At 49.9% G+C, this 115,343-nt stretch carries 113 protein-coding genes and 2 pseudogenes (1 of these 115 running past the window's edge); 83 read left to right on the top strand and 32 right to left on the bottom strand.

All coding sequences use genetic code 11. The annotated features are described in order from the left end of the window. The first annotated feature begins 231 nt into the window (after positions 1-231). Positions 232-2,601, top strand: coding sequence for a Lon protease family protein (locus L6J37_RS11650; protein ID WP_237795205.1), 2,370 nt, complete (start codon positions 232-234; stop codon positions 2,599-2,601). Between the two features lie 68 nt (positions 2,602-2,669). Here L6J37_RS11650 and L6J37_RS11655 read toward each other — a convergent pair whose 3' ends face one another. Continuing rightward, the gene (locus L6J37_RS11655) at positions 2,670-3,077 is read right to left on the bottom strand and encodes an XRE family transcriptional regulator (RefSeq protein ID WP_192014352.1); all 408 of its coding nucleotides are present in this window, start codon (positions 3,075-3,077) and stop codon (positions 2,670-2,672) included. A 112-nt stretch (positions 3,078-3,189) separates the two neighbouring features. On the opposite strand from L6J37_RS11655, the gene L6J37_RS11660 reads away from it, so the two are divergent. The 4 genes from L6J37_RS11660 to L6J37_RS11675 all read left to right on the top strand — a co-directional run bounded on the left by L6J37_RS11660 (position 3,190) and on the right by L6J37_RS11675 (position 6,738). Beyond that, on the top strand, positions 3,190-4,098 hold the full coding sequence (locus tag L6J37_RS11660) for an aldo/keto reductase (protein ID WP_237795207.1): 909 nt from the start codon (positions 3,190-3,192) through the stop codon (positions 4,096-4,098). A 405-nt stretch (positions 4,099-4,503) separates the two neighbouring features. Then, the gene (locus L6J37_RS11665) at positions 4,504-4,977 is read left to right on the top strand and encodes a GNAT family N-acetyltransferase (RefSeq protein ID WP_442957012.1); all 474 of its coding nucleotides are present in this window, start codon (positions 4,504-4,506) and stop codon (positions 4,975-4,977) included. A gap of 104 nt (positions 4,978-5,081) precedes the next feature. Further along, complete coding sequence (locus L6J37_RS11670) at positions 5,082-5,933, top strand: GNAT family N-acetyltransferase (protein ID WP_237795208.1); 852 nt, start codon at positions 5,082-5,084, stop codon at positions 5,931-5,933. 421 nt (positions 5,934-6,354) lie between these two features. Further along, positions 6,355-6,738 carry a DUF1090 domain-containing protein gene (locus tag L6J37_RS11675; RefSeq protein WP_237795210.1) on the top strand — a complete coding sequence of 128 codons (384 nt, stop codon included), beginning with the start codon at positions 6,355-6,357 and terminating at the stop codon, positions 6,736-6,738. A gap of 881 nt (positions 6,739-7,619) precedes the next feature. Here the strand turns inward: L6J37_RS11675 and L6J37_RS11680 are convergent. Together L6J37_RS11680 and L6J37_RS11685 are read right to left on the bottom strand one after the other, a co-directional pair. Next, on the bottom strand, positions 7,620-8,282 hold the full coding sequence (locus L6J37_RS11680) for a GIN domain-containing protein (RefSeq protein ID WP_237795211.1): 663 nt from the start codon (positions 8,280-8,282) through the stop codon (positions 7,620-7,622). A 233-nt stretch (positions 8,283-8,515) separates the two neighbouring features. Continuing rightward, the gene (locus L6J37_RS11685; protein ID WP_237795212.1) at positions 8,516-11,101 is read right to left on the bottom strand and encodes a hypothetical protein; all 2,586 of its coding nucleotides are present in this window, start codon (positions 11,099-11,101) and stop codon (positions 8,516-8,518) included. A gap of 249 nt (positions 11,102-11,350) precedes the next feature. Between L6J37_RS11685 and L6J37_RS11690 the strand changes: the two genes are divergently transcribed. Then, positions 11,351-11,734, top strand: a complete 384-nt coding sequence (locus L6J37_RS11690; RefSeq protein WP_237795213.1) for an MAPEG family protein — start codon at positions 11,351-11,353, stop codon at positions 11,732-11,734. 58 nt (positions 11,735-11,792) lie between these two features. Here the strand turns inward: L6J37_RS11690 and L6J37_RS11695 are convergent, their stop codons facing one another. Continuing rightward, positions 11,793-12,899 carry an anhydro-N-acetylmuramic acid kinase gene (locus tag L6J37_RS11695; RefSeq protein WP_237795214.1) on the bottom strand — a complete coding sequence of 369 codons (1,107 nt, stop codon included), beginning with the start codon at positions 12,897-12,899 and terminating at the stop codon, positions 11,793-11,795. Between the two features lie 327 nt (positions 12,900-13,226). Between L6J37_RS11695 and doeB2 the strand changes: the two genes are divergently transcribed. From doeB2 to L6J37_RS11715, 4 genes are all read left to right on the top strand, one after another. Beyond that, positions 13,227-14,399, top strand: coding sequence for a N(2)-acetyl-L-2,4-diaminobutanoate deacetylase DoeB2 (gene doeB2 / locus L6J37_RS11700; RefSeq protein ID WP_237795215.1), 1,173 nt, complete (start codon positions 13,227-13,229; stop codon positions 14,397-14,399). A 105-nt stretch (positions 14,400-14,504) separates the two neighbouring features. After that, positions 14,505-15,764, top strand: a complete 1,260-nt coding sequence (locus L6J37_RS11705; RefSeq protein ID WP_161446411.1) for an aspartate aminotransferase family protein — start codon at positions 14,505-14,507, stop codon at positions 15,762-15,764. Then, positions 15,761-17,032 carry an ectoine hydrolase gene (gene doeA / locus L6J37_RS11710; protein WP_237795216.1) on the top strand — a complete coding sequence of 424 codons (1,272 nt, stop codon included), beginning with the start codon at positions 15,761-15,763 and terminating at the stop codon, positions 17,030-17,032. The genes L6J37_RS11705 and doeA overlap by 4 nt, the downstream gene beginning before the upstream one ends. A gap of 17 nt (positions 17,033-17,049) precedes the next feature. Further along, positions 17,050-18,414 carry an NAD-dependent succinate-semialdehyde dehydrogenase gene (locus L6J37_RS11715; protein ID WP_237795228.1) on the top strand — a complete coding sequence of 455 codons (1,365 nt, stop codon included), beginning with the start codon at positions 17,050-17,052 and terminating at the stop codon, positions 18,412-18,414. A gap of 33 nt (positions 18,415-18,447) precedes the next feature. Here L6J37_RS11715 and L6J37_RS11720 read toward each other — a convergent pair whose 3' ends face one another. Further along, a complete protein-coding gene (locus tag L6J37_RS11720) occupies positions 18,448-19,671 on the bottom strand; it encodes an MDR family MFS transporter (protein WP_237795230.1) in 1,224 nt (407 codons plus the stop codon). 287 nt (positions 19,672-19,958) lie between these two features. Here L6J37_RS11720 and L6J37_RS11725 point away from each other — a divergent pair, with 287 nt between their 5' ends. The 4 genes from L6J37_RS11725 to L6J37_RS11740 all read left to right on the top strand — a co-directional run bounded on the left by L6J37_RS11725 (position 19,959) and on the right by L6J37_RS11740 (position 23,034). Beyond that, positions 19,959-20,405: a DoxX family protein gene (locus L6J37_RS11725; RefSeq protein WP_237795232.1), complete on the top strand. Its 447-nt coding sequence runs from the start codon at positions 19,959-19,961 to the stop codon at positions 20,403-20,405. Between the two features lie 54 nt (positions 20,406-20,459). Continuing rightward, positions 20,460-21,155, top strand: a complete 696-nt coding sequence (locus L6J37_RS11730) for a pirin family protein (RefSeq protein WP_237795235.1) — start codon at positions 20,460-20,462, stop codon at positions 21,153-21,155. A gap of 188 nt (positions 21,156-21,343) precedes the next feature. Continuing rightward, positions 21,344-21,877, top strand: a complete 534-nt coding sequence (mog, locus tag L6J37_RS11735; RefSeq protein ID WP_120512318.1) for a molybdopterin adenylyltransferase — start codon at positions 21,344-21,346, stop codon at positions 21,875-21,877. Between the two features lie 137 nt (positions 21,878-22,014). Further along, positions 22,015-23,034 (top strand): adenosine deaminase, encoded by a 1,020-nt coding sequence (locus L6J37_RS11740; protein WP_237795237.1) that lies wholly within the window; start codon positions 22,015-22,017, stop codon positions 23,032-23,034. Positions 23,035-23,419: 385 nt separating this feature from the next. On the opposite strand, the gene L6J37_RS11745 is transcribed toward L6J37_RS11740, so the two are convergent. Continuing rightward, positions 23,420-24,007: a hypothetical protein gene (locus L6J37_RS11745; RefSeq protein ID WP_218386981.1), complete on the bottom strand. Its 588-nt coding sequence runs from the start codon at positions 24,005-24,007 to the stop codon at positions 23,420-23,422. Between the two features lie 145 nt (positions 24,008-24,152). Between L6J37_RS11745 and L6J37_RS11750 the strand changes: the two genes are divergently transcribed. After that, positions 24,153-24,641: a glutathione peroxidase gene (locus tag L6J37_RS11750; protein WP_192014310.1), complete on the top strand. Its 489-nt coding sequence runs from the start codon at positions 24,153-24,155 to the stop codon at positions 24,639-24,641. A 165-nt stretch (positions 24,642-24,806) separates the two neighbouring features. Here L6J37_RS11750 and L6J37_RS11755 read toward each other — a convergent pair whose 3' ends face one another. Further along, positions 24,807-25,145, bottom strand: a complete 339-nt coding sequence (locus L6J37_RS11755; RefSeq protein ID WP_218386985.1) for a hypothetical protein — start codon at positions 25,143-25,145, stop codon at positions 24,807-24,809. Between the two features lie 147 nt (positions 25,146-25,292). Beyond that, positions 25,293-26,255, bottom strand: a complete 963-nt coding sequence (locus L6J37_RS11760; protein ID WP_237795238.1) for a CHAD domain-containing protein — start codon at positions 26,253-26,255, stop codon at positions 25,293-25,295. 433 nt (positions 26,256-26,688) lie between these two features. On the opposite strand from L6J37_RS11760, the gene hppD reads away from it, so the two are divergent. The 3 genes from hppD (at position 26,689) to L6J37_RS11775 (ending at position 31,270) form a co-directional block, all read left to right on the top strand. Next, a complete protein-coding gene (gene hppD / locus L6J37_RS11765) occupies positions 26,689-27,768 on the top strand; it encodes a 4-hydroxyphenylpyruvate dioxygenase (RefSeq protein WP_192014302.1) in 1,080 nt (359 codons plus the stop codon). A gap of 186 nt (positions 27,769-27,954) precedes the next feature. Next, the gene (locus L6J37_RS11770; RefSeq protein ID WP_237795239.1) at positions 27,955-29,406 is read left to right on the top strand and encodes a hypothetical protein; all 1,452 of its coding nucleotides are present in this window, start codon (positions 27,955-27,957) and stop codon (positions 29,404-29,406) included. A gap of 226 nt (positions 29,407-29,632) precedes the next feature. Continuing rightward, entirely contained in the window at positions 29,633-31,270 is a 1,638-nt protein-coding gene (locus tag L6J37_RS11775) for a hypothetical protein (RefSeq protein ID WP_218386989.1), read from the top strand. 111 nt (positions 31,271-31,381) lie between these two features. On the opposite strand, the gene L6J37_RS11780 is transcribed toward L6J37_RS11775, so the two are convergent. After that, complete coding sequence (locus tag L6J37_RS11780; RefSeq protein WP_237795315.1) at positions 31,382-32,431, bottom strand: bZIP transcription factor; 1,050 nt, start codon at positions 32,429-32,431, stop codon at positions 31,382-31,384. A 432-nt stretch (positions 32,432-32,863) separates the two neighbouring features. On the opposite strand from L6J37_RS11780, the gene L6J37_RS11785 reads away from it, so the two are divergent. The 9 genes from L6J37_RS11785 to L6J37_RS11825 all read left to right on the top strand — a co-directional run bounded on the left by L6J37_RS11785 (position 32,864) and on the right by L6J37_RS11825 (position 40,978). Next, the gene (locus L6J37_RS11785; protein ID WP_192014300.1) at positions 32,864-33,391 is read left to right on the top strand and encodes a CbrC family protein; all 528 of its coding nucleotides are present in this window, start codon (positions 32,864-32,866) and stop codon (positions 33,389-33,391) included. Positions 33,392-33,654: 263 nt separating this feature from the next. After that, positions 33,655-34,104, top strand: coding sequence for an acyl-CoA thioesterase (locus L6J37_RS11790; protein WP_192014298.1), 450 nt, complete (start codon positions 33,655-33,657; stop codon positions 34,102-34,104). 81 nt (positions 34,105-34,185) lie between these two features. Next, positions 34,186-34,434 carry a hypothetical protein gene (locus L6J37_RS11795; protein ID WP_237795240.1) on the top strand — a complete coding sequence of 83 codons (249 nt, stop codon included), beginning with the start codon at positions 34,186-34,188 and terminating at the stop codon, positions 34,432-34,434. A 438-nt stretch (positions 34,435-34,872) separates the two neighbouring features. Beyond that, entirely contained in the window at positions 34,873-35,292 is a 420-nt protein-coding gene (gene rbsD, locus L6J37_RS11800; protein WP_192014294.1) for a D-ribose pyranase, read from the top strand. 25 nt (positions 35,293-35,317) lie between these two features. Further along, positions 35,318-36,823: a ribose ABC transporter ATP-binding protein RbsA gene (rbsA, locus tag L6J37_RS11805; protein WP_237795241.1), complete on the top strand. Its 1,506-nt coding sequence runs from the start codon at positions 35,318-35,320 to the stop codon at positions 36,821-36,823. Then, positions 36,820-37,803, top strand: a complete 984-nt coding sequence (gene rbsC, locus L6J37_RS11810; protein WP_237795242.1) for a ribose ABC transporter permease — start codon at positions 36,820-36,822, stop codon at positions 37,801-37,803. The genes rbsA and rbsC overlap by 4 nt, the downstream gene beginning before the upstream one ends. A gap of 73 nt (positions 37,804-37,876) precedes the next feature. Then, entirely contained in the window at positions 37,877-38,758 is an 882-nt protein-coding gene (rbsB, locus tag L6J37_RS11815) for a ribose ABC transporter substrate-binding protein RbsB (protein ID WP_237795316.1), read from the top strand. Between the two features lie 262 nt (positions 38,759-39,020). Further along, on the top strand, positions 39,021-39,953 hold the full coding sequence (gene rbsK / locus L6J37_RS11820; protein ID WP_237795243.1) for a ribokinase: 933 nt from the start codon (positions 39,021-39,023) through the stop codon (positions 39,951-39,953). A gap of 17 nt (positions 39,954-39,970) precedes the next feature. Beyond that, the gene (locus tag L6J37_RS11825; protein ID WP_192014288.1) at positions 39,971-40,978 is read left to right on the top strand and encodes a substrate-binding domain-containing protein; all 1,008 of its coding nucleotides are present in this window, start codon (positions 39,971-39,973) and stop codon (positions 40,976-40,978) included. A 557-nt stretch (positions 40,979-41,535) separates the two neighbouring features. Here the strand turns inward: L6J37_RS11825 and L6J37_RS11830 are convergent. Further along, entirely contained in the window at positions 41,536-42,027 is a 492-nt protein-coding gene (locus L6J37_RS11830; protein ID WP_218386993.1) for an Lrp/AsnC family transcriptional regulator, read from the bottom strand. Between the two features lie 232 nt (positions 42,028-42,259). Here L6J37_RS11830 and L6J37_RS11835 point away from each other — a divergent pair, with 232 nt between their 5' ends. After that, positions 42,260-42,886, top strand: a complete 627-nt coding sequence (locus L6J37_RS11835; RefSeq protein WP_218386994.1) for a LysE family translocator — start codon at positions 42,260-42,262, stop codon at positions 42,884-42,886. Between the two features lie 142 nt (positions 42,887-43,028). Here the strand turns inward: L6J37_RS11835 and L6J37_RS11840 are convergent, their stop codons facing one another. The 3 genes from L6J37_RS11840 to L6J37_RS11850 all read right to left on the bottom strand — a co-directional run bounded on the left by L6J37_RS11840 (position 43,029) and on the right by L6J37_RS11850 (position 46,806). Continuing rightward, positions 43,029-44,369, bottom strand: a complete 1,341-nt coding sequence (locus L6J37_RS11840; protein WP_237795245.1) for a TldD/PmbA family protein — start codon at positions 44,367-44,369, stop codon at positions 43,029-43,031. Beyond that, complete coding sequence (locus tag L6J37_RS11845; RefSeq protein WP_237795246.1) at positions 44,369-45,751, bottom strand: TldD/PmbA family protein; 1,383 nt, start codon at positions 45,749-45,751, stop codon at positions 44,369-44,371. Before L6J37_RS11845 ends, L6J37_RS11840 begins: the two co-directional genes overlap by 1 nt. Before the next feature lie 65 nt (positions 45,752-45,816). Then, positions 45,817-46,806 carry a CobW family GTP-binding protein gene (locus L6J37_RS11850; RefSeq protein WP_027254190.1) on the bottom strand — a complete coding sequence of 330 codons (990 nt, stop codon included), beginning with the start codon at positions 46,804-46,806 and terminating at the stop codon, positions 45,817-45,819. A gap of 293 nt (positions 46,807-47,099) precedes the next feature. On the opposite strand from L6J37_RS11850, the gene L6J37_RS11855 reads away from it, so the two are divergent. The 8 genes from L6J37_RS11855 to L6J37_RS11890 all read left to right on the top strand — a co-directional run bounded on the left by L6J37_RS11855 (position 47,100) and on the right by L6J37_RS11890 (position 52,650). Then, positions 47,100-47,888 carry a bestrophin-like domain gene (locus L6J37_RS11855; protein WP_237795247.1) on the top strand — a complete coding sequence of 263 codons (789 nt, stop codon included), beginning with the start codon at positions 47,100-47,102 and terminating at the stop codon, positions 47,886-47,888. Between the two features lie 628 nt (positions 47,889-48,516). Then, on the top strand, positions 48,517-48,891 hold the full coding sequence (locus L6J37_RS11860; protein ID WP_237795248.1) for a nuclear transport factor 2 family protein: 375 nt from the start codon (positions 48,517-48,519) through the stop codon (positions 48,889-48,891). A 91-nt stretch (positions 48,892-48,982) separates the two neighbouring features. Further along, positions 48,983-49,126: a hypothetical protein gene (locus L6J37_RS11865; protein WP_237795249.1), complete on the top strand. Its 144-nt coding sequence runs from the start codon at positions 48,983-48,985 to the stop codon at positions 49,124-49,126. 18 nt (positions 49,127-49,144) lie between these two features. Continuing rightward, complete coding sequence (locus L6J37_RS11870; RefSeq protein ID WP_237795250.1) at positions 49,145-49,471, top strand: GNAT family N-acetyltransferase; 327 nt, start codon at positions 49,145-49,147, stop codon at positions 49,469-49,471. 245 nt (positions 49,472-49,716) lie between these two features. Next, a complete protein-coding gene (locus tag L6J37_RS11875) occupies positions 49,717-50,454 on the top strand; it encodes an SDR family NAD(P)-dependent oxidoreductase (RefSeq protein ID WP_237795251.1) in 738 nt (245 codons plus the stop codon). Between the two features lie 114 nt (positions 50,455-50,568). Beyond that, entirely contained in the window at positions 50,569-51,057 is a 489-nt protein-coding gene (locus tag L6J37_RS11880; protein ID WP_237795253.1) for a GNAT family N-acetyltransferase, read from the top strand. 218 nt (positions 51,058-51,275) lie between these two features. Then, a complete protein-coding gene (locus tag L6J37_RS11885; protein WP_237795317.1) occupies positions 51,276-51,707 on the top strand; it encodes an acetyltransferase in 432 nt (143 codons plus the stop codon). Between the two features lie 331 nt (positions 51,708-52,038). Next, on the top strand, positions 52,039-52,650 hold the full coding sequence (locus L6J37_RS11890) for an FMN-dependent NADH-azoreductase (protein WP_192014268.1): 612 nt from the start codon (positions 52,039-52,041) through the stop codon (positions 52,648-52,650). Between the two features lie 298 nt (positions 52,651-52,948). On the opposite strand, the gene L6J37_RS11895 is transcribed toward L6J37_RS11890, so the two are convergent. After that, entirely contained in the window at positions 52,949-53,842 is an 894-nt protein-coding gene (locus L6J37_RS11895; RefSeq protein ID WP_237795255.1) for a LysR family transcriptional regulator, read from the bottom strand. 114 nt (positions 53,843-53,956) lie between these two features. Between L6J37_RS11895 and L6J37_RS11900 the strand changes: the two genes are divergently transcribed. From L6J37_RS11900 to L6J37_RS11910, 3 genes and pseudogenes are all read left to right on the top strand, one after another. Beyond that, the gene (locus L6J37_RS11900) at positions 53,957-54,190 is read left to right on the top strand and encodes a hypothetical protein (protein ID WP_237795257.1); all 234 of its coding nucleotides are present in this window, start codon (positions 53,957-53,959) and stop codon (positions 54,188-54,190) included. Between the two features lie 12 nt (positions 54,191-54,202). Beyond that, positions 54,203-55,198, top strand: a pseudogene (locus L6J37_RS11905) (MFS transporter); the annotation flags it as partial. A gap of 396 nt (positions 55,199-55,594) precedes the next feature. Next, a complete protein-coding gene (locus L6J37_RS11910; RefSeq protein WP_192014262.1) occupies positions 55,595-56,185 on the top strand; it encodes a helix-turn-helix domain-containing protein in 591 nt (196 codons plus the stop codon). Between the two features lie 325 nt (positions 56,186-56,510). Here L6J37_RS11910 and L6J37_RS11915 read toward each other — a convergent pair whose 3' ends face one another. Continuing rightward, on the bottom strand, positions 56,511-57,773 hold the full coding sequence (locus L6J37_RS11915) for an MFS transporter (protein ID WP_192014260.1): 1,263 nt from the start codon (positions 57,771-57,773) through the stop codon (positions 56,511-56,513). Positions 57,774-57,899: 126 nt separating this feature from the next. On the opposite strand from L6J37_RS11915, the gene L6J37_RS11920 reads away from it, so the two are divergent. After that, complete coding sequence (locus tag L6J37_RS11920; RefSeq protein ID WP_237795258.1) at positions 57,900-58,673, top strand: helix-turn-helix domain-containing protein; 774 nt, start codon at positions 57,900-57,902, stop codon at positions 58,671-58,673. 30 nt (positions 58,674-58,703) lie between these two features. Here L6J37_RS11920 and L6J37_RS11925 read toward each other — a convergent pair whose 3' ends face one another. After that, positions 58,704-59,606 (bottom strand): LysR family transcriptional regulator, encoded by a 903-nt coding sequence (locus L6J37_RS11925; protein WP_218386579.1) that lies wholly within the window; start codon positions 59,604-59,606, stop codon positions 58,704-58,706. A gap of 144 nt (positions 59,607-59,750) precedes the next feature. Between L6J37_RS11925 and L6J37_RS11930 the strand changes: the two genes are divergently transcribed. From L6J37_RS11930 to L6J37_RS11940, 3 genes are all read left to right on the top strand, one after another. Beyond that, a complete protein-coding gene (locus L6J37_RS11930; protein ID WP_237795259.1) occupies positions 59,751-60,899 on the top strand; it encodes an S-(hydroxymethyl)glutathione dehydrogenase/class III alcohol dehydrogenase in 1,149 nt (382 codons plus the stop codon). Between the two features lie 75 nt (positions 60,900-60,974). Then, positions 60,975-61,823, top strand: coding sequence for an S-formylglutathione hydrolase (gene fghA, locus L6J37_RS11935; protein ID WP_192014253.1), 849 nt, complete (start codon positions 60,975-60,977; stop codon positions 61,821-61,823). Positions 61,824-61,971: 148 nt separating this feature from the next. Then, entirely contained in the window at positions 61,972-62,445 is a 474-nt protein-coding gene (locus L6J37_RS11940; protein ID WP_218386585.1) for an NYN domain-containing protein, read from the top strand. A gap of 86 nt (positions 62,446-62,531) precedes the next feature. Here the strand turns inward: L6J37_RS11940 and L6J37_RS11945 are convergent, their stop codons facing one another. The 4 genes from L6J37_RS11945 to L6J37_RS11960 form a co-directional block, all read right to left on the bottom strand. Next, on the bottom strand, positions 62,532-64,547 hold the full coding sequence (locus L6J37_RS11945) for an acetoacetate--CoA ligase (protein WP_237795260.1): 2,016 nt from the start codon (positions 64,545-64,547) through the stop codon (positions 62,532-62,534). Positions 64,548-64,620: 73 nt separating this feature from the next. Beyond that, a complete protein-coding gene (gene maiA / locus L6J37_RS11950; RefSeq protein WP_237795261.1) occupies positions 64,621-65,259 on the bottom strand; it encodes a maleylacetoacetate isomerase in 639 nt (212 codons plus the stop codon). A gap of 12 nt (positions 65,260-65,271) precedes the next feature. Further along, the gene (locus L6J37_RS11955; RefSeq protein WP_237795262.1) at positions 65,272-66,294 is read right to left on the bottom strand and encodes a fumarylacetoacetate hydrolase family protein; all 1,023 of its coding nucleotides are present in this window, start codon (positions 66,292-66,294) and stop codon (positions 65,272-65,274) included. A gap of 54 nt (positions 66,295-66,348) precedes the next feature. Beyond that, positions 66,349-67,479, bottom strand: coding sequence for a homogentisate 1,2-dioxygenase (locus L6J37_RS11960; protein ID WP_237795264.1), 1,131 nt, complete (start codon positions 67,477-67,479; stop codon positions 66,349-66,351). A gap of 516 nt (positions 67,480-67,995) precedes the next feature. Between L6J37_RS11960 and phhA the strand changes: the two genes are divergently transcribed. The 5 genes from phhA (at position 67,996) to L6J37_RS11985 (ending at position 72,155) form a co-directional block, all read left to right on the top strand. Continuing rightward, the gene (gene phhA, locus L6J37_RS11965; RefSeq protein WP_192014547.1) at positions 67,996-68,808 is read left to right on the top strand and encodes a phenylalanine 4-monooxygenase; all 813 of its coding nucleotides are present in this window, start codon (positions 67,996-67,998) and stop codon (positions 68,806-68,808) included. After that, on the top strand, positions 68,801-69,142 hold the full coding sequence (locus L6J37_RS11970; RefSeq protein WP_027254207.1) for a 4a-hydroxytetrahydrobiopterin dehydratase: 342 nt from the start codon (positions 68,801-68,803) through the stop codon (positions 69,140-69,142). The genes phhA and L6J37_RS11970 overlap by 8 nt, the downstream gene beginning before the upstream one ends. A gap of 410 nt (positions 69,143-69,552) precedes the next feature. Next, a complete protein-coding gene (locus L6J37_RS11975) occupies positions 69,553-70,317 on the top strand; it encodes a hypothetical protein (protein WP_218386591.1) in 765 nt (254 codons plus the stop codon). Between the two features lie 126 nt (positions 70,318-70,443). Next, positions 70,444-71,637: a cystathionine beta-lyase gene (locus L6J37_RS11980; protein WP_192014241.1), complete on the top strand. Its 1,194-nt coding sequence runs from the start codon at positions 70,444-70,446 to the stop codon at positions 71,635-71,637. Positions 71,638-71,798: 161 nt separating this feature from the next. Continuing rightward, positions 71,799-72,155 (top strand): sialidase family protein, encoded by a 357-nt coding sequence (locus L6J37_RS11985; protein ID WP_237795265.1) that lies wholly within the window; start codon positions 71,799-71,801, stop codon positions 72,153-72,155. Positions 72,156-72,430: 275 nt separating this feature from the next. Here the strand turns inward: L6J37_RS11985 and L6J37_RS11990 are convergent, their stop codons facing one another. Beyond that, complete coding sequence (locus L6J37_RS11990) at positions 72,431-72,718, bottom strand: hypothetical protein (protein ID WP_192014237.1); 288 nt, start codon at positions 72,716-72,718, stop codon at positions 72,431-72,433. A 345-nt stretch (positions 72,719-73,063) separates the two neighbouring features. Here L6J37_RS11990 and L6J37_RS11995 point away from each other — a divergent pair, with 345 nt between their 5' ends. The 6 genes from L6J37_RS11995 to L6J37_RS12020 all read left to right on the top strand — a co-directional run bounded on the left by L6J37_RS11995 (position 73,064) and on the right by L6J37_RS12020 (position 79,761). Then, positions 73,064-73,672, top strand: a complete 609-nt coding sequence (locus L6J37_RS11995; RefSeq protein WP_192014235.1) for a DNA-3-methyladenine glycosylase I — start codon at positions 73,064-73,066, stop codon at positions 73,670-73,672. 94 nt (positions 73,673-73,766) lie between these two features. Further along, a complete protein-coding gene (locus L6J37_RS12000; protein ID WP_237795266.1) occupies positions 73,767-74,732 on the top strand; it encodes a cation diffusion facilitator family transporter in 966 nt (321 codons plus the stop codon). A 197-nt stretch (positions 74,733-74,929) separates the two neighbouring features. After that, positions 74,930-75,316 (top strand): hypothetical protein, encoded by a 387-nt coding sequence (locus tag L6J37_RS12005; protein WP_192014231.1) that lies wholly within the window; start codon positions 74,930-74,932, stop codon positions 75,314-75,316. A 129-nt stretch (positions 75,317-75,445) separates the two neighbouring features. Beyond that, positions 75,446-75,790, top strand: coding sequence for a DMT family transporter (locus tag L6J37_RS12010; RefSeq protein WP_192014546.1), 345 nt, complete (start codon positions 75,446-75,448; stop codon positions 75,788-75,790). Between the two features lie 616 nt (positions 75,791-76,406). After that, positions 76,407-77,741: an N-succinylarginine dihydrolase gene (gene astB / locus L6J37_RS12015; RefSeq protein WP_192014229.1), complete on the top strand. Its 1,335-nt coding sequence runs from the start codon at positions 76,407-76,409 to the stop codon at positions 77,739-77,741. A gap of 298 nt (positions 77,742-78,039) precedes the next feature. After that, the gene (locus tag L6J37_RS12020) at positions 78,040-79,761 is read left to right on the top strand and encodes a phospho-sugar mutase (protein ID WP_237795267.1); all 1,722 of its coding nucleotides are present in this window, start codon (positions 78,040-78,042) and stop codon (positions 79,759-79,761) included. A gap of 119 nt (positions 79,762-79,880) precedes the next feature. On the opposite strand, the gene L6J37_RS12025 is transcribed toward L6J37_RS12020, so the two are convergent. Beyond that, complete coding sequence (locus L6J37_RS12025; RefSeq protein WP_218386601.1) at positions 79,881-80,336, bottom strand: exoribonuclease R; 456 nt, start codon at positions 80,334-80,336, stop codon at positions 79,881-79,883. Between the two features lie 196 nt (positions 80,337-80,532). Between L6J37_RS12025 and mrcB the strand changes: the two genes are divergently transcribed. The 5 genes from mrcB to L6J37_RS12050 all read left to right on the top strand — a co-directional run bounded on the left by mrcB (position 80,533) and on the right by L6J37_RS12050 (position 85,232). Next, the gene (gene mrcB, locus L6J37_RS12030) at positions 80,533-82,908 is read left to right on the top strand and encodes a penicillin-binding protein 1B (protein ID WP_237795268.1); all 2,376 of its coding nucleotides are present in this window, start codon (positions 80,533-80,535) and stop codon (positions 82,906-82,908) included. Between the two features lie 70 nt (positions 82,909-82,978). Beyond that, positions 82,979-83,512, top strand: a complete 534-nt coding sequence (locus L6J37_RS12035) for an NUDIX hydrolase (protein ID WP_192014221.1) — start codon at positions 82,979-82,981, stop codon at positions 83,510-83,512. A gap of 158 nt (positions 83,513-83,670) precedes the next feature. Further along, positions 83,671-84,258: a YceI family protein gene (locus L6J37_RS12040; RefSeq protein ID WP_192014219.1), complete on the top strand. Its 588-nt coding sequence runs from the start codon at positions 83,671-83,673 to the stop codon at positions 84,256-84,258. A 76-nt stretch (positions 84,259-84,334) separates the two neighbouring features. Next, positions 84,335-84,952: a fumarylacetoacetate hydrolase family protein gene (locus tag L6J37_RS12045; protein WP_218386603.1), complete on the top strand. Its 618-nt coding sequence runs from the start codon at positions 84,335-84,337 to the stop codon at positions 84,950-84,952. Between the two features lie 46 nt (positions 84,953-84,998). Continuing rightward, positions 84,999-85,232 (top strand): DUF3820 family protein, encoded by a 234-nt coding sequence (locus L6J37_RS12050; RefSeq protein WP_192014215.1) that lies wholly within the window; start codon positions 84,999-85,001, stop codon positions 85,230-85,232. Positions 85,233-85,284: 52 nt separating this feature from the next. Here the strand turns inward: L6J37_RS12050 and L6J37_RS12055 are convergent, their stop codons facing one another. Beyond that, positions 85,285-85,707, bottom strand: a complete 423-nt coding sequence (locus L6J37_RS12055; protein ID WP_218386605.1) for a DUF3010 family protein — start codon at positions 85,705-85,707, stop codon at positions 85,285-85,287. 231 nt (positions 85,708-85,938) lie between these two features. Here L6J37_RS12055 and L6J37_RS12060 point away from each other — a divergent pair, with 231 nt between their 5' ends. Further along, the gene (locus L6J37_RS12060; protein ID WP_192014211.1) at positions 85,939-86,382 is read left to right on the top strand and encodes a methyltransferase family protein; all 444 of its coding nucleotides are present in this window, start codon (positions 85,939-85,941) and stop codon (positions 86,380-86,382) included. A 56-nt stretch (positions 86,383-86,438) separates the two neighbouring features. Here the strand turns inward: L6J37_RS12060 and L6J37_RS12065 are convergent, their stop codons facing one another. The 3 genes from L6J37_RS12065 to L6J37_RS12075 form a co-directional block, all read right to left on the bottom strand. Next, positions 86,439-86,807 (bottom strand): HopJ type III effector protein, encoded by a 369-nt coding sequence (locus L6J37_RS12065; protein WP_192014209.1) that lies wholly within the window; start codon positions 86,805-86,807, stop codon positions 86,439-86,441. Between the two features lie 128 nt (positions 86,808-86,935). Next, positions 86,936-87,337 carry a DUF2750 domain-containing protein gene (locus L6J37_RS12070; RefSeq protein ID WP_192014207.1) on the bottom strand — a complete coding sequence of 134 codons (402 nt, stop codon included), beginning with the start codon at positions 87,335-87,337 and terminating at the stop codon, positions 86,936-86,938. Between the two features lie 201 nt (positions 87,338-87,538). Continuing rightward, on the bottom strand, positions 87,539-88,567 hold the full coding sequence (locus tag L6J37_RS12075) for a transporter (RefSeq protein ID WP_192014205.1): 1,029 nt from the start codon (positions 88,565-88,567) through the stop codon (positions 87,539-87,541). Positions 88,568-88,932: 365 nt separating this feature from the next. Here L6J37_RS12075 and L6J37_RS12080 point away from each other — a divergent pair, with 365 nt between their 5' ends. The 6 genes from L6J37_RS12080 (at position 88,933) to L6J37_RS12105 (ending at position 93,695) form a co-directional block, all read left to right on the top strand. After that, positions 88,933-89,598, top strand: coding sequence for a hypothetical protein (locus L6J37_RS12080; RefSeq protein WP_218386610.1), 666 nt, complete (start codon positions 88,933-88,935; stop codon positions 89,596-89,598). A gap of 44 nt (positions 89,599-89,642) precedes the next feature. After that, positions 89,643-89,975, top strand: coding sequence for a carbon storage regulator (locus L6J37_RS12085; protein ID WP_192014201.1), 333 nt, complete (start codon positions 89,643-89,645; stop codon positions 89,973-89,975). A 180-nt stretch (positions 89,976-90,155) separates the two neighbouring features. Continuing rightward, positions 90,156-90,704: a hypothetical protein gene (locus L6J37_RS12090; RefSeq protein WP_192014199.1), complete on the top strand. Its 549-nt coding sequence runs from the start codon at positions 90,156-90,158 to the stop codon at positions 90,702-90,704. Positions 90,705-90,852: 148 nt separating this feature from the next. Next, on the top strand, positions 90,853-91,533 hold the full coding sequence (locus L6J37_RS12095; RefSeq protein ID WP_192014197.1) for a C39 family peptidase: 681 nt from the start codon (positions 90,853-90,855) through the stop codon (positions 91,531-91,533). 15 nt (positions 91,534-91,548) lie between these two features. After that, positions 91,549-92,076 (top strand): hypothetical protein, encoded by a 528-nt coding sequence (locus L6J37_RS12100; protein ID WP_192014195.1) that lies wholly within the window; start codon positions 91,549-91,551, stop codon positions 92,074-92,076. Between the two features lie 272 nt (positions 92,077-92,348). After that, positions 92,349-93,695 (top strand): VpsR-related response regulator, encoded by a 1,347-nt coding sequence (locus tag L6J37_RS12105; protein WP_192014193.1) that lies wholly within the window; start codon positions 92,349-92,351, stop codon positions 93,693-93,695. 77 nt (positions 93,696-93,772) lie between these two features. Here the strand turns inward: L6J37_RS12105 and L6J37_RS21345 are convergent, their stop codons facing one another. Next, the gene (locus L6J37_RS21345; RefSeq protein WP_255558089.1) at positions 93,773-93,901 is read right to left on the bottom strand and encodes a hypothetical protein; all 129 of its coding nucleotides are present in this window, start codon (positions 93,899-93,901) and stop codon (positions 93,773-93,775) included. Between the two features lie 203 nt (positions 93,902-94,104). Beyond that, entirely contained in the window at positions 94,105-95,085 is a 981-nt protein-coding gene (locus L6J37_RS12110) for an endonuclease/exonuclease/phosphatase family protein (RefSeq protein WP_218386612.1), read from the bottom strand. Between the two features lie 258 nt (positions 95,086-95,343). Here L6J37_RS12110 and nrdD point away from each other — a divergent pair. The 3 genes and pseudogenes from nrdD to L6J37_RS12125 form a co-directional block, all read left to right on the top strand. Beyond that, positions 95,344-97,167, top strand: a pseudogene (nrdD, locus tag L6J37_RS12115) (anaerobic ribonucleoside-triphosphate reductase); the annotation flags it as partial. A gap of 14 nt (positions 97,168-97,181) precedes the next feature. After that, a complete protein-coding gene (gene nrdG / locus L6J37_RS12120) occupies positions 97,182-97,697 on the top strand; it encodes an anaerobic ribonucleoside-triphosphate reductase-activating protein (RefSeq protein ID WP_192014189.1) in 516 nt (171 codons plus the stop codon). Between the two features lie 201 nt (positions 97,698-97,898). Next, positions 97,899-98,162: a DUF2960 domain-containing protein gene (locus L6J37_RS12125; protein WP_120512255.1), complete on the top strand. Its 264-nt coding sequence runs from the start codon at positions 97,899-97,901 to the stop codon at positions 98,160-98,162. A gap of 1 nt (position 98,163) precedes the next feature. On the opposite strand, the gene L6J37_RS12130 is transcribed toward L6J37_RS12125, so the two are convergent. Together L6J37_RS12130 and L6J37_RS12135 are read right to left on the bottom strand one after the other, a co-directional pair. Then, positions 98,164-98,952, bottom strand: coding sequence for a ceramidase domain-containing protein (locus L6J37_RS12130; protein WP_330872795.1), 789 nt, complete (start codon positions 98,950-98,952; stop codon positions 98,164-98,166). A gap of 15 nt (positions 98,953-98,967) precedes the next feature. After that, positions 98,968-99,585: a class I SAM-dependent methyltransferase gene (locus L6J37_RS12135; RefSeq protein WP_237795271.1), complete on the bottom strand. Its 618-nt coding sequence runs from the start codon at positions 99,583-99,585 to the stop codon at positions 98,968-98,970. Between the two features lie 248 nt (positions 99,586-99,833). On the opposite strand from L6J37_RS12135, the gene L6J37_RS12140 reads away from it, so the two are divergent. The 8 genes from L6J37_RS12140 to L6J37_RS12175 all read left to right on the top strand — a co-directional run bounded on the left by L6J37_RS12140 (position 99,834) and on the right by L6J37_RS12175 (position 106,515). Then, complete coding sequence (locus L6J37_RS12140; RefSeq protein WP_027254236.1) at positions 99,834-100,187, top strand: DUF2750 domain-containing protein; 354 nt, start codon at positions 99,834-99,836, stop codon at positions 100,185-100,187. A gap of 75 nt (positions 100,188-100,262) precedes the next feature. Beyond that, positions 100,263-100,661, top strand: coding sequence for a carboxymuconolactone decarboxylase family protein (locus L6J37_RS12145; RefSeq protein ID WP_192014187.1), 399 nt, complete (start codon positions 100,263-100,265; stop codon positions 100,659-100,661). Between the two features lie 168 nt (positions 100,662-100,829). Next, complete coding sequence (locus tag L6J37_RS12150) at positions 100,830-102,890, top strand: PhoX family protein (protein WP_237795273.1); 2,061 nt, start codon at positions 100,830-100,832, stop codon at positions 102,888-102,890. A 231-nt stretch (positions 102,891-103,121) separates the two neighbouring features. Next, positions 103,122-103,847 carry an esterase/lipase family protein gene (locus L6J37_RS12155; protein ID WP_237795274.1) on the top strand — a complete coding sequence of 242 codons (726 nt, stop codon included), beginning with the start codon at positions 103,122-103,124 and terminating at the stop codon, positions 103,845-103,847. Positions 103,848-103,867: 20 nt separating this feature from the next. Then, positions 103,868-104,458, top strand: coding sequence for a GNAT family N-acetyltransferase (locus L6J37_RS12160; protein ID WP_192014185.1), 591 nt, complete (start codon positions 103,868-103,870; stop codon positions 104,456-104,458). Positions 104,459-104,523: 65 nt separating this feature from the next. Further along, positions 104,524-104,685: a hypothetical protein gene (locus L6J37_RS12165; protein WP_192014184.1), complete on the top strand. Its 162-nt coding sequence runs from the start codon at positions 104,524-104,526 to the stop codon at positions 104,683-104,685. A 63-nt stretch (positions 104,686-104,748) separates the two neighbouring features. Continuing rightward, positions 104,749-105,258 carry a GNAT family N-acetyltransferase gene (locus L6J37_RS12170; RefSeq protein ID WP_192014183.1) on the top strand — a complete coding sequence of 170 codons (510 nt, stop codon included), beginning with the start codon at positions 104,749-104,751 and terminating at the stop codon, positions 105,256-105,258. Positions 105,259-105,558: 300 nt separating this feature from the next. Beyond that, entirely contained in the window at positions 105,559-106,515 is a 957-nt protein-coding gene (locus L6J37_RS12175) for a sensor domain-containing diguanylate cyclase (protein WP_237795277.1), read from the top strand. A gap of 56 nt (positions 106,516-106,571) precedes the next feature. Here the strand turns inward: L6J37_RS12175 and L6J37_RS12180 are convergent, their stop codons facing one another. After that, a complete protein-coding gene (locus tag L6J37_RS12180; protein ID WP_192014181.1) occupies positions 106,572-107,864 on the bottom strand; it encodes a DEAD/DEAH box helicase in 1,293 nt (430 codons plus the stop codon). A 180-nt stretch (positions 107,865-108,044) separates the two neighbouring features. Beyond that, positions 108,045-108,764 (bottom strand): glycerophosphodiester phosphodiesterase family protein, encoded by a 720-nt coding sequence (locus tag L6J37_RS12185; protein WP_237795279.1) that lies wholly within the window; start codon positions 108,762-108,764, stop codon positions 108,045-108,047. 579 nt (positions 108,765-109,343) lie between these two features. Between L6J37_RS12185 and L6J37_RS12190 the strand changes: the two genes are divergently transcribed. The 6 genes from L6J37_RS12190 to aroG form a co-directional block, all read left to right on the top strand. Then, positions 109,344-109,922: a nucleoside triphosphate pyrophosphohydrolase family protein gene (locus tag L6J37_RS12190; RefSeq protein WP_218386631.1), complete on the top strand. Its 579-nt coding sequence runs from the start codon at positions 109,344-109,346 to the stop codon at positions 109,920-109,922. A gap of 128 nt (positions 109,923-110,050) precedes the next feature. Further along, positions 110,051-111,415, top strand: coding sequence for an MATE family efflux transporter (locus tag L6J37_RS12195; RefSeq protein WP_225445002.1), 1,365 nt, complete (start codon positions 110,051-110,053; stop codon positions 111,413-111,415). Positions 111,416-111,603: 188 nt separating this feature from the next. Further along, positions 111,604-112,431, top strand: coding sequence for an alpha/beta fold hydrolase (locus L6J37_RS12200; protein WP_192014174.1), 828 nt, complete (start codon positions 111,604-111,606; stop codon positions 112,429-112,431). Between the two features lie 24 nt (positions 112,432-112,455). After that, entirely contained in the window at positions 112,456-113,391 is a 936-nt protein-coding gene (locus L6J37_RS12205; protein WP_237795281.1) for a bile acid:sodium symporter family protein, read from the top strand. Positions 113,392-113,527: 136 nt separating this feature from the next. Then, a complete protein-coding gene (locus tag L6J37_RS12210; protein WP_218386639.1) occupies positions 113,528-115,024 on the top strand; it encodes a cobyric acid synthase in 1,497 nt (498 codons plus the stop codon). Positions 115,025-115,297: 273 nt separating this feature from the next. Next, on the top strand, positions 115,298-115,343 hold the 5' portion of the coding sequence (gene aroG, locus L6J37_RS12215) for a 3-deoxy-7-phosphoheptulonate synthase AroG (RefSeq protein ID WP_192014168.1). The gene runs 1,010 nt beyond the window's last position; 46 of the gene's 1,056 nt are visible here — the first part of the coding sequence; it begins with the start codon at positions 115,298-115,300; the stop codon falls past the right edge of the window.

Raw genomic sequence — 115,343 nt, forward strand, 5'->3', positions numbered from 1 at the left:
CTTTTTGCCACAAAAGAGTACCTGGCGCGCATAAGAAAATGCTGAGGCAGGCGCAAAAGTCAAAGCGCGACATGCAAATTCATTAACTTTAAAGCTAACAACACCCCCTCCCATCGCACAAAAAACCACCAATCAAACGATTAACTCCTTAAAACCAAGCTAAGTCACTAAAAAGTAACTAATTGCTGGCTACACTGAAATGACTATCAGTGGAGAGATAAGGGGAAGGGTATGACAATGAAATCATTACAAGCAGATACCCTGTACCGCACCTGCACCTTAAACGGGCTGGATGCCGAGTTTTCATCAACCAAACATTTAGCACCCCTGAACGAAATTGTGGGGCAGGAGCGCGCTCAGCAGGCGGTTGAGTTCGCGATGTCGATTAAAGAGAAGGGCTACAACATATATGCCATCGGCCGGAACGGGCTGGGTAAACGGACTATGGTACTGCGTTATCTGAACCGCCATGATCCGAACGGGGATGCCACGCCACTGTATGACTGGTGTTATGTCGCCAACTTTGAAGAAACACGTACCCCTAAACTGCTGAAACTAAAGCCCGGCACGGGGATGCCGTTCAAAAAAGACATTGAAAAGCTGATGCTTCGCCTGGTGAAAGCCTTGCCGCTGGCGTTCGATAACGAAATGTATTATTCGCGCTCGGAACAGCTGAAAAATCAGTTGGCGGAGAAACAGCAAACTGCTCTGGGCAATTTAACCGAACAAGCGAAAGAGCAAAAGGTGAGTCTGACCCTGACGACTCAGGGCGATTATCAGCTGATTGCGATGAATGGTGAAGAGCCGCACACCGAAGAAAGTTTTGTCGCGCTGCCTGAAGAAGAGCAGGAAAAATTCGAAACGATTATCACGGCGCTGGAAGTGAAACTGCGCGGTATTGCGCGCCAGCTCACGGACTGGGAAGAAGAGTTTTCCGATAAAATCCAGAAGCTCAATGAAGAAGTGGCGCTGGAAGTCGTCTCGCATTTTGTTAAACCGCTTAAAAAGCAGTACCGCGGTCATACTGAGATAAAAGACTATCTCACGGCGATGCAGAAAGACATTCTGGAAAACCTCGATATCTTTTTAGAAGAAAGTGAAGATCAGGTCGCGCTGTCTTATGCCGCGCTGGATAAGAAAATGCCGCGTCGTTATCAGGTTAATGTGCTGGTCAGCCAGGAGACTGAACGCTTTCCGATTGTGGTGGAAGAAAGCCCTAACTATCACGCCATCTTTGGCTACATAGAGAACGCGACCTACAAAGGCACTGTGTTTACCGATTTCTCGCTGATTCGCTCCGGCAGTTTGCACCGTGCCAATGGCGGCGTGTTGCTGATGGATGCGGTGAAGGTGCTTGAGCGGCCCTATGTGTGGGACGGCCTGAAACGGGCATTGCGCTCACGCAAGCTGAACCTGAGTTCGCTGGAGCGGGAAGTCACGCTGTCGGGGACGATTTCACTGGAACCAGAACCCATTCCGCTGGATGTCAAAATCATCCTGTTCGGTGATTATCAGACCTATCAGTTACTGGTTCATTATGATCCCGACTTCAGTGAGTTGTTCCGTGTGACTGCGGATTTTGAAGATGAAATGGAACGCACCGATGAGTCTGAGCTGCAGTATGCGCGTTTTATTTCCAGCATCGTGCACGATAACGGCATGCTGCATTGCGACCGTAAAGCCATTGCCCGCATCATAGAGTACAGCTCCCGTCAGGCCGAGGATCAGAACAAACTGTCGCTGCACTCGGCGGATATCGCCAATCTGCTGCGTGAGACCAATTACACCGCCAGAGCCGCCAATGCCAATATGATCCGTGTCGCCCATGTCGAACAGGCCTTGCTGCGACAGGAAAAACGGGTTAGCCGCCTGCAGGATCAGATGCTGCATACCTTCAGGAACGGCACAACCCTGATTGATACTCAGGGTGATGTTATCGGTCAGATCAATGGTCTGTCCGTGGTATCGACCTCGGATCACCGTTTCGGCTTACCGAACCGGATCACGGCCACCACCTCTTGGGGGGAAGGCGAGGTGATGGATATCGAGCGTAGCGTGAAGCTGGGCGGGCGTATTCACTCAAAAGGCGTGATGATACTGACCGCTTACCTGTCGTCGCTGTTTGGCAAGAGCGCACGCATTCCGCTGACCACACATCTGACGTTTGAGCAATCTTACGGTGGCGTGGATGGCGACAGTGCCTCGATGGCCGAGCTGTGTGCCATTATCTCTGCGTTTTCCGGCTGCCCGATCAATCAGTCGATTGCGATTACCGGCTCGATGAATCAGTTTGGTCAGGCGCAACCGATTGGCGGTGTGAATGAAAAAATTGAAGGTTACTTTGATGTCTGTACCATCAAGGGGCGGCATAACAACCAGGGGGTGATTATCCCGCAGTCGAATGCCCATAACCTGATGTTACGCAAAGACATTCTCACCGCTGTTGAAAAAGGCGATTTCCACATCTGGGCGATTTCCCATGTCAGTGAGGCGATCAGCTTGCTCACCGGCAAAAATGCCGGTGACTGGCAGGACGATAATTACCCGCCGGAATCTGTACTGGGCATTGCGCAAAATAAGCTCAATGCGATGCGCAAATAAAACCGTGTGACAGGAAACCTGTTATCGGAAACAGAGAATGCCATCCAGCCGGATGGCATTTTTTTCGGCTATACAGGTTCGCGCTGGCGGGCGACAGAGAGAAAGGTCGCCATGGCCTGAACATCAAGAAAGCCGTCTGTCTTCTTGTGGCTGCGCAGAAACTGATAACCCGCCAGCACTTTGATTAACTCTTCTGCGCGAACACCGTCAAAAGGCTGGCCTGTGACATGCTCCCAGGCTGCCGCCAACGCCTCTTTGTCGACCACTTCAGCCTGTCGGTACAGGTAACCACAGCCGGTGGCTAACCACTCCAGTGAGCAATTGGCTTTCACCGCAATTTGATTGGCTTTTTGCAGGCTGGGTTCGCTGCCGTTGAGGTATTTGCGGATCAAGGCTTCATTCAGCTCAACCCGGCGGGCAAAACCACTGATACTTTCTTCGCCAATCAGGCTGCGCAAGCGTTGAGCAAATGACATAGACTCGTACTCTGGTTCGAAACTTGTGGGTTATATCATTGCCCGAGGGGGCGATCCAGCCTAGGATACGTTCAGCGAATTATTTCGGGCAATGAATAAAGGAGTATGGACCATGGTGGCAAACGTCGAACTGACGCCAAAAGGGCCGCAGCTTTCTGAATTGGTTCAGGGCTACTGGCGTCTGGCGGAGTGGGGCATGACCCCGCAGGAACGTCTGACCTTCCTGAAACAGCATATTGAATTGGGCATTACTACCGTTGACCACGCCGACATTTATGGCGGTTACACTTGTGAGCAATTGTTTGGTGAAGCGCTGGCGCTGGATCCCAGTGTGCGCGGGCAGATTCAGATCGTCTCTAAATGCGATATCAAGCTGTGTGGCAGCCAGTATCCCGAGCAGAGAATCAACCATTACAACACAGGTAAAGCGCATATTACTGAGTCGGTGAACAATTCACTGCAACGTCTGGGCGTTGAACAGTTAGATGTCCTCTTGATTCACCGCCCGGATGTGCTGATGGATGCCGACGAAGTCGCAGAAGCTTTTGCGGCGCTGAAACAGCAGGGCAAAGTGGCCCACTTTGGGGTGTCGAATTTTTCTCCTGCACAGTTTGATCTCCTGCAGTCACGTCTGGATGCGCCTTTGGTGACCAATCAGGTGGAAATCAATCCGCTCAACTTCGAGGTTTGCCATGACGGCACGCTGGATCAACTGCAGATGAAACGCACCAGGCCGATGGCATGGTCCTGCATGGCCGGCGGTGAGATCTTTAATGGGCAGTCAGAACAGGTGATCCGTGTTCGCAGCGAACTGGAAGCGATCCGCCAGGAAATCGGCGCCAGCTCCATTGATCAGGTGATCTACGCCTGGGTACGCCGTTTGCCGTCTAAGCCGTTGCCGATTATCGGTTCCGGTAAAATTGAGCGGGTTGAAGATGCTATCGCCGCGCTGGCATTTGAACTGAGCCGCGAACAATGGTTCCGTGTGTGGGTGGCGTCGAAAGGTCATGGTGTGCCGTAACCCGTTTTCACTCGGCCATAACGACACAACCCCGCATCTGGCGGGGTTGTGGTTTTTATCGCGCTAAAAGATTAGCCGCTTAATTTTTCTTCTCAGTGGCTGCTTTCAGGATTTCTTTGATGCGCTTGTTCGAGACTCGTTTAGCCATAAATCACTCCTTGTAAAAAGACTACTCATACTGAAAACGATCGATGCCACGATATTGAGTGACTTTGTCTAGTGACACTGTCACTTGTTGGGGTGCAGAATGTCACTCCGTTGCATTAGACCTTACTCCACTATAATGCCTGGCAGACTGAAAAAAGGGATCTGGATCAACCTCTCGGGAATTGATGTTCGGAATTTGCGAGCCGTACGCCTTACTATCAGGGCTATAACGGATTGTTTTTGATTGAGTCGCGAGCCATGAAAGAGATTGATATCCAAGGGATGACCCCTGCGCATTTACCGCAGGTGGCTGAGTTGTCGGTAGCAACAGAGCAGGTGGAATTCGTTGGTACAATGGAAGAGCTGCTGGTTAACATCGATGATAAGCTCCACCCGCACGTGATTCTGGATGGCAACACGGTTGTCGGCTTTTTTCTGATCGATACGCAGTACGGGCACAGATATGACTTCGCCCATCCAGAGGCGCTCGGTTTACGTGCTTTCTTTATCGATCATCACCATCAGGGCAAAGGTTACGCCAAGCGTGCGGTTCTGGCCCTGAAAGCGTTTCTGCTATCTGCTTATCCCGGTTTTGATCAGATTTATCTGACAGTGAACTGTAAAAACCCTGCAGCCAGACATTGTTATCAGCAGGGCGGGTTTATCGATACCCATGAGCTCTATCTCGGTGGAGCCGCTGGCCCGCAGCATATTATGAGAATGGTGCTATAACTCCCACAGCGCAGACTGGCTGAGCCAAACGGGTTATGTCACAGTGTAAGCGCTGATTTCAAACTATATTTTAATCACATCATCTATCTGCCAGAGGGATGCGCATGGACAGCAAACACTACGAAATCAGAACCATGAAACCGGACGAAGTCAGCATTGCTGTCGAATGGGCTGCGCAGGAAGGTTGGAATCCCGGCCTGCATGATGCCGACTCTTACTACTACGCCGACAAAACCGGTTTTCTGGTCGGTGTATTGGATGATGAACCGATAGCGACCATTTCGGCGATTCGCTACGATGCGTCTTTCGGTTTTATTGGCTTTTATATCGTCAAACCAGAATACCGCGGTCAGGGCTATGGCATACAGATATGGAATGCGGCACTGGCGCACCTGGAAGACTGCAACATCGGCCTGGATGGGGTGGTGGAACAGCAGGACAATTATAAGAAATCCGGCTTTCAACTGGCATACAGCAACCTGCGTTATGAAGGGCTCAGCGGCGGACAATCACCCGAGGATCACGCGATTGTGGCACTGACAGCACTGCCGTTTGAAACCGTCGCTGCTTACGATCAGCTTTTCTTTCCTGCTTCTAGACCCGAGTTTCTGCAACATTGGATTACCCAGCCAGACAGCCATGCATTAGGCATTCTGGAAAATGGCATGCTGGCAGGCATAGGCGTGATCCGCCAGTGCCGTAACGGCTATAAAATCGGCCCGCTGTACGCAGAGAATACCGATCTGGCCGAGCGTCTATTCGTCGCCCTGAAATCAGCGGTAGAACCCTCACAACCGCTTTTTCTTGATGTTCCGGAAATCAATCAGGCCGCCATCACACTGGCGGAAAAATACGACATGACGGTGTCGTTTGGTACCGCGCGTATGTACACCGGGGAGCAACCGGCATTACCGCTGGAGCGGTTATTTGGTGTGACCTCGTTTGAGATTGGGTGAGTCAGGCTTGTGTGAGGCGGGTAAACAGGTTTGATGGTATGTCGCGCTTTTAATCCGGAGCATCACTCCGCACTTTCTTATGCGCGCCAGGTACTCTTTTGGGGCAAAAAGAGTACCCAGAAATGCCTTGTTGTTCTCTGGCGCCGTCCGGGTCGGTTGCAGGCGTTCCCGGCACCGACAACCTAAAAATTCGTCCTGAATTTTTTCCCTCGGGTTGTGCCACCGATATACATTTTCAATTCGTCATTCCCGCGATAGGCGGGAATCCATACAGCGAGTACGATTCTTAAGGCTGAGAGATGCCTCAAACTCAAGCGCGACATACTTTCATGCACAAACATATTATCTAACACTCCAGAATAATTGCTTTTAATCCCTATCTTTTGTATGGATAATACACAAATTCTATAGGAGGACATTTATGTTAAAGAAGATCATTGGTTTCAGTTTTTTGGCTACAATTGCCACTTTTCCCAGCCTGGCTCAGGAACCTCTCAAAGGGTGCGACGCTAAAGCTTATGAGATACAGCAGCAAATCGAATATGCGAAAAGTAATGACAATACTCATCGTGTCGCCGGTCTGGAAAAAGCGCTAAAAGAAGTACAGGATCATTGTACGGATGAAGGATTAATGCGCGAAAGACTTGCAAAAGTTAATGAAAAAGAACAGGAAGTTGCTGAGCGCACGCTTGAACTGAAAGATGCCCAGGAATCTGGCAGAGCCGATAAAATTGAGAAAAGAATGAATAAGCTGCAAGAAGCAGAGGCAGAACTTTCCGCAGCAAGAAGTGAGCTGAATAAATAGGATCAGCTCACAGAGCCTGTACTGCAATAACCTGACCTCAATAAATCCACTCCCCAAGGGAAAAAATACATGGATGTATTTCAGGTTGTCGGCGCCGGAAGCGCCTGCAATCTGCCCGTCCAATAGCAATGAACCCAAAGGCATTTCTGGTGACTCTAATGCCAGCAAAAAGTCACTGGCGCGCATACAAAGATGCTGAGACAAGCCCCGAACTTAAGCGCGACAAACCAGCAACACCTCAGAAATTGCACTCGTTTTCTGAATTCCTGCCTGCGCGATAACGACGTCGGTAGCGTAAATATGCCTAAGATCGTTTTTGTCTAATAACGAGCTATAAACCCAAGTATTCAACTCCCCAAGGGGGAAAATTCAGGACGAATTTTCAGGTTGTCGGCGCCGGGAGCGCCTGCAATCTGCCCGGCCAATAGCAACGAACCCCAAGGCATTTCTGGTAACTCTAATGCCAGCAAAGAGTCACTGGCGCGCATACAAAGGTGTTGAGAGAAACACCGAACTTAAGCGCGACAAACCAGCAACACCTCAGAAATTGCACTCGTTTTCTGAATTCCTGCCTGCGCGATAACGACGTCGGTAGCGTAAATATGCCTAAGATCGTTTTTGTCTAATAACGAGCTATAAACCCAAGTATTCAACTCCCCAAGGGGGAAAATTCAGGACGAATTTTCAGGTTGTCGGCGCCGGGAGCGCCTACAACCGCCCCGGCCAACAGCAAAGAACAAAAAGGGGCTTTCTGGGTACTCTTTGCACCTACAAAGAGTACCTGGCGCGCGTACTGAGATACCAAATGAACCACCAAACTCAAGCGCGACATACCTTCAGAACCATTCCTTTATATCCTTACCCTAATATTCAGATCACCCTCAACACTCATCAAACACCAGCGCTGTCCCATAACTGCTGTTGATGTGGGTTTGGGTGTCGGGTGAAACCGACAGTTTGGTGCCGGCAGACTGCCTGCCTGAAACCGATTTGGCATGACACAGGCTGGCGCTGGCCCCCATACCGAGTTCAACCGTGGCCTGGTTGACGTGCAGAGGCTGGGCAGCGTGTTCGAGTGTGGCACCCATGGCCAGATCCAGCATCAGAACCTCTGTTTGACCACTGAGCACCAGCTTGCTGCCCATTTTACCGGTGGCTGCGAAACTGTCGCTGGCGATAGCGCAGCCGTCCACGGTCGCATCAATGCCAAATCTGGCGTCAAGGCGCTGAAGGGGTTGTGACGTGTAAATATGCACAGTCAGCGGTTCAACGCTCTCCCCATCGTCACCCGAGCGATTGCTGATCTGCAGGGTGTCCTGCTGTTCAGTCACCGTCAGCTTATCCAAGGCGGCAGCCTGACCTGTGGCTTCAAGATAGTTTTTGTCGCTGCAATGCACGTTAACCTCAAGGCCTTTTTCGACAGCCAGCTTATTGAATGCACGGACAGATTCTGTGCGTGTCTGCTCATCGGCAAAGCTGAAATTTATGATGCCGGTATACAGCGCAATACCAGCCAGGGCAGCAGGAAGAATCACTTTTTTCATGGTCGGTTTCATCGAATCATCACATCCGTTTTGTGGAAAGTGACGTTACCTAATCAATAGTCGTGCCAATATGCATCAAGGCATGCAGTACAGGCTGTATGCGGGTTGGCGCTGATTCGTTTCACAGCACCTCAGCGTATTGATATTAGTATTAGCTGAAAAAACTAACAGGTGGCAAATTTCGCCACCTGTTTTTTCTCGTTACGATTGTTTTTGTTATTGCCGGCCACGCTTTACATCATTCGGGACACCGTAAAGCGGGTTTGCTGAATAACACCATGCTCCGGATTCAACTGCCAGTCCGGATTTTCCATAAAGCCCAGGGCTGAGAAGCTCACGCCATCACTATCCTGCAGCTGCCAGGTCATCACTTTATCGCTGTCGGTAAAGTGGATCACCAGTTGCCCTTTGGCATTCACCACCCAGCTGAATGCTTCAGTCAGGGGCTGATCTGGCTGGTCAGCGTTCGGCACATTATAGGTGCCGTTACCGGAGAGCAGGCCGTCTGCATTGCTGACCGGTACACCGCTGAATGCCATGCTGTGGCCGTTATCCAGCGTCAGCAGGGCGGTGCTCAGCAGGTTGCTGGTAAAGGCCAGAGGCGTCGCCGTCCAGGGCGTGCCGCAGCTTGTGATGGCCTGATCATAGTCAGCCGGTGTCGCGCCGCTGTCGGTCGGGCTTTGCGTGCTGTCATTCCAGCCGGTGTCGAAGTCATCACACTGGGTCAGTAAACGGCCGGGCAGGGCACTTTGCACCAGTGAACCTGAGCCGATCGCTCCCTGGTCCTCGGTGATTCCGTCAGGCGTATTGTCCTTGACCCATTGCTCATCCAGCGTAAAGGTTTTCCAGCTGGTTTCACCGTTGGCCTCAGCTTCCGCCAGCAGAGAGAAGCTCTGCGTCCAGCTGGTGGCATTGGGGATATCACGGCCCTGAATCACCAGCAGATTGTTATCGATTTCCCATTGATAGCTCTCTGCTTTTTCGCCCGTCAGGCGATAGCCGAAGCCCTGGTTGTCGCCACTGTTGGTCAGGAAGGTGTAGCGGCTGCTCAGATCTTCACCCGGTTTGCCCCACAGGAAGGACTGGCTGGCCAGGCGATCAACCGTCACGGTGAGCTCACCTCCGGAGGTGCTTTGTTTGCACGTCTCGACGGCGGTATCAAACTGGGCTCTGGTGGCTGCCACTGTGGGGGCGCCACCGCTCATCTCGGAATCACCCGTTGTGCAGGGCGACAGGGTCGCGTTGCTGACAGGGACAGGATCGCCGGACTGACGGTAATCCAGGCTGCGCATCTGCCACAGGGCCTGCGTATCTATGATGTTGTCGCCGTTGCTGGCGTATTGCGAGAAGACGATAAACAGGTTTTGCTCATCGGTTTTGTTCAGCATCGCCCAGACTTCAGCATCGCCATTGCTGTTGAACAGCTTGATCATGCCGGAGGCGAACCCGTCTTTCTCGTTGCTGCCGGTAATACTCCAGGTGTAGTTGCCGGCCGCGACGCCATTGAGGTAACGCACAGCTGTGCCATTGTCTTCAAACTCATAAGCTTCGGTAGAGCCGGATTCTGACTGGCTGCCATAGCTGGTGCCGCTTTCCATCACCCGGTTGCGGCGCAGCGCGGTCAGTGCTTTGACATCGTTACTGCCCAGCGGCAGGTAGCCGCCACATTGCAGAATGATGTTATGCATTGTGTTGGCATCCAGCTCGAACGAGTTGGAAATCATGGCCTCGAACCGGCAACTGAGTTTGGTGGGATCCTGCGGATCTTCATCGTACTCATCGCTGACGCCATCGTTATCATTGTCAGGATCGGCATTATCACCGATACCATCGCCGTCGGTGTCGACGGTTTCGTTTTTATCTGTCGGGAAAGCATCTTCGCTGTCGTTCACGCCGTCACCGTCGGTATCGGGATTGAACGGGTCGGTTTTCAGCATCTCTTCCTGCACATCGGTCAGGCCGTCATTATCGTCATCCGGGTCGAGATTATCGCCAAGACCGTCGTAATCGAAGTCGGCGCTTTCATTAGGATCGTTCGGGAAAGGATCCGCGGCATCGATCACACCGTCACCGTCGCTGTCGGTTTTCAGCGCCGCATCATCCACGACTATGGGGAGATTGTTGTCGCCGAGCACGACGCGGTCATGGGCATCGAAGACCAGGTGGTGATGGGTGTCTAACTGTTTTAACACATCACGCAAGCGGCGAAACTCAGCCATGGGGACGGCGAGCTCGTCTTCACTGCTCACTTCCTGTTTGAGCAAGATGCCCAGCTGAACAATGGCCCGCGCTTTGACCGCAATATCGTCCAGGCCATTGGCAATGTAATCGCCCATCACCTGACTGGCACCGATACCCAGCGACTGCGCGGTGGCAGAAATCGCCGTCGACTCGCCCAGCCCTTCATACATATAAAGATGCACAATACTGGTGAGTGGGGTGACAGTGGTATAGCCGATCGGGGCCGACATTAAAAAGCTGTTACTGACCGGCGTGCCCGGATCGTCCAGATCCACTGTCTGTCCGGCAATCGCCAGCACGAAAGAGGCGTATTGCGACGGGTTTTCCAGCCCGTTCAGGGCAATTGATGCCTGGCCCGACGCGTTGGTTGTCCCCTGGCGATCGCCGGATTCAAAACGGAAATTCTGGCCCACATCCACCCAGGCCCGTGCGCTTTGCAGATACCCGTCAATGGCAGTAATGGTATAGGAAGGTATGGTTTTTACCGGCGCGACAGGCTGTTTGGCATCACCACCACAGCCAGCCAGCAGGCTGATACCAATCAGCCCACATGCGCACTCCCATGATCTGTTCATCATGTTCAGCCCCTAAGTCAAACGCACCGCGCTCCGCGGTCAAGAAGAAGGTGTCGCGGCTCTGCATCAGCACAGAACCGCTTTTTATTGCTTTCTAACTGTTAGCTTAGTGTTGTCCAGCTAGACCTTCATAAACGCCGGAGAAAATGGGTGTCGCGAGAATAAGAATGGACAGGTTTAGCAATGAGGCAAAACAGCAATCATGGTGTAAGATTATGAAACTTTTGCAGAATCACAGGGAGCGTTCAGAGTATGACAACAAGTTTTTTTGCAGCCGTGCTGGCATTATGGCTGTGCTGGTTATCCATGCAGGTGATTAAGGCACGCAGGCGGCATCAGATTGGTTACGGCGATGGGGGAAGCGAAGCAAAAGATCTGCAACTGGCCTGCTCTGCGCAGTCAAATGCGGTGAATTACATCCCAATTACCTTGATCTTGCTGTTTCTGCTCGAAGACAACGGCGGTGCTGGCTGGCTGATTGTGATTATCGGCTTGCTTTTCACGGCAGGCCGGGTGATTCATGGCCGTGGCATCTTAGCCGACAGCCTGAAAGGGCGGGTATTGGGTATGCAACTGACACTGTGGCCGATCATCGCACTGGCGGTCCTGAATCTGCTGTATTTTCTTTTCGGCTGAATCAAAGGGGCAGCCAACGTGCGCTGCCCCTTTTTGAAAAATAACCCTCAAGAACAGATTAAGCGAAATAAAGCACGCCCAGTGATGCGGGTCGGCTGGCGCCTGTCACTTCAGGTAAATTGCTCGGCAGGCCATGAATGCGGCGCTGCGCCAGCCAGGCAAAGGCCATGGCTTCCATGTAATCGCTGTCGACGCCATAGTCGCTGGTCGGGGCGACCTGCCAGTCGCTCAGCAGGGCAGACAGGCGCGCCATCAGTACAGGGTTTCGTGTACCGCCACCGCACACCAGTAACTGGGGAGCCGGGCCGGTTGTAAAGCGCCTGACCTCGTTGGCAATGGTCACGGCGGTGAACTCACACAGGGTGCGTTGCACATCTGGCGCACTGACAGCGCTATTGACCAGTTTGGCGTCAAGCCAGGGCAGATTGAACAGCTCCCGGCCGGTACTTTTGGGGGAGGGTTGCGCTAAATAGGGTTCGCTGAGCAAGCGGTTCAGTAAAGCCTCGTCCACTTTGCCCTGACTGGCCAGGTCGCCGTTGCGGTCAAATTTCTGACCGGTGTGCCGTTCGCACCAGGCATCCATCAGCATATTGCCCGGACCGGTATCAAAACCGAGCACCTTTTCATTGGGGCGAATCACGGAAATATTGGCAATCCCGCCTATGTTCAGCACGATCACGCTGGAATCGGTCGACTGGAAAATGGTCTTGTGGAAAGCCGGGACCAGCGGCGCGCCCTGTCCGCCCAGCGCCATGTCTTTGCGACGAAAATCCGCGACGGTATCAATGCCGGTTTTCGCGGCGATGATATTGGCATCGCCAAGTTGCAGGGTGAACGGTGCATCGCCTAAGGGCTGGTGATACACAGTCTGACCATGATTGCCGATAGCGCGGATCTGATCGGCCCGGTAACCGGACTTGTCCAGCAGGGCATTGACGGCATCGGCAAACAAATGGCCCAGCAGGTGGTCCAGCTCGCCGATTTCAACCAGCGTGGTCTGCTGGCCGATACAGACATTGAGCAGCCGCTGTTTGAGCGAGTCTGGCATGGGATAGTCATCATGGGCCAGCAATTGAATGCGGTCGCCGTCAAAAGAGACTAACGCCGTGTCTACCCCGTCCATGCTGGTGCCTGACATGACACCGATATACAACTCCTGAGTCATTCCTGTTCTCCCGATCTGTTGTCGATCGCTGTTCAGTGAAATTTTGCTATGGCACATAGTGTCCCAGACTGCCGGCCAACACGATATCTAAATCGTGCTCTGAACAGTATGGCGTGAGCAGATTGTGAATAGGCTTACAACTCTGTACGGTGAAAGCCAGGCCGTCTTTACAGGGCGTCGCCGTGTGAAGCCTGTGCGCAGTCCAGGATCATCACACAGAGTCATCAACATTGAGAAACCGACTCTTCCTGACTAGGCTTGCTGGTAAGTGCCGAAATAATAAATAAAATTTGTTTTGGTCTTTTCAGTATTCTAGCAGGAACCTCTATGTCCGACTTCTGGCAAAAGAACCTGTCGACGGCTAAAACCTTTCGGCAGGATTTACACCGCCATCCTGAGCTGGGATGGCAGGAGCACCACACGGCCGCCGCCATTCGTGATCGCCTGACCGCAATGGGTATCGACTGGCGACCTTGCGCGCAAACCGGCACGCTGGCGCATATTGCGTCTGATAATCCTGACGGTCGCCACATTGCCCTGCGGGGTGACATCGATGCTTTACCGATTAATGAAGACAGCGGCCGCACCTGGTCATCACAGCAGCAGGGCTGTATGCATGCCTGCGGTCATGATGGCCATACGGCGGCGCTGATGGCAACGGTCGCCTGGCTGAAACAGCATGAAGAGACGCTGCCCGGCCCTGTCACTTTTCTGTTTCAGCCCGCGGAAGAAGGCGGGCACGGTGCGCGGGAAATGATTGCTGATGGGGCGCTCGAAGGGGTGGATGAAATTTACGGCTGGCACAACTGGCCGGCGATCCCGTTCGGTAAGATGATCTGTCCGGATCATCTGGTGATGTGCGGTAACGCCACGTTTTCCATTACGGTAAAAGGACGCGGCGGCCATGCCAGCCAGCCGGAACTCTGCGCCGATCCTGTGCTGGCGGCGTCGGCAATTACCCTCAATTTGCAGCAGATCATCAGCCGCCGCTTACCGCCTCAGCACGCCGCCGTTGTCAGTGTGACCTCAATAGAAGCCGCCAGTGGTCTGACGGTGATCCCACAGCAGGCGGTGCTGAGTGGCAGTATCCGGGTGCCTGACGACCAGACCAAAACCCGAATCAATCAGCTGATCGAAGAGATCAGCCATCATACTGCCATGAGTTATGGCGTGGACTGCGAGGTGACCATCCAGCCGCGTTACAGTGCCACGATTAATCATGCCAGACAGGCCGAAAAAGCCCGTACTGCCTGGCTGGCTGATCAAGGCCAGCAACTCGACCATACCATTTCCCTGCCTGTGATGGCCTCGGAAGATTTCAGCTATTACCTGCAGCAGTTGCCCGGGGCGTTTGCCCTGATCGGAGCCGATGACGGCGAGCCTGTCCATCAGCATCCCTGCCACAGTCCACACTACGATTTTAATGATCGACTGCTCGAAAAAGTCGTTCGCTGGTATGCCCGGCTTGCGGGGGCGCCATTACCGAACTACACAGGGTAGAGAGGGTTAAAAAAATCAAAGGGCTGTTGAAGGCTGGCTGAGCGAATCAGCACAGCGCAACAGCCCTGTTCACACCAGAGATTTTAAAGCACAAGGAGATGTACGATGAGCATTTTTGACCAGCGCGAATCCGAAATCCGGGCTTACTGCCGGGTCTACCCAGTCGTTTTTGATACGGCTTTCAATGCCAGGCAGACAGATGAGCAGGGTAAAGAGTACATCGACTTTTTTGCCGGTGCAGGGGTGTTGAACTTTGGACATAACAACGAACGCATGAAACAGGCGGTGATCGACTATCTCCAGCGCAATGGGGTGACACACAGCCTGGACATGCACACCAGCGCGAAACGCCGGTTTATGGAGCGGTTTCATCACGTCATTCTTGAACCGCGCAACATGCCTCACAAAATGCAGTTTATGGGGCCAACCGGTACCAATGCCGTCGAGGCGGCACTGAAACTGGCACGGCGGGTCACAGGACGGCATGAGGTTGTCGCCTTCCAGCACGGTTTTCATGGCATGACCTTAGGCGCACTGGCCTGTACCGCGAATCAGTACTTCCGGGGCGCGGCAGGAGTGCCGCTGACCCATGTGTCACATACCGCTTTCGGCGCCCAAGGCAAAGCGGCAGAGCAAGCTTTGCAGGCACTGGAACTGCTGGAAGCCAGCTATCAGGACGGTTCAAGCGGCGTCACGCCACCGGCGGCGTTTATGGTCGAAGTGGTGCAGGCCGAAGGGGGCGTGAATATTGCCGATAAAGCCTGGCTGCAGCGGCTGGCATCGCTGGCGAAATCGGTCGGTGCATTGCTGATTGTTGACGATATTCAGGCTGGAATGGGGCGAACCGGCTCGTTTTTTAGTTTCGATGATTACGGCATCGACCCTGATATCGTTTGTCTGGCAAAAGGGCTGGGCGGTATGGGCACCCCGATTGCGATGAATCTGGTGAAACCCGAGCTGGATAAACACTGGTCGCCGGGTGAGCACACAGGCACCTTCCGCGGGCAGTGTCTGTCTTTTGTGGCGGGCTGCGAAGCACTGAGTTATTTCGAAGACAGTCACCTGATGGAAGAGGTGCAGCAAAAAGGCGAGATGATGCATGCAGCACTGGCGCCGCTGGCGGATCTGGCCGGGGTGGACGTGCGCGGCAAAGGCATGTTGTACGGCGTCGATGTGGGCCTTGGCGAGCTGGCGAAAACCATTGTCGGGCGCTGTTTCGAAGCAGGGCTGCTGGTCTCGGCCTGCGGCAGCGGCGGCCGGGTGATCAAGCTGATCCCGCCTCTGACAACGCCGGAGGCGGACTTGCAGTCAGGGCTGGCCATTCTGGTGGAAGTGACGCAAAACGTGCTTCGGGAGGCGGTATGAAAAAACGCGACGATATGACCTTTCCTTTTGAGGAATATGAGCGACGTCTGGGCGAGTTGCGACAGCGTATTGCCCAGCGCCAGCTGGATGCGGTGGTGATCACCGATCCGGAAAACATCATGTACCTGACCGATTACCAGACAACCGGCTATTCCTTCTTTCAGGCGCTGGTGGTGCCGCTGGAAGACGAGCCCTTCATGATCACCCGGGCGATGGAAGAGTCGAACATTTTTGCCCGGACCTGGATTGAACGGACCCGGCCCTATCCCGATACCGGAGATGCGATTCAGATGCTGGTGGATGCGTTGCGGGAATTCGGACTGTCGCGCAAACGCATCGGTTATGAAAGGAACAGTTACTTCTTTCCGGCCTATCAGCAGGACACCATACACACCACGCTGACCGAAGCGAAATTGCTGGACTGCTTCGGCATTGTCGAACAGGGACGGATCTGCAAATCGCCGGTCGAAATCGAACTGATGCGCAGGGCGGCGGTTGCCACCGAAGCCGGTATGAAAGCCGGCATTGCGGCCTGTCAGGCCGGAGTGACAGAAAACGAAATCGGCGCGGCCATCAGCTCGGCGATGTTCAAGGCGGGCGGGGAGCCCCCTGCTGTGATGCCGTACGTGACATCCGGGCCCAGAACCATGATAGGTCATGCAACCTGGGAAGGACGGGTAGTGCAACCGGGCGAGCACGTGTTTCTCGAAGTGGCCGGCTGCTATCGTCGCTATCACACCGCCATGATGCGCACTGTGATTCTGGGTGAACTGACCGATTCCATGCATAAAGCGCAGGAAACCATGAAGCTGGCGCTGCAATCGCTGCATGCCTATATCCAGCCCGGGATGACGGTGTCGGATGCGGATAACCTGATCCGCAATATCATTTCTCACAATGATGTCGGGGCCAGGCTGATCACCCGCTCCGGCTATTCCATCGGTATCGCTTTCCCGCCCAGCTGGGACGAAGGGTATATTGTCAGCCTGAAACAAGGCGAGTCGACCGTGCTGCAAGAGGGTATGACGTTTCACATCATTCCCTGGATGTGGGGAGTGGATGGCGACAAAACCTGCGGGATTTCCGATACCATTGTTATCACGCCAGATGGCTGCGACTCTTTTTTCACTCTGCCGAAAGACTTCACAGTCTTACCCGAACAGGGCAAACCGGCCAAGCCTGACGCTGCCACATCCAACGTGTCGTCTGACAAAGCGACATCCATAGATAAAGCCCGCAAAGGCAAACAGCAACAGGCTAACGGATAGCCTATTAAGGGGGAGATATGTCTTTAAAAGCGATCAATCCGGCCAATGGCACCCTGATTGAAGAATACCCGAGGCTGAATGCCGATGCGCTGGCCAACCAGATTAAAGCGGCGAGAGCCGCGCAAGCTGACTGGCAGCGCTTAACCTTTGCCGCGCGCGGCGAGGTATTGCGTCGCGTCGCAGAACAGTTGCGGGAGCATAAAACCCGTTTAGGCGAACTGATGACACTGGAAATGGGTAAGCCGGTGAAGGAAGCCGGTCCCGAAGTGGAAAAAGCGGCCTGGTGTGCCGAGCATTATGCCGAGCATGCTGAAGCTTATCTGGCGGATCAAAGTCTGCCCTCTGATGCCAGCCACAGTTATGTCTGCTATCAGCCCTTAGGCACAGTGCTGGGCATTTTGCCCTGGAATGCGCCGTTGTGGCTGGCGTTCCGGTTTCTGGCGCCGGCGCTGATGGCCGGGAACACCTGCGTGATGAAGCACGATCCGCACGTGCCGGGTTGTGCCCGCGCGATCGCAGAAATGTTTTCACTGGCAGGGGCGCCCGCCAATATTATGGTCAACCTGCCGGTTGGCAATGAACTCGCCGAGCAGGCGATCCGCCATCCCGACATTGCGGCGGTTTCGTTTACCGGTTCTGATCGGGCTGGCGCGAAAGTTGCCGCGACCGCAGCCAGTGAGATCAAACCGGCAGTGCTGGAGCTGGGCGGTTCCGATCCCCTGGTGGTGCTGGCTGATGCTGATCTGGAAACGGCCGCTGATGTCGCGACACTGTCACGCATTATCAACGCCGGTCAGTCCTGCATTGCCGCCAAGCGGATTATTGTTGAAGCGCCTGTGTATGACATCTTTACCCAGCTGGTGGAAAGACGGCTGACGCTGCTGAGAGTCGGCGATCCCGCTTCGCCGGACACAGATGTCGGGCCGCTGGCCCGTGATGATCTGCGCCAGAACCTGCATCGTCAGGTGCAGGCAACGATAGACGCTGGCGCACGGTGCCTGATGGGCGGGCAACCAGAGGCTGGGTTAGGGTATTTTTACCCGGTGACTTTGCTGGCGGACGTGACACCTGAAATGTGCGCGTTTCGTGAAGAAACCTTTGGCCCTGTGATGGTGCTGGTCAAAGCGGATGATGCGGAACATGCGCTGCGGCTGGCTAACGACACGGCGTACGGACTGGGGGCCGGGGTCTGGACGGCTAACCCGGCACAGGCTCAGCGTTTTATTCGCGAATTGCAGGCAGGTCAGATTGCCGTGAACGGTATTGTGAAAACAGATCCCCGCCTGCCGAGCGGCGGCATTAAACGCTCGGGTTACGGGCGGGAGCTGGGACCGCAAGGCATTCACGAGTTTGTGAATGCCAAGCAGGTTTGGGTGAAGTAACGGGTATCGAAAGCGCGCTGCAGGTACCAGTCACTAGGGTTGAGTGGCTGGTACCGGTTCGCTGTTTTGCTGTTGCAAGCGGGCAGAGCAGCGGTATAAATAGCCCGCCACAACCAGCACACAGGCAGTGGACAGGAACAGCGCCGGGCCGCCGTATAGCGACAAGATAATACCGCCAGCCAATGGCGATAAACTCACGCCGATAGATGCCAGATTTCCTGCCCCGAAATACGCGCCGCGCAGATGATCCGGTGCCGCTCTGTCAATCAGCAGATTGAAAGTCGGGAACAGAATCACCTCGCCCAGGCTCAGCACAAAGGTGGCCAGCAGCCAGTACCACTCAGGGGCATCAAGCGGGAAACTGGCATACAGCACAAAGGCGCTGGCAAACAGAGCAACGCCCAGATACACACGGCGATACAGTGACCAGCCACTGAGCAGTTTCAGCAACGGAAATTGCAGCAGCACAATCACACTGGCATTGACAAAAATCATGCTGGTGTAAAGTGCGATGACTTTATCACCCAGACCATTGAGATACTGTACCAGCGAGGTTTCCTGATGCAGGTAAGCGTACATCACCAGAGTGTTGGCCAGAATCAGTACCATGAATGCCTTGTCACGCGCTAATACTTTCAGGGTCTGGCTGAAATTCTGTTCGTTTTTGGGTGGCTGCGGGGTGTTGCGGATCTGCCAGAAAGCCAGAATAAAACACACGCTGTAGATCAGGTAAGCCAGCGCCACCAGATAAAAAGAGGATTGCTCACCGGTAAAGCCAAGCTGTAAGCCCACTAACGGCCCGAAAGCCGCACCCAGATTGATGCAGTAATAACGCACCTGGTGTGCCATTTCCCTGACAGGGATCTCAGGCAATAAGTCCGAAATCATTGCCCGTGCCGGCGGTTCCAGCATAGCTCGGCTGATGCCCGCCATCAGCGCCCCGGCAGCATATAGCCAGCTTTGATCTGCCTCGGCCAGAATGACAAACGTCGCAACATGGGCCAGACAGCTGATGATCAGTAAATTTTTCCGGCCGAGCTTATCAGACAGGTAGCCCACATACAGGGCGACAACAGCGCCGCCGAGTGCCGCCAGACTCATTATGGTGCCGATTTCAATTTCAGACAGACCAAATTTCCGGTGCAGCATCACGGCCATATAGGGCCAGACCATAAAAAAAGAGGCGCGGGTCAGCAGAGTACCGATTAACACGGCCCAGATAGGTGCCGAAAAACGGCGTACGTGAGACAACTCCATGTCTTTGATTTTCCTTTGAACTATCAAGTGGTTCATAGTGTCATAGCCCCTGATTTTTGTCTGTAATTTTTCTATTCAGGCAGCAAATTATTCTATTGTTCGATTTATTCGAATTAGTTACTCAATTTCAACCAGTGTTGTTTGGCTGTGACTGCCACTACACTTGCTCTCAATCGAGGAAGACAGGGCTGAGACCCGTGCGTGAGCAAGTCAGTACAGCTTCTGTCACTTTTAACGATAACAACTTTGAATGCCTATTTTTGTTCAATTTTTTTGAGGAAACCCTTATGAATACTTCTTTTATTAAACGCCTGTTAACGTCTTCAGACAGTTTTGCCCCTCTGGCGCTGCGTGTGCCTGCCGGTATCATTTTCATGGCCCATGGTGCACAAAAACTCTTTGGTGCTTTTGGTGGTAATGGCCTGGAAGGCACTGGGCAATGGATGGCATCGATTGGTCTGGAGCCTGGCATGCTGATGGCGTTTCTGGCCGGTAGCGGTGAGTTCTTCGGCGGCCTGTTTATCCTGATCGGTTTACTGACACGTCCGGCAGCCTTGGTGCTGGCAATCACTATGATTGTGGCTATTGTGAGCGTTCACTTACCGAATGGTCTGTTTATGTCTAACGGCGGCTACGAGTTTGGTCTGTCGCTGCTGGCAATCGCGGTATCACTGGTTTTCTCCGGGGCTGGCAAATTGTCGGCTGACTCACTGCTGGCAAAACGGGTTCGCTAAGGACGCGTTTACCCTGACATATTCCTTTATCGACATCATTTAAGAGGTGACATTATGCTGGAAATCAGACGTGCTGCAGATCGTGGCAGAGCTTCGTTCGGATGGCTTGACAGTCGTCACACCTTCTCGTTCGGTCATTATTACGATCCCGAGCATATGGGTTATTCGGCGCTGCGGGTGATCAATGATGATACCGTCCGCGCCGGTGCCGGGTTTGATACCCATGGTCATCAAGACATGGAAATTATCAGCTATGTGCTGGAAGGCGAAATTGCCCATAAAGACAGCGCAGGTAACATCAAGCGTTTGCCTGCGGGTGAATTTCAGCTGATGTCGGCCGGTAAAGGGATATATCACAGCGAATTCAATGCCTCGCAGCAAGACACACTGAAATTTCTGCAAATCTGGATTCAGCCGGATCAGCTGGGTGGTGAGCCGGGCTATCAGCAGAAAGACTTTGGTCAGCGTGAAGGCTTGACCCCAGTGATCACACCGGACGGTGAGAACGGCACTTTGTCAATTAAGCAGGATGCCCGGCTCAGCCAGCTGATATTAGCGGTTGGTGAATCCCTGACCCTGACACAGCAGGCCGGACGCAGGTTTTATCTGCATCAGATCAAAGGCCAACTGACGGTAGAAGGGGAGATCTTATCACCGGGGGACGGACTGAAGGTGGATCATCGGCCTGAGCTGATTGTATCCAATCAGGGCGATGTTTCGGTCACAGCTCTGGTGTTTGACTTACCCTAAAGGTTTTCCGAACGGCCAAGATTGCTTACACTAGCACAGGGGCCGCTTATCTATATGTGATTAAATACAGCCGTGATGTCAGACAGCTGTGATGACAGACAGGTTGTGATTGCAAACAGATAAGCGGCCCTTGTTTGCCACGTGGTGTGGCAGTTCGCAATGACAAGGCAATGGCCTGAGGAGAAAAAATGACAACAGCGAAGATTGGGATTGTCACCGTCAGTGACAGGGCGAGTGCGGGTGTGTATGAAGACCTTTCCGGACAGGCGATCATTGATACGCTGAAAGCGTATCTGACCTCGCCGTGGGAACCTGTCTACGAAGTGATTCCTGATGAGCGTGATGTCATTGAGTCCACCTTAATTCGCATGGCTGATGAAGAAGAGTGCTGCCTGATAGTCACAACCGGCGGAACAGGCCCGGCAAAACGGGATGTCACCCCGGAAGCGACAGAAGCTGTGTGTGATCGCATGATGCCTGGTTTTGGTGAGCTGATGCGTGCCGAGTCACTCAAGTTTGTGCCAACCGCTATTTTGTCGCGTCAGACCGCAGGACTGCGCGATGATACACTGATCGTAAATCTGCCCGGTAAGCCTAAGTCTATCCGTGAATGTCTGGACGCGGTATTCCCGGCCATCCCGTATTGTATTGATCTGATGGAAGGGCCTTATCTGGAAAGCGATGAAAGCGTGATTAAGGTGTTCCGTCCAAAACAGAAATAAAGTGCTGCTTTCCCTGTTGGTCACCGCGTCACACCGGCAGGGAAAATCTCCCCTCTTCTCCATCTTACTGATTTTGCAATCTACACTTTAAACACTATCCCCAAGTTACCTGTGTAGAGCGTTAAGAGGTCAGTGCTATGGAAAGCTTCATCCGAACCCTGCCGAAAGTTGAACTGCATGTCCATATTGAAGGGACATTAGAGCCAGAACTGATGTTTGAACTGGCGCAACGCAACCAGATCCCTTTGCCCTATGCCAGTGTTGAAGAAGCCCGGGCCGCTTATCAGTTTGATGATCTTCAGTCTTTTCTGGATATGTATTATCTCGGTGCAGCTGTCCTGCAGACTGAGCAGGACTTTTACGATCTCACCTGGGCCTATTTGCTGCATTGTCAGCAGGATCATGTCATGCACACGGAAATCTTTTTTGATCCGCAAACCCATACTGAGCGTGGCGTGACATTCCAGACCGTGATGGCTGGTATTACACGGGCACTGGCAGACGGGGAGCAGCAGTTATCGATTTCAAGCCGGCTCATCATGTGTTTTCTGCGTCATCTCAGCGAGGATGCGGCGTTTGAAACTCTGGCCCAGGCGATGTCGTATCAGGAATACATTATCGGCGTTGGGCTGGATTCTTCTGAGCAGGGTCATCCGCCTGAAAAATTCCGTCGTGTGTTTGAAAAAGCGCATGAAGCCGGATTTCTGACCGTCGCCCACGCGGGCGAAGAAGGGCCTGCCAGTCACATTCGTGATGCGATGTCGCTGCTTCGGGTGTCCCGGATTGATCATGGCGTGCAGTGCAGCCAGGATCCGGCGCTGGTGGAGGCGTTGGTTCGCAATCAGATGCCTTTAACTGTCTGTCCCTTATCGAACGTTAAACTTAAAGTGTTTGATCACATGGCGGATCACAACATCATTGAGCTGCTGCGAAAAGGGGTGTGCGTGACGATCAATTCCGATGATCCGGCTTATTTTGGGGGTTACATGACGGACAATTTTCTGGCTGTAGCCGCGGCGTTTGAGGTAACAAAAGAAGAAATGGCTTTATTTACCGCCAACGCTATCAGGGCCAGCTTTTTGCCGGATGAAGAAAAAGCGCAGTTGCAGGAGCGCCTGGAGCATTATCTGTCTGTTCAGCTCCATCCGATACTGTAAAACAGATAAAAAAAACGCCTGTCAAAGGCATGACAGGCGGGGGAAATAAATCAACTCAAACTGCGTTAAAGACCCTGGCGGTTTTCCGTTCCGGGCATCTTTGCTGCAGGAGTTTTAAAGGAACAACATACTTGGTTAAAGCGTAGGCGGTATTATAGGGGTGATTAAAAAACGCGCAACGATCACTTTTGTAAAAAATGTATAGTCAAATGTTAAACATCAACCTTGTCAAAACATTAGGCGGATAACTTTTTTATTAGCAAAGACATAAAAAAAGCAGCCAGCCTGCTAGCTGTATGATTTAACATGATTTATTTGCTGTTTTTTCACTTTTTTATCTCAGCGTAAACACCGGGTTTTCGGGATCTGCCGTATGTTTTCAGTTTCACCGATGAAATATACGCTGAAACCAGCCTCTGAGTGAGTTTATGAAACTGACAGAGGACGTATTCTGCTCTGTGCCCCTCGCATTGTCGCGGGCTGATGCTTTACCTTGATAATAGGCCTGCATAAAGCGGCGCCGGGTTTGCTCAGCGCGGCTGTGGCTTGGCCCTGTGGCATCATCCGGAAACAGCAGGCTAGCGCTGGACTGCGCATGATCGGCCGCATAGCTGAGATCGATCTGCTGATAACCGAGTACCAGCATCCACAGGCGTGTGACCAGCAGAAAATGGCCATGATGCTGGTTGTCGAAACGTGCCGCATGTTCCTTGCCAAGTTGCTGCACGAACAGATCATTCATTGCATGACTTTGGCTCTCCGTACTCTGATATTGCTCAAGTGCAGATAAATGCGTTTTGGTCATCAGCCCCAGTAAAAGATCGTCGCCTTTGCTGTTTGGCCGTTGCTGCTGCAGTGAGGAAAATTCTGTTTCAAGCTGGCTGAGCAGTACGTCTAAGCTTGCGTTTTCAGCCTGGTTAAAGTCTAAGCTTCTGAGGCCCATAGCGGTCAGTTGCTGGCTAAATGAAGACACTGAGGTTCCCCGGCAGTTACGTTTCAGATGTGGTGGGGGGCCAGTATACGGTTTTAAAGAACAATTCCCAGTTGAACAGCTGTGCCTGATAAACTGGCCACACAAAGACACTATGCTTGAAGTATGACAGGTAAGGAACAGAGTTATGGCGGCATTTTACGATTTTTCAGTCACCAGCCTGCAAGGCGAGCTACTGCCATTAAGCACTTACAAAGGGAAAGTTGTGTTGGTGGTGAATACCGCCAGTCAATGTGGCTTTACGCCGCAATATCAGGGCCTGCAGTCGCTTTATAAGACATACCGTGAGCAGGGTTTGGTGATCCTCGGTTTTCCCTGCAATCAGTTTGGTCAGCAGGAACCGGGTAATAGCGAAGCCATCAGTGAGTTTTGCGAAATTAACTATGGCGTTGATTTTCCCATGTTTGAAAAGGTGGATGTCAAAGGAGCGACCAGTCATCCGCTGTTTGCCTATCTGACCGGCGCTTTACCTGGCCTGCTGGGAAAAAATATCAAATGGAACTTCACCAAGTTCCTGATTGGCCGGGATGGCCAGCCGATTAAACGTTACGCGCCACTGACCAAGCCAGAGGCGCTGGAAGCGGATATTAAAGCTGCCATCAAAGCGGATATCTGAGACAGAGGCTGAGACTAAGATCGCGTCAGTCTGTTGTGAAAACTGATTCCGGCCAGTAGCAAACTGGCCGGCATCGCTTAATGCTTTCTGATTAATAAAGGCTTTCTGATTAGCAAAGGCTTTCTGATTCGCTAAAGGCTCTTTGACCAACTATAGACTGTCTGGTCAGCTTGAAGCGGGCGCATTGGCCCGGCAGTCGCTGATTTTGCTCAGTGCCGGTTGCATGGCTTCAATCGACAGGCGAACACGCTTTGCACCTTCCGTCTGCATGGTGCCGGGCTGAGTTAAGGAATGAATAGGGTGCTGCTCTGGTTGGCTGCATTGAATGGCTGAAATGGTGTTAAAAACACCCAGGGCGTAACCCAGACATAAGGACTCATTCTGATAAGTGCGAAGGCAGTCGTTCATAAAGGCTTGTTGCGCATCGGCCGCTGCAGCCTGGGGTGTTACAGACAGTGCAAACAGGGTGGAGAGAGTCAGTGTTATTGTTCTGATTGATTTCATACGCACTTCCTTTCATTTGTGTTTCATTCATTAATAGCAAAGCGCTGAAAATAAAGCGTGATTGGTCTCTCAGCTTGTATTGCTGTTTAATGAAGCTTTTATGAAATGTGCATGATGCCGCAAAAAATCTCCCGTCCGATGTCCTGTTCAGGGTTTATATATCTTTTCGAAGGATTTTTGAGGAGCAGCAAAGGCATACTGATTGACATGATCGATAACACTGATTTTATGATCGGCATGCTGCTTTTGGCTGAATGTCAGTAAACGCGAGATTGCGTTATGGCGTTTTGATCCTGGCTTTTGCTGCTCAAGATACTGATTGAGAAAATCCATCTGTACCGCACTGTCGTTAAAGTAACCAAGGGAATCCTGCAGCGCTTTCAGCTGCTTGATGTGATCTTTCATGACTTTGCGCGGAAAAATCGGGGCAAAATACTCCAGAAGATAACGGAGCTTTTTGCAGGAAATTCTGAGCTCGTGAATGTGTTCGTCCGGGTTGGCGTAACCGATGGACTGACAGACATTCTGTGTTTTATTGAAGTGTTTCCAGATACATTTTTTTGCAAACGGCAGGCTGGGCTTTTTTCCTGCATCTGTCGGTTTCACGGTCAGCTCATCCAGTAACCCGACTATCTGGGTGCATTGTTGCTGATAGTCGGCAGATTTCAGCCACTCTTTAATTTGCTTTTGCAACACTATCCGCCTGTCCTGCAGGTCGTTAAAGAACAGGATCAACCCCTGATGATACTCATGATCCAGCGCATCGAAATAAGGTTCCATGTTGCCTAAATACACATCCAGATCCCGCAGTTCATTGGTTTTCTGCATCAAGGTTTTCAGGGCGTTCTGAATCATCTGTTTTTGCTGCGGCAGGAAAATGGCACTGAGCAGGCTGAGCAAGGCACGACAGCGCCGGAGTGACACACGGTACTGGTGCAGGAATTCTGTATCGTCATCGCGGATCAGCCCTGCCTCGTGGCGTCGGGCATGCTGAAATTCGCTTTTCAGAAAATGATAAGTCGGCAAGTAAATTGCGCTGTCTTTTTTCAGGGCAACTGACGTTTTTTTCCGCTGCGGTAAACGCAGTTTATCCCTTTTATTTACGCTCATTACAATGACCTCCTCCATAACCATAGTCAGGGGCTGTTTATCTTTCGAATCTCGACAGAGCCGGCAACACAGTCTCGCGGTTGTGATTGCCGCGAAGAGTTGGTTGCTTCTCTTATGCAGGTTGCTACGCAATCACTTCAGAGCAGTACTCCAGCGCATACGCCTATGTAAAGCTTTCTACACTATTTTTCAATTTTATGAAATGGCTTGATTTCATGATGTCTCAGGTTCTTACGCTGTTCTCATTACCTGTAATGGATGGGGTGCTCATTGAGCTCAAATGGCTGGCAAGCTGGCTTTACAAACTATTTTTACATTGCGTTAACCTTAGTTTTACAACTGGCTTCTCAACCCCTCTCTGTGGTGCTAATTCTATAGGTAAGGAATCGCTGAACAGGCGTCAGCAAAGTAACCAATATGTGAGGATATACGGATGAGTGAAATGATGAAAAATCCTATGGGCACGGACGGCTTCGAGTTTGTTGAGTATACCGCACCGACGCCAGAGGGTATTGCCAATCTCAAAAACCTGTTCCGGCTGATGGGCTTCGCTGAAGTTGCCAAGCATAAACATAAATCAGTCTGGCTATACCGCCAGGGTGACATTAACTTTATCATTAACGGTGAACAGCACTCTCAGGCTGCCGGTTTTGCCGGTGTTCACGGTGCGAGCGTTAACGCGATGGCATTTCGTGTGAAAGACTCGACGCTGGCTCTGGAACACGCGGTGGACAACGGGGCGACAGCTTGTCCAGCTCAGGCCGGTCCGATGGAACTGAATATTCCGGCCGTGTACGGTATCGGCGAATCTCTGATCTATCTGGTCGATCGTTATGGTGAGCACGATATCTATGAGATCGACTTCGACTATTACCCGGATTATCAGGAACGCCTGGCTAATCAGGATGCCGGTTTACATACCCTGGATCACCTGACTCACAACGTGAAGCAAGGGAACATGGATCTGTGGGCGGGTTTTTATGAGCGTATTGCCAACTTCCGTGAGATCCGCCACTTTGACATCAAAGGTAAAGTCACTGGCCTGCTGTCTCGCGCTATGACGGCGCCATGCGGAAAAATCCGTATTCCAATCAATGAATCCAGTGACGATAAATCACAGATTGCAGAGTATCTGGATCAATACAATGGCGAAGGCATCCAGCATATCGCTTTGAGCACAGACAATATTTTCGAGACGGTGACACGGCTGAAAAAGAACGGTCTGGCCTTCATGGATACCCCTGATACCTACTATGAAGGGGTGAATAAGCGTATTCCTGGTCATCAGGAAGATCTGGCGAAACTTCAAGATCTGAAAATCCTGATTGATGGTGATGAAACCGGCATTTTGCTGCAGATCTTTACCGATACCGTTATTGGTCCTGTGTTCTTTGAAATTATTCAGCGTAAAGGCAACGAAGGCTTCGGTGAAGGTAACTTCCAGGCGCTGTTTGAATCGATTGAACTGGATCAAATCCGCCGTGGTGTAATTCAGGTGCCGGATAACGCTTAACTTTATCCGCTCACTGACACAAACAAAGATATGAGCAAGCCCGCACGGCCAGGTGCGGGCTTTTTTCTTTTGGTTTTCTTGCGTTGTTCTCATAGCCGGCAGACACCAAACCAGGCGATTATCTGCTTCACTTACAGGAGTCGGGTTCAGTTATTTATCGACGCTGGGATTATCAGGAGAGGGGATATGATGCGTGTGCTGACTCTGTTGTCTTTCCTGTTGGTGACAGCCTGTACATCCCTGCCCGAGCCGATCCCGGATTCTATTCCTGCCCAGCAGCAAATCTACACACGCTCACAAGCCGACTGTGTTGATCTGCTCACGGACTTTAAGCGTACTGTTCAGCAACAGGGCGTACAAGATGCGCAGCTGACATGGGACCCGAGATTTCCGCACCTGGCTTTCGACCGTTTCAGTCTGTCCTGGCTATTTGAGCTGACTGATCGCGAAAGCAAACGCCAATGGCTGGACTATGTGTCACATCAGGCTGCCGTACAGCGGCAGGCGGAATATCAGAACCTGCCGGATAACACCGCTTATGGGTTAAAGCCGCTCGATCTGTGTGCAGAGCAGCTGGTCGGCCGCAGCTTGTATCAGCCCGCTCTGTGGTCAGCGCTCATCACAGAGCCGCCTCAGTTGCCATCCGGCTACGCGACCTGGCAACGGGTACTGGGGCTGTACCCGGTCACACAACATTTTGCCAGACCTTCGATGGACAAAGAAAAGCGGCGTCTGATCAGCCATTTTATCCAACCTGTTGAGGGTTATGCGATCCGTTACGCGCCAGAAGACCGGCCATCCCTTAACCGCTTGCAGATACAGGCGTGGTTTCGTCAGGCAAAGGAGAGGTCGGCACTGTCATGGCCGCTGCTAAGCGCAGAGCAGCAGCAAAGTCTGCTTAGCTTTTACGCGCCGGTTTTTCAGGTCGAAACCCGCTCGCGGGATGACTTTCCCGGTCAGGTCCGTTATTTCACCCCCAGTCAGCCTGGGGTCGTTCCCCAGAAGCCGACCCTGTATACCCATGTCAGCTATACCCGCTTTTATGGACAGACCCTGATGCAGCTGAACTACACGTTGTGGTTCGCCAACCGCACCGCACGCTCAGGGTTTGATCCGTATGCAGGTCAGTTTGATGGGGTGTTGCTGAGGCTAACGCTGGATGCTGACGGACAACCTTACATTCTGGACAGTATTCACCATTGCGGCTGTTATCATATGGTGTTTGCCCTGTCACCGGCTCTCACTTTTGCTCCGCCGGGCAACAAAGCGGAATGGCCTGTTACCCTGCAAGTCTATACCGGGCATCAGACAGACAAGCTGGGGGTGACCTTATCGTTTGGCGAGCATATGGTGAAAGATGTGCAATGGCTGCGGCATGATGTCCGGGCACGCGTATTGACTGTATTGCCTTACGATAAGTTGCGCAGTTTACCTGTAGCAACAAGCCACAATAAGAGCCTGTTCAATTCGCAGGCGATGTTACCGGCCAGTGTGCGCGCAGAGCGGTTTTATCTCTGGCCGCTCGGGGTTAAATCGCCGGGGACTCAGCGTCAGCTGGGCCATCATGCGACCGCGTTTATTGGCAAGCGTCATTTTGATGAACCTTTCCTGCTTGAGGTGCTCTTTCAAAAACCTTAATGGTTTGCCATTCAATCTATTAGGGAAAATAAACAGACGGCAGTCTCAATTACCGGAACTGAGCCGTATCCAGATTTCTACACTCATGACATTGCATCATCTTAATAGGGTGTCAGGCTGCTGCCCGTTCTGGTTTATGCCAGGACATTGCACTGTGCTATGACAAGGTAAATGCTTTGTTCGATACCCGGGTCGCGCTCAAAGGGCATTTGCCACTGGTGAACGTATGATAATAAAAAACATTCAGGTTCTCTTCTTCACGCTTACGATTGGCTTTGTCTTGTCATCTGTGGCTGATGCTCGTGGTGATCGGTATGGGTCGTCCGATCCGGCTACGCCATTAGCAATTATGACTCTGGAAAGGGGAACTGTTGCTTTTGAGCAAGTGACGTTTGATCTTGAAATTGGCACCATCGCTGAGAGTGACTGGGGGCAGTTCAGAGTGAGGCTGGATCACTTGATCGATCGCCGTGGCAAACCGGTTGGCCCCGGGTATGTGAATGTATTCTTCTATCCGGATTCAGGCTCCGAGGCAGGGACACCCGTCTGGGCCGTGGATAATCTGTTTGTGCCCGGTTCTGCAGTCAAAATGGGTAAAACGCACGGCAAAAAAACACATACTGCAGACAATTATTACCATGTTTGGGCTGCTGATGGTCGGGGAGGCAATCAATGGGGGAGCCATGAATGGGGAAAAGAGGACGGGAGAAAACATGGTGGATCCCGTTCTGTTCCTGCTGTGAGCCGGCGGGCTGATGCAACGGTTTATTTCGACTTACGTCCGGGTACGGATGGGGAAGGATCGGTGCAGCAAGTCAGGGCGACGGTTCTCTTCTCATCGCAACCATTGCCCAATATTACCGATATCGTTCAGTTTGCTAACCAATTTTCACCGCAGATGTATCCGGTTCGCACTACTGTGGTCAAAGCTGAAGGCGCCGGACATGTTGATGGCCGGGTGAGCCCGGTTTCATCAACTATTCCCAATACTTTATCTCTTGGTAGACCACCGCAACCGGCTTTACCTGCACCGTCACTGCCAGACGATCTCAGCTTTCCGATTCAGGTGGTGCAGTCTGATCAGCCGAATCTGGACTCTGCACGGAACCAGTGTGTTCCGATTGCCAATGCCAACGCGTTGCAGTATCTGGAGGACCGCTATGACAATGTACCGCTCGCCTGGCGGGTACCGCAGTTACATATTCGCGGTATTGGTCAGATTGGCGCGGCTGGTGACGTGTTAACCTGGACCCCTGTACCGGAAAACAGCTTGGTCGCCAATATCGACAGCTATGGTCGTCGGGATAACGTCCATGACTTAAACACTGGCTCTTACACGACATTCTGCGGACTGATTCGTGGCTTGTTTGGGTATCTGGCCGACTCGGCTTCCGGTTCGCTTGATGTGGTTCATTTTCGCCATCAGGGCAGTAGCTCGGTCGTATTGGGCGACAATGCAGATTGTGACAACGGGACGGTACTCATGAGCGACATAACTTCCCAGCAGGAAGGTAACTTTCCAACCTGGGAATGGATGTTCAATGAGCTGTCGCAAGGTCGTGCAGTGACCATTTTGTTCAGTTGGTATGACATCAACGGGGAATGGAAAGGCGGTCATAGTGTCAGGGTGTACGGCGCAGCTCTCATTAATAATAAACATTACATCATGACGCTGGATGATGGCGAGCAGGGTGATAACTTCAGCAATGTATCCGATCCGCGAACGCAGCAATGGGAAGTCGCAGATACCGGGCGGCCGGGGCTGGATGGGGTGCCGGATGGACGTCTGAATATGAACGGGATGAGCTGGGAAATCGACTTTGCGCTTTCCTTTGAGGCGAAACCAACGCTGCTCATTCCCTGAGTGTGCTCTCTTTCGACCCAATCAAAAAGCGGGAATCAGACTCCCGCTTTCTTTATATTGTCTCGCTGGCACCCAAGCGCTCATATGTGCTTGGTGGGCAGATACCAGGGTTTATGCTTCCGCCTGAGCCTGTAGCCCGTGCCACTGGAAATGGTGGTTTGGCTTCTTACTGACCAGGCCTTCCCCCATCATGCGGTGGAACACCTCATCGACTTCATCAGCCGAGAGCTTCAGCGCCCGTATAATGGCCCGTTTTGAGCAGCTGACGGAATCAGACGTGAGTGCATCTACCACGCGTTCGTAGGGCGACAGGGGGGGCGCTTCTTCGGCGCTTGCAGACTGAGATTCGCGGGCCGCCTCAATGGCCAAGGTTGCCATACTGGCTGTGCCTGTATGATCACTTGCTGGGCTATTTTCAGGTCCTGGCGGGTTGGACCCTGCGGCAGATTGCCTGACAGTAGTGTCTGAGACATAAATGGCATGGCGCTGGTTAAATTGCTGACGAAAACGCAGCTCTTCACCGATCAATCCGACAAAGAAAGCGGCAAAGAAATCCAGCAGAACAGAGAGAAAGATCACCAGCCCGAGCTGCGCTGCTTCGTTGCTGACTTTGAGGGTTTTTGCCAGACCGTCAATTAAACCCAGCACTGAGCCCTGGCTGACCACAGGCAGGTTGTCCCGCTCCATTGCCAGCGCTTGCTGCTGCTCACGCAGCTTGCTGTTTTCTCGCTGAATACGGGTGACACCCGTGGCGATACGCTCCATTCTGATGTACTTCTGCGCCGCCTCATTGTTCAGATCGATCTGCTTTTCAATGGCGTCAATCTGCATGTTGTAAGCGTTGATTTTGCTCTGCTGTACTGTGACATGGCTCTGAGCCTGATTAGTGGCACTTTGAATGCCGCCGACTGAACCGCCGATGGAAATCGCCGCCAGTACAGAATAAAAAGCCAACGCGCAGGCGGCCCCTGAGTAGCTGCGTCTGGCGCGGCGTTCGCCAAATTCATACCAGGCGAAGAATTTACCCAGTTCGAAAATAACCGCCAGACCGCCAAAGAGGATCTGCATCACAGGGTTGTCGTCGATAGACAAAAATAGCAACAGTGAAAAAATGATGGAAGCCAGAATGGAAGCGCTGGTAAAGCTGTATACCGTCCACATGGCGAACCGGCCTTTCGGAAAGCGAACAGTGCCTGTCCCGGGTAGAGCGTTGTCTGAAACCATAATAGTGTTTTAATGCCGGCAGGGCTTACAGCCCAAAAAGAGAGTGATTAATTAGCGGGGTAGGATACCGGAAAATCCGGGGCACGCGGCATGAAAAAGGGGGCTGCGCGTGCCTTGAGCCGGAAATTTGCACAGCGCTGTCATAACTGGTGAAAGCTTGTTCATCTCAGCGTTCAGGGCTTTATTGCTGCGTTGCTCAAAAAGTGATCGTGCTTCGGAAATGGTGCTTCGCAGGGCCTGAACCTTACTTTGTCGCTAAATCTGAACCTGATCTTGCCGCATAAGATTGATGCCAGAGTGGCTCTTCACTTTGGTGTGTATGACAAGAATGGCTACAAAACCATCGGTTAAGACAAAGGAATACAAATAGTGACTCTTCCGAAATTCACCTATCACCCCGATCCGCTGGCGACTGGTGCTGTAGTGAAAAGCATGAAAGTGTGCGATTGCTGTGGCGAGGCGCGAGGCTATCTGTACAGCGGCAGTATTTATTCCCAGCGGGATGTTGAATGGCTGTGCCCATGGTGCATCGCTGATGGCTCGGCAGCCAGAGAATTTAAAGCCTCGTATTCTGATGATTTTCCGCTGGACGGCGCTGGTCTGAAGCGGGAAGTGATTGCTGAGGTTTGCCAACGCACGCCTGGTTATCAGTCCTGGCGTCAGGAAGTCTGGCTTGATCATTGTGGTGATGCCTGCGAATTCCACGGTTTTGCCGAGCATGATGAACTCAAAGCATTAAGCGGACAGGCACTAAAGGCATTTTTGAGCCGTCACATGCTTAAAGCGAATTTATGGCAGGACATCCTGGATACCTATGAAAAAGGCGGTAACCCGGCGGTGTATAAGTTCAGATGCCGGCATTGTGGCGACATTCTCTACGGCATGGATTTTCTCTGATTGTGAATACGGCGTTCTGAACAGCTCCAGCCTGATCCTCTTGCTCTCCTTCGTATAGAGGAGGGAATATGCAGTGCTTCAGCAAACTCAGTACGATCCCTTCCCTTGCCAAGGGGGAGGGGTCATGCCGATCGCGGCAACCGATAAGGCCAGTGAAGCACTATTGTCTACTTCTCATTTCTGTGGTTCGATGTTGTGGTAATGTTGCAAAACAGTTAGATTAAATGCTCTAACACAACGTATTTTGCCTTTGAGGAGCCATCATGGACGCAATTCTTCAACAGTACCCTGTGGTTACTGAAATTCCGGTTGCCTGGGGGGAGATGGACGCCCTGAATCACGTCAATAATGTGGTTTATTTTCGTTACTTTGAAACCGCCCGTCTGGATTACTTCAAAGAAGCCGCGCTGATGGACGACATCAAAGACACCGGTATCGGCCCGGTACTGAGTGACACCAGCGCCCGTTATCGCCTGCCTGTTACTTATCCTGATACTTTGCTGGTCGGCTCCCGCGTCAGCAAAATTGAAGATGACCGTTTTACTATGGAGTACGAAATTTTCAGTAAGAAAATGGGGGCGATTACGACCCGTGGTACAGCCCAGGTTGTGATGTTTGATTTCAAAAACAACAGCAAAGCCAAAATCTCTCCGAAACTCCGAGACACCATCGAAGCCATCGAAGCGCGTAAGGAATTACCGGCAAGCGCCTGATCTGACCAATGACTTTGAATGAAACGAAAGACGCCTTATTCAGCCTCTATAATCAGAAGTAGGGCGAATAAGGAGTCTTTTATGTTTATTGCGACAGAGCACAGGATCACGGATCTGGACACGTTTTCGCAAAAAGCCGGCCCGGCACTGGGGCAGCCCCCTGCGGGCATGCGTTTACAAACGGCATTACTGGATAGAGACGATCACTGCTGTCGCTGTATCTGGGAGGCGGATTCGATTGAAAGTGTGCAGAACTATCTTGAGCCTGAACTGGGCTCCGCATCCGCTACCGTGTATTACCTGCTCGATCCCGAGACTGCAATCGGTTGAAAAGCGTTTCAGCCGCAGCAATAAAAAAATCGTCGAGCCAGAGAGTGCCAGTACCGTCCTCTGAATACTTCGTTGATACCATATAATATCAGTTGTCTATAAGCACAGAGGCACCGGATGTCTCTGCTTTTGGCTGTTTTGTTTATCCTTTATTCCCCATCCTACCGCGATGTAGATCACCTTTTCAGTGTCTCTTACTGATAATTCTGACGATCCTAATCACAGTTCATCTTTTCGCCTGCTGCAAAGAAGTCAAACTTGATTAGAATTCATCGAAACGTTTCGATAGCTTTTTACCAACCATAAAAATGCCGGAATATCGAAAATGCATTATTGCCTGTGTTGAGATAGATAAACCGAATTTTTGACGACGTTAGGCGATTTTTATCGCTATTTGATGATTTTAAGCCAGTGCTTGCCAAGCCAGGGTGATGAAGAATGAAAAAAAGTACTCTACTGCACGCGGAACTGTCCTATCTGGTTGCGACGTTGGGACATACCGATGAAGTGACGATTTGTGATGCAGGACTACCTGTTCCGGCATCCGTTCAGCGGATCGATCTGGCACTCACTCATGGTGTGCCCGGTTTCATTGAAACCGTTCGAACCTTCTTGTCTGAGTCGCAAATTGAAGGTGTGGTGATGGCCGAAGAGTTCAGGCAAGTGAGTCCGGCACTTCATGCGTCGCTGCTGGGATTGCTTCAGGAAGAACAGGCGCGCATTGGCCGAGACATTACGGTGACTTATCTGCCTCACGAAGTGTTCAAGCAGCGAACGCATAACAGCCGGGCTGTGGTCCGGACGGGTGAATGCACCCCGTATGCAAACGTGATTTTTCAGGCCGGTGTGGTGTTCTGACCACAGTAACCATTGAGGACGTCGTATGACGCAAGCCATTTTACAACTCAGTGAGATTGAAAAAGCCTTTCCGGGTGTGAAGGCGCTGGATAAAGCCAGCCTGAATGTCTATCCGGGACGGGTGATGGCGCTGATGGGAGAAAACGGTGCCGGGAAATCGACCCTGATGAAAGTGCTGACCGGTATCTACAGCAAAGATGCGGGCAGCGTTCACTATCAGGGCCAGACTGCAGCGTTCAAAGGGCCACGGGATTCCCAGCAGGCGGGCATCAGTATTATCCATCAGGAACTCAACCTGATCCCTGAACTGACGATTGCCGAGAATATCTTTCTCGGCCGTGAATTCACGGGTCCGCTGGGCCGGATTCAGTGGGGCCGGATGTACGCTGAAGCAAACCGGCTGCTGGCCCGGCTGAATGTGAAACACAGTTCGAAAACCTTACTGGGTGATCTGAGTCTGGGTGAGCAGCAGATGGTTGAGATTGCCAAGGCGCTGTCATTCGAGTCGAAAGTCATCATTATGGATGAGCCGACCGACGCGCTGACGGATACCGAAACCGCCTCTCTGTTCGCGGTGATCCGTGAGCTGCGCGCGCAAGGCTGCGGCATTGTGTATATCTCGCACCGCCTGAAAGAAATCTTCGAAATCTGCGACGACATCACCGTACTGCGGGACGGCAAATTCATCGGGGAATGTCAGGTAGCCGACACCAACGAAAACGGCCTGATTGAAATGATGGTCGGCCGAAAACTGGAAGAGCAGTATCCGCGCATTGATGTGAAGCATGGCGAAACCTGTCTTGAAGTGATCGGCCTGACTGGCTCGGGCGTACATGAGGTGAGTTTTACCCTCAAACGCGGTGAGATTCTGGGCATTTCTGGTTTGATGGGGGCTGGCCGAACCGAACTGATGAAGGTGATTTACGGTGCCTTGCCCAGCGAGCGGGGCGTGATCAACCTGAACGGCAAAACCATTAATCCTGTCAGCCCACAGGACGGACTGGCCAATGGCATCGCTTATATCTCGGAAGATCGCAAAGGCGATGGTCTGGTTCTGGGCCTGTCGGTGAAAGAGAACATGTCCCTGTGCGCGCTGGCACAACTGAGCCGAGGCGTTCAGATTCAGCATGGCGATGAAGCTATCGCTGTGGAGGATTTTATCCGCTTGTTCAACATTAAAACGCCGGGCCGGGATCAGATCATCGGCAATCTGTCGGGCGGGAATCAGCAGAAAGTGGCAATAGCCAAAGGCCTGATGACCCGGCCAAAAGTTTTGATCCTGGATGAGCCGACACGCGGTGTCGATGTTGGCGCTAAAAAAGAAATCTATCAGCTGATCAATCAGTTCAAAGCTGAAGGCATGAGCATCATTCTGGTGTCTTCCGAAATGCCGGAAGTGCTGGGAATGAGTGACCGGATTCTGGTGATGCACGAAGGCCGGATCAGCGGCGAATTTGATGCTAAAGATGCCGATCAGGAAAAACTGCTGGCCTGTGCTGTCGGCAAATCTATCAACGGGGAAGCAGCATGAGTACCAAAACCTTGAGTCAACCCACCGAAGCCCGCGAGAAAAAGTGGTCCAGTAAAGCCTGGCTGATTGAGCAGAAATCGCTGATTGCCCTGCTGTTACTGATTGCTGTGGTGTCCTTTCTGAATCCGAACTTTTTCACCGCAGATAATATTCTCAACATTCTGCGCCAGACCTCGGTGAACGCCATTATCGCTGTGGGTATGACCCTGGTGATTCTGACGGCGGGGATCGACTTGAGCGTCGGTTCAGTCCTCGCGCTTTGTGGTGCCTTTGCAGCCAGCTTGATCGCTATTGAAGTGCCGGTATTGATTGCGGTACCTACTGCTTTATTGGCCGGTGCGGCGCTCGGGGCTATCAGCGGTATCATTATTGCTAAAGGCAAAGTGCAGGCGTTTATTGCCACGCTGGTGACCATGACGCTGCTGCGCGGTGTCACCATGGTGTATACCGATGGCCGTCCGGTTTCGACCGGCTTTACCGATACGGCTGATGCATTTGCTTGGTTCGGCACTGGCTATGTGCTGGGCATCCCAGTGCCGGTGTGGCTGATGGTGGTGGTGTTTGCCGCCGTCTGGTACCTGCTCAATCACACCCGTTTCGGCCGTTATGTTTATGCGCTGGGGGGTAATGAATCGGCTACGCGTCTGTCCGGTATTAATGTGGACCGGGTGAAAATCGGCGTATACGCGATTTGTGGTCTGCTGGCGGCACTGGCGGGCATTATCGTGACTTCCCGCTTGTCGTCAGCACAGCCGACGGCAGGCATGGGATACGAACTCGACGCCATTGCGGCTGTAGTGCTGGGCGGCACCAGCCTGATGGGCGGTAAGGGCCGGATTATGGGCACCCTGATTGGTGCGCTGATCATCGGCTTTTTGAACAACGCCTTGAACCTGCTCGATGTGTCTTCTTACTACCAGATGATTGCCAAAGCAGTTGTGATTTTGCTGGCTGTGCTGGTGGACAATAAAAACAAGTAAATCCAGAGGATTTACGGACAACAAGAGAGCCGGATGACGTGTACCGGCTCCCCCTACACGAAGGATAATCATGATGAAAAAACTGGCAACGTTAATCTCTGCAGCACTTCTGACATCCACCGTTTCTGTGTCTGCACAGGCACAGGACACACTGGCGATTGTGGTCTCGACCTTGAATAACCCCTTCTTTGTGACCATGAAAGACGGCGCGGAAGCCAAGGCAAAAGCTCTGGGTTACGACCTGATTGTGCTGGACTCGCAAAATGATCCGAGTAAAGAGCTGTCGAATGTGGAAGATCTGACTATTCGCGGTGTGAAAGCCATTCTGATCAACCCGACAGATTCTGATGCCGTATCGAATGCGATTCGTATGGCAAACCGTTCCAAGATCCCTGTCCTGACGCTGGATCGCGGTGCCAGCCGGGGTGAGGTGGTCAGTCATATTGCTTCGGACAACGTAGCCGGTGGTGAAATGGCGGGCAAATACATCATGGAAAAAGTCGGTGAGCAGGCCAAAGTCATTCAGCTGGAAGGGATTGCCGGTACGTCTGCAGCCCGCGAGCGGGGTGAAGGTTTCATGAAAGCGGTGAAAGGCAGCCAGATGGATTTGCTGGCCAGCCAGCCTGCGGATTTCGACCGGACCAAAGGTCTGAACGTAATGGAAAATCTGCTGGCAGCGAACCCGGATGTGCAGGCTGTGTTTGCGCAGAACGATGAAATGGCGCTGGGTGCGCTGCGCGCCGTGCAGGCGTCCGGCAAGCAAGTCATGATTGTCGGTTTTGACGGCACAGACGACGGTATTGCGGCGGTGAACCGCGGTAAGCTTGCGGCGACTATTGCACAGCAGCCGGATCAAATTGGCGCACTGGGGGTGGAAACGGCGGTGAAAGTGCTGAAAGGCGAGTCGGTTGCGCAATACATTCCGGTGCCGCTGAAAGTGGTCGTCAAGCAATAACGTGTTTTCCTCCCTTTATGAAGCGCGGAGGGATGGTCATGAGCGTGTTGCAGCAGTGAATATTCCCTCCCCTTGGCAAGGGGAGGGTTAGGGTGGGGTTCGTGAAATGTGCACAGGTTTGAATTTTGTGCCCGAGTAACCCCCTCCTAGCCTCCCCCTTGAAAAGGGGGGGGGACTAAAAAGCAGTTTTGATGTTCCTCTTGAAAAGGGGAGGAACAAAGTAAGAGTTCTAGTGGGTTTATGAGCGGCCAAGGATAATTCTATGAATAAACTAGTGGTTTTAGGCAGTGTCAATGCTGACCATGTATTGCGGGTGCCCGATTTTCCGCGTCCGGGTGAGACGTTACATGGCCGTGATTATCAGGTGATCCCCGGCGGGAAAGGTGCAAACCAGGCGGTCGCGGCGGCGCGGCTGAATGCGGATACTGGCTTCATTGCTTGCGTTGGCGATGATGCCTTTGGCATTGCTATCCGGCAAAGCTTTGAGCATGACGGCATCAATGTCGCCGGGGTAAAAATACAACCGAATTGTCCGACCGGCATTGCCATGATTCAGGTATCCGCCAGTGGTGAAAATACGATCTGTCTGTCACCTGAAGCCAATGAATGCCTGACGGCTGATCTGATTGAACCAGATATGGTGCGGATTCGTGAAGCGCGGTTTGTGCTGATGCAACTGGAAACACCGCTTGAGGGCATTGAACGGGCAGCGCGTGAAGCTAAGGCCCATCAAACCAATGTCATTTTAAATCCCGCACCTGCACGAATATTGCCAGACAGTTTGTTGTCCTGTATCGATGTGATCACCCCGAATGAGACAGAAGCAGAAGTATTGACTGGTATCCCAGTCACGGATGATCAGACTGCTCAGCTTGCGGCGGACGAGCTGCATCTTAAAGGCATCGACATTGTGCTGATAACTCTGGGTGCTAAGGGAGTCTGGCTGAGCCAGAATGGCCGTGGTCAGCTCATTCCGGGGTACAGGGTGGATGCTGTGGATACAACGGCGGCCGGAGATACCTTTAACGGTGCCTTGGTGACTGGTTTATTGGAAAACATGTCTTTAGAATCAGCTATTCGCTTTGCACACGCTGCTGCTGCCATTTCAGTCACCCGCTTTGGTGCCCAGACGTCAATTCCGACGCGTGCAGAGGTAGATGCTTTTCTGGCAGAGCGCTTCGCCGTCATTGATTAATCACACAGGAAAAATACATGGCCACAATGAAAGATATTGCAAGACTGGCAGGCGTGTCGACTTCAACTGTGAGCCATGTGATCAACAAATCCCGTTTTGTCAGCGACGAAATCGCAGAACGCGTGAACCGGGCTGCTAAAGAACTCAACTATGCACCTTCTGCGCTGGCCCGCAGTCTCAAAGTTAACCGCACCCAAACTATCGGCATGCTGGTGACGACCTCCACCAATCCATTCTTCGGCGAAGTGGTCAAAGGGGTGGAACGCAGCTGTTATCAGAAAGGCTATAACCTGATTTTGTGTAACACCGAAGGGGACAGTGAGCGCATGAAGGCTTCTATAGATACGCTGCTGCAAAAGCGGGTCGATGGACTCCTGTTAATGTGTTCGACACTGGAAGGTGAGCAGATAGACGTTTTTGAACGCTATCCTGATATTCCTGTGGTGGTGATGGACTGGGGGCCAATGTCCTTTACCAGTGATAAAATTCAGGACAACTCTTACCAGGGCGGTTATCTGGCTGCCCGCTATCTGATTGATTGCGGACACCGTGAGATCGGCTGTATTACCGGGCCATTGATGAAACATCAGGCACAGTTCCGCTATGAAGGTTTTAAGCATGCACTGAATGAAGCCGGGCTGGCGGTTCAGCGCGATTGGATTGTGGAGTCAGATTTTGAATGTGAAGGCGGTTACTCTGCTTTCAACAAGATTGTTGCCAGCGGTTCATTGCCCAGCGCTATTTTTGCGTCTAACGATATGATGGCGATGGGGGTCATTAATGCCGCCCATGAAAAAGGAATTCGTATCCCGGAGGATCTCTCCCTCATCGGGTACGATGACATACATATCGCAAAATTTATGACGCCATCACTGACCACTATTCACCAACCGAAATACCGCTTAGGTCAGGCGGCTGTTGAGACCTTGCTCAAGCGGATCAATAAAGAAATTACCGAGCCGCAAGTAGTGCGGCTGGAACCGACGCTGGTGGTACGAAAAAGTGTACTTCGAGTCGTAAACTGACCATTGTATTGCGCTCAGAGGAATCAGGCAGGATGGCATCATCAGCCTGATTAAAGATACGATTTAGCTGTTTTTTGTTTCTGTGCCTGATAGTGTCTCGGCAGTGACAAAATCTCTTCAATAAAGATCAGATAAAACACCGGCATCATCAGGCACATAATAAAGATGTAGCTGCACTGATAGCGTAATGGCATCGGTCATTTTTTACCCTGATCGAAGAGGGTTAAACCGGACAGAAAAAAGTAAACGATGACATACAGTGTTGCAGCAGCGCCAAGTATCAGATAGCCCCGAAAGAAAAGAGAGAGTAAGCTTTCCATAAATCACCTCAATGTAGTGGATTATTTTGATTTCATTTCAAATAATCAGAGCGTTATTGGTAACTTTCTTAAAAAGAAAGAACAATTAACGTGAAACACTGAGAACAATGAATCATATGAAACTTGGTTTCTATTTTGTTCCGGTATTTTTGCGGCTTACTTCAAAAACTCCTCTGTTGTTCCCGTCTATTGAATGAAAAACAGCGGACAGAAGCGGAAACCGACTGGTAACAGCGTCTAACCTGTTGCGTTTTGAACATTTTTAATTGGAAATGCGCTGAACGGCTTAATCTCTTTCAGTACAAACATACTCTGCATTTCTTTAATTCCAGGTAAACGCCGTATGGTTGACATCGCGAAGTCGGCGTAGGAATCGAGATCGGGGGAAACAACCTGAATCAGAAAGTCGGCATCGCCGCCTATGCTGTAACAGGCAACGACATCGTCCAGTGCGGTTACTTCTTCCTCAAACTTTCTGGCTTCCGATTCGCTGTGACTGTCAATTGCCACCCGAACGAATACCATCACACCCAGGCCAATCTTCCTCCGGTCCAGAACAGCCCTGTATCCCTGAATAATGTCATCGTCTTCCAGCTTACGGACTTTGCGCCAGCAGGGAGAAGGCGACAGCCCGATTTTATCTGCCAGCGCCTGATTGGTGATGCGCGCATCGTCTTGCAAAAGTGTCAGAATTTTAATATCTGTCCGATTCAGCATCCAGTCTGCCATTTTCTTTCTCTAAATGTGTGTATTAAGCAAGACTCTACCTTTTTAAGCCCGAATGTTAAGCGATATAGGTAACACATTTCTTATTATAAAATGCATACTATTTCACTCTGTGTGAATGACCGGACAGAGAGGCGGCTTATTGCGTCGCGAGTCACGCAGGATTATTAAGCAGAGTTCAGCAGATCCCAGAAGCTGTATAAACACAAAGACAATTGATTTAAAGGATATTTTCATGTTAGAGACAACACAAATCCTGGCATACATGTCAGCGCTTATGCTGGCGGCAGCGATTCCAGGCCCCGGCATGACAGCCTTGGTTGCGCACAGTGTACGTGGCGGTGCGGTCACCGGGTTTACCATGCTGAGCGGGTTAATTCTGGGGGATTTAATTTACCTGTCCTTTGCCGTGTTTGGCCTTGCTGTTGTTGCCCATAGTTACGGCGGCTTGTTCACAGCAGTCAGTTGGTGTGCATCCCTCTATCTGGCGTGGTTATCCTGGCAATTCTGGAATCACAACCCGGAAGCCATCAACATAGATAAACAGACAAACAAGCGGGAATTGACGGCAGCCTGGCTATCCGGCTTAACGATTACTCTGGGTAACCCGAAAACTATCGCATTCTATCTGGCCATTCTGCCGCTGGTTATCACGCTGGATACTGTGTCGTTCCAAACCTGGGGTTTGCTTTTAGTGCCGCTGACCATACTGGTTCTTGTCTTTGTCGGCGCGGTATTTATCTTTGGTGCGCTGAAAATCCGGCGTTTTCTCGCCAGCTCTCAGGCACAGAGCTGGCTGTTTAAAGGGGCGGGGGTCATTATGTTTTTGGCAGCTGTCAGTATGGCGGCGCGTATGGTCTGAAGCGCAGCCCCGCTATATGTCAGGTAAAACTGAGCCAGGTAAGCACTGGCTTCGAGGAAGCAGGAAAGCTGGTTGAGCATAAAAAATGACCTCATCAATTTGATGAGGTCATTTTAATAAGCCTACGGTTTAACCAGTCTGATTATTTGCCCGCAATACTTAATCCGCTGAAACGAATTTTGGGTGCGAAGAAATCGCGCTCGTAGTCATTTTCAAGCTGATTACCGACGGCGTCGATGGCTTTGATCATCTGGTAAAAGTTACCGGCAACTGTGATGCCGCGCACAGGCTGGATGCGCTTGCCGTCGCGGCACAGAAAGCCACTGGCCCCGAAAGAAAAGTCGCCGCTGATGGCATCGGCGCCTGAGTGTACGCCTTGCAGCTCAACCAGTTCCAGGTATTCACCTGCGGTCACTTCGGCGTCATTGCTCTGGCCTTCGGCAATCACCAGATGGCGCGAAGCAACACCCAGGCCACCTTTGGCCGAACGGGCAGCGTTTGCTGTGTTGGTAATGTCGAAATAGCTGGCGGTGTGGCTGTTATGCAGCAGGCTTTGTAGTTGGCCTTCACCGATCAGAATCGTGTCCTGGGTGGCAAATCCCTCGCTGTCGAAGGCTTTGATGGCAGAGCCGCCCTTTACATAGGCCATGTCACTGACCGTCAGCAGTGAGCTGGCGACCTGCTTATGCAGGGCGTCGCGCCACGGGTTAATGCCTTTCATGGCCGACTGGCCGGACAGACACATGCCAAAGGCGCCAAACAGGCTGCTCAGTTCACTCAGATTAAAGATCACCGCATACTTGCCGGTCGCTATAGGGCCGCCGTCCAGCAGTGCCAGCGCCGTGTCGACACCGTGATTGATGCAATAGTCAGGGGCAAGCTCGGCAAAGCGACGTCCGGATGACATGCCACCATGCATGGCTTGTTTGCCATCCTGATCAATCAGGGCATAGGTGTAACAGAAAGTGGAACGCTCCTGATGCTGACAGAATGCGCCATGGGTATTGGCCAGCATACTCAGGCTGTCTGATTCACCAAAACCATTGTAAGGCGCACTTTTGGCTCCTTTTTCGATCACGCCTTTTTCCAGCGCCAGCGATAGAGCGATTTTCTGTTCGATATCCACATCGTCTTGCTGATAAATTTCAGGCGAGTCTGTGGTTAAGCGGCTGTTCTTTGCCTGGATCCGCTGGTGGGAGTCTGCTTTGGTGAATTGCGCGCTTTGCAGTGCTTGCTCAACCATGAGTTTCAGGCTGTCCGGATGCAGGGATTCCGAGTAGCTGGTGGCGACTTTGTCGTCTTTGACAATGCGTACGCCAATCACCTGGCCGGAGGTGACTTTGTATTCATCCAGTTCGCCGTTATTGGCTTTCAGTGACAGGTTATGGCTGCTGCTGGCAAGGACATCCGCTTCGGCACCCGCAGAGGTGGCCAGATCCAGTACCTGTTCCATGGCGTGTTGCAGGGTTTGTTGATCCGCCATTAGTTACCTCCCACCAGAATATTGTCTACTTTAAGTGCTGGCTGACCAACTGTCGTTGGTACTGAGCCGCTGACCGAGCCACACATACCGGCTGCCAGTTCGAAATCCTGGCCGACCATGCTGATTTCCTTCAGAACTTTCGGCCCTGTGCTGATCAGCGTCGCTGATTTCAGCGGGCGGGTGATTTTGCCGTCTTCAATCAGATAGGCTTCCTGCACCGCGAAGTTGAATTCCCCAGTGCCAGGCTGAACGGAACCGCCGCCCATTTTTTTGGCGAAAATGCCTTTTTCGACGCTGGCTATCATCGCCTCCAGACTGCTGTCGCCCGGCTCGATGAAGGTGTTACGCATGCGGGAGGTAGGCGCGAATTTATACGATTCTCGGCGGCCGGAACCCGTTGGCGCAAAACCGGTTTTCTTGGCGCCCATCTGGTCGACCATAAAGCTGGTGAGCTTACCGTCTTTGATCAACTGAGTACGCTGGGTTGCCATGCCTTCGTCATCAATGTTGATGGAACCCCATTCATTTTCCATGGTGCCGTCATCCACGGCGCTGACCACAGGGTTAGCAATCATTTCGCCCATCTGGTCATGGAAAACCGAGGCTTTTTTGGCTACCGAGGTGGTTTCAAGCAGGTGTCCGCAGGCTTCATGGAAAATCACGCCACCAAAGCCATTACCTATGATCACCGGCATTTCACCAGACGGGCAGTTATCTGCCGTCAACTTGATCATCGCCTGTTTTGCTACTTGCTGGCCCAGAGATGTGGGATCGATGCGGGAGTTAAATTCCCAGCCGGTCAGTGCCCCCGGTGCTTCAAAACCCGTAGACTGCTCGCTACCATCTTGCGCGACAGCGGTAGCAGCAATGCGGGTGTAATGGCGGGTATCACCGGTGTGCAGGCCATTGGAGTTAAAAATTTCTACCTGCTGCTGACGCTGCAGAATACGGCCGATGAACTGGGCAATTTTGTCGTTTTCTGCACGAGCCGCTTTGTCGGTGGCACGCAGGAAGGCGATTTTGGCTGCCAGATTGGCGTCCTGCGACAAAGGCTGGCGCACTGGATGTCTGTCTGTCAGCCGGCTGAAATTCAGTGCGGATGCTTGCATGATTTGATCGCGGTTATCTTTGGCAGCCAGCAGGCTGGTGACGCGTTTCAGTTCTTCTTCTTCAGTGCTGTTGGTGTAACCGTACAGCACTTTGTGACCAAAGAAGAGTCGGATACCGATGCCAAAATCGATACCGCCGTTGATTTTATCGACATCACCGGCATTGAACTCGACAGAGCCCGACTGGTGGTGCTCGACGAAAAGTTCGGCAAAGTCTGCGCCGAGAAACAGCGCATGGTCGATGACGGCTTTCGCCGTTGATGGGTTTAGCATAATTGCTCCTTGCGTAAATTCAGGTGGCAAGTTGATCCCAAAGCATTGATGAATAATAGTCGGTATCAGGCTTTTTTTGTCAAAGAGACAAGAATCTCTTCTAATTCATCCCAAGGCAGTATGTCCTTATCAATGACTTCAATGCGGGACTCAAACCCTTCCAGAGTGAGTTCATTCACCGAGACTACCCGATTGACCACATTAAAAGCAAAACATCCGCGTTCGGTGTTAACCACGGCTTTCACGCGCTGGGCATTCAGGTTAGTAAACAGGGTAAACAGCTGGGAAAAATCAAAGTGCAGGTCAGTCGCAAAGAACCAGCCGCAACTGTGATAGCCCTGACCATGGTTTTCTTTACGGATGAAGGTTTCACCGGGGGCCAGCTCTAAGCCCGGCAGGGGCGCGGCCGCATCGTCATGATGATGGTGATGACTGTGTGCAGCCTGACGTGCAATGCGAGGCTGTTCCAGCAGAGACAGATCAAGTTGCCCTTGCTCAACCTGAGTGATCATCTGTTTGGCTGGTTCGCACTCGCTGGCGTACTGCTCAAACATCAGCAGATCGTAATCGCTACAGGCATCGATTTTGTTAGCAACCAGCACATCGGCCAGCGCAATCTGATCCTGAAAATTCTGGTTATCGGTATATAAGCTGTCTGAAAACTGACGCGGATCAACCAGAGTGATCGTCGCTTTCAGATCGATGTATTTGGCATAGCTCTCGGAGGTCAGTTTATTGATGATCTCTTTCGGATGGCCCAGACCAGTGGGTTCCAGCAGCAGGCGATCCGGCTTTTGGGCCAGCAGGGCATTGATGCCCACCGACATCGGCAGTCCGGCGACACAGCACATACAGCCGCCCGGTACTTCTTTGACGATGGCACCCTGCTGGTCGAGCATGGCTCCATCGACACCTACGTTACCAAACTCATTGATCAAAATGGCCCATTTCTCATCGGCAGGTTTACGCGCCAGCAGCGATAAAATGGCTGTGGTTTTACCGGCTCCCAGAAAGCCAGTGATGATATTGGTCGGAATAGGTTTGCTGATAGTCATTGAGAATCCGTCTTACCGCATAACTAAGTTACTGGTCATCATACTGTATGGCAGGCCGTGAATTGAAGGAAACTGTACGGGTTTCTTAGGCTTTGGGTCAATCCTGTCTGCTGAATGAAGCAAAAATGGCCGGTCGGTCAGTGTGTTTGTGTGCCTGTCACCCCGGGTGAAATCCTTTTGCTACCTTTGGAATTTGCGACATATGCTTAATCAATAATGATGATAGAACAGCCGGTGGCAAATTCAGTTGCCCCGGCTGCGGTATTCAGTCGCACCCGCGTCAGGAGTGGCCCATGAATGGCGAGCTGTTTGAATCCCTGCCGATTACTCTGATCTTTGTCGGCATTGCTTTGCTGATGTTGCTGTTCTGCGAAATTGGCTTTCAGTTTGGCCGTCATGCTTTTGCCCGGAAAGATAAGGAAGTTCCCGGTCCGCTTGGGTCTATGGTTGGAGGACTGCTTGGGATGCTGGCGTTCGTGCTCGCGTTTACGTTTTCCATTGCCTCCTCTCAGCACGAAATTCGACGCAACAATGTGCTTGAGGAAGCCAATGTGATCGGCACTGCCTATCTTCGGGCTGATCTGTTGGATGAGTCATCTGAAAGTATTGTGAAAGATTTGCTCAAATCTTATGTCGAGATTCGACTCGCAGCGGCCAGCGGCAGTGATATCAATGAAGCATTGAGAGAATCACTCGCAATCCATCGCCAGCTTTGGGATGCAGTTTCAACTGCTGCCATTGCAAATCCAAGCCCATTGAGTTCGCTGATGGTTCAGGCGACCAATGATCTGATCGATATGCATGAAAAAAGAGTAACAGGGGCATTGCGAAGCCGGATTCCTGCCAGTATCTGGGTAGCGCTGGCGGCCATTACAGCGCTTGCGATGATTGCGCTGGGCACGCAAGTGGGTTACTCCGGTAAGCGACGGTTGATTGCGGTGATCCCGTTACTGCTTGCTTTCGCGGTCCTCGTCACGCTGGTGGTTGATCTCAACCGGCCTCAAAATGGCCTGATTAAGGTGAGTCAGCAGTCGATGGTTGATCTTCAGAACGGTATGGGAGGTAACAAGAGCGGTAATTAATGTCTGGTAAGGTGATTGTGTTGTCATATTCTGGCTGATCCAATACGCCGATGTTTCGTGTTTTCTTTCTTATTCTATTCACTGCCTTTTCTGTCGGCAGCCAGCCAGTTGAAAGAGTGCAAATATTGAATCGCGTTGGTATGTCGCGCTTTGTTTTGGAGAGAGTCTCACCATTTTCGGATGCGCGCCAGATACTCTTTGCCGGCACAAATGTATCCAGAAATGCCTTTGGGTTCTCTGGTGTTGTCCGGGTCGGTTGTAGGCGCTCCCGGCGCCGACAACCTAAAATTCGTCCTGAATTTTTCCCTGATTTGGGGGATTACTTTAATTAATATTCAATAGTCTGGTATTAACGAGACAGAGATTGTCTGTTTCAGTGAATTACTCACTGAAAATATTCTATTATGTGCACATGGTGTGCGGACATGATCAGTCTGGCAGCGGCGTGAACCGGCATGTTGCTCAATACACACTTACAGCTAAAGCTTATGCATTCTGGAACTTGATTAAGGGACGGGTAGATATGCCGAATAAGTTCGAATTAACAGGCTCGGCGCATCATCGTCTTCACTACAAAGCCACGCGTGCTGGCTGTGTGATACAAAGAAAAGAATAGGACGTTGTTCGTATGGAAAGTGACATAGTTCAGGAAATTTTTGCTGTTGAGGAAAAACTAAAGGCTTCAATGCTCAGCTCAGATACTGTTGCATTAACCGATTTGCTATCAGATGCCCTGGTATTCATTAATCACTTTGGCCAACGGGTATCAAAGCAAGATGATATCGCCTTGCACCGTTCTGGTTTGTTAAGCATTGAATCAATCGAATTACGTGATTTTCAGGTAGTACCACAAGGAAATATCGCTTTGGTTCATGTAAACGCAGACATTAAAGGGAAATATGATGGTGCTAAGGCCAATGGTGTTTTTGCTTTCTCTCGCGTTTGGCTAAAGCAAAACAACAAGTGGCAACTCATTTCAGCGCAGTCGACAGTTATCTCGTAACAGTTAAAGATTAGAGTCGCGCAGTTGACATTTTATCCAGGTGCTGCACAAGTCCGAAGTGGCATTCGTTAAATAGTAAGAGGGAAGAGATATGGAGATTTCTCATATAAAGCAGGAGCATGCAGAAGGTTTTCATCGCTGCTTAGATATTGTTGCCAAAGAAAAACGATATCTTGCTCAGACTGAAGCTTTACCATTGGAAACCATTCAAGGGTTCGTGAAACAAAGTGTATAGTCAGATGCAATTCAATTTGTGGCACTCGATGGTGATAAAGTCATTGGTTGGTCTGATATTTTTTCGCATTGGGCGCCGGCATTAATGCATCGCGGTAGTTTAGGTATGGGCGTTCATCCTGATTTTCGGGGGCAAGGGGTGGGAGAGAAGTTATTAATTGCTTGTATTGAAAAAGCGAAGTTGAAAGGAATAACTCGCATAGAACTAGAAACCAGAGCCGACAATTTAGCTTCACTTGGCTTGTATAAAAAACTTGGTTTTGTTCAAGAAACAATCAAGAAAAATGCAATGAAATTCGATGAACAGTATTTCGACTCCATTCAAATGGCATTAATACTTGCTTAGACCCACATAATATCGAATTTAGTGTATTACATCTTAAGCGCCAGAGATGCGATGGGTGTTCATCAAAATACGGTGAATAATTTGATTAATAGTGGTGCTGTTACGGTATCAGTGGCAATTAAGGTAGCGGCGACGTTGGTGCATTTACCAGATTTTTGCTTTATATTCAGCTGGCTTTACGAGTGTGTAGCAACGCCTGATAAGGTGTTAGCCGTTAATCGAAATATATGAAAAGGAATTCAAAAATGAAAATTGCTTTAGTAACAGGAGGTACAAAGGGAATTGGGCTTCAGACCGTCAGGCGACTGGTCGAGTCAGAGTATAAGGTGATCACATGTTCTCGTTCACAAGAAACCTGGGCAACTGTACTCGAAATATTTCCTGAGTTGAGCGTTGTTGATCATCAACAATCAGATATATCCGTTGAGTCCGATCTTGAAAATTTGTTCCGTCATATCAGTGCTGAGTACGGCGTATTGGATGTTGCGGTGAATAATGCATCACCCGCTCTTTCCTCAAGAGGAAATTTCCATGAAGTTGATACCTCATTGTTAAGAGAAACGCTGTCGGTAGATTTCTGGTCGCAGGCTTTGTGTTTAAAGCACGAAATCAGCCTGATGAATGCGGGCGCTTCTATTGTCAATATCAGCTCAGTAAATGGATTGAGACCAACGCCGAATGCTTCAATGTACAGTGCAGCCAAACACGCACTAGAAGGGCTAACTCGTTCATTGGCTTTGGAAAATATAAGCTCAGGCATTCGTATTAATGCCGTTGCTCCCGGTGTAACATGGACGCCTCGTTGGGAGGAGCGGCAGATTGATGCTCCCAATATCCGGGCAGATGTGTCCAACGTTGTGCCGATTCAGCGTTTTGCCAATACTGACGAAATCGTCAATGCTATCGAATTTTTATTATCTGAGAAAGCCAGCTACATTGTGGGGCATACGCTGGTCGTAGATGGTGGGTTATCGTTGACATAAGCGGTTAACAGATAATGATAAGTGTCGCGCAGCCGACTGCTTTTATCTGGCTTTACGAGTGTATGGCAAAGCAGATGAGACGGTGGTGTCATTCTTTAGGCGAAATGGTGACTAATGAGTAATCTTCAGTACGTGTCTCTTGATGAAATAGAATCAGACAAGTTCATTCCCATACTCAATAAAGCGAGTACCAGAAAGCACCTCATTACCCATGATGAGTTTGATTCTGATCTTGCAGAAAAGTGGATTCGCGACAAGATCGAAATTGATGATCTTGAAGGTTGTATAGTAAGAGCCATCATCGTCGATGACGAGCTAGTCGGTTGGTGTGGAATTCAATTATCAGAGCTTGGGCATGACATAGCTATAGTCGTTGATGCCCGCAGTTGGGGCATAGGGAAAGTGGTTTTTAGATCGCTAATCTCATGGGCTCATGATTTTGGCCATGAAGTCGTTTATATCCACTTACTACACACACGCCCTGAATATGAGTTCTTACGTAAAATATCCCAAAGCGTGTTCCCAACAGAAATGATAGGCGATAGGTTCACAACCTATGAGCTCAACGTAGCGGAGTGCCTGACAGGTAAGAAGCAGAATTAATCCAACAGAGTGCGACATTCCGAGAATGAAAAATCCAGACATCCAGTAGTGCGTTCTCTGGTGGATTTACGATTGAAGCTCTCGGTTTTTTATCGGTTTTGGTGGGGCTAAGTTAAAGCTCCTGCTATTGATGATTGGTTGGTTGATTGATTGGTTTTTCGGCCCTGTGGGATCAGATGTCGCTTATTTTAGCGTGAAATGTGTAACTGGGTTTAATGATGAAAATAGAGATCGTAGAAAAAGCAGATCACCTTAGTTTGATAGACATCTGGGAGGCGTCAGTGAGAGCAACCCATGATTTTTTGTTGGAGAAAGATCTGCAGGAGTTAAAACCGTTAATTCTGGATCATTACTTTGATGCTGTTGATTTAAAGTGCGCTAGAAATGGCAAGGGTGAAATACTGGGGTTCTGCGGTGTGCATGATGGCAATATTGAAATGTTGTTCATCTCACCTGATGTACGCGGAAAAGGCATTGGTGCTTTGTTAGTGGCCCATGCAATCAAAGTGCAGGGAGCTTCGAAGGTTGACGTGAATGAACAAAATAAGCAGGCACTGGGTTTTTACCTGCATATGGGTTTTTCAATAACGGGGCGTTCATCAGTGGACGGGCAGGGCAAGCCTTATCCGCTGTTGCATTTGGCGTTGTAAAAATTTACCAAGGCCAGATACGGAGACGGCTTTTCGTTCCGGTTATGTAGTGAAAAGAGAACCGCTTGTGTCGCTCTCTTTTTTCACTGATGTAGTCTTGAGTCATGTTCTAGGAGCAGTGAGCTGGCCGTAAGAAAAGTATACGCTGATTTAGTCTACAGCGTCGATTGATGTGCCCCATACCCTAAACATCCGAATCGGTGGATGTCGGAAATATTCAATAATTACCTTCATGAATAGCTTATCTTGTTATCCGAATAAAGTGCAGTCAGCACAAAAGTATGTGTGAACAACAACTACAGTTGAGTTCTGAATTGCAAAGGATAAGTACATGAATTTACTACACATTAAAGTAAGCCCAAATATTGACGGTTCGGCGTCGAGAAAAGTTTCCGACTATCTCGTCGACAGGCTGAAAAAGAAATACCCAGGTATAGATGAAAAAATTATTGACCTGTCTCAAGAACCTTTGCCGCATTTGGATGCTTGTACAGTTGAAGCATTCTTAACAAAACCAGATGAACGTAAAGAGAGACAAACAAAAGCCGTAGAACTTTCGGATCGAATGATTGATAACTTGTTCGAAAGTGATTTGATAGTCATATCGTCACCGATCTGGAATTTGGGATTGCCATCAGTATTGAAAGCTTGGTTTGATCATATCACTCGGGCAGGGCGGACCTTCAAGTTTACAGACGCAGCGGGCAGTAAGGTGGGGTTGGTTCCAAATAAAACGGTATATATCGTAGTGGCAAGCGGAAGCATCTTTTCATATGGACCGCTTGTCAGCCATGATCAGTTTACACCTTATATAAAATATGCGTTTCAATATATTGGTATTACAGATTTGAAATTCGTTCGAATAGATGGCACGCACGATCCGCTTACCAGTGAATGCGCTGTCCCTAAAGCGATCTCCTTAGTTGATAATATGAATATTTAGATAGGTGATACTTTATGCTAACAAAGAGTAAATTATTTTTAATCGTTCCTGATCTTGTAAATAACGCCAAGCTGTGAGTGTTGCATAGGCGAAAATACCCATAGAGCCGCGGCTCAGGTATCAAATTGCTCTTAGGATCTCTCAGCTGAACAAGTGTAAATAAAAATCTCCCTACGCCACTTCAGCCCGATACTCAGCGAAAAAAGATTACGATTTTCAGGGCCACAATGTGGTGATGGCGTATAAATACCGCTTTGATCTGAATGAGGTTTGGGCGGCGTGGTGATGGTGCTCAGATTCAGAGCTCATGACTGATGTCGACGATTGTTTTTCTCAGCCAGCCGTGGGCCTGATCGGCATTCATTCTGGGGTGCCAGAGCATGGATATTGGAATCGGCGACACGGTGAATGGCAGTTGAAAGCAATGCATCCCCTGCCGGAAGCTTTGTGTGTGCTTGGCGGGGACAGTGGCAACTAAGGCGGTGGCGCTGGCTAACGTGACGGCACTGGTGTAACTGCTGACGGAGGCACGGATGTTGAGCCGTTGTCCGGATTCGTTCAACAGGGTTTCGAGGTGGCTTTTGTCTGCGTCCATTCTTGTCACGCCAATATGGTCGGCGCTGAAGTATTGCTCTGCGGTTACCTGACGCTGGCTGAAGGGGTGTTGTGCGGACACCACACCGATGAAGTGATCTTCAAATAATCGTCGTACTCTGAGTTCCGGATACGTGGTTTCCCTTAGTTTTCCGATTTCAATATCTATGCTGCCATCCCGCAGCCCCGCGCCTTGTGGTGAAGACTGGCTGATGAAACGAACACGGCTCCGTGGTGCTTCTTCTGTCATGCGTTTCACCAGCGCCCCACCCAGACTTTCCACAAATCCATCGCTGGCGAACAGCGTAAACGTTCGCGCCAGGCTGGCAATGTTGACGGGCACAGCAGGGGTCAGAATGGCTCTGACATCCATGGTCAGCTGGCTGACCTGCGCCTGAATTTCCAGCGCTCTGGGAGAAGGGACCAGATGACGTCCGGCTCGGACTAACACCGGATCGTCCATGGTGACGCGCAATCGTGCCAGCGTTCTGCTCATTGCAGACTGACTTAAATTCATCCGTTTTGCTGCGCGGGCAACGTTGCGTTCCTCTAACAGGACATTCAGGGCCGGAATCAGATTCAAGTCGATCGCTTTCATTTGTCTACCTATGGCGTTCCATGCATTCAATGAGTGTAAATGATGCGTCTTCTGCAAAACAAGGTCAGATTTTAAGATGGCTTTTATCTCGGGTCTCAAATTGGAGTGTTCTTCATGAAAGCGGAAATTTCACAGGCAGCAAAGGCAGAGAATCTGTCGATGACAAACTGGTTCTCACTGCTGGGGTTAGCCGTTGCTGTGCTACTTTCTTCGTTAAATATCAGTATCGTCAATGTGGCTTTGCCCAGGCTGGCCAGCAGTTTTTCAGTGCCAATGTCTGAGGTGCAATGGCTGGTTGTGGTTTATCTGCTGGCGATGACATGCTTTATGCCAATTGCCGGCGTATGAGGTGATCGCTTTGGCCGGAAGCGACTGTTTCTTTTTGGTATCGGCCTCTTTTTCTGCGGTCTCATTGCCTGCATTGTGTCGGAAAGCCTGACACAGTTGATCGCGGCGCGTTTGGTCCAGGGGATTGGGGCCGCGATATTCATCAGCCTGGCGATGACCTTTGTTAGTGACTTTATTCCTGCAACCAAAACCGGGACCGCGATGGGGATTTTAGGCACAACCTCTGCAATCGGGACGGCACTCGGGCCGGTCTTGGGCGGCTATTTGATCTCACATTTTGACTGGCATGCGCTGTTCTATGTCAGCGTGCCATTTTGTATTTTTGCTTTGTTATTACTGGCCTGGCAGTTACCAGACAATGCGCCTGTGCCCTTCAAATCGGTGAAGTCAGGACGTTTTCTGGCTCAGTTCTCTGAAAATCCGGCATTGGCAGGCAGCCTGACTGCGAATGTCTGCGTTTCGGCCATCATTATGTCAACCATGGTTGTGAGCCCGTTTTACTTCACTGATGGCCTGCAGCTTTCACCAGCGCAAATTGGCGCTATTTTGTCGGTCGGACCGATTGTTTCTGCTCTTACTGGTGCTCCCGCTGGAAAGCTCACGGATCATCTGGGGTCAGGAACTGTGGTTCGTGTCAGCCTCTGGATTATGCTTTTGGGCTGCCTCCTGATTTCCGCCAGCGCATTCTGGACTTCTGTCCCTGTCTATCTATTTGCTTTAATTCTGGTTACCGCTGGCTATGCCATGTTTCAGGCCGCCAATAATACGGCTGAAATGACAGAAGTTAAGGAAGGGCAAAAAGGAGTGACGTCGGCGCTGCTTCATTTTTCCCGGAATCTCGGCCTGATGGCTGGGGCTTCGGTCATGGGATGGCTCTACCTTTTTACATCAACTTTTTTTCCGGCAACTCAGAATCAACCTGCCACTGCTTTTGGGGTTACGTTTCTGATTTCGGCTATTTTGGTCGGGCTGGCTCAGGTTATGGTTTCTTTGAGAAAGGGGCGGTGATTTATTTTGATTTCCACATTCGAGGGATGCGATGTTATTTATCGTAATTCCTCAATGGGTCTATAATCGTTGCACAAAACAAACCTTCGAACAACAAATGACGGTATTTCTCAGACTTATAATAAAATCACATTACCTGCGTGCAAAGATTGCAATTCGAATCTCCTTGGTTATTTAGAGAGGCATTTGAAGCATGAATTTGAGGCCCAATCCTCACACAATCCAGGGTTCGGTGTATCAAGCAGGCATTGTCCAGTGCGTAAAGCAAGCTGCGGCTGAGTGCGGCGTTAGCAGCTTGTCACACCCTTGACGTATTATTGGCATTAAACTGTCGTATATGAAATTTTGAGTTATTATACGCTGTGGCCTCAAAATGAGATGTTGGATGGATGTGTGATGAAGGTTAATACTAAAAAAATATTAAATGAACGTAAATCAAGGGCATGGAGTCAACAACATTTAGCTGATGTAAGTGCTTTAAGTTTAAGAACAATTCAACGAGTTGAGAAAGAAGGTACAGGTTCACCTGAAACAGTGAAGGCATTAGCGGCTTGTTTTGAATTAGACGCCAATGAACTACTTGTACACGAAGAGACCAAGAGAAATTCATTCGAGATAAATATCAAAACGAAACTGGCTGCAATGTGGTCTTTAATTATTGTCATTTTTGTCAGTGGTATATTGTTTATTGTGCAGCCTACAATGGCTTTTGATATAGAAATTAGTGCTGATCATATAGAAAGCTCTGATGAAAATAACTATCAACTATATAGCGGTAATGTAGAAATATTTGTGCCGGAAGGGATCACTTTTGAAGTTGAATCTGATGAACTTTGGGGGACAGACACAGCTTCGGTTGTAACGGGTAGTGTGAAGGTAGAACTAGATGAGACGACATTAGTAGTAGGTGATGGTGTGATCATCAAAGTCGATAAAGGGATAAAAATTACTACAGATCACGCTGAACTGCACCCTATGCCACTATGATAGAAAACTGCTAACAAACGTTCAAAGTTTCAATTTTTTAATTTTATCTGAAAGATTTGACACAAGAGTTTCAAATCGTGTCTGTCCAATAATGAACCAGAACCCCAAATGTTTAAAATTCGAGGGGAAAATTCAGAACGAATTTTCAGGTTGTCGGCGCCGGAAGTGCCGACAACCGACCCGGATCACGCCAAAGAACAAAAACGGGGCGGACCATACATTGTGCCAGCAAAACGTATCCGGCGAGCATTCGAAAAATGCTGAATTTGCCACTGAACTCAAGCGCGACATACCCGCACAATGTTTAGACATGTACTCGCTGTCCCTACGCCACTTCAGTCGCCAGTTTCTCTGGCATGAAGAGAAACAGCGCAGAAGACGCGACAAGCAGCAGACCACCAAGGGTCCAACTGGCAGAAATTCCGTAATGCTCTGAAATCATTCCGAAAAACAGCGATGCGAGCACGCCGCCACAAGTGATCATAAAAGAGCTGATGGACAACATGGTTGATCGGACACGCGTTTCTGTCTGTTCATGTAGCAAGACGCGCTCAGAATTATTACCAGCAGTGAAGAGGAAGAAGAACACCAGGTAACACAAAGCAAAGCTAATGGGCTGCGAGGTATTGGCCAGGGCAATGAACGCGATGCCCGCGGCGACACGGGTCGAGAACATCAGGGTTTTGTGTGATCCTTTCAGAATTTTGAGTAATCGGACAGACAAAATTGACGAACCGGCAGACATCAGAAAGTAAAGGGCAGAGAGGCATCCGAAAAAGGTGACCCCATAATCTGTGCCATGGATGAGTTCTGACAGATAAGGTTGCCAGTAGTTTTCAATCCCGCTCAAGACCATGCCAAACACCAGCGTGGTCTGCATCAGCCGGCGAAGCACCGCATGGCGGAAAGCGGTTTTGATGGCTTGCAAACTTGTCTGGAAAGCATCGGTTTGATGCTGATCTGCGGGTGAAGGCACAGGTTGATCTTCTTCAAGAATCAGTGCCAGCGTGATCACTATCAGAACCAGACTGGCGATGGCAACCAATACGATATTCAGATCATACATATTTAACCCTGAGAACCTTGATGGCGGCGGGAATGAGCGAGATGCAAAGTCGGGCAGCCAGCCACCGATCAGGGAGCCAGCCGCCAGTCCGAGCGTGACGAACACATGAATGGTTGCAATCGCGGAATGAAAAGATTGCTGGCCGGGTTGGCGCCGGAAGCTGTCGTAAAACCAAGCGTCAAGCGTACCGGAATATACGGCTTTTGCTGTTCCCAGCAGCATGGCTGCAATCAGAATGAAGGGCAGGCCGTCTGCAAAGTACAGCACGATGCAGCCCAGAATGTTGACCAGCAGCGAGATAAGGTAAGTCTTCCTGCGCCCGTAGGTATCTGCGACGCCGCCCAGAGGGATTTCAAGCAGGGCGGTGCTACCGATCCAGACCGCCATGACGATCCCGATATCCATCAGGCTGAGTCCTCTCGACTGGAAAATCAGTATCAGTACCGGAATCATGATGCCCACAATCGTCCAGTGGAGGCATTGTTGAATCCCGAATCGGCGTGTCAGTCCTTTTTTGCTCATGCTGATGTTCTCTGTGATGCTGAATGTTCGCAAAGAATCTCATATTGATTCATTGTTTCAATGTAATCTCATGAAGGGTCGTATTATGATGCTTTGAGTGTCGGGATGTGATTCGGAGAACACCAAATGGATGACAGGTTGTCGCAAGAAGTGTGCGCTTTGCTGAAAAAGGAGCTCAGGAAAAGGAAAATATCCTATCAGCACTTAGCAGATGCATTGGAAATTTCTGAAGTGAGTGTGAAGCGACTGCTGAATCACGCGCAGCCCCTGTCGATGCAGCGGCTGATTCGTATCAGTCGTTTGCTGAACTTCCCATTGTCGAAGTTGCTTGAAGAAGCAGAAAAAAATATCTACACCATTCCCGTTTTCACGCCTGCGCAGGATCAGGCCTTTTTTGAATGTCCGGCGTTATTTACTTTCTGGTCTGAGTTAACTGAACACCGGACAGCGAGTGAGATTGCTGAACGCTATGGCCTGAATGAGCCCTCAATTCATCTGTATCTGAGAAAACTGGAATCCATTCAGCTGATTGAGATCAAAGCGAACCGAACCTGTCAGTTATTAGTCCCGAGCCACACGTCTTTTGAAAAAGGAGCCCGGTTTCCTATCTATTTCACCCGAACGGTGCTGAACCGCCTTCAGGCGCGGGTGATTGATCTCCCTGCTGAAGACAATCAGGCCTTTCTGATGACGTTAAAAGCAGAGCTGACGCACGAGGAGTTTTTGGAAGTCATGCATAAGATAGATGATTGGATGTTCAATAAGCTGCGCGAAAGTCAGGATGTCAGGGCCCGGGAAGGTCTGAAAGTTGCCCCTTATACCTTTGGCTTTATGGCGGCTAAGGGAGCTTTTCATGACAAGCTGCCAGACATTCCCAACCTGACCGATGCAGTTCAATGATACTGTTGTCAGGCGCAGTGCAATCCGACTTCAGTGTTGTGAAAGGCTATCGGGTGATGAGCCTTTACTCAAGCCCTTCACCAGAAAATCCACCAACAGCCTTACTTTCGGCGACAGCCGGACGCTGGACGGAAACAATGCCCAGATGCCTTCTTTGTCATCGCGGTACTGGGCCAGCACTTCAATCAGCTCGCCGGATTCCAGATCCTGCTGGATGTAATAATCGGGCAACTGGATTAAGCCCAGCCCCCGTTTCGCGGCATCACGCAGGGCAAAGCCGCTGTTGCACTTGAGCCGGCCTGAAATACGCAGTGCTCTGGATTGTTGTTTGTCTTTGAAGCGCCAGACATCCACTGAGCCAACTAAACACTGGTGTTTACTCAGCTCCGACAGAGTATGGGGTTCGCCGTGCCTGTCGAGGTAATCGCGGCTGGCACAGACGTAAGATTGCCGGGTCGACAGCCTGCGGGCCAGCAGCGTAGAATCTTCCAGCCGCCCTAAGCGTATGGCCAGATCAACGCCGGATTCAATGAGATCGAGTTTCTGGTTGGTAAGCACCAACTCGACGTCGACCTGCGGGTATTGTTCTAAAAACTGATTGATCAGGGGCGCGAGGTGTAGCTCGCCGTAGGTGACGGGGGCGGTTACGCGCACCAAGCCTTTTGGAGTGGTTTGCATCTGCGTGACAGCCAGCTCTGCCTGTTCCAGTCCGTCCACCAAATGTTTGCATTGCTGAAAATACAGCATTCCGGCTTCCGTCAGCGTCACTTTACGTGTGGTGCGGTTGAGCAGTTTGACGGCGAGCCGATCTTCCAACGCCGCGACGCGGCGGCTGACCTGAGCCACCGAGGTGGACAGTTTTCTGGCGGCCAGTGTGAAACTGCTCGATTCTGCCACGGCGACGAATTCACTGACGCCTTCCCAGTTTGCCATGGTGTATTCCGTGCTTGATTCCAAAGTGTTGATTATTACACAACCGTAAAAATGATTTGCCAGAATCGGTAATTATTTCTGGGATGTTCAGAGATATACTGAATGAAAGCTGTGTATCTCATTCAACAAAATAAGGAAGATTTCATGACGCTGGAACTGAAACCCGGTCAAACCTCAATCAAATCAAAAGCTGCCGTTGCCTGGGCGGCAGGCGAACCGCTGAAAATGGAAGAAGTCGACGTCCAGTTACCGAAAGCCGGTGAAGTGCTGGTTCGCATTGTGGCGACAGGTGTTTGCCACACGGATGCCTTTACGTTATCAGGTGATGATCCGGAAGGGATTTTCCCGGCGATTCTGGGCCACGAAGGCGGTGGCATTGTTGAAATGGTGGGTGCAGGCGTGACCAGCGTCGCCGTGGGTGATCATGTGATCCCGCTGTACACTGCTGAGTGCGGTGAGTGTAAATTTTGTACCTCGGGCAAAACCAACCTGTGTCAGGCCGTGCGTGAAACCCAGGGCAAAGGTTTGATGCCGGACGGCACCACGCGTTTCTCTATCAATGGGGAGCCGGTTTATCACTATATGGGTTGCTCCACGTTCTCGGAATACACTGTGCTGCCCGAGATTTCTCTGGCGAAAGTGAACAAAGCGGCACCGCTGGAAGAAGTGTGCCTGCTGGGCTGTGGTGTGACCACAGGTATGGGCGCTGTGCTCAATACGGCGAAAGTCAAAGCAGGCGATACGGTTGCAATTTTCGGTCTGGGTGGCATTGGCTTATCGGCCATTATCGGTGCGCGCATGGCCGGTGCCAGCCGTATTATCGGCATTGATATCAATGAAAGTAAGTTCGGGCTGGCACAGCAACTGGGTGCGACGGATGTGATCAACCCGCAGCATTTTGACAAACCGATTCAGGAAGTGATTGTCGAAATGACCGACGGCGGTGTGGATTTCTCGTTCGAGTGTATCGGCAATGTGAATGTGATGCGTCAGGCGCTGGAATGCTGCCACAAGGGCTGGGGCGAATCGGTGATCATTGGTGTGGCCGGTGCCGGACAGGAAATCTCTACCCGTCCGTTCCAGCTGGTGACTGGCCGGGTCTGGCGCGGTTCTGCCTTTGGTGGTGTGAAAGGTCGCTCGCAATTGCCGGGCATTGTTGAACAGTATCTGGCGGGTGAATTTGGCCTGCAGGAGTTCATCACCCATACCATGGGACTGGATGAAATCAATGAGGCGTTTGACCTGATGCATGAAGGCAAGAGTATTCGCAGTGTCGTCCATATGGATAAATAATTGCTGTTGCTACTCTAAGTTAACGATCACACCGCACGGCAAGGTGCGGTGATACCAATACGGAGAGATTCACCTATGAGCCTCGACAATCTCAGTCAGAACAAAGTGTTTGGCGGTTGGCATAAGCAATATACTCACAGATCATCGTCGCTGAATTGCCAGATGCGTTTTGCTGTGTACCTGCCATCGTCGGCCAGTGCATCCAATAAGGTGCCGGCACTGTACTGGTTATCCGGCCTGACCTGCAGCGATGAAAACTTTATGCACAAAGCAGGAGCGTTCCGTGTAGCGGAAGCATTAGGCATTGCCCTGATTGCACCGGACACCAGCCCGCGCGGTGACGATGTGGCGGATGATGATAACTATGATTTGGGTAAAGGCGCGGGTTTTTATCTGAATGCGACTCAGGCGCCATGGGACAAGCATTACCGGATGTACGATTACATAGTGGAGGAGTTGCCTGAGCTCATTGAGGCCCATTTTCCCGTATCTAGCCTGAAGTCGATATCGGGTCACAGTATGGGGGGGCATGGCGCCCTGACCATAGGGCTGAAAAATGCTGACAAGTACTGTTCGATATCGGCGTTCAGTCCAATCAGCCATCCTATGGTTTGCCCCTGGGGGCAAAAAGCCTTTCAGGCGTATCTGGGCAACAATAAAGAAGACTGGCGTCAGTATGATGCCTGTGAGCTGTTACGTCAGGGACAGGCTTCGCTGCCTATGCTGGTTGATCAGGGCGATGCAGACAACTTCCTGGCAGAGCAGCTGCATCCTGAGGCATTACAAGCCGCCGCCGCATTGCATGATTCTGCGCTGGAACTGCGCATGCAGCCCGGTTATGACCACAGTTACTACTTCATTGCCAGCTTCATTGAAGATCATCTGCGCTTTCATGCCCGTTATCTGCTGACCGGCCGCAACTAAGGCCTGATGACAGCGCGAGCCACTGCAGGGTACGTTTTCAGCGTACCCTGATCAGGCGGTTTGCTATGCCTTGACTTCCTTACAAGGTAGTATTGCCCAAACGCTGCTGATTCAGGCAGCGAACTTTCATTAATCAGGACGTAACTGAATGGAAAAAGTGGCCATATTTGTGGATGTGCAAAACGTATATTACACATCCCGGCAGAGTTATCAGCGAAACTTTGACTACAACGCCTTCTGGGCCAAAGTGACTAAAGACCGGGAAGTGGTTGCCGCGTTCGCGTATGCCATTGACCGTGGTGATCGTAAGCAGCAAGAGTTTCAGAACATCCTGCGGGCCATTGGTTTTGAGGTTAAACTGAAGCCTTTTATTCAGCGCTCTGACGGCTCGGCAAAAGGTGATTGGGACGTTGGCATCACCATTGATGCACTGGAGCACACGGGCATGGCCGATGTGGTGGTGCTGGTATCCGGTGATGGCGATTTTGATCTGTTGCTGAATAAACTGCGAGTTGATAAAGGTAAGCAGGTTGAGCTGTTTGGTGTGCCTGACTTGACGGCAGCCTCTTTGATTAACGAAGCCAGTACATTCGTTCCCATTGATGATGCGTTGCTACTTTAGTAAACCAGGTTCACTGGTTGATGATAAAAAAAACACGCCCGGTTTACAGGCGTGTTTTTTGTTTCCAGAGTGATGTTCAGGGGTGATCACAGCATCAGCTCTGGACGATTTTTGTACTGTTCCAGCGCCTCCGGGTTGGCCAGCGCGCCGACGTTTTTCACCAGCTGCTGATGCACCACATTACGCACCGCCAGTTCAACCAGCTTGCCTGATTTAGTGCGCGGAATGTCGGTGACAGCCAGAATCACCGCCGGGACATGACGTGGCGAGCAATGCTCTTTGATGCGCTGACGAATCCGGGCCTGCAGCGTGTCGTCGAGCTGTTGTCCTTCGGCAAGCTGAACAAAGAGCACTACACGGACGTCATTCTGCCAGTTTTGTCCGATCACAATGGAGTCGGTAATCTCGTCCATAGGATTGACCTGACGGTAGATTTCCGCTGTCCCGATGCGCACACCGCCCGGATTGAGCACCGCATCGGACCGGCCAAAGAAGACTAAGCCGCCGTGACGGGTCAGCTGAACAAAATCACCGTGGTGCCAGGTGTTGGCATAAACCTCCCAGTACGCACTGTGATAGCGCTTACCCGCTTCGTCGTTCCAGAATCCGACAGGCTGATGCGGAAAGCTGTTACAGCACACCAGTTCGCCCTGAGCGTCAATCACCGGCTTTCCGTTGTCATCATAAACCTGTACATCCATGCCTAATGCACGACCCTGGCATTCTCCGCGGTACACAGGGCTGAGAGGGTTACCAATCGCAAAGCAGCCACAAATGTCAGTACCACCGGCAATAGAGGCTAACTGCAAGTCAGATTTGACAGCACGATACACATAGTCGAACTGTTCCGGCGCTAACACAGAGCCGGTAGAGCACAGGGTTCGCAGGCCAGACAGCCGATGGGTCTGGTTAGGCTGGTAGCCTTTTTTCTCAAGTGCTTCGAGATATTTGGCTGAAGTGCCAAACAGGGTAACGCCTTCCTGATCGGCCATATCCCACAGCACATTACCGTCCGGATAGAAAGGAGAACCTTCGTAGAGCACGAGGGTCGCACCAGCCGCCAGCCCGCTGGCCATCCAGTTCCACATCATCCAGCCACAGGTGGTGAAATAGAACAGGCGATCCCCTTTATTGACATTGCTGTGCAGCATGTGTTCTTTCAGATGATTCAGCAAAATGCCACCGACACTGTGAACAATACACTTGGGCTTTCCCGTGGTGCCGGAAGAATAGAGTATGTAAAGCGGATGATTAAACTCAACCTGTTCATACAGGATTGCCGCTGGCTGACACGTGGCTAGCACGTCATCCCAGTATTGATAGCGTTCAGTTAACGGCTCTGCAGCAGGCGGCGGCATGTCAGTAAATGGAATCAGCACCACTTTCTCTACGCTGTGCAGTTCTGTCAGCATGGCATTGACTTTGTCGATGCAGCTGTGACTTTTACCATTGTAAAAATAGCCATCGGCCGCGAACAAGAGTTTCGGGCATGTCTGGCCGAAGCGCTCAACCACGCTATCTACCCCAAAGTCCGGCGAGGTAGAAGTCCAGATCGCCCCAATTGCGCTGGTGGCGAGCATGGCTATCAGCGTTTGTGGCAGGTTAGGCAGATAACCGGCCACGACATCACCTTGTGAGATGCCTTGCTGGCGCAGATACTGGCTGAGTTGGGAGACCTGATCGTACAAGTTCTGCCAGCTTAGCTGCTGGCGTTGTTCTGCCTGTCCTTCACAATGAAACACAATAGCCGCTGTTTCCGGTGCCTGTTTGGCGTAGGCCAGCAGGTTTTCAGCAAAATTCAGGCGGGCATCCGGGAACCAGAGAGTGTCTTTAGCCGGCTCTGTGCTGCCTGGGGGGCAGTCTGTCACTCTGCTGCCTTTGTCACCAATGACGCCGCAGAAGTCCCACAGACGATCCCAGAACTGTTCACTGTGCGTGACAGACCAATGGTGAAGCTGCTGATAGTCGTGAAAAAGGGTGTCTTCCTGCTCGCTCAGATTCACCATGAACTGGTACAGCAAGCTGTCATGAATACTGTCTTTGGTCGGCTGCCAGAGAATTGGCGCTTGATCTTCTTCCAGATGATGGTCTTGCATGCTCATCGTTATCGTCCTTATCGTGATGGCTTACGTCTTTAATCGCAGACCTGGCGTCCTGCATGCCGCCTTGATGCTTTTATTGTGGCGTATTATCCGGGTGAGCCTGCTCAAAAGGAGCCAGTTTTTGGCAGGCAGCATCGATTCTGACCAGCGTCGGGTAGGGGGACAAGTCAAGCTCGAACCGGCGCGTATTATAAAGCTGAGGCACCAGACAAATATCGGCCAGCGAGGGCGTGTCGCCACAACAGAAGGTACTGGGCTGGTGAGTTTGTCTTGCCGCTACTCTGGCTTCCAGCGCAGACAAGCCCTGGTGCAGCCAATGGTGATACCAGGTTAGCTTATCTTCCTGGCTCACACCCAAGTCCTGCGTTAAATAGTTGAGGATGCGCAAGTTGTTAACCGGGTGAATATCACACGCGATACTCAGTGCCAGTTCGCGGCATTGTGCTTTTTGCCACGGATCGCGGGGCAGAAGAGCAGGCTCAGGATGGGTGTCTTCCAGCCATTCAATGATGGCCAGTGACTGGCTGAGCTGGCCAGTCTCCGTATCCAGTGTCGGCACCAGCTGAGACGGATTGATGGCCTGATAAGCCGGTGATTGTTGCGCTTTATCCACCAGAGACACCGGGTGGCTGGTATAGCTCAACCCTTTCAGGTTGAGCGCAATACGCACCCGGTAGGCGGCGGATGAGCGGAAATAGTCATAAAGCGTCATCCGGCCTCCTGGTTAAACTGGCTGGTGGTGGTTCAGATCGGCAGGATCGTACTGATGCTGGTATTTCACCACTGTCTGTTCAATCGCGCCAAAGATGGAGTCACCGTTGTCGTCAAACATTTCAATTTTGACTTTGTCGCCAAACTTCATGAAAGGCGTAACGGCTTGTCCCTGATCGATAATTTCCAGCATACGGCGTTCGGCCAGACAGCAGGAGCCGCTGGAGCGATCAACGTTAGAAACAGTCCCGGAACCGATAATGGTGCCCGCGCAGATATGACGGGATTTCGCCACGTGTTGCACCAGCTCTGCGAAGTTGAAGGTCATGTCCACACCGGCATTGGGTTCACCGAACAGCTCATCATTCAGGTGTACGCTCAGACGCTGATGCACTTTGTAGTCATGCCAGCTTTCGCCCAGTTCATCCGGTGTGACAGCCACAGGAGAGAAGGCCGAAGCCGGTTTGGACTGAAAGAAACCAAAGCCTTTGCTCAGCTCTGCGGGGATCAGATTGCGCAGCGACACATCATTGACCAGCATCAGCAATTTGATGTGGCCGTGTACTTCTTCAGTGCGTGTTCCCATTGGTACATCATTGGTGATAACCGCAATCTCACCTTCAAAATCGATTCCCCAGCTTTCATCGGCCATTTCAATGTCCTGATGCGGGCCAAGAAAACCATCTGACATGCCCTGATACATCAGGGGATCGGTCCAGAAGCTTTCCGGCATTTCTGCGCCGCGTGCCTTGCGGACTAATTCCACATGGTTGACATAGGCACTGCCGTCCGCCCATTGAAAAGCCCGTGGCAGCGGAGAGGCGCAATGTGCCGGGTTAAACGGGAAGACATCATTGGCAATACCGTCATTTAAATTGCGATACAGATGTTGCAGATCCGCTTCGACCTGATCCCAGTTATCCAGAGCAAATTGCAGCGTCGGCGCGATGTCGTGTGCATGTACGGCTTGAGTGAGATCACGTGAAACGATAATCAGTTGTCCGTCACGGCCTTGGTTTAAAGAAGCTAATTTCACGTTTTACTCCTTACTTTACAATGTAAATCTAATGCTTGTTTTTTCGCCTGTTGATCACTTACGGTTGATCCAGGAATAGACATAATCTTTGTTTTCAACGCCTTCCGGCAGATCCGCGACTTCCAGCGGATATCGGGTGTCGATCATCACCGCCACTTCATCGGTTTCTTTTTTCGGCTGCGACTGGCTGGCCGCCAGAGCCTTCGGGTGCGGGCCGTGCGAGAAGCCGCAGGGGTGGTGGGTGATCATGCCGGCTTCAATGTTGTCGCGGCTGAAAAAGTTACCCTTGTGGTAGAACAGCACTTCATCGTAGTCGTCATTGTTATGATAGAAAGGCACTTTCAATGCGCCCGGATCAGATTCGATCGGACGAGGCACGAAAGTACAGATGACGAAACCATTCGCGACGAATGTGGTATGTGCTGACGGCGGCAGGTGATAGCGATGGCTCATCAGCGGGCGAATATCACGCCAGTTCAGTTTGAAGACGGTCAGATTCCCTTTCCAGCCTTGCGCATCAAGAGGGTTGTACGGGTAGGTGATGGTATTCATCTGATCGCGGGCTTTGAGCCTGACCTGCCAGCGTTGATCATTATTTTGCTGTGCGAGAAAGGCGTCATCAATGCGTGCGTATTCCAGTACCGCCGGGTCATACACGGCATGCTGGCCTGCCAGACCGCGATCCGGCATCTGGTATCCGCCGTTGGTCGCTTCAATCAACAGCATCGAGACAGGTTCGTCGACCTCTATGCGCCAGCTGGTGGCGCGGGGAATGGTGATATAGTCACCTTCTGTGAAGGTCAGGTGGCCATAATCACAATACAGTTGGCCGCTGCCCTGATGAATGAAAAGCACTTCATCGCCATCACCATTACGGACCAGATGGTTCATGCTTTGGGTGGTATTCCAGACTCTGAGTTTCAACTGGTTGTTGAACAGTACCAAAGAGGCATCCCAGGGCGATTCACCCGGCTGCTCAAGGCGGGTCGTGTCTATGGCGCGGGGGCGCAAGGGGCCGTCCCACTCTACCCAGCCTGTAGGCGGATTGTTGTGATACATGTGGCTTGCAGGGCCAAAGAAGCCTTCTTTACCGCATTCACGTTCATACGTACCTTCCGGCAAGTCGCAGTGGGCCTGACGTGAGGCTTTACCTTCTATAATCGGAAATTGAAACCAGTGACGCATCTTTGGGTCCTCATTGACGATGACAGCCTGCGTTTGTCTGCAGCGACAAACCCACTGTCCCTATCCTTGTGTGCCAGACGCCCTGAAAACTCTGATGGCCGAGTATCGGCATATCTGGCTTAACATAGTGTTAACCTTCTGCTTTAACTCTGGTTGAGAGCGACTTAACAAGCAACCCCTCAAGCAATATTCACTTTTGCAAAGTGTGCGGTTTTTTTTACATAACTGTATGTTCTTATTGATGGTCTAAGTTGGTGCTCTGCTTCGTTTTTTCAATCTGGCCTGACAGGAGCTGAGCAATCAGGGGTATGTAAAATTATTGTTACACCGTATGGGTTGTGCGATTCCACTCAGATGGTTCCATTGCGATCCCTAAAACGCCTACCCTTAAACGAGAAGGGACAGCTCCAGACTTATCTGTTGTTTATTCGCAGCTCGCCAATGGTTGAGCCGGAGAAACAGACCGTTGAGCTGATGATTGCCAAGGCAAGGCAGAGAGACATAGAAGGTTGTTTTATGGGCAAAGCGACAAAGTATGTATCGAAACAGCCGGATGAAAACGGCTTCATTCACTGGTCTGACGATGAGCACCAAATCTGGCACGATTTGGTGACAAGACAGCTTAGCTGTATAAAAGGCCGGGCCTGTGACGAATATATTCAAGGGCTGGAACTGCTGAATCTGCCTGCTGATCGTGTACCGCAACTGGCGGAAGTGAATAAGGTGCTGATGAAAAGCACAGGCTGGCAGTGTGTTGAAGTGCCGGCGCTGATTAATTTTGACCGCTTCTTCAAGCTACTGGCAAATAAACAGTTTCCAGTGGCCACATTCCTGCGTAGTCGTGAAGAATTTGATTACCTGCAGGAACCTGACTTTTTCCATGAAGTGTTCGGTCACTGCGCCATGCTGACTAATCCGGCCTTTGCAGAATTTACTCATACCTATGGTCGTTTAGGCTTTGCTGCTTCCAAGGAAGAGCGGGTCTATCTTGCGCGTTTGTACTGGTTTACGGTTGAATTTGGTCTGATGCGCCAGCACGGTGAGCGCCGGATTTACGGTGGCGGTATTCTGTCTTCACCGGGCGAAACCGAATATGCGATGACCAGCGATAAACCGATTTACAAAGTGTTTGATCCTGTTGATGTGTTACGCACACCGTATCGTATTGACATCATGCAACCGATTTATTTTGAGATTGATGGTATACAGCAACTGTTTGAGCTGGCACATCAAGACATCATGAGTATGGTTCATCAGGCCCAGTCTTTGGGTTTGCATGCACCTTTGTACCCGCCGAAGAACAAGGAGCAAGTTGGGGAATATGTCTGATTTAACTGAATTGAAGTGTGAAGCCTGTCAAATTGACGCCCCTATGGTGACAGACCATGAAATGGTTGAGCTGACGAAAGCGATTCCAGAGTGGGAGGTGCTCAATGTTGAGGGTATCAAACAACTGGAAAGGGCGTATAAGTTTAAGAATTTTAAGCTGGCCTGGGCGTTTGCCAATCAGGTGGCAGAGATGGCTGAAGAAGAATTTCATCACCCAACCATTACACTTGAGTGGGGTAAAGTGACGGTAAACTGGTGGAGTCACTCAATTAAAGGGCTGCATAAAAACGACTTTATCTGTGCCGCGAAAACAGATCGTCTGTTTGAAAATTAAACACCTTATTGATTCACAAAACACGTCAGTGAGTAAAGAATAAGCGCTAAGCGCCGGATTGCCGGCGCTTTTTTTGTTTGCTGTTACAGGTTGTACGGTTTTACTGTGTCAGGTTTATTGACATTTTGGTGTGCTGGATTTTTGTCCGAAGTTGTCTGTGTACCGATTCAGCAGGCATCTTGGGCCACACTGCGCGAATAGAAAGTCTTGCTGTACCTCTGATGCTCCTTCCTGGACCGTGTTTTGCATTTCGCCTTGCAAAATGCGACGCAAGTCACAAAAGTTTACAGCTCACACCTGAAACAGGCTCGCTTCCCCGTAACCGTTACCCGGCACTTTATTTGCATGATAAAGATCACATTCTTGTCCTGGTTTTGCGATTTGACAGGAAGAGGAATACCGGTAAAGCAATGTGGCGTATCACGGGTCGGTATGATCCGGACAATAACAGAAATGGGGGCGGCGCTATGTATGACGCAGAGATGAAGCTGAACCATCAGATTGTACAGTTTCTGGAGTACAAACTTCAGACACTTCACGAAAATATCCGCGAAAATATCACTGAACCACCTGAACTTTATACGGCTATGCTGGCGGTGCTGACGCAATATATGGCAGGCCTGAAGTCTATCACCTGTTTGCTCAACCATGGCTTTGTACCGCAAACGCGGGGGATTTTTCAAACCCTGGGTGAAGACTATGAAGACATTATCTTTCTCAGCCTGCCCGCCTTGCATGGCACCATGACCCATCTGCATCACGCCTATCTCAAGCGTGTGGCAGGTGAAGAAGACTACGGGTATTACAGTCCGGTGTCGCGATGCGAGATCAGAAACCAGATCAGGGAAGCAAATGGCATCAATCACAATGTTTTTCAGCTTTACCCGAAGCGGCAGGCGTTGCAGGTTCTGCGTCCGTTAGGCGACAAACCCTGTTCTGCCAATCTGGCCATAGAGTTACATCGACACTTTGCCTATAAAGCCGTGTTGTTGACAGTACTGACAGCGAAAGTGGCTGATGAACAAGAAGTGATGCGCGAATGCCTGAATTATCGTGCACATCTTGAGATGGTGGATCCAGAGGCTGTGGTGATGCCTCAACCTAAACCTCAGACGCGCCCGCAGACTGCGCCAGCGCCAATCGCGAATGATATATCTTATGCGGCAATAAGATAACTGACACAGTCACTGCGCTGTACCCAAACACAAGGCAAGTGTGATAACGTCATGTGATGTAAGAAGCCATTGCGATTGCAATGGCTTTATCAGTTAAATGGACGAATGACAGGCATTGGGAACAGCATGGCAGAAAAGAAAGCATTAGATACTAAAATCATCACCGCCGGCCGCTCGAAAAAGTGGACTCAGCAATTAGTGAACCCCCCGGTTAGCCGCGCTTCCACCATAGTGTTTGATTCCGTCGCAGAGATGAAGCACGCCACCGCCAACAGGGCGAATAAAGCGCTTTTTTATGGCCGCCGCGGCACCAATACGCATTTCGCTTTTCAGGATGCCATGGTTGAGCTGGAAGGCGGTGTGGGTTGTGCGTTATATCCTTGTGGTACAGCTGCGATTTCTAATGCCATTCTGTCATTTGTAAAAACGGGCGATCATGTTCTGATGGTCGATGGCGCTTATGAGCCAACGCGGGATTTTTGCGACAAAGTGCTTGCGAAAATGGGCGTCGAAACCACCTATTATGACCCTGTAATTGGCGAAGGAATCCGGGACTTAATCCGCCCGAATACTACAGTGTTGTTTTTAGAGTCGCCTTGTTCCATCACCATGGAAGTGCAGGATGTCCCTACACTTGCGCGTATCGCCCATGAGCATGATATTGTTGTCATGCTGGATAATACCTGGGCTTCGCCTATCAATTTTCAGCCGTTTGAACATGGTGTTGATATCTCCATTCAAGCCGCGACTAAGTATATCGTCGGGCACTCAGATGTGATGTTAGGTACAGCAACGGCCAATGAACGTTGCTGGGATCAGTTACGTGAACACAGCTATCTGATGGGACAGTGTACCTCTCCCGATGACGTGTATCTGGCGATGCGGGGACTGCGTACTTTGGGCGTGCGTCTGCGTCAGCATCAGGAGAGCAGCCTGAAAGTGGCCCGTTGGCTGGCTGAACGACCAGAAGTTGATCATGTACGACATCCGGCACTGCCGAGTTGTGAAGGGCATGAATTTTATCTTCGGGACTTTAAAGGGTGTAACGGATTATTTTCTGTCGTGCTTAACCGGGGCAATACCGAAGCACTGACAGCATTGCTGGATGGCATGGAACATTTCAGTATGGGCTATTCCTGGGGGGGCTTCGAAAGTCTGATCCTGGCCAGTGAAGATGTTAATAAACTGCGTACCGCGAAGAAAAAAGCTTTTGCAGGTCCGATTTTACGTCTTCATATCGGATTAGAAGATTGCGATGATCTTATTCGGGATCTGGAAAAAGGATTCGAAAGGCTGAACGCAGTTCTGACGGCTGAGTAAGATTCCTCACCTTCATGATGACAGGCCACTTGATGTGGCCTTTTCTGTCTCTGGCTGTTGAGAAATACTGAACACATTGTAGGTAAGTTTCTGAAATAGGCTAAAATTTATTCAGACGACCTGATTGGGTCACTTGTGGCTGAACGAAAAGGAGAAAGGCCATGAAAAAATTATCTCTAGTATTGTTTGGGACATGGGTACTGGCGGGTTGTACCAGCATGGATTCAGAATATGGTGCAGGTGAGTACACACTTTTCCCTAAGGCTTATGTTAATGAAGAACCTTATGACAGCATTTATCACTTTGGGTTTAACCAAGGCTGTGAAAGTGCATTAAGTCTGAAAGGTGTGGTTGATACTGAATATATGAAAGATATTGCTCTGAATAATTCTGATACCCGCTATAACGAAGGTTGGGATGACGGTAAAACGGCGTGTGATGATGGCCAGCGACGGCTCATGGAAAGTAGCCACATATTGGCAGGTGAACCTAAAGCGGCAAAGGAAAATACATATTAACTTTATGTGACGGAAACAGGGACATCTCTCGGATTGTTTCCTGTCACAGGAGAGTAAAGTAATGGTTTATATACATTGTTGCCGTTACGTACCGTTAGTAATAAATTTATTACCTAAGTTTTTTGTTTGAGTGAAATATATATCTTACCGTTTGGTTAGATATGGGGCAAAAAAACAGACCTTTCGGTCTGTTTTAGAACGCATCGGGAATAATGTGGATAAGAAATAAACCTAGCCCAAGTTCTTCTTTTTGTTTTTCCACAATTCTGGTGCGTTTATGCCGCTAAGGATTTACCCATTGAATGGACTTGTCCTTGGTGGAACAGCACCGGCACAACAATGTGTACTTCAGTCAGAATTAAGTAACTGCTGTGTTCAGCTGGTGTATGCAGCTCTACAACGACTTGTAAATTCTGATCAATTGCTTTCTGAAGCGCTCTTGTTGTGGATGTTTTTCCTTTTTCGGCAAATGGACTAAATTTTCCATTTCGGGCATACACCCAAATGGTGAAAGAGTGTTCGTCTCTTTCAAGTTGCTCGATGAAATCAACGATGTGTTTCATTTCCAGTCCTTATTGTCGAGTCAATATCTGAATATTGACGCGACTATTATGAAATACCCACAATGAAATTCAAATTCTTTGATGGGATTTATTTGATATTGTGACTTAAGCGATATTTTTGTGAAATTTTGTTGCCCTATTTTGTCATCGGTATAGAAAGTGATATGTACAGTGTTTCTTATTGAGTGATCTTTAAACGTATCTTGCTAAGAAATATCGCTTTTATTGATTTTTTAATACAATCATAATAACGAATAAAGAATTCGGTGCTTGGATGTATAACGGTTATCTTCTCAGTTGTTGTTTTAATCACATGTTCATTTTTATTGCCAAGGGGTATATTTAATGATCGAGGAATCGAAAGTATGCGCATGGGCTATGCATCAGCCTCTTGAACGGGAATACCATGATACAGAGTGGGGGCTGGTTGTAACGGATGACAAAATCTTGTTTGAATTCATTACGTTGGAAGGTGCTCAGGCTGGTTTAAGCTGGTATACCATACTAAAACGGCGAGAGGCATACCGGCAGGCTTTTGCCGATTTTGACATTAAGCAGTTAGCAGAATGGGGCGATGAAGAAGCAGAAGCAATTCTTACCGGGTTTGACATTATTAAGCACAGGGGCAAGGTCAATTCTGTTTTTACCAATGCTAACGCCGCGCTGGCGTTACAAAAAGAGTTTGGCAGTTTGTCGGCTGCATTGTGGCAGTTTGTGGATGGCGTGCCGATCAATAATCGCTGGGAGAGTATTGATCAGGTGCCTGCGAGTAGTGAGCAATCAAAAGCCATGAGCAAGTTTCTCAAAAAGCGAGGCTTTAAGTTTGTCGGTGAGACCATTTGTTATGCTTTCATGCAAGCGGTAGGTATGGTGAATGATCATCTGGTTGACTGCTATTGTTACGAGCGCGCCGTCATGAGCCAGGGAGCAGCAGCCAACAGCAACACCCAGTAAAACAAGCATCCAATGCGTCTTCTTATTCTCAGCGTCAATGAAAAGACAGAACAGACAATAAAGTGGTTGTGCGGAGTCAGCAGCAGGAATGAGTATGCCAGAGCCTTCAGATCAGCATCATGATAAGGGAAAAACCATTCGGACCGTGACCCTGGTGGGCGCGATTCTGAATGTTTTTCTGGCGGTATTAAAGATTGGCATAGGTAAGTTTGCGGGCAGCCAGGCACTTGTAGCGGATGGGGTACACAGCTTTTCTGATTTACTGACAGATGCTGTCATTTTGCTGGGCTCCCGATATTGGATGGCACCAGCAGACAGCGGTCATCCCTACGGCCATGGTAAATTTGAAACCCTGGCTAATGTTTTTATCGGGCTAATGCTGGCACTGGTTGGAATTGGTATTGGCTGGGACTCAATTGAAACGCTCAGCGACACACCTCCACCAGCGCCAGGAATGCTGGCATTTTATGCTGCTGTTGCTGCGATTGTGATGAAAGAACTCCTGTACCGCTGGACAATGCGTGAAGCAAAGCACATCCGTAGTGCGGTTTTAAGGGCAAATGCCTGGCATCATCGCAGTGATGCGCTCAGCTCTGTACCTGTTGCTGTCGCTGTGATTACCAATGCCATTTTCCCTTCTCTGAAATATCTGGACCAAATTGCGGCATTGCTGGTGACGGGGATGATTCTGAAAGCGGCATTCGAGATCATCTGGCCGGCTTTTAATGAACTGACCGATGCCCGAGGCAGTGAAGAAGTGGAAAAACGCTTGGTACACATGGCTGAAGAAGACAAAGATATTCGTGAAATCCACGCGATCCGCAGCCGCCAGACGGGGGGGAGCTTGTTACTGGATTGCCATATTCTGGTGGATCCAGAGATGTCGATTGAGAATGCCCATGCGATAAGCGAGCGGTTCAAGCAGAGCGTTATCACCAAGATGGACAATGTCATTGATGTGGTGATTCATATTGAACCATATACCTGTGAAGAGAGACTGGTGAACCCGTGCTCGCTGGACGAACAGCTTCATCAGCAGAAGAAGAAACCAGATCGCTGAGGGCGCCGCTCCTTGAGCCTTTTGGTACTTTTTTATCTTCCCGTCTCATTTGTGATTCTCTTTTACTGCAGTGATCTCACTAGGCTTAAAATGAAAATACCGAATATGCGTGCCATCTAACCGGCTGTATATTTGGCTTTTTTTGAACCTTCACGGCTGGTTGGTAGCAGACTGGCTAATGAGATACCGGGGGATGTATGCCGCTTATTCGTATAAAATCATTACCCTTTGCGGGCGATGTTGAAGTAAACGTTGCCTTGGGTATTTTATCCCAGGCCATTGCCGACGCCACCCAGATTCCCCAGCAGCACATTATGATTGTGTGGGAGTACATACCTGCGGGCCATTTCGTACATGGCGGGCAACTGGCGAATCAGCAACCATCAAATTCGCATCCTGTTCTTGTGGATATGGTTGCCCCCAATTTCAATACCGAAGCGCAAATTGCAGCCATGCTGGAGCTGATAGCCAGCAGTCTGTCACGTACCCTGCCGATTGCGCAGAACAACATTTTCATCAATTACACCCCGGCTTACAGTGATGGTGTATATGACGATGGCCATGTGGTTGAATGGGAAAGTTAACGACACTTGTGCTATCGCTCTGGTACCAGTGATGGCCAGGCAAAACATTTTTTTGTAATGTCATGGAACGCAGGTAATTCGTGTGTAGAATGGGCTGATTTTTATTAAAGTGAGTTGATCATGCTACATATGATTTCTGCGTTGCCACCTATGCTGGCATTATTTATGGCGATTGTCTGTGAGGTGATCGCAACCTCTATGCTGCCTAAAACGCAGCAATTTACTCAACTTGTGCCCACCGTAGTGGTATTAACCGGGTATGGTGCTGCATTCTTTTTGCTTTCAGTGACGGTAAAAGTTGTTCCCATTGGTGTGGCCTATGCCATTTGGTGTGGTGCCGGAATTGTTCTGGTCGCCCTGATCAGCTGGTTGTGGTACGGACAAAAACTGGATCTGTACGCCTTGCTCGGCATTGCATTTATCATGGCCGGCACACTCATCATCAATGTATTTTCCAAGTCTTTAGCACACTGATAATCCGCTATCACATGGCATTTGTTGCTTAGTGGTATCAATCTGCATGGCTGGCCGGGCTGATAAACCTGATCAGCCACACAAAATCAAAAGAAAGAATAAGAAAAATATCGCACTTTTCACCAGTGGAAAGTGCGTAATTATGTATTCGATATGCAGTGGCCTGAAGCTGTTTTTTTCCTGCCCCAGCAAGATGGCTTGTGGCTGAATGCTGTCCAGCCACAGACAGTCTATGCTTTTAAAGCAATGAACGGCTGACCGTATGGATTTGCGCCAGTTTTGTACATGGATCACGTGAAAACGGTTGTCGCTTAAGGGGGGCTGCTCACAGAGGGGGAAGTTGAGCCGGGTAAGTGACTGCACGCCCTGTTTTACCTGATCCCATTTCATTGTCATCTGAAAAGTACCTGCAAAGCACAGACACACCGGCTGTAAACGCTGCGTCTGTTTACCGGGGCTTTCACAACACCAAACGACGCCAGAGCGATGAATAGCCATGCTGCAAATTGGTGATAATATCTAATTTATAACATTTGGTTAGACATTTATCTGGATCTTGTTGCTAATGTAAAAGCTTTGTTATCTTTAGCCCGAGATAAACTGAGATGGAAAGTCTATGAAAGCACGTGAAGCGAATTTTGACGGATTGGTAGGGCCTACGCACAACTACAGTGGTCTGTCGTATGGTAATGTTGCGTCTGCCAAAAATCAGGCGGCGCCATCTAATCCGAAACAAGCTGCCAAGCAAGGCCTGGACAAAATGAAGGCCCTGGCCGACATGGGTATGTTGCAGGGTGTGCTGGCACCGCAAGAGCGTCCAGACGTCCACACTCTGCGCCGCCTGGGTTTCACAGGCAGCGACAAGTCAATTATTGAACAGGCTGCGAAACAAGCGCCTAAAGTGCTGGCTGCGTGTTGTTCGGCGTCCAGTATGTGGACCGCGAATGCAGCCACTGTGTCGCCATCGGCAGATACCGCCGACGGCAAGATCCATTTCACACCGGCAAACCTGACCAATAAGTTTCACCGCTCCATTGAGCATGAAGTAACAGGCCGCATTTTGCGCAGCACCTTTGCCGATCCTGAATACTTTTCTCACCACTCGGCACTGCCAGCGGTAGAACATTTTGGTGATGAAGGCGCGGCGAACCATACCCGTTTCTGCAACGAATACGGTGAGCACGGCGTTGAGTTTTTCGTCTTTGGCCGTCACGCTTTCGATACCCGCCACCCGGCACCAAAAGTGTTCCCGGCCCGCCATACGTTTGAAGCGTGCGAAGCGGTTGCCCGTTTGCATCAGCTGGATCCGGCTAAAGTGGTGATAGCGCAGCAAAACCCGGATGTGATCGACCAGGGTGTATTCCACAACGACGTGATCGCAGTGGGTAACAAGAATATCCTGTTCTGCCACCAGCAGGCATTTTTAGATCAGCAGGGCACTTACCGCTCTCTGAAAGAGAAAATGGGCGAAGGCTTCAACATTATTGAAGTCCCTACCAGCGCTGTGTCTGTTGATGATGCTGTAACCAGTTACCTGTTTAACTCTCAGCTGATCGAAACACCTAACGGTGAAACTCTGTTGGTTCTGCCGGAAGAATGTCGCAAGAACGATAATGTCTGGCGTTATGTTGAGCAGTTGATGGCAGACCAACGCGGTATTGATCAGGTAAAAGTGTATGACCTGAAACAAAGTATGGCCAACGGCGGTGGCCCTGCGTGCTTGCGTTTACGTGTTGTGCTTAATGATCAGGAAGTACGTGCAGTGAATCCTTCAACCCTGATGAATGATGGTTTATACGGCCGACTGAATCAGTGGGTTGACAAGCATTATCGTGATCAGATGGTTGAAGCTGATCTGGCTGATCCTCAGTTACTGGATGAATCCCGTGCTGCACTGGATGAACTGACCCAGATTCTGGCTTTGGGATCGGTTTACCCGTTCCAGCGCTAAGCTTCAGTTAAAGTGTTTTCTCCAAGCTAAAGCGGTATGCTATTCAGGCTGCCGCTTTTTTCTTTTTTATCATTCGCTTAAATCTGACACCATCAGCTGTGTATCCCTCTATACTTGTCAGACAGAGTGATGCTATTCCGACTATTTCCTGGTTATTCTTCGCCATGGCGATGCTATCTTTTTGATGCCGGGACGGTATGAATATCGCGCAGACAGTTAACATCAAAAGCAGTTAAAATGCGAATAACTATCATTTGTGATATTTTGTTTTCAGACCCTGCAATTAGGAAGACAGAGAATGAAAGAGTTGATAACACGCTGGTTAAAAAGAGATCCGGACCCTGCCACCCGGGACGAGTTACAGAACCTGATTGATGCCGGTAATGAACAGGAACTGACCGAACGCTTCTCTGGTCGTCTCGCCTTTGGTACCGCGGGTTTAAGGGGCATAGTGGGTGCTGGCCCCAACCGGATGAACAGGTTGGTTATTCAGGAAACGGCGACCGGGCTGGGGCAGTATTTACAGCAAACCGTGCCTCAGGCGACCCAGCAAGGCGTTGTTATTGGTTATGATGGCCGGCCAGATTCAAAAACCTTTGCCCATGATGCTGCATCAGTATTAACGGCGCAGGGCATCAAGGTTTACCTGACGGTCACGGTCGCGCCAACCCCGCTGGTGGCTTACGGTGTCACAGCTTTAAAGGCGGCCGCAGGTATTGTCGTGACAGCCAGCCATAACCCGCCGGCTTACAACGGGTTTAAAGTGTACTGGGGCAATGGCGCACAGATTATTCCCCCTCACGATAAAGGGATTGCTGCCGCCATCGACCAAGCAGCGCTGCAGCCACTTGATCTGATGGATCTCAATGACGCCGGCAATCAGGGGTTACTGGTTTGGCTGGATGATGAATTTTATAATGATTACAGAGCATCGATTAAACAAAGTGCATTACTGCAAAATCATGCCAAACCCGATGCGGTCAGCATCGCTTACACAGCGATGCATGGCGTGGGCGCACAAATGGCAGAAACTCTGCTCGCGGACGCCGGATTTACTCACGTATACAGTGTCGCCGCTCAGCGAGAGCCGGACGGGACGTTCCCGACGGTAAATTTTCCTAACCCAGAAGAGCCGGGCGCCATGGATCTGGTTATTGCGGAAGCGGAGAAACACCAAGCGACGCTCGCATGTGCTAACGATCCGGACGCCGATCGTTTTGCGGTGGCGGTTCGCACCCCTGAAGGTCAGTATAAAATGCTGACCGGCGATCAGGTTGGTGTCTTACTGGGGCACTATCTGCTGACCAGAGCGAATCCTGAAACAAGCCTTGTCGGCACCACTATTGTCTCTTCCAGCCTGTTGCAAAAAGTGGCGTCGCGTGTCGGTGCTGATTACTACCAGACACTCACTGGCTTTAAATGGCTGACCAATATTGCGATGGAGAAGCAGCGTGAAGACAGCTGTTTCTTGTTTGCGTATGAAGAAGCACTCGGTTATACCGTGGGCGATATGGTGTGGGATAAAGACGGTTTATCCGCGATGCTGGCGTTTGCACAAATGACGGCTGAATTGGCTTTACAAGGTCGCACCGTGTGGGATCAGCTCGAAGCCATTTATCGCGAACACGGTCTGTATCTCAATTCGCAGGTCAGCATTGCTCTGTCACCGAATTCCCCGCCAATCGGCGACACCCTGCGTCAGCAACCGCCGGAGGAAATTGCCGGGCGCAATGTTGTGCGTATTGATGATCTGAAATCCTCCACACGTTATAACGCCGATGGTTCAGTTGAGACGATCGATTTGCCCGCCAGTGATGTGCTGATTTATTTCCTGGAAGATGATTCCAGAGTGGTCGTCCGCCCTTCAGGAACAGAGCCTAAGCTGAAATGCTACTACGAGGTGCTTGAGGTCATTGATCAGATCGACACTCTGGAGCATGCTTATCTGCGTGCTCAAAGCAGTATGGACGAACTGGTGCATCGTCATCAGAACAGCTTGACGGGTCTGACCGACAGGTAATTATTTGCTGTTGTCTGGGGAAGAACGCCAGCTTTGCCGCTGGCGTTTTTATTGATAGCTGTGGCACAAAGCAAGGTGCGATACAGGTTGCTCCTTACGCCAATGATTGGCCTGGCAGGCTATGAGTCTGACGTGTGTCCGCTCAGGCTGGCATAACGGTGCAGCAGCTCTGTCAGTGCTGTAATCCAGCCGAAGGTGTCTGACGGTGCGTTCTTCAGCAGTTTCTCTACTTCCTGGCAATGTTGCTCCAGAGTGACGACTTCTTCCATCTGGAAAGCCATGGCATAAAAATGCCAGAGCAGCAGCCGTGTCATTCTCTCGGTATTCTGTTTTGCCTGTTCAGAGCCGGAAAAGGCGGAAGACACTTCCCCTAAAGCTATCGCTGACATTCGGAGCATGGCGTCAAACTGGGCAGCACGCTGGCGGTCAGCAGTCTGGGTTTCCTCCGGCTCAAAGGTGAACAACTCTTCCATGACATCCTCAGGGACCATACGGCTGAGGATGCGTTGGCTGAACTCTTCCAATTCGTGGCGGGGCATAGTGAGCAGACAGTTTAATGTGTAATCCCGTTGCATCGCTCTCTTTCTCCGGTAAGGCTGCAATGTCTAATGGCCTGTATTTTGCGTGATGATGTGAAGAATTACTACCGCTGTCATTCAGTTACAGCCGTGAAGCCCTTTATACATGCGGTCTGGCGTCATTTAGTTGACACAGGATTGACAAAAAATGAGCAAAATTTAGCTATCTTGCATGCCACAAAGTAATCAAATTATGCTGAGTGTGCATATTCAGCAGTTAGCGAAGATGAAGGTAATGACAGAGTCTGAACAACAATCTGCCCATACTTCAGCCCGATATTTGCCGGGTAAGAATTCTGATGGGGGCGAGCCACCACGCCGCAGCAAGTGGAAAATTCTGCTTGCCCTTATTCTGGTTGGCAGCCTGATTGCCTTAGGTGGGCTGGGCTGGACGCTTAATAAACAGATAGCGGATAAATTTGCCGGTCAGCTTTGGCAGCTACCCTCTGTGGTATATGCCCGCGAGTTGGTGCTGGAACCTGGAGCACAGGTGCGATATGAAGATTTAGTGAAAGAGCTGAAAGCCTTGAACTACCGCAAAGTCAGCAAGCCGACCCGGGTGGGTGAGTACAGCACCAGCCGCCTGAAAGTGGAATTCATTCGTCGTCCCTTTCAGTCACGCAGTGGTCCCCAACAAGCACGTCATGTGATTGCTGAGTTTAACTACAGTTCGGTTAAACGTGTTGCCGATGCGAACACGCATCGTGAATACGGTATTTTTTCTGTTGAACCGCAAATGTTGGGTATGCTGGAAACGGACTCTAACGAGCTGCGTTTGTATAAACCGAAATCAGAGTTGCCTTCTACGCTGATTGATGCACTGCTCGCAACGGAAGACCGTGATTTTTATACCCATGACGGTGTGTCTGTGGTTGCTATCGGGCGCGCGTTTCTGGCGAACATGAAAGCGGGACGCACCGTGCAGGGCGGCAGTACGCTAACTCAGCAGTTGGCGAAAAACCTGTTTCTATCCAGCGAACGCAGTCTGTGGCGGAAGTTTAAAGAAGCTTATATGGCGTTAATCATTGATTATCGCTACAACAAAGATGAAATCCTCGATGCCTATCTGAATCAGGTTTATCTGGCACAAAGTGGCTCGGATGCGGTGCACGGTTTTGCTCTGGGTGCCCGTTTCTACTTTGGTTTGCCGCTGTCAGAACTGCGAATTGATCAGCAGGCACTGTTGGTCGGCATGGTGAAAGGCCCGTCTTATTATAATCCCTGGCGTTATCCGGAGCGTGCGAAAGAGCGCCGGGATCTGGTGCTCAGCCTGCTGCACGATACTCAGAAGATTGATGATGAGACGTATAAAAAAGCCATCAAGCAAGATTTAGACTTACAGCCAAAAGGACATGTCGCCGGCAGGCAGCCAGCATTCTTTAGCTTATTGAAGCAAGAGCTGAACAAACGTGTCAGCCAGGGTTACAAACCGGGTCTGGGTTTACGCGTTTATACCACACTGGATCCTATTTCCCAGGCCAGTGCTGAGGGCGTTGTGCGGGCAAAAATGTCGGCTCTCAAGAAGCAGCACGGCAAACAGCTTGAAACCGCTATGGTAGTTGCAGATCGCCAGACCGGTGAAATCCGCGCCATGGTCGGCGGCAGCCGTCCTGAATTTGAAGGGTTCAACCGCGCACTTGATGCCCGCCGTCAGATCGGTTCGGTTGTGAAACCAGCGGTTTACTTGTCGGCGTTGGCACGACCAGAGCGATTCACTCTGGCCAGTAATCTGGATGACAAACCGCTTACGCTTACCGATGAAAAAGGGAAAACCTGGTCTCCCCGTAATTATGATCGCCAGTTTCGTGGTGAAGTGCCTTTGGTTCAGGCACTGGCACGCTCCTATAACATACCTACAGTGAATCTGGGGATGTCGGTTGGGTTAGACAAGGTGGTGGATACTCTGGTTGATCTTGGCGTTGATCGTGGTCAGATCCCCCAGGTACCGGCAATCTTACTGGGCGCCTTTACTTTGTCGCCGTATGAAGTAACGCAAATGTACCAGACCATTGCTAATGAAGGCCGTCGCAGCGAACTGACAGCCTTGAGCGCTGTGACTGACAGCGATGGTGAGATGATTTATCAGGCATTGCCGACCGCGAAACAGGTGGTCTCTAAGCAATCTGCCTGGCTGACCATGTATGCAATGCAGAAAGTGGTCTCTGAAGGCACAGCCCGTTATCTGGACTCGATTCTTCCGTCACTGAAGCTGGCCGGTAAAACCGGTACCTCTGATGAAGGCCGGGACTCCTGGTATGTAGGCGTTGATGGCCGTGAAGTTGTGACAGTGTGGATGGGCAGGGATGACAATAAAAATGTCAAACTCACAGGCTCTTCTGGCCCGCTGCGTCTGTATGCGGATTACATCCAGCGTCGTGATCCTGAACCGGTCAAGCTGCAGGAACCGAAGAATATTACCGATGTTGCCTATCAGGTTAACCAGCAAGGCGGTTTGACACAGGCCTGCATCGGTCAGGTTGAGTTGCCTGTCTGGGACAAAGACGGCCGTCAGTCGCAAGGCTGTGAAAATAAAGTCTCTACCATTATTCGCTCGATCTTTAATTGGTAGCAGTGACTGGAAATCATCAGCGGGTCGGTTACAATGCCGACCCGTTTTTATATCTGAAGAGTACTCTTTTATGCGACTTCTCAAGCGTACGGTTCATCCTGATGTCTCTGATTTAAGTGGTTCGATGTTTTACCGTGAAGCAGCCAGAGCAATAATCCTGGACGGTGACAATATTCTGATGCTGTACACCGCAAGGTATCACGACTACACCTTACCCGGTGGTGGTATTGATGAAGGGGAAGATATTGAGGCCGGGTTGGTTCGCGAGCTGCAAGAAGAAACCGGCGCCCGCAATATCCGTGACATTGTCCCTTTTGGTCTCTACGAAGAGTACCGGCCATGGTATAAACCTGAGTTTGATATCATGCATATGAAATCATTCTGCTTCACTTGCCGTATTGACAGTCAGTTAGGTGAAACGCAATTGGAATCGTATGAAATCCAGAATGGCATGAAACCTGTCTGGATGAATATCCATGACGCGATTGCTCACAACGAAGAAACGGTTGCTAAAAACGATAAAAAAGGGCTGTCTGTGGAGCGCGAGCTGTTTTTGCTTAAATGTATCCGCGATGAGCTGCTAACTGTGACTGAGAATGCCTGACTTTGGTGTCATTCTAAAGCAAGCAAGTAATTGATTGCATTAACCAAGACAAAAAGTGAATTCGCTCGATAAATGGTAACTTCATCGTTATTTTACACGCGGAATGGACGGAAACTGCCTATGATTATATCCAAGTAATCGTATTTTTGGAGATAGTTATGGCTTTATCAGTTCGCAACATTATTTTTGTCGCTCTGGCGGTATTTCCTCTCTGTGCATCAGCTGCCTGGAAGCTGGATAACAGCCAATCGCAGTTGCGTTTCCTGTCGGTGAAAAATAACAGCGTCATTGAGCAACATGCTTTCAAAGAGCTGGACGGCTCTATCACTGATCAGGGGGAAGTGCAGGTGATGCTGGACTTATCCAGCGTGGACACGCAAATCCCTATCCGTGATGAACGTATGAAAGCGATGCTGTTCAAGGTGTCGGACTTCCCCAAAGCAATGCTGGAAGGCGAGGTTGACATTACCGGGCTGGCGGATCTTAAGCCGGGAGAAACCCTGACTCAGCAAGTGTCTCTTAAGCTCAATCTTCATGGTGCTATCAATCCGGTGAATGCGGATTTACGAATTACACGTCTGGTTGACGGCACGCTGATGGTCAGCAGCCAGAGCCCGATTATCATTGATGCTAAAGCATTCGGCTTAGAAAAGGGAATTACCGCGTTACAAGAAGTCGCGAATTTGAATGGAATATTGCCAAGTGTCCCAGTCTTTGTGAATCTGGCATTTGTGCCTGAATCATAACCCTCTGAATTATTGTGACCTTGGCGGTCACGCTCATTATGCTCTGCCATATTCACATTGAATACAGGGAGTGGTTATGAAGAGCGTGACGGTCAGTGGTAAGCAAATTCAGCCGGGAAAAGTGATCTGCATAGGGCGAAATTATGCCGCCCATATAGAAGAGCTAGGTAATGAAATGCCCGAAGAGATGGTCATTTTCATGAAGCCTAACACGGCGATTGGAGATGAATTACACGCGACTCATGGTGGTGAAGTGCTGCATTATGAAGCCGAGATTGCGTATCTCTATCATGGCGGCCAGTTCAGCGCAGCCGCTCTTGGGTTGGATCTTACCAAGCGTGATTTGCAGTCTAAGCTGAAAGCTAAAGGCTTGCCGTGGGAGCGCAGCAAGGTGTTTGAAGGAGCCGCATTGTTCAGTGAGTTTGTCGCTTTGCCTGATTCGGATTCCCCGCTTGGATTATCGCTGCACATAGATGACACCCTGGTTCAGAAGAGCGACACAACATTCATGCTTTACTCACCGGAAGTTATCCTGGCTGAAGTGCAGAAGGTCATTCCGCTTGAGGATGGCGACGTGGTAATGACCGGGACACCCGAAGGAGTTGGTCAGGTGATAGCCGGGCAAGACTTTCTTGGTGCATTAACCTGTAATGAGGAAGAGCTGGTCAGTTTTGGCTGGACAGCAAAGGACTGACACCTATTTCAGCTGAAGACAAGTTAACACAAAGCGGTACGCATCCATGTTCGAAAAACGTGATTTAGTCAAACTGGCCAATATGAAAATGCCATTTGGTAAGTACAGTGGTCGGGTACTTATCGATTTACCTGAACCTTATCTGCTTTGGTTTGCCAAGCAGGGTTTCCCGGATGGCGAGCTTGGTCGATTGCTGGCGATAACGCTTGAAATGAAAATTGAAGGGTTAGAAGAGGTTATCAGGCCATTGAAAGGTTTTCGCCTGGATGCTCAGGCCTGATCAACATCAGCTATCAGAAATTAACAGGGAGCCGTCTGGCTCCCTGTTGTGTTTACTGGCTCAGAAAGGCGTAGCCTGCCACAAAAGCATTTTCCTGAAACTGGCGCAATCCTGTGCCGCGGAAATCTACTGACAACGGGCTTCTTTTCAGCTTTTCTTTGATATCGGCATTGCTGATGAAAGTGACATCCAGATCGTCAATCAGCTGAATAGCGGTTTCCATTTTGAAGCTTTCAGCGCTTCCCGCGTGCTTGCCACGTGTTTCACGGGTTTTAATGACGATGTGCTCCACCTGGTAGTCTTCGACCAGTTTTTTGAAGCTTTTCTGAAATTGACGCATCTGTTGGTTGTCAAAGGCATCGCTTAGCACCAGTTTCTGCGATCGGCAGTCAGGAATTGAAAACATCCCTTGTTTCAGTGACAGCAGACAAAGGTTAGCTTCTTTACCTTTCAGCTCAACGGCAAAAATTTTCATGGTATATCTCGAATAATGACTATGGCGGCTATTGTAAGCCAAGATAAGACAGGCTGTCAGTGATAATCACTGCGAGAGGCTGAATTTTTACCGGGTTTCGCTGTGTAGCATTTGGGTGAATCGAGAGAAAGGTTAAGGGGTTTAACATTTTTTAAACAATCTTTTCTGCTTGCGTATAAATGTGCTTATACTTTTCATATCAAGCTGTTGACTGTGATTAAGGGATATAAGATGAGATTCAGACTTACGCCCCCTTTAGTGTTTTTAATTACCCTGGCTGCAATGTATTTGCTGGCTCAGTATTTTCCGGTATGGCGTTTCAGTTTTCCCGGCAAGATTTTATTAGAATGGGTGTTCAGTTTATTGGCTGTTGGTTTCGGGCTGGCAGGTATCATGGCTTTTGCCCGCGCGAAGACGGCACTAAGCCCAAGAAAAACAACACGGCTGGTGACGTCTGGCGTCTATCGGATATCAAGAAATCCGATTTACCTGGGGTTGCTATTGTTACTGATAGCGGTTTTTCTTAATTTGTCAGCCTTTTCCAGCCTGATAATGATTCCTGTGTTTGCCATTTACATGAATTATGTGCAGATTGCGGCAGAGGAAAGGGTACTGAAACACGCTTTTGGCCAGCAATATCAGGAGTATTGCCAGCATGTCAGGCGATGGTGCTGATAAGGCATCTGGTCATAAAACAGGGAGCTATGCGCTCCCTGTTTTGGTTCTGGTGACTAACAATCCGCAATGGAATGCTTAGGCATTAACGGCTGGCCGGCAAAGCGAATACCGCGCCAACCATATTTCATGAATGTCCGTATATTCATATGATCTGTGCCATCAGGGTTATTCAGTACAGCATCAAAATAGTGGTGTCCAAAACAGGCAAGTGTTTCCTGTTCAGAGAGTTTGTGTTGCTGGGCAAAGGCGAAAATACGGCACGAGCCTTCATTGCTGCCCGCTTCGTTGGCAAGCGTTTCATTGCCCAGACCGTTGCTGAATGCTGTCGGCCTGTAATCGTAGTGCTGGTCAATGACACTCAGAACGTTGTCGAAGATAACGCTCGTGGGTGATTCCTTGATGGTTGCGAGCAGCGTATCCATGCTGTTCTCCTGCTTCAGTTATATGGGGGGAAAACGGGGGGAATCCCCCCGTATCAGCCCTGCATAACCGGCATCATGCGTCGGATATGCAAAAGCTATTAGTGAATTCAGGCTTATTGTTGTATTGCTTAACGTTTACCTGATTTTTTGGACTGTTGTCTTAGCGCGTCGTCCAGCTCTTCCGGGTACAGGATAATGCCTTCCTGCTCCAGGTTTGGAAACACGACAATCGCCAGTTCGTCGTCTTCCAAGCCTGGCGTCCAGCGGCTGTGCCATTTATTAATTGAAATCGATTCAGGCTTACATTCGGCCCAGTCTCCTGTCGCCCAGGCTTGTGCGAACTCCTGATTTGGCCAAATTGGCACACAGTCTTCATCCTCGCTGTTTAACATGACACAGCCGTGTTCGTCGGTCAGAATCCAGATCTGCCCCTGACTGGTCACTTCTTTCAGCAGGTATTGACATCTTTTTTCCGCATCGTACTGCAAAATAGTGTCAATTTGTTCGGTGGATAAAGGGGTGGTGGACATAGTTGGACCCTGTTTTCGGATGTTGATTATTATGATCAGTTGACTTGGCGGAGCTATTGGCAACATTCAGAAAAACGGCCCTATAGATCGCCCAGAATCAACTGCTCTAAGCATAGTGGAAAGCGGGATGGGAAGAAAGGGGGGAAGGCCAGGCGAAAAAAATGCCAGCAGAGACTGGCATTTCTGATGAGAAGTCTGAAGTTATTTCAGCGTATAAGGTATCCGGACTGTCAATTGGAAATCAGGGGCATCAGCCGTTAACCCCGCTGCTGCGCCTACGTTGATGGTGGTTTCTCTGTTTACGGCATAGTTGGCACCGAACGAAATAGTATCCAGTTGCAGTAATTTCGCATCGTCAGGATACCCTCCGTTCACTTTCGATTTCAGTATGGTTTTGTGGTTCAGGCCAATGCTGAATGAGAATTTGGGGTTGACGGCAAAACCCATACCTGCACCCAGTGAGATGGTGTCCCCCAAGTCAATGGTATTGATTTGCGTACTTGGGGCTTCATCCGTAGCAGGAATTTGAATGCTGACGTCATCTTTAATGTTCCAGATATAGCTGGCATTAAGAAACAGCACTGCAGGGTCAAGTGGCATGATCATAGTGACGCCCGGTTCTATGCTTGGAAAGCCTGAGCCTGTAGGTAACTCTTTGAAATCATTGGTGCTATCAATAGGTACATCATAGGGTGAGCTCCCTGTGGTACTTTTGAAGCGAAGACTACCTATCCAATAGGGAGCTTCGAGCATATTGAACTGGTACTTAAATGCTGCTTCTATATCACCCAGATCGTTACCTTCAACTGTTTTAGTGGTGGGACTGTTGGAAGGTCCATTGATATCCCGCTCAGAAATGGAATCGTTACGGTAAACCCAGGGAATTCTGGCTTCGACTTCTAACCGGTTGGTGATCCCGTAACGCCCGGTGAGGCCAAAGGTCATGGTGGTTCTGTCAATATCACTGGCCCGTATCAGGCCAACAATGAGTGATGGCAGTACGGTATAACCTACCACCGAGACGGTATTGGAGGAGTTCTGGGTATAGGTTAAGGAAGAATCAAGAACGAAAGACCCTTTCGGTGTCAGTACCCCTGGCCTTTCCAGAATGTCTGTAACTGTCTGAACCTGACGCGACTTTTGTTGGGTTGTTGTAGATTCCTCTGCAGCAACCGTGGTTGAAAAGATCGCTATCAGCGCTAAAAGGCTGTGTGTGTTAAACTTTCTCACGATATCCTCACTTTGTTTGCAAAGGTCACCCCAAAAATGGCAGTCAGTTGCACTGACTTGTCATAAGAATAGTCAAGCATCCGATAAAAAGTGATCAATAAAAGGTTATTTTTGTCTTACTTCTGAATCCTGATAAAAACAGTATTAATCTCAATACAATTATTAGTAATGAGAATGGTGAATCCATTCTTAGAAATAAGCACGCTCAGACAAGGTGAATAAAGGAATGCGCGTGTTTTTTATTGCCATCGTTTTTATTAAAAATAATACAAACTAAAAAGTGGCGAAAACTAGTATTAAGTTATCTCTCGTGGCAACACGGGAGAGCAATAAAATAAAAACTCAACATATTTGGAGTCTTAATCATGCGTAAATCTAATCTCGCGCTGTTAGTGGCAGTCGTAGTTGCATCTCCACTGGCTCTGGCTAGTGGCTATCCTCAAGCACCTAGCTACGGCGGTGGTGGTTACGGTGGTCATAATGGTGGTTATGGTGATAATGATTCATCCATCGTTGATTCATTTAATGATGATATCACTAAGACAGCCACGCTGACTTATGACAGTGATAAAACCATTACAGATAGCTTCAATGAGGACAACGATACGCTGAAAATGAAGGACATCAATAACGATAAAAGCTTTAAGTACACAGATAACAGTGATAACAGCAAAAAGTTCCACTTCGAAAGTAACTTTAAGCACACTGAAACCTGGAAAATCGATATTGATAAAAACTTCTACATGGCGAAATCCGACCTGAAAGGTGAAGTCATTGGTAATGACGTCACATACGGCGGTGCTTGCTGTGATGATAAAGACTGGGGCCATGGTGGTTATGGTAACAGTGGTTACGGTAATGGTGGCAATCACGGCGGTGGTAATGCCGGTTCGCTGACAGTGACCCATGTGAATGATATGTCTGGTGCCTTTGCCGGTGCTTCAGGTATCAGCCTGGCAGGTCAAAACGCCGGTAACAACTCGCTGGTTCAACAAAGTGCTAGCACTAACGCTGTACTTCTGGGCCAATAACACATTAGCTGAGGGGTGTCAGAGACAGCTCTCAGGAGGACGTCATGAGATATTTAACGCTGACCGTAGCTGTACTGTTATCTTGGGGTGCAGTTGCTGATGAGTTGGATATTCTAACAAGTTCCGATACGTTGAGTGATAGTTCAATGTATGAGACTCGAGGTGGGCAGTACGAGCTCAACATTGACTACATGCAAGCCGATTCGGATATGTACGGTGATGTCGTGGGTAATGGCGCGTATGGCAATACAACTGGTAATAACGTAATTGATGGCGGAGCCTTCAGCGGATCATCAGGGGTATTCAACGTAGTCCAAAACACCGGTAATAATGTGTTAATTCAAAATGCGACCGTGGTTAACCTGACATTGAAGTAACACTGTTAGTGTATCTAAGCTGGATTATTTAATCCGGGAATAAAACTAAATGTTAAATTACTAGTAATTGATATTTGGTTTCGCAGGGCTAACATCATTGCTTCAACATCTATAACATTTACCCAGCATGAGATTTATTTAAATCTCATGCGTTATGGGGAACATAATTGGAGTAACATCATGCGTAAATCAAACGTGTTGTTATTAGCAGCGATTATTGCATCGCCTATGGCGTTTGCAAATGGTTATCCAGATGCAGATAACATCGAAGGCAGCTTCAATGATACTGTTGAGAAAACATTGACTGTCGATATCAGCAAATCAAAAGAAATCGATTATTCTTTCAATGAAGATAACGATGATCTTTATATGCGTGATATCGGTAATGATAAATCCAAAACCATTAAAGATAACAGCGATAATTCCTGGGTTGTGAAGAAAGTGTCTGATGTAGAAATCGACAAAACTTTCAAAAAATCATACAGCATGGATAAAGTACTCGCTGATTCGGAAATTGATGGTGAAGTGATTAGAAACGAAGTGACCTATGGCGGTGCTTGCTGTGATGGTAAAGCCGGTACTGTTGATGTTGAACACTATAACACTATGGTCAACTCGTTTAGTGATGCGTCTGGTATCAGCATTGCTGGTCAGAACGCAGGTAATAACTCTATGGTTCAGCAATCTACCAGCACCAACGCTACACTGTCTGGCTCTGCTAGTTACTAACCAAACCGGGCCGTCGCAAGGCGGCCCTTTCATTGTTTTTACCTATGGAGCCTTTCAATAGCCTTGAGAATCTCCGATAGATAAGAATGATTTCCTGCCTGACGACAATAAGAGCGGCGTCAGGTTAATAACAGCGAAGGGTGTGGTGATGAAAATAAAACTGGCAACCCTGGCATTGGCAGGATTAATGGTCAGCACAACCGTGAGTGCTCTGGACTATTTCCCAAGCCGAGGCGCATACAATGTAAAAGTGCAAAGTTATCAGGAGAAGCTCTTTGGTGATGTCATGCGCCAGCAGTACGACTTTAGTTGCGGCTCTGCGGCGGTGGCTTCACTGATGACCTATCACTACGGCATTGAGACCAATGAAAATACGGTATTCAAGTCGATGTTTGCAAATGGTGATCCTGAAAAAATAGAGAAACAGGGATTTTCCATGTTCGATATGAAGGCTTACATGCAGTCTGTTGGCCTGGATGCCAATGGTTATCGTCTTCCGCTTGAGAAATTTAAAACACTCGGGGTGCCCGCCATAACCATTGTCAATTTCGATGGCTATATGCACTTTGTGGTGATTAAAGGTATCAACAGTGAACAGATTATTCTGGGCGATCCGTCGCGTGGCACTATGGTGATGAAGCTCAGTGAATTTAAACCTTATTATCGCGGCTCGGTATTGCTGGTGAAAAATAAAGTGAAAGAGGGGCGCGAAAGTTTCATTACCCAAGAAAACTACAGTGTGTACAACCCTTCACCAGTATCTGATGCTGTCGCAAGGGACTCGCTGTCAACGTTCAGTATTACATTGCCGGGTACAAACGATTACTAAAAGGCAGAGGCTAGTATGAACAAGCTATCTTACTATGTTGTAGCAGCCACCCTGGGAGGTGCTGCTGTCATGGCAAATACTTCCGCGAACGCATTCACCAAGCCATCGAGTTTGTTGGTATTGAATGATTCGGGCATGATTGCCATGACACAATCGGAAATGTCTGCAATACGAGGGGGGTTCTCGGCGGAAGGTTCGCTGATAAGCATCGGGCTGAGTATTATCACGGCCCTTAACGGCGAAGAGATATTACGCTCGCATATTGCCAATTTCACCATCAGCAACGGGATGCTCACCACTACCGCAGGGTCAGCCTATTCAAGTGGCGAAATGCTCACTTTGAAGCAGGTGGGGGATAACAACTCTTTTGAACGGCCCAGTTTATTGCCCAACAGCATCATGCAGGTGGTGCAAAACAGCCTGGATGGCAGCAATATTCGTATTGAGAGAAACATAGACATTGATGCTGATATTAACGGATACATCCAGCATAGTGTAATGAAAAGCCGACTTGAGAATGCGATTTTGCATACAGGATATTGATAGTTATTTCCTTCCAATTTGTGTTGTTAGTGCCAAGGTACAGCAGGCTGCTGTACCTTTTTTGTATGCAGTTTTATCCAGCCAGGTATACGATCGTAAAAAGTTCCAGAAATGCCTAGAATCTTAAATTGTTGAATATTGGCCTATTATGTTGTGAGAAGACGCTTATTAAGACAATTCTTACTATTGATACCACGCGTATCAGTGGTTTCTTGCCTATATTTTCAATGAACATTAATAATAAATGTGCATTGAAATGAAGGTGACTTCTGATGGTAGGTCAATGTCAAAATAAAGCACTAAATGGCAGACTAGTGGCAATAGGATGTAACTACGAGCCTTGGATAGCGCTTCTCGAACAGTCAGGTTGGAAAACCCAGTGCTGTTATGATTTAAGAACGGTTGATTCAATCCTGGAAGAGTTCAGCCCATGTATTTGTATCGTTGATTTAAGCAATAATGATTTTAGCTTAAACAGCATATCTTTGAGGGCAAATAAAACCAAACAAGTGAGATGGATTGCTCTGATTAAAAAAGAGCAATTGAAAACAGATGCAATATGTCAGTTTATCAATAACTTTTGTGTCGACTATTTCACTGTACCCGTACCAGGCAGCCATCTGCTGGATACTGTTGGTCATCAGCTAGGCATGCTGGATATTGAATCCAGTTCCTGGCATGAGATTACCACCCAGCACGAGATGGGCTTGTTTGGTGAGTCAAAAACGATCAAACAATTACGTGACATGGTTCGTCGTGTGGCGTTAACAGAAGTTAACGTGTTTCTTACCGGGGAGAATGGCACGGGCAAAGAGCTGATAGCCAAGTCTGTTCATAACCTGTCCAAACGCAAACATGCCCCCTTTGTGACGATTAATTGCGGGGCACTCAGCAAAGATGATGAAAAGCTGAACTTCCTCAGGCATGTGTCAAAGCCTGATGAGGAAGGCACAGGCTTTAACGGCACCATCATGCTGGATAATGTGGAAGAGTTAACCAAAGAATTTCAGGAATTACTCTTGTCCTTCATTCAGGCTCCTGGCAATGATTCTCTGGACGGCGATTCAGCTTGCGATGTTCGCATTATTGCGGCAACCAGCGCAGATCTGGACGCCTTGGTAGCTAAAGGGGAATTCAGCAAAGAATTGTTTTATCGTCTGAATGTCTTCCACATAAAAGTACCGACCTTGCGAGAGCGTGGTTCTGACATTTTCTTGTTAGCAGAAACCTTTTTGCAGAAGTTTGCCAAGGAATACAGCACCATGGCATCGAGCTTCTCGGAAGACTCCAAGCAACTCTTGCTGCGCTACAGTTGGCCGGGCAATGTCCGTGAGCTGATTAATCAGGTCAAACGGGCAGCGTTGCTGGCGGAGGGGAACGAAGTAAGGGCTGAGCATTTTGATTTGCCCAGCAAGGCTAATTTCAAGCAAAGCTTGCGTAATATTAAGGATGAAGCAGAGAAAGACGTGTTGGTGGCGGTACTGGAAACACACAGGGGTCAGGTTGCTTCGGCAGCCAAAGATTTAGGTGTGTCACGTGCAACCATGTACCGGTTACTGAACAAGCACAATATTGTGCCTGATGTACGTCACTATAACTCGTCGTTTATGCGTGAATAATCCGTAAGCAGGAAGTGAAACACCCCGCACCAAAGTGCGGGGTGTTTGTTTATATACGGTTTGAACGAGATGAGTTCTTAGTGAGACAACAAAATGATTTCGTTGTGCTCATCTGAATCTGTATTGGTGTAGACACACTCTGGCTGGTCAACCATAAGCTCATCCATGGTTGGCACAACGAGTGTTGCCAGGTTGATACTGTCCATTTGTGTTCCTTACTGCTTATCGTTTACTACTAATCATGGTTTCTGTCATTGTCTGCCAGAAACACTATGTGTTTGAGATGACATTAACATGACAATGCGGCGATGTGCAGAGTCGCTTGGCTATCATTGACTCTTGTTCACAAATTCGTCGCCTATAAATCAATCGCCCACAAATCAGCCCGAGACCTTAGTATCCGCTTTGTTTAAAGGCCGGAGCCCGGCAGCAAAGGGATGTCCAGTACCAGCGGGCAGTGATCCGACAGCGTTAAGCGGCTGACATCTTTTTGGGAAAACGGATACTGATAGACCTTTCCCTGCCTGAGGACATCAGCAATGTCGGCAGACGCCACAAAGTGATCGATCAAAGCGGTGTATCGCCGGTATTCTGCCTTGCGTTTGGAGCGGTTCAGACGAACATAGCACGAGGCGTTCACGTCTTTTGTCAGCAGATGGACAGAATGACGATCTGAAGAAGGGGCGCTCAGGGAACGATACAACCAGTCACCGCTGTCTGCCATCCGGTGATTAAAGTCGCCACTGATCAAAAACGATTCTTTAGCTGCCAGACGTTGATCAATCCAGTTTTTCAGTACGCCAGCCTGATAGCTCAGGACACGGCAGGACGCAGACTGTCTGTTGATCTTGCTGGTGTAGCAGCCCGATTTTAAATGTACGCTCAGCAGATGTATGGGCGTGCCTGACTGAGGATGAACAATCACATACGTTCCGTAGCGAAGGCGGCCTTTTCTGGCTCGTTCGCCTGATTTGGGCGCGGTGCGGATATTCAGACTGGCGATATCTTGCGGGTCACTGACGGGCAGGGATTGCCGGATAGCAAAGCCAGTGTACTGATTGCCGTCTCTGAAGCTTTCGCTGGCTTTGCCGTGCCGGTCGGAAAGATACAGCGAGTACTGATCTTTGGGCAGGATTCGCTCAACGGCTTCCTTACTGTCTGCTTCCTGAAACGCAATAATGTCCGGTGAGACCCGGCGGATCACATCAGTAAAATAGGCATAATCGGCATCGGTGCGGGGTACCCGGGGCGTGCCAAACCATTCCAGATTCCAGCTCATAACAGTCAGTGATTGCCGTTGTGGCTGTTCGCGGCCAAAAGAGGACAGGCTGTCTGATGCATAGCTGAACATACTGAAAAAACTGACACAGAGGATCAGGATGAACGTCATTCCAACGTCTGGCCGAATTCTGTTTACCCTTGTTAACCTTGCCGCCATCAGACGTTCTCCTGCACTGAAATGAAACACATATCAAAGTGTAACCGACATTTAAGCATTCCTGATTCAGATCAAAGCAAAGCTGCGGCATCTGTCGCTTAATGCACAACATATTGTGTCTTGTGCTAAAAACAGTGTGCTTATTTTGTGTTTGTGGGGTGTGTGGTGACAGTGAACAAGGACAGCGACAACAGGCTGGAAGCGATGTTGCAAGATATTCGCGGACTGATGGGACAAACCCATGCTGAACTGCTGAATGAAAACGCGAACAAAGACAGCAGAGTCATTCCTACTCAGCGGGATTTATTGGCGGGGATAGTGGCAAAGCACTATGCTCGTCAATTTTTGTTGCCTCAGGATATTGCCGATGCGCACGACAGTGGCGATCTGCACTTTCATGATCTGGATTATGCCCCTTTCTTCCCCATGTTTAACTGCATGCTGATCGATCTTGAAACCATGCTGACCCAGGGTTTCAAGATGGGGAATGCCGATATCGCAACGCCTCGCTCTATCTTAACGGCAACAGCGGTGACTGCTCAGATCATCGCCCAGGTCGCCAGCCATATTTATGGCGGCACAACGGTGAACCGTATTGATGAAGTATTGGCACCCTATGTCACCAGAAGTTATCAAAAGCACCTGGACATTGCCCGGGAATGGGAGATCCCCGATGCCAGAGCATACGCCCGGCAGAGGACGGAAAAAGAATGCTTTGATGCCTTTCAGTCGCTGGAATATGAAGTGAATACCTTGCATACCGCTAATGGGCAGACGCCTTTTGTCACTTTTGGTTTTGGTCTTGGCACGTCCTGGGAATCACGTCTTATCCAGGAATCCATGCTGAAAAACCGTATTGCCGGCCTGGGAAAAAACAGAAAAACCGCCGTGTTCCCCAAACTGGTGTTTGCCATTAAAGACGGCATCAACCATAAACCGGAGGACGGCAATTATGATATCAAGCAGCTTGCGCTGGCGTGTGCGTCAAAACGCATGTACCCCGATATTCTGAATGTCGAACAGGTAGAATCGGTGACGGGCTCGTTCAAAACGCCCATGGGGTGCCGCAGTTTTCTGGATCGTTTTGAAGCCGATGGCAAGATCGTGCATGAAGGGCGGTGTAATCTGGGCGTCGTCAGCCTGAATTTACCGCGTATTGCGCTGGAAGCCTGTGGCCAGGAAGAGGTCTTCTACCGGTTACTGTCAGTGCGGTTACAGCTCGCCAAAGAAGCACTGGCGTACCGAATATCATCGTTAAACGGTGTGAAAGCCAAAGTGGCGCCCATTTTGTACATGGAAGGCGCCTGCGGCGTACGGCTTGGCCCTGAAGATGATGTCAGCGATTTATTCCGCCACGGCCGGGCATCAATTTCGCTGGGCTATATTGGCTTACATGAAACAGTCAATGCACTGTATGGCAGTGATGTGCATATTTTTGATAGCCAGAACAGGCAGGAAAAAGCGCTGGCCATCGTTCGTTTTCTGCGACAAGCCGTGGACAGCTGGAAGCAGGAAACCGGTTACGGATTCAGTTTGTATGCCACACCCAGTGAAAACCTGTGCAGCCGTTTTTGTGCGCTGGACAGAAAACAGTTCGGTGAAATTAAAGGGGTAACGGATAAAGGTTACTACACCAACAGTTTTCATCTGGATGTCGAAAAGAAAGTGAATCCTTACGACAAAATTGACTTTGAAATGGCTTACCCCGCAGTGTCCAGCGGGGGATTCATCTGCTACGGCGAGTATCCGAATCTGCAGCATAACCTGGAAGCGCTTGAGAATGTGTGGGATTACAGCTATGCCCGGGTACCTTATTACGGGACAAATACCCCTATCGATGAATGCTACGAGTGTGGCTTTTCGGGGGAGTTTTGCTGCACCAGCAAGGGGTTTACCTGCCCTGCATGCGGCAATGGAGAGCCTGCCAGAGTGTCTGTTATTCGACGGGTCTGCGGTTATCTTGGCAGCCCGGATGCCCGGCCTTTCAATACCGGAAAGCAGGAAGAAGTCCGTCGTCGTGTCAAACATATGTAACGCCGGGAGTGAGAGTGAACTTTCATCAATACTATAACTGCGATGTGGTCAACGGCCCGGGCACACGCTGTACCTTGTTTGTCTCAGGTTGTGAGCACCAGTGCCGGGGTTGCTATAACCAAGCGACCTGGCCGGTTAGCAGCGGCAGGTATTTCGATCAGCAAATGGAAGATGCCATCATCGCTGATTTGCAGGACACGCGTATTTTACGCCGGGGCTTGTCGCTGTCTGGTGGCGATCCGCTTCATCCGGCTAATCTGGTCAGCATCAGTCAATTAGTGAAACGGGTCAGACAGGAATGCCCGGATAAAGATATCTGGCTGTGGACCGGGTACCTGATGGAAAACCTGACCGCAGAGCAAAGGCGGGTGACATCTTATATTGACGTGATGATTGATGGCCCGTTTATTCAGGCATTACATCATGCGTCACTTATCTGGCGGGGCAGCAGCAACCAGCGGGTATTGCGCAAAGCCGGGCCGTCAGGTGTATGGGTAGAAATGAATAATTATCAACAGTTCGGATATTAACCCATTCAATTTTCATGGGTTTTACTGATAACTGCTAAAGTTATCCACTGTTTCTGTGTATAACTGTGGGAAAACATAGTGCATGAATAATACAGAGGTGGATAAACCCATGGTTAAAACACCGACCAGTGCTGGGCTTAGCGGGGAAATTTCGATACACTTCGCCACCCGATACAAACCAAGAACGACTCGAGTCCTGCTATGTCACGAACAATTATTTACACCTATAAGGATCAGGAAAAGCACATCAGTTTTTCCTACAGCCAGTTTCGCTCCATTCATGAGGCGGTTGCCGCCGCAGAAGGGATTGATTTAACAGGATATCTGAAAATGGAACAGCAGGTAGAAGCTGTGTCCAGCGGCGAGAAGGCAGTAAGAGATTTTCGTGACAGCCATTTCCGTAAGCTGGGGTTCGGCAAAATAACGCTGGCACCGAAACAACATCGCGGAATTGGTGAAAAATAATTTATCTTTTTGCTGTACGCAATTGCAGTAAGCGGTAAATCCACCAACCTGCCAGAGCGGCCAACAAATGCTTGATGCTGTGGCCGCTTATCCACCCTTCAGTCAGCATAAATATACCTGTGTCTTGCAGCTCCGCAATCTTGGCGAATCCATATGTCACCAGTGCCGCCAGATAATATCTGCTACCGGGGCGCCTTTCTTTATACAGCATCAGAATCAGTGGCAAATGCACAATGGGCAGCAACTGAATCAGAATATACGCACTTAAATCCGCTGCATCTCCCTGAGTGGTCGTCATCAAATACCAGTACACAACGGCAAGCAGCCCGTAGACATTAAATGGGAACAGCAATCGCTGTCCTAACCTCGGCGAAATGTACTCGCTTAAAACAATGCAATACAAGTTAACAAAAGCCAGGCTGATCGGAATGCGATCTAACATTAATCCGAACGGATCGGGCGAGAGATGGTAAAACGCTGAGCCAAGGCTGGTGGCTAACAGGGCCTGAAAAAACAGAAAATACGCGCTGGATATTTCAGGTTCGATAACCTGATCAGCCTGTCGCGACGGGATCTGGCTAAGTAGCCTGATACCCAGCAACCCGACCAAGGCAAACGGCAGGTTGGACATGACGTTGGTGAAGTTGTTGATACCCAATCGCTGGTGGTTATCGGCATAATCGTAAAAACTGGCTGGCTGGGTAATCGGTGCCCAGTACAGGGTCACAACAATGAGCAACAGTGCCGACCCAATCAACAGCCCCGCTTTTCGTTGATCCGAACCAGGCATGACAGTCAATGGCTGCTACTTTTTCATCGCAATGAAAGTATGAATGTGCCATTGGCGCTTTTCGCCCGTCAGCTGCGAAGAGACTTCATGGCGTTGCTGCCAGGACACGACGTAGAACTGGCTGAACAGCCGCTCCAGCTCAGGCTTGCTGTGCGTCATTATCTTGTCTGAAAAGTCGGAATCATCACCATTCATGCCCAGAAAGTGACCACAGAAGATGCCCCCCGGATTGACGCACTGTACAATTTTCTGCCATACACCATAAAAATCGGCGCGCGGACAGAAGAACAAAGATGCACTGGCATTCACCAGATGGGCTTTAGGGAAGCGGTATTCGCTGAAAGAGCAGTGCTGCAGATCCAGTAGCGGGTTGGAGGCAGCAAGAGGGTGTGTGGATAACTGCCTCAGGCTCTCCAGATTACTGTCAAAGGCATACACGCGATAACGCTGTTCTAACAGATAGAAGGTATCTCTGCCATGGCCGCACCCGCAGTCAACCGCCACTTTCCCTCTGAGTCGCTCACCCAGTAATTGATGCGCTTCAACCAAGTGCGTACGGGGCGCTTGCAGAGAGGATGGAAAAAGATAGGTTTGCCAGTCTATTGTGGCCATGTATACCTCGATAATGCTCACTTCGTGGTCATTTCAAGTATAAGCGGTGCGTGCTGAAGCCAGCGTTCAATAGTTAGACACAGCGACAATCTCTGTTCATCCTCTGCTTGCGAATTCTCAGACCAGTAATCAATGGCCCTGGCAGACGGACAGAGGTAAAGCCGTTGTGCCGCATCAAGAATTTGATCTTACATTGCGCACAAACTTTGCTACTATTTGCGCCAACAAGCCCGCGAACCAGCGAGCCCCCACTCAAGAGAGAAATCATCATGACGAAATTAACTGCAGACGTACAGGCGAATGCTGAATTGTTCTTCACTGAGTCTAAAGAGACGCATGTGGTGTACGGCCTGTGTAATGAAGAAGGGGATTGGTTGTCAGTTGACTCAAGCGAGTTTGAAGAGTCGGAAGTCATGCCGTTCTGGTCCACTGAAGCGGATGCAAAATTTCATTGTGTGGAAGAATGGGCTGAATTTCAGCCATCTCAGCTGCCGTTAGACGTGTTTGTGCAGGACTGGATGATCACACTTTCTGAAGAAGGAGTACTGGTTGGTCTGAACTGGAACCAGGAACTGGAAGGTGCTGAAATGGAGCCGCAGGAAGTGGCTAAACAGTACCTGTAATCCCCTTCGAATATACAGTGAAAACCGCCGGCAGGCGGTTTTTTTGGCGCTATTTTTTATAAAAGCAGGCGATTTATGGATTCAAAACGTTATCAGGCCGGGCTGGCGAGGCTCAACGAACTCGACCCGGATGCAGAGCAGCATTTGAAGGAAACCTTTCAGGCAATTTGTCCAGAGCTGGCCGATTTTATTATCAGCTTTCCGTTTGGTGACGTGCTTTCCAGAGACGGGCTGGATTTCCAGACCCGCGAGCTGGCGACCATTTCGGCGTTAACGGCGATGGGCAACTGCCAGCCGCAACTGGCCAGTCATATCAAAGGGGCACTCCATATTGGCTGCCAGCCTCAGCAGATTGTCGAAGTGATATTGCAGATGGCCGTCTATGCCGGTTTTCCGGCCGCGATTAACGGCATGACAGTGGCAAAAAGCGTGTTTCAGGAGTCAGGCATCATTCACACTGAGCTGAGCGACTAAGCAGAAGCAGCCTGAAGCCAGTTTGAATTCGCTCATTGTAAGATCATGTTTTTAAAGATAATGAAATCGAAGCGTCATTAAGATTACGCCCAGTTGTAACACTATGCGCTCAGTATGTGTGCCCGTTCATACATAAAAACTGATAATGCACTTAACTGGGGAAGTCTGATGAGCAAGGCAACATTTGATCCAACATGTTATAACAAAAGTGGCAATGAAACGTTTCAACAGGTGCTTGATAAGCACCTTTCCCGCCGTACCGCACTGAAAAGCACTCTTGGTCTGGGTGCACTGACTGCCTTGAGCACTTTTGGTCTGGCCGGCTGTGGCAGCGACAGTAACTCTGGTAAATCTAACGGCGGCTCGGGGACAAATCCTGAAGTGCCAAACCGAAGCACAGCTGTGCTGAATTTTGATTCCATTCCCGGCTCTTTACTGGACGCCGTAGCAGTACCGGCCGGTTATTCTGCCCAGGTATTGGTGCCCTGGGGCACACCTCTGAATAATAAAGCCAGCGCCTGGGATAACACAGGCAATAACTCGGCAGAGGACCAGGCAAACGCGATGGGGATGCATCATGACGGCATGCACTTTTTCCCGCTTAACGACGCCGCCGATGACGGTTTACTGTGTATCAACCATGAGTACATCGATTCGAATGCGCTGCACCCTCACGGCCCGAGTAAAGATTCTGGCACCAATCTGCGCGCTAGTGCTGAAGAAATCCGCAAAGAGATCAACGCTCACGGCGTCAGTGTGGTTCGCGTAAAATTGAATGGGAATCAGTGGGCGATTGTCGATAACGATCCGCTTAACCGACGTTTTACGGCGGCTACTGTGATGGATATGGCAGGCCCGCTGGCGTACACCTCTTACCTCGAAACCCGCTTTTCACCCGATGGCAGTCAGACCCGTGGCACACTGAACAACTGCGGTAACGGCTATACCCCCTGGGGCACTTATCTGACGTGTGAAGAGAACTGGCCGGGTTATTTTGTCAATAAAGGTACCAAGACCGAAGAGCAGAATCGCATCGGTGTATCAGGCTCGGCTACACGTTATGGCTGGGATGATCTGGCCGGTGATGCCGATGAGCGCCTTGATGAATTCACGCGTTTTAATGTTACACCAACCGCAGCAAGTGCCGCCGCCGATTACCGCAACGAAGCCAATGGTTTTGGTTATATCGTTGAAATCGATCCGTACAGCCAGAATGCCCGTGCGGTAAAACGTACCGCTTTGGGCCGTTTCCGTCATGAAGGCTGCGCCTTCGGCAAGGTGGAGGAAGGAAAGCCGATTGTTTTTTACTCGGGGCATGACTCTAAATTCGAATACATCTACAAATTTGTCTCTGACGCGGTATGGGACCCGGCAGATGCTAATCCGTCAAACCGCCGCGCTGCGGGCGATAAGTATATGGATCACGGCACCTTGTATGTGGCGAAGTTTTCAGAAGACGGTGCAGGTAGCTGGTTACCACTGACGATGAACAGCCCGACTACAGGCGGTGGTGTGCTCGGCGATATGTTCGATTCATTGGCCGCTATTTTGCTCAATACCGCCGGGGCGGCTGATCTTGTGGGTGCAACGCCAATGGATAGACCGGAATGGGCTTCGATAGATCCCTTCACCGGTACTGTGTATATGACGCTGACCAACAATTCGAGCCGCACAGAAGCCAACGTCGCAAACCCGCGCCTGAACAACTACTTTGGTCATATTATCCGCTGGGACGAAGGCAGCGATGTGACCTCGTTCAGCTGGGACATTTTCCTGTTTGGCTCACCCGCCAGTGCAGACGCCGACACTAATCTGTCTGGCCTGACTGATCTCAATATGTTTGCCAGCCCGGATGGCCTGGCATTTGATGAGCGCGGTATCCTGTGGGTACAGACGGATAACGGGGCGGCGGATGTCACCAGTTACACCAATGATCAGATGCTGGCGATTGTACCCTCAGCTATGGTGGACAGTCAGGGTCAGCAGCAAGCGGTCACCGGCGCAAACCAAAGCCAGCTGAAACGTTTTTTTGTCGGCCCTAACGGTTGTGAAGTGACGGGCTTTGCTATCAGTCCTGACTATAAGTCTGTCTTTATTAATATTCAGCATCCGGACAATTGGCCGTATTCTGATAACGCGACGACAGAAACCCCGTCGGGCCAGACGGTTCGCCCTCGTGCCGCCACTGTAGTGATTCGTCGTAATGATGGCGGAGAGATTGGCATTTGATGTCACGGTGTCCTAACCCTTTATCAACCCGCAGTCTGACTGCGGGTTTTTCGTTGTGATTTCTTTTGATTTCTTTCTTTCAATCTCTTCCCTTTGATACATTTTTTCGCGACTTTCCCTGACGAAGATTCCATTAAAATTCACCCTGATGCATAATAGATCTCTGATTTTTAAAGGATGTTTTGAAGTGTCTTCCAGATTGGCCGGGGTCACCGTCAGGATTGATAGCGAATGAGAAATGCAGGTGTGAAGGTTGTTCTGCTGCTTGTTATGACTGTGGTATCTGTCGCTGTTAAGGCTGCGCCATCACAGCCGCCGGGATGTGTGATTCTGTTGCATGGTCTTGCCAGAACAGCAAACGCGATGGATACCATGACAAAGGCACTGGAGCTGGCAGGGTATCAGACTGTGAATATGGATTACCCGTCGACAACGGCAAGTATTGAGTCCCTTGCGGCGTCCGTCATTCCAGCAGCTCTGTCTCAGTGCCAGCACATTGAACCGGTTCATTTTGTTACACACTCAATGGGCGGCATCTTAGTCCGGCAGTATCTGTCGGTAAATCGCATAGCAGGCCTTGGCAGGGTCGTGATGCTCGCTCCGCCTAACAAAGGCAGTGAAATTGTGGATACCATGCGTGATTTTACACTGTATCAGTGGATTTACGGCCCGGCGGGACAACAGTTGGGCACGGATAAGGCCAGTGTGCCTAATACGCTCGGACCGGTTCAGTTTGAGCTGGGCGTGATTGCCGGCAATTACAGTATCAGCCTGCTGACCTCCTGGCTGTTGCCTTTGCCTCATGATGGTAAAGTGTCGGTCGTCAGTACCCAGGTCGAGGGGATGAAATCGCATCTGGTCCTGCCGGTCAGCCATACCTTTATCATGAACAATCATGAAGTTATTGCTCAGACCATGGCATTTTTACGTCAGGGCCGCTTTATAGATAATCATTAAAAGATTCAAGGATCGCCCGCATGTTTGTACTACCTACACCACGGCTAGCCTTAACGGATTTCCTGCCGTCAGATACAGATGCGTATCTGGCGATGGCACAAGATGAAAAGTATCAGCGTTTTTACAGTGAACAAGATTGCAATGAGAAGGCTATGCGTGATCTGGTCACTCTGTTTGTTGAGCAGGCCAGAGAACGCCCCCGGGCAAAATATCAGTTAGCGATCCGTCTGGCACAAGGCAAGGAGCCAGTGTCTCCTTTGATCGGTACTGCGGGATTACGCATAGATAACAGCGGTGATGCGTCGGTTGGCTGCGGTTTGCTGCGAGCCTGTCATGGGCAGGGCATTGCTGAAGAAGCAATGATAGGGTTAGTCAACTTTGGTTTTGAAGATTTAGGTCTTCACCGAGTGTATGCAGAAACGTTGGCGGCCAATAAAGCGGCAATAGCACTTTGTCGTCGTCTTGGTATGATCGAAACCGAAAGGCTGCATTCCCACCGTTACTTTAAAGGGCGCTGGTGGGACGCTGTCACTATGGAAATGGATCTTCACCGCTGGAAAAAAACGGGGCTGTCTTTCGCTGCACCCGGATGTGGAAATAGCCTCACCTGAGCGGATTGTGCCAGGTGAGGTCTGTATGTTCAGGCTGAGGTTCAGTTTGCCTGAGAGAGGTTGTTATGAAAAAAGTGATGCAAGTCGTTGCTGCTCTGGCCATATTACTGGCTGTTTTCTGGGCAGGTATGCAATTTGAACGTTTTCGCTATGAAGATGTGTGTTTGGATATGGGCGGCGGCAGAAACCCGGGTGATTTCCCGATCTGCGTGATTCAGACTCCTTGATCACGCTTGTCTAGAGACAGTATTTAGCAGGTAAAAGAGTATTTTGGTTGTAGGGTAACTAATATGGATGTGATTGAGATTCAGGACGTTTCACCTTTTAAGGCGCAGTTAATTCCGCTGTTGCAAAACTGCGTGGATGACGGTGCTTCAATAGGTTTTTTGCCACCGTTAAGCGATGAGGAAGCAGAGGCTTACTGGCTTGGGGTGGCGAATGACATAGGTGACGGGCGTAAGTTGTTTGTGGCCTGTGAAGGGGATGCAGTCATTGGCACAGTGCAGCTTGCTTTGACATCAAAACGTAACGGGTGCCACAGGGCTGAAGTGGAAAAACTGATGGTTAACACGGCTGCCCGCGGCAAAGGGGTAGGAAAAGCATTGATGACCACAGCTGAATTATGCTGTCAGCAATTGCAGCGCAGCCTGATTGTGCTGGATACCCGGGAAGGGGATGTTGCTTCATCCCTCTATCGTAAGCTGGGCTATACAGAAGCGGGAAGAATCCCTGATTTTGCCCTGAGTGCGTCAGGTCAGTTCGATGCAACGGTATTTTTTTATAAACAATTAACGTGTTAAAACCTTGTGGGCTTTAATGCTACAGGCAGCACCGGGAGTGGGTATAACGCTGTCGGTCTGTTGCTGAGCAGCCTTTAACTCTTTGACAGCGAGCGTTTTCTTGCCTGAAAACGGTTCAGGGAAATTGCCTCGAAGGCTTGTTCTGGCCGCAGAGACAGGCATTGTTGATGAACCGCCAAAAAATGTTTACCCCCCTGATTACCTGTGTTGCAACGAGTAGCCAATGGCATTCAGCTAAGACAAGATGATATATTTTGCCTTAGCTGAATGAGAAGTTGTTGAATCGTAGGATCGGTCACTATGCTAGCACCAGAGAACCCCAGAAACGAAGTTGAGCGTTTGCAATGCTTGCGTTCCTTGTCTTTGCTGGATACGGATCGGGAAGAAAGGTTCGACCGGATAACGCGTCTTGCCAGGCGGCTTTTCAATGTGCCGGTTGCAACAGTGACGCTGGTTGGTGATGACAGACAGTGGTTTAAATCCTGCTGCGGTGCTGAACTGATAGAAACCAGCCGGGAAGTGTCATTTTGCGGACACGCAATCCTGGCTGATGGCCCTTTTATTGTTTCTGATGCATCTCAGGACACACGGTTTCATGATAACCCTTTGGTTTCCGGCCCTCCCCATATCCGCTTTTATGCGGGTGTCTCTTTGGTTTACGACAATAAATACAAGCTGGGCACCTTGTGTATCTTCGACCATCAGCCCCACTCGATGAGCAAAGATGAAATCAGGGATCTGGTTGATCTGGCCAAGATGGCCGAGCAGGAGTTGTCTGCCCTGCATGATGCAACCATTGATGAATTGACTCAGATATCCAACCGCCGCGGTTTCATCAAACTGGCGACCAAGAGCCTGGAAAACAGCCATCTTCATGGCACGCCGTTTTCACTGGCATTTTTCGATCTCAATAAATTCAAAGACATTAATGATCAATTTGGCCACCAGGCCGGTGATAATGCGCTGAAAGATTTTGCCTTGCTGATCAGCCAGAGTTTTCGCTATTCCGATTTATTTGCCAGAGTTGGTGGGGATGAGTTTGTCGTACTGTATTCAGGGATGACGGAAGAGGAAACGCGGCAGACTATAGAGCGTTTTCAACAGACGGTCGATGTGTTCAATACCCGGCAAAACCGCCCGTATCAGTTATCTTTCAGTGCCGGCGTCTACAGCTTGCCGGCAGGTAAAGTGATGAACCTGGACGAGATTCTGGCGAAAGCGGATTCAAGAATGTATCTCAGTAAAATGCAATCCTGATGGCTTTAAAACACCCTCCAGCTGCTGAGGCTGGAGGGTGTTGTGTCCTATAATAATTATTTTTTCAATGTTTTTGGTGCAGCACTGCGGCTACGGATCGCTTTTTGTAATCGCATCCGGCGCTCTGCAGCAGATTGATCCGGATTATTGGTACGGCCTTTGCGATCACGGTATGAGGCTTTGGTGTTCAGTTTCTCAATCAGTGCATCACGTTTAGCAGGCTCATAACCTTCAAGAATGACCCGGCGAATGCGTTGCTTGATGAGCTTTTCAACTTGCAGCAAGGTCAGTTCTTCTTCGCGGCTGACAAAGGAAATGGCATGGCCTTGCTGACCGGCACGACCGGTACGGCCAATGCGGTGTACATAATCTTCGGCAAGAAATGGCATGTCATAGTTCACAACATGCGGTAAGCCTTGAATATCCAGTCCGCGTGCAGCAACTTCCGTCGCAACCATCACCCGGGCTTTCCCTGTCGTAAACTCTTCCAGAGCACGGCGACGCGCACTTTGTGCTTTATCACCATGACAAAGAACGGCTTTGATACCGTCGAGTTTCAGCTCTGTCACCAGGTCATTGGCGGTTTCTTTGTAATTCACAAACACCAGTACCTGCTGCCAGTTCTTTTTACCAATCAGCTCAGAAAGCAGCTCGCGTTTGCGATCTTCATCAACAGGGTAAACCACATGCGCCACGGTTTCTGCCGTGGAGTTTTCAGGTGTGACAGAAATACGCTTTGGCTTATTTGTGATGTCGCCAGCCAGTTTGTTCATCAGGCTGGAGAATGTGGCAGAGAACAGCATGGTTTGCGGATGGCCCTGAATGCCACTCATAATAGTGCGGATATCGCTAATGAAGCCCATGTCTAACATACGGTCAGCTTCGTCAAACACCAGAAATTCCAGGTTCGTTAACGACAGATTACCTAAATCCAGGTGCTCAATTAAGCGGCCTGGTGTTGCAACCAGAATGTCGACGCCACTTTCAAGCTGCTTTTCCTGACTCGACATTTTCTTTCCGCCGAAAACAGCAGCAACACGTAATTCCAGATACTGGCTGTAATCTGAAATATTACGTGCAATCTGCTCTGCCAGTTCACGTGTCGGCGCCAGGATCAGCGCGCGCGTCGTATAACTTTTTCTCGGCTTGGGGGTGTCGGCAATTTTCTGAATGATCGGCAGCGAAAAAGCGGCTGTTTTGCCCGTACCAGTCTGGGCATTTGCCACAATGTCCTCACCACGACGAGCAGCAGGTATCGCTTTTTGCTGAATGGGTGTCATTTTTTCATAACCACATTCATCCAAAGCGCGAACAATTTCCGGAGCAAAATTTTGTGAAGCAAATGACATGTTACATTCCTACAGACGGTATACCGAACGAAACGCTAAGCTGAGGATTCCGTTTGGTATGACTGACCAAAACCACGGATTATAGAGCAATAATCATAGCCTGTGGCAGATGATTTGAGCTTTAGCTGAAAAATTACGCAATAAAGGCGGATATCCGGCCTGAAATAAGCCCGGCTTATTTCAGGAAAGAGGAGAGAGCAGAAGTGGCGGGTTGTCAGTAATAATGATATCGACGCCCCACTGGTAAAATTGTGCAACCAGTTCCGGTTTATTCATGGTCCAGATATGAAGATCCAACCCGGCCTGTTTGATCGTGCTCGCCAGTGTTTCGTTCAGTAACCGATAGTCCATATGGACACTGAACAGTTCAAGTTTCTCTGACAATCCCATCAGATCTTCCGGCACGCTGTCGCAGATCAACCCTCGGCGGATATGAGGCATCACCTGCTGGCAATAGGCGACAGCGTTAACGGAAAAGCTCGACAATATCAGCGATTCCGCAGGGAAACCATTGGCCGCAATGGTGTCTGCAACCTTACTGACCAGTAGCTCGGTGTCTGCTTCATCATGAATCTTGATTTCCAGATTGAGCTTAAGTTTGTATGCACGGCAGGCTGTGAGCGCTTCTTCCAGCGTCAGAATGCGTTCATTGGTAAAGTTGGTGCTAAACCAGCTACCGGCGTCAAGTGCTTTCAATTCAGCCAGATTCAGTTCACGTACATAACCCCGGCCGTTGGTGCAGCGGTTCACTTTTTTGTCGTGAAATATTACCGGGATAAAATCCGCACAGAGTTGGGTATCCATTTCAACCCACTGAACCTGATGTTTAGCGGCTTCCTGCAAGCCAGCCAGGGTGTTTTCAGGAGCCAGCGCAGCGGCTCCGCGATGTCCGGAAATCATGTGTGATCAGTACCATCAAGAAAAATGAGACAGGTAACGACTGTATCTGTGAATATGCCTCAGGATTATAACAGTTCAATGACGGTAAACGTCCAGGTATTGTTCAGCGATCCGTTGTCGCTGCCCCCACATAGCTGCCGAGTTTGATGAAATAGTGTTTGCTGCAATGGCTGCACTGGAACTTATGACTATTTTTGTTAAGAATTTTATCTAACATCGTTCGGCGAATACGCAGTGGAACACTCTTGCTTTTGCAATGTGGACACATAATCGTGCTTTTTTTTCTATGAAATAGTGGGCGTATTGTATTCGACAAATTAATCAATTCAGTGATTTACGTCACAAATCACTATTGCATATGCGGCAGGGTGTAATGCATAAGTTGAATATTGCCTAAATGTCAGTCAAATGAAGGTGAAATCTTGCTTTTGTGTTCGGAGAAGAAAAATGAAAGCTCGGTATGAGTGTGTTACCATTCGCCGACTTTTAACCGTGTAGCTGATGCCGCCACCTTAATAACTGAGGGATGCAGCGACTTTCCGCTTCGCACGATGACGATAGATTGATGAGGAATTTAGTATGAAACTGACTGTGCTGGATCAGGCATTGTTTGACCACTTGTATCGTGACATTAGAGAGTTTCGTACTACGTTTGATCTGGACATTGAGAATCCATCGACGCTGAATGAGCAAATGGACCAGTTACATACCTCGCTGGCAGTAGAAGAACTGACAGAACTGGCGGAAGCTGATTCTCTGGTTGAGCAGGCCGATGCCATTGTCGACACTGTGTATGTGCTGATGGGACGGCTGGTGCACCTGGGTGATAGCAAGGTTCAGGACAACTTGGGTATCAGTTATATGATTGACCTGTTACTGCAAATTGCCAAACGACTCAATATCGATTTCGTTCCCTGCTGGGACGAAGTGCATGCCAGCAATATGAGCAAGGTGTGCCGTAACGAGCAGGAATTTTCGGAAACACAGGCGTTTTATGCCAAGCAGGGCGTAGAGATTACAGGTAACCAGAAAGGCGATTACATCATTGCTAAATGTGCCAAAGATGTTGAGTTGGAAGACAAAGTCATACGCAAAGGGAAAGTCCTGAAATCTGTGTATTATCGTCCCGCCGATCTGGTGACATTAGTAACTAACTAATTTCTGAGTTTCATCATCGCTTGATCCCTGCCACATAGGCGGGGATTTTTCCGACTACTTTCACTCACTGTCTTCGTACTGACGTACCAGCCCTTTACACTTTTCTTTTTTCTGACGAATTGCTGATTATGCCCCGATCTAATGCCACTGATTCCACCCATGCAGGTTCGCTGTCGCGACAGCTGTTTTCTATGACCTGGCCGATGATGTTCGGTGTACTTTCGTTGATGAGCTTTCAACTGGTCGACAGTGCCTTTATCGGACAATTGGGTGTGTTGCCACTTGCTGCCCAGGGCTTCACGCTACCGATACAGATGATCATTATCGGTCTTCAGGTTGGACTGGGTATTGCCACGACGGCGGTGATCTCACGGGTGCTCGGCAGTGGTGACGAGCGGCGTGCCAAGCAGTTAGGTGGACTGGTTGTTCTGACCGGTGCTCTGATAGTCGTTGTTGTCGGGATTGCCATCTGGTTATTGAGAGGACCAATCCTTTCATTGCTGAGCGCGCCGGATAACGTCCGGCCACTCATTGATGCTTATTGGCCGTACTGGCTGTGCAGTGCCTGGCTGGGTGCCATGGTCTATTTTGCCTACAGTTTGTGCCGGGCCAATGGCAATACAGTGCTACCCGGTATCATGATGGTGGTAACCAGCGTGCTGAACATGGTGTTGGATCCGCTCTTTATTTTCACGCTGGATCTTGGGCTTGTCGGTGCTGCAATGGCAACCATAGTGGCATTTGCCATCGGCATGCTGGTGATGTTTCCTGTTGTTATCAAACGGCATTGGATGTCGTTGAACTGGCAGGGCCTGCATGTCATGGCATCGATAAAAGAGCTCCTGAACATTATGGCGCCCGCCATGCTCAGCCAGCTGATGCCGCCGCTGGCTTCCATGCTGGCAACAAAACTGGTTGCCGGCTTCGGTGCTGCTGCCGTCGCCGCCTGGGCGTTAGGATCCAGACTGGAATTTTTCTCTATTGTGGTAGTGCTGGCGCTCACTATGTCTATGCCGCCTATGGTGGGCCGCTGTCTGGGACAAAAGGACATGGCATCAATCACGGCATTAATCCGGCTGGCGGTGAAATTTATCATGGTCTGGCAGTTTGCGATCGCTGCGATTTTGCTGATGTTGTCTGTATGGCTGCCGTCCGTGTTAAGCAGCGATCCATCCGTCAGCCAGCTTCTTTCTGTTCATCTTCGCTGGGTGCCCGTCAGCCTTGGCCCGCTTGGGGTGTGTATGCTGATGGTTTCGGTGAGTAATGCGCTGGGGATGCCGATGCGGGCATTGGTGATTTCCTGTTTAAGGTTATTTGCCTGTTTTCTTCCGTTGATCTGGCTGGGCGCGCACTTTGGCGGAATAAAAGGCCTGTTTATCGGGGCGATGTTTGGTAATCTTGCCGCCGGATTGATGGCCTGGCTGTGTTTCCAGCAAGGCATGCATAAAGTGGTCGCGAAATTCACACCTGCGACTATGGCAGAGCAGAATTAATACCAATCTGGATAAGTCAGTGTTCAATCAATGCGCAGGAAAAATCGCTTAGAACAAGGTATGGCGTGCAGCTCGCGAGCGGTTCTAACGACAAAATCCATAACGCAGTGGTTATCAGTTTTAACCAGCAAGAATGATCAAAGACTTATGTAGGTTGGTATAAGTACAAAAGAAGACTTGGAGAAACAATGAACCGTATTTCCCCGCAGCAAAGGCATCGATTTAAGAGCATCAGTTATCAGGACATTGGGCAGGGTCCGGTGATCCTTCTGGGCCATGCTTACTTGTGGGACAGCACTATGTGGCAACATCAGACAGCAGCGCTCAGTCAGCATTTTCGTTGTATCGTGCCGGACTTCTGGGGGCACGGCGAATCTGATGCCGCGCCGTCCGCCAGCGCAACACTGGCTGATTATGCCAGTTTGATCAATGAATTACTGGAACACCTTGGCCTGGATCAAGTGGGTGTTGTTGGTCATTCGCTGGGTGGAAGCTGGGCGATTGAACTGGGTGTGCTTGCCCCTGCTAAAGTGAAAGCTCTGGCGCTGCTGGACAGCTTTGCCGGATTAGAGCCTGAAGTGGTTAACCTGAAATATCAGGCGCTGTTACGTGAGGCTGAATCTGCTCAGTGTTTCAGCCAGGCATTTATCGATTTCTTTACCCCTTTGCAGTTCGGCCAGAATGCAGAACGGCGTCAGCCTGAACTGGCTGCGCAGTTTCGTACCCGTTTAGCGCAATATCAGGGCGGTGCGGTCAGTGCGCTGACCCAGGCCGGGCGTATGTGGTTTGGTCGCCGTGACAGTTTTGAAGATGCCGAAAACTTTGCTCTCCCATGCCTGCTGCTAGTGGGGGTGCAAGACAGAGTTCGTTCTGTGCTGGAATCGCACCTGATGCTGGATGGTGTGACAGGAAGCCGTCTTGAGCTGATTGCAGAGGCGGGCCATTTAACACCCCTGGAGCAACCGGAAGAAGTCACAGGCCATTTGCTGCCATTTTTCCGGCACACCATGGAATGACATTAGAATAATTGAGGGAATAAGATGCTAGGGATTGTGATCAGACTTTTTCCGCTGTGGGCTGTGCTGCTATCCGGTTATGCCTATGTGCAACCGGCTTTTTTTGTTGAGTTGAAAGCCGCTATCGTACCTTTGCTGACATTTGTGATGTTAACAATGGGGCTGACGCTGAAAATGACGGATTTTCTGGCGGCAGTACAGAACAAACGAGCGGTGAGTGTCGGTGTACTGCTACAGTTTACCGTCATGCCTCTGGTGGCCATAGTGCTCAGTCTGGCATTGGGGTTTAATCCTGAGCAAACCGTTGGTATGGTGTTGGTGGGCAGCGTTGCCGGTGGTACGGCATCTAATGTGATTTGCTATCTCGCCAAAGGGGATGTTGCGTTATCCATTACCATGACGGCAATGTCGACCTTACTCGGCGTGTTTCTGACACCGCTGCTGACCGGCTCCCTGGCGGGGCTGAGTGTCGAAGTCCCTATGATGGCGATGCTCTCCAGTCTGGTAAAAATGGTCTTGCTACCTGTGCTGGGCGGGGTGCTGATTAATCATTTTGTTGCAGGCTTCACGCGTCGGCTTGCCCCTGTTTTGCCTTTGCTGTCTGTGGTTGCCATTGTCATTATCATTGCGATTGTCGTGGCGCTCAATGCTGAAAGCCTGACGCAAATCGGGCCGGTGATCGCGCTGGCGGTTATTCTTCATAATGGTATTGGCCTGGCTGCTGGGTATTTTTCCTGCCGTCTGTTGGGATTCAATGAGACAGTCTGCCGTACCATTGCCATTGAAGTTGGCCTGCAAAATTCCGGTCTGGCGACGGCGCTGGCGATGAAATTCTTTTCCCCGGTTGCGGCGATACCCGGTACGCTGTTTTCAATCTGGCATAACATTTCAGGTTCAATGCTGGCGGCGTACTGGTCTAAAAAAGCCCCGGCTCAAAGTGTGGATCCATTAGCAAGCTGAACCGACAGGGAAGAGTAAAAAGCAGTCAGTTATCATCACTGGCTGCTTTTTTCATTAAGCTGCCTTTCTGACTTAATCTGACACAACGCCAAAATAGTTCGTTACAGTGTCACTGATATTCAACGAGAGAAAAGACATGCAATCAACAGTTCGTGCCCTGATGGTTCAGGGGACTACATCTGATGCAGGAAAAAGTGTGCTGGTTGCCGGATTGTGTCGGGTGCTGGCAAGAAAAGGCATTCAGGTCGCGCCGTTCAAACCGCAAAACATGGCACTGAACAGTGCGGTTACCGCTGATGGCGGTGAGATTGGTCGCGCTCAGGCAGTTCAGGCTTTCGCCTGCGGTATTGAGCCAACAGTAGATATGAACCCGGTATTGCTCAAACCGAACACGGACACTGCCGCCCAGGTGATCGTGCAGGGCAGGGCTGTCGAGGACATGGATGCCATTGGCTTTCAGGGTTACAAGCAATTTGTGTTGCCTTCAATTCTGGCATCTTTCGCCCGCCTGCAGCAGCGCTACGACACTGTGGTGATTGAAGGGGCCGGTAGTCCGGCTGAAGTCAATCTGCGCGAAAACGATGTCGCCAATATGGGCTTTGCCGAACCTGCCGATGTGCCGGTTATCATTGTGGCCGACATAGATCGCGGCGGTGTTTTTGCGCATCTGTACGGCACGCTTGCCTTATTGTCTGAGTCGGAGCAGGCCAGAGTAAAAGGCTTTGTCATTAACCGATTTCGCGGCGATATCACCTTATTGCAATCCGGGCTTGACTGGCTGGAGCAGAAAACAGGCAAACCTGTACTGGGTGTATTGCCGTATCTGCATGGCCTGATGCTCGAAGCGGAAGATGCGATTTCTGTTCAACAGGTGGAAAAAGTAGACAAACCCTTGCAGGTTGCGGTGCCTGTATTAACCCGAATCAGTAATCACACCGATTTCGATGCATTGCGGATGCATCCTCAGGTCAATGTTCACCTGACAGGTAAAGGGGAGCCATTGCCTGCTGCCGATCTGATTATTCTGCCCGGTAGCAAAAGCGTGCGCAGCGATTTAGCTTACCTGCGTGAACAGGGCTGGGATAAGCAGATTGCCCGGCACCTTCGCCTTGGCGGCAAGGTCATGGGTATTTGCGGCGGTTACCAGATGCTGGGCGAATGGGTATCCGATCCGCATGGCCTGGAAGGGGAACCGGGTCAAAGTCCGGGTTTAGGTTACTTGCCAATTACGACGGTTTTGGAGCCCGAAAAGCAGCTTAAACGCTCTCAGGGCACATTACGTCTGCCAGGCATGCCGTCGGTTGAGGTCAGTGGTTACGAAATTCACGCCGGGGTGACATCGGGTGTGACGCTGGACTCAGCACCGGTTCATTTGCACACAGACAGCGGGAATCTTGCTGATGGTGCAATCGGTGTTGATGATCAGGTGTTCGGTACTTATTTACACGGCGTGTTTGATAAACCCTCAGCCTGCAGCGCTATTCTGAGCTGGGCCGGTTTATCGGACTGCCAGACGCCAGACATGGAACAAATCAAAGCGGAAAACATTGAACGGCTGGCTGATGAAATCGAAAAGCATCTCGATCTGGCTGCGCTTTGGCCTGAATTGAAGCATTTGTTTCAAAAGGTATAATTTTTTCTGGTAACTCAATCTGCTGCATAATAATTAATAGGCAGAGTATTTTAAGGTGATACAGGAAAAATGCCTGTAAATATCGTCTTACAGGTCTGTGTTGGCGAATGGCATGAAAATCAGGCTGAAAGTATAAGAATAGCGTTTGTCATTCATTTTCAATTAGCGTTTGCACATACAGGATGAAGGCGATAAGTTAAATGCCTGTTGGAGTAGATGATCGGCCTGATACTGACCATATCAGGCCACGATATGTAATTGGAAGTAAGCAGTATGCACAAAACAGACGACGTAAGAATTAAAGAAATTAAAGAATTAT

This window comes from Photobacterium sp. WH77, assembly GCF_022014395.1.
Lineage (GTDB): Bacteria > Pseudomonadota > Gammaproteobacteria > Enterobacterales > Vibrionaceae > Photobacterium > Photobacterium arenosum.

Coding starts and splice junctions, on each gene's coding strand:
- L6J37_RS11650 (WP_237795205.1), top strand. CDS start 232: ATGACAATGAAATCATTACAAGCAGATACCCTGTACCGCACCTGCACC.
- L6J37_RS11655 (WP_192014352.1), bottom strand. CDS start 3,077: ATGTCATTTGCTCAACGCTTGCGCAGCCTGATTGGCGAAGAAAGTATC.
- L6J37_RS11660 (WP_237795207.1), top strand. CDS start 3,190: ATGGTGGCAAACGTCGAACTGACGCCAAAAGGGCCGCAGCTTTCTGAA.
- L6J37_RS11665 (WP_442957012.1), top strand. CDS start 4,504: ATGAAAGAGATTGATATCCAAGGGATGACCCCTGCGCATTTACCGCAG.
- L6J37_RS11670 (WP_237795208.1), top strand. CDS start 5,082: ATGGACAGCAAACACTACGAAATCAGAACCATGAAACCGGACGAAGTC.
- L6J37_RS11675 (WP_237795210.1), top strand. CDS start 6,355: ATGTTAAAGAAGATCATTGGTTTCAGTTTTTTGGCTACAATTGCCACT.
- L6J37_RS11680 (WP_237795211.1), bottom strand. CDS start 8,282: ATGAAAAAAGTGATTCTTCCTGCTGCCCTGGCTGGTATTGCGCTGTAT.
- L6J37_RS11685 (WP_237795212.1), bottom strand. CDS start 11,101: ATGATGAACAGATCATGGGAGTGCGCATGTGGGCTGATTGGTATCAGC.
- L6J37_RS11690 (WP_237795213.1), top strand. CDS start 11,351: ATGACAACAAGTTTTTTTGCAGCCGTGCTGGCATTATGGCTGTGCTGG.
- L6J37_RS11695 (WP_237795214.1), bottom strand. CDS start 12,899: ATGACTCAGGAGTTGTATATCGGTGTCATGTCAGGCACCAGCATGGAC.
- doeB2 (WP_237795215.1), top strand. CDS start 13,227: ATGTCCGACTTCTGGCAAAAGAACCTGTCGACGGCTAAAACCTTTCGG.
- L6J37_RS11705 (WP_161446411.1), top strand. CDS start 14,505: ATGAGCATTTTTGACCAGCGCGAATCCGAAATCCGGGCTTACTGCCGG.
- doeA (WP_237795216.1), top strand. CDS start 15,761: ATGAAAAAACGCGACGATATGACCTTTCCTTTTGAGGAATATGAGCGA.
- L6J37_RS11715 (WP_237795228.1), top strand. CDS start 17,050: ATGTCTTTAAAAGCGATCAATCCGGCCAATGGCACCCTGATTGAAGAA.
- L6J37_RS11720 (WP_237795230.1), bottom strand. CDS start 19,671: ATGGAGTTGTCTCACGTACGCCGTTTTTCGGCACCTATCTGGGCCGTG.
- L6J37_RS11725 (WP_237795232.1), top strand. CDS start 19,959: ATGAATACTTCTTTTATTAAACGCCTGTTAACGTCTTCAGACAGTTTT.
- L6J37_RS11730 (WP_237795235.1), top strand. CDS start 20,460: ATGCTGGAAATCAGACGTGCTGCAGATCGTGGCAGAGCTTCGTTCGGA.
- mog (WP_120512318.1), top strand. CDS start 21,344: ATGACAACAGCGAAGATTGGGATTGTCACCGTCAGTGACAGGGCGAGT.
- L6J37_RS11740 (WP_237795237.1), top strand. CDS start 22,015: ATGGAAAGCTTCATCCGAACCCTGCCGAAAGTTGAACTGCATGTCCAT.
- L6J37_RS11750 (WP_192014310.1), top strand. CDS start 24,153: ATGGCGGCATTTTACGATTTTTCAGTCACCAGCCTGCAAGGCGAGCTA.
- L6J37_RS11755 (WP_218386985.1), bottom strand. CDS start 25,145: ATGAAATCAATCAGAACAATAACACTGACTCTCTCCACCCTGTTTGCA.
- L6J37_RS11760 (WP_237795238.1), bottom strand. CDS start 26,255: ATGAGCGTAAATAAAAGGGATAAACTGCGTTTACCGCAGCGGAAAAAA.
- hppD (WP_192014302.1), top strand. CDS start 26,689: ATGAGTGAAATGATGAAAAATCCTATGGGCACGGACGGCTTCGAGTTT.
- L6J37_RS11770 (WP_237795239.1), top strand. CDS start 27,955: ATGATGCGTGTGCTGACTCTGTTGTCTTTCCTGTTGGTGACAGCCTGT.
- L6J37_RS11775 (WP_218386989.1), top strand. CDS start 29,633: ATGATAATAAAAAACATTCAGGTTCTCTTCTTCACGCTTACGATTGGC.
- L6J37_RS11780 (WP_237795315.1), bottom strand. CDS start 32,431: ATGTGGACGGTATACAGCTTTACCAGCGCTTCCATTCTGGCTTCCATC.
- L6J37_RS11790 (WP_192014298.1), top strand. CDS start 33,655: ATGGACGCAATTCTTCAACAGTACCCTGTGGTTACTGAAATTCCGGTT.
- L6J37_RS11795 (WP_237795240.1), top strand. CDS start 34,186: ATGTTTATTGCGACAGAGCACAGGATCACGGATCTGGACACGTTTTCG.
- rbsD (WP_192014294.1), top strand. CDS start 34,873: ATGAAAAAAAGTACTCTACTGCACGCGGAACTGTCCTATCTGGTTGCG.
- rbsA (WP_237795241.1), top strand. CDS start 35,318: ATGACGCAAGCCATTTTACAACTCAGTGAGATTGAAAAAGCCTTTCCG.
- rbsC (WP_237795242.1), top strand. CDS start 36,820: ATGAGTACCAAAACCTTGAGTCAACCCACCGAAGCCCGCGAGAAAAAG.
- rbsB (WP_237795316.1), top strand. CDS start 37,877: ATGAAAAAACTGGCAACGTTAATCTCTGCAGCACTTCTGACATCCACC.
- rbsK (WP_237795243.1), top strand. CDS start 39,021: ATGAATAAACTAGTGGTTTTAGGCAGTGTCAATGCTGACCATGTATTG.
- L6J37_RS11825 (WP_192014288.1), top strand. CDS start 39,971: ATGGCCACAATGAAAGATATTGCAAGACTGGCAGGCGTGTCGACTTCA.
- L6J37_RS11830 (WP_218386993.1), bottom strand. CDS start 42,027: ATGGCAGACTGGATGCTGAATCGGACAGATATTAAAATTCTGACACTT.
- L6J37_RS11835 (WP_218386994.1), top strand. CDS start 42,260: ATGTTAGAGACAACACAAATCCTGGCATACATGTCAGCGCTTATGCTG.
- L6J37_RS11840 (WP_237795245.1), bottom strand. CDS start 44,369: ATGGCGGATCAACAAACCCTGCAACACGCCATGGAACAGGTACTGGAT.
- L6J37_RS11845 (WP_237795246.1), bottom strand. CDS start 45,751: ATGCTAAACCCATCAACGGCGAAAGCCGTCATCGACCATGCGCTGTTT.
- L6J37_RS11850 (WP_027254190.1), bottom strand. CDS start 46,806: ATGACTATCAGCAAACCTATTCCGACCAATATCATCACTGGCTTTCTG.
- L6J37_RS11855 (WP_237795247.1), top strand. CDS start 47,100: ATGAATGGCGAGCTGTTTGAATCCCTGCCGATTACTCTGATCTTTGTC.
- L6J37_RS11860 (WP_237795248.1), top strand. CDS start 48,517: ATGGAAAGTGACATAGTTCAGGAAATTTTTGCTGTTGAGGAAAAACTA.
- L6J37_RS11865 (WP_237795249.1), top strand. CDS start 48,983: ATGGAGATTTCTCATATAAAGCAGGAGCATGCAGAAGGTTTTCATCGC.
- L6J37_RS11875 (WP_237795251.1), top strand. CDS start 49,717: ATGAAAATTGCTTTAGTAACAGGAGGTACAAAGGGAATTGGGCTTCAG.
- L6J37_RS11880 (WP_237795253.1), top strand. CDS start 50,569: ATGAGTAATCTTCAGTACGTGTCTCTTGATGAAATAGAATCAGACAAG.
- L6J37_RS11885 (WP_237795317.1), top strand. CDS start 51,276: ATGAAAATAGAGATCGTAGAAAAAGCAGATCACCTTAGTTTGATAGAC.
- L6J37_RS11890 (WP_192014268.1), top strand. CDS start 52,039: ATGAATTTACTACACATTAAAGTAAGCCCAAATATTGACGGTTCGGCG.
- L6J37_RS11895 (WP_237795255.1), bottom strand. CDS start 53,842: ATGAAAGCGATCGACTTGAATCTGATTCCGGCCCTGAATGTCCTGTTA.
- L6J37_RS11900 (WP_237795257.1), top strand. CDS start 53,957: ATGAAAGCGGAAATTTCACAGGCAGCAAAGGCAGAGAATCTGTCGATG.
- L6J37_RS11910 (WP_192014262.1), top strand. CDS start 55,595: ATGAAGGTTAATACTAAAAAAATATTAAATGAACGTAAATCAAGGGCA.
- L6J37_RS11915 (WP_192014260.1), bottom strand. CDS start 57,773: ATGAGCAAAAAAGGACTGACACGCCGATTCGGGATTCAACAATGCCTC.
- L6J37_RS11920 (WP_237795258.1), top strand. CDS start 57,900: ATGGATGACAGGTTGTCGCAAGAAGTGTGCGCTTTGCTGAAAAAGGAG.
- L6J37_RS11925 (WP_218386579.1), bottom strand. CDS start 59,606: ATGGCAAACTGGGAAGGCGTCAGTGAATTCGTCGCCGTGGCAGAATCG.
- L6J37_RS11930 (WP_237795259.1), top strand. CDS start 59,751: ATGACGCTGGAACTGAAACCCGGTCAAACCTCAATCAAATCAAAAGCT.
- fghA (WP_192014253.1), top strand. CDS start 60,975: ATGAGCCTCGACAATCTCAGTCAGAACAAAGTGTTTGGCGGTTGGCAT.
- L6J37_RS11940 (WP_218386585.1), top strand. CDS start 61,972: ATGGAAAAAGTGGCCATATTTGTGGATGTGCAAAACGTATATTACACA.
- L6J37_RS11945 (WP_237795260.1), bottom strand. CDS start 64,547: ATGAGCATGCAAGACCATCATCTGGAAGAAGATCAAGCGCCAATTCTC.
- maiA (WP_237795261.1), bottom strand. CDS start 65,259: ATGACGCTTTATGACTATTTCCGCTCATCCGCCGCCTACCGGGTGCGT.
- L6J37_RS11960 (WP_237795264.1), bottom strand. CDS start 67,479: ATGCGTCACTGGTTTCAATTTCCGATTATAGAAGGTAAAGCCTCACGT.
- phhA (WP_192014547.1), top strand. CDS start 67,996: ATGGGCAAAGCGACAAAGTATGTATCGAAACAGCCGGATGAAAACGGC.
- L6J37_RS11970 (WP_027254207.1), top strand. CDS start 68,801: ATGTCTGATTTAACTGAATTGAAGTGTGAAGCCTGTCAAATTGACGCC.
- L6J37_RS11975 (WP_218386591.1), top strand. CDS start 69,553: ATGTGGCGTATCACGGGTCGGTATGATCCGGACAATAACAGAAATGGG.
- L6J37_RS11980 (WP_192014241.1), top strand. CDS start 70,444: ATGGCAGAAAAGAAAGCATTAGATACTAAAATCATCACCGCCGGCCGC.
- L6J37_RS11985 (WP_237795265.1), top strand. CDS start 71,799: ATGAAAAAATTATCTCTAGTATTGTTTGGGACATGGGTACTGGCGGGT.
- L6J37_RS11990 (WP_192014237.1), bottom strand. CDS start 72,718: ATGAAACACATCGTTGATTTCATCGAGCAACTTGAAAGAGACGAACAC.
- L6J37_RS11995 (WP_192014235.1), top strand. CDS start 73,064: ATGATCGAGGAATCGAAAGTATGCGCATGGGCTATGCATCAGCCTCTT.
- L6J37_RS12000 (WP_237795266.1), top strand. CDS start 73,767: ATGCCAGAGCCTTCAGATCAGCATCATGATAAGGGAAAAACCATTCGG.
- L6J37_RS12005 (WP_192014231.1), top strand. CDS start 74,930: ATGCCGCTTATTCGTATAAAATCATTACCCTTTGCGGGCGATGTTGAA.
- L6J37_RS12010 (WP_192014546.1), top strand. CDS start 75,446: ATGATTTCTGCGTTGCCACCTATGCTGGCATTATTTATGGCGATTGTC.
- astB (WP_192014229.1), top strand. CDS start 76,407: ATGAAAGCACGTGAAGCGAATTTTGACGGATTGGTAGGGCCTACGCAC.
- L6J37_RS12020 (WP_237795267.1), top strand. CDS start 78,040: ATGAAAGAGTTGATAACACGCTGGTTAAAAAGAGATCCGGACCCTGCC.
- L6J37_RS12025 (WP_218386601.1), bottom strand. CDS start 80,336: ATGCAACGGGATTACACATTAAACTGTCTGCTCACTATGCCCCGCCAC.
- mrcB (WP_237795268.1), top strand. CDS start 80,533: ATGCTGAGTGTGCATATTCAGCAGTTAGCGAAGATGAAGGTAATGACA.
- L6J37_RS12035 (WP_192014221.1), top strand. CDS start 82,979: ATGCGACTTCTCAAGCGTACGGTTCATCCTGATGTCTCTGATTTAAGT.
- L6J37_RS12040 (WP_192014219.1), top strand. CDS start 83,671: ATGGCTTTATCAGTTCGCAACATTATTTTTGTCGCTCTGGCGGTATTT.
- L6J37_RS12045 (WP_218386603.1), top strand. CDS start 84,335: ATGAAGAGCGTGACGGTCAGTGGTAAGCAAATTCAGCCGGGAAAAGTG.
- L6J37_RS12050 (WP_192014215.1), top strand. CDS start 84,999: ATGTTCGAAAAACGTGATTTAGTCAAACTGGCCAATATGAAAATGCCA.
- L6J37_RS12055 (WP_218386605.1), bottom strand. CDS start 85,707: ATGAAAATTTTTGCCGTTGAGCTGAAAGGTAAAGAAGCTAACCTTTGT.
- L6J37_RS12060 (WP_192014211.1), top strand. CDS start 85,939: ATGAGATTCAGACTTACGCCCCCTTTAGTGTTTTTAATTACCCTGGCT.
- L6J37_RS12065 (WP_192014209.1), bottom strand. CDS start 86,807: ATGGATACGCTGCTCGCAACCATCAAGGAATCACCCACGAGCGTTATC.
- L6J37_RS12070 (WP_192014207.1), bottom strand. CDS start 87,337: ATGTCCACCACCCCTTTATCCACCGAACAAATTGACACTATTTTGCAG.
- L6J37_RS12080 (WP_218386610.1), top strand. CDS start 88,933: ATGCGTAAATCTAATCTCGCGCTGTTAGTGGCAGTCGTAGTTGCATCT.
- L6J37_RS12085 (WP_192014201.1), top strand. CDS start 89,643: ATGAGATATTTAACGCTGACCGTAGCTGTACTGTTATCTTGGGGTGCA.
- L6J37_RS12090 (WP_192014199.1), top strand. CDS start 90,156: ATGCGTAAATCAAACGTGTTGTTATTAGCAGCGATTATTGCATCGCCT.
- L6J37_RS12095 (WP_192014197.1), top strand. CDS start 90,853: ATGAAAATAAAACTGGCAACCCTGGCATTGGCAGGATTAATGGTCAGC.
- L6J37_RS12100 (WP_192014195.1), top strand. CDS start 91,549: ATGAACAAGCTATCTTACTATGTTGTAGCAGCCACCCTGGGAGGTGCT.
- L6J37_RS12105 (WP_192014193.1), top strand. CDS start 92,349: ATGGTAGGTCAATGTCAAAATAAAGCACTAAATGGCAGACTAGTGGCA.
- L6J37_RS21345 (WP_255558089.1), bottom strand. CDS start 93,901: ATGGACAGTATCAACCTGGCAACACTCGTTGTGCCAACCATGGATGAG.
- L6J37_RS12110 (WP_218386612.1), bottom strand. CDS start 95,085: ATGACGTTCATCCTGATCCTCTGTGTCAGTTTTTTCAGTATGTTCAGC.
- L6J37_RS12125 (WP_120512255.1), top strand. CDS start 97,899: ATGTCACGAACAATTATTTACACCTATAAGGATCAGGAAAAGCACATC.
- L6J37_RS12130 (WP_330872795.1), bottom strand. CDS start 98,952: ATGCCTGGTTCGGATCAACGAAAAGCGGGGCTGTTGATTGGGTCGGCA.
- L6J37_RS12140 (WP_027254236.1), top strand. CDS start 99,834: ATGACGAAATTAACTGCAGACGTACAGGCGAATGCTGAATTGTTCTTC.
- L6J37_RS12145 (WP_192014187.1), top strand. CDS start 100,263: ATGGATTCAAAACGTTATCAGGCCGGGCTGGCGAGGCTCAACGAACTC.
- L6J37_RS12150 (WP_237795273.1), top strand. CDS start 100,830: ATGAGCAAGGCAACATTTGATCCAACATGTTATAACAAAAGTGGCAAT.
- L6J37_RS12155 (WP_237795274.1), top strand. CDS start 103,122: ATGAGAAATGCAGGTGTGAAGGTTGTTCTGCTGCTTGTTATGACTGTG.
- L6J37_RS12160 (WP_192014185.1), top strand. CDS start 103,868: ATGTTTGTACTACCTACACCACGGCTAGCCTTAACGGATTTCCTGCCG.
- L6J37_RS12165 (WP_192014184.1), top strand. CDS start 104,524: ATGAAAAAAGTGATGCAAGTCGTTGCTGCTCTGGCCATATTACTGGCT.
- L6J37_RS12170 (WP_192014183.1), top strand. CDS start 104,749: ATGGATGTGATTGAGATTCAGGACGTTTCACCTTTTAAGGCGCAGTTA.
- L6J37_RS12175 (WP_237795277.1), top strand. CDS start 105,559: ATGCTAGCACCAGAGAACCCCAGAAACGAAGTTGAGCGTTTGCAATGC.
- L6J37_RS12180 (WP_192014181.1), bottom strand. CDS start 107,864: ATGTCATTTGCTTCACAAAATTTTGCTCCGGAAATTGTTCGCGCTTTG.
- L6J37_RS12185 (WP_237795279.1), bottom strand. CDS start 108,764: ATGATTTCCGGACATCGCGGAGCCGCTGCGCTGGCTCCTGAAAACACC.
- L6J37_RS12190 (WP_218386631.1), top strand. CDS start 109,344: ATGAAACTGACTGTGCTGGATCAGGCATTGTTTGACCACTTGTATCGT.
- L6J37_RS12195 (WP_225445002.1), top strand. CDS start 110,051: ATGCCCCGATCTAATGCCACTGATTCCACCCATGCAGGTTCGCTGTCG.
- L6J37_RS12200 (WP_192014174.1), top strand. CDS start 111,604: ATGAACCGTATTTCCCCGCAGCAAAGGCATCGATTTAAGAGCATCAGT.
- L6J37_RS12205 (WP_237795281.1), top strand. CDS start 112,456: ATGCTAGGGATTGTGATCAGACTTTTTCCGCTGTGGGCTGTGCTGCTA.
- L6J37_RS12210 (WP_218386639.1), top strand. CDS start 113,528: ATGCAATCAACAGTTCGTGCCCTGATGGTTCAGGGGACTACATCTGAT.